The sequence below is a fragment of the Hydrogenophaga sp. genome (assembly GCF_026125785.1).
Taxonomy (GTDB): domain Bacteria; phylum Pseudomonadota; class Gammaproteobacteria; order Burkholderiales; family Burkholderiaceae_C; genus Hydrogenophaga.
Genome location: NZ_JAHCKL010000003.1, coordinates 1 through 111,957, shown reverse-complemented (window position 1 = coordinate 111,957; position 111,957 = coordinate 1). Strand labels below are relative to the sequence as shown.

The following is a 111,957-nucleotide window of genomic DNA, read 5'->3' as shown; positions in this document are numbered from 1 at the left end:
GTTTCATGTTTTCTCCAGATGGACAGGGGCGCGTGGGGCGCCGGGCTGCGCTTGCGACTCTCGAAAGGGCCTTGGGGTTCCCGCCTTCTCGGCGTTCCTGGCATCTCGTGCCGTCGCGGGACGGCGCATGATACCGAGAACCGAGTGTGGGGCCGCAGAGGTGGAATTCAAGCGCGGGGCGGACGGAACACGGTGGCGTCCTCGTAGAAGCCGGGGAGCTCGTTGGCGGCCCACCAGCCCGGCACGCCCAGCACCGGCAACGGCGCGAACGGCTTGCCGGCCAGCAGCGGCGCGTGCAGCCTGGCGGCCAGCCAGCCATCCCAGGCGGCCAGATCGTCTGCGAGGGACAGGGGCACCGGCTCCCGAAGCACATGGGCGGTGATCGACTTGTACGGAGTGGCCAGCTTCTCAAGCAGCGCATGGCCAAACAGCACCAGGCGCGCCTGCGGCCACAGCGGTCGCAATGACACGAAAAGCCGCACCCAGTCGCGCGCCAGCAAGGCGGTCCACAACGGAGCGGGCGCCTGCAGGAGCGCGGCGTTTTCATCGAACAGCGTCAGCGCATCCCGCACGGGCCCACGCACCGCGCCAATACCGTGGGCCGTGATCTCGGCGGCCTGCAGGCGGTTCAGCCGCTGTTTGGACGCCGGAAACCGCAGCCAGCACAGACCGTTGAAAAAGTCGTGCAGGTTCTCGCGCGTGGGAACCTGGCCCGTTTCAGCAATGAACTGCTCATAGGCCACGCCATCGGGCAAGGCGGCCTGGGGCACGAAGCGCACCGGACCCGGACCCGCGCCCTGGAGCGCATGCGTCAATGGCTGCCCGCTTGCCCACGCCGCCGCCACCGCCCGCCCCGGATCGGCCAACGGCACGTACCAGGGATCCGCCCAGTCCGGCTCCGGCCCGGATGGCAACGGCCCGCTCAGGCCTGCAGACGCCACGGCAGCGCCTCGCCACCGCGCAAGGGCTTGAGCTCGGCCTGGCCGAAGGGGAAGTGCTCGGGCGTGGTCCAGGCCTCGCGCCGCAGCGTGATGGTGCCGCGGTTGCGGGGCAGGCCGTAGAAGTCCGGGCCATGGAAACTGGCGAAACCTTCGAGGCGGTCGAGCGCGCCAGCGGCGTCGAAAGCTTCGGCGTACATCTCGACCGCGGCGTGCGCGGTGTAGCAGCCGGCGCAACCCGTGGCATGCTCCTTGAGATGGGCCGGGTGCGGCGCGCTGTCGGTGCCGAGGAAGAAGCGGTCGCTGCCGCTGGTGGCCGCCGCGACCAGCGCCTGGCGGTGGGTCTCACGCTTGAGCACCGGCAGGCAGTAATAGTGGGGGCGGATGCCCCCCGTGAAGATGGCGTTGCGGTTGAACAGCAGGTGGTGCGCGGTGATGGTGGCCGCCGTATGGGCACCAGCCTCGGCCACGTACTGCGCGGCCTCCTTCGTCGTGATGTGCTCCATCACGATCTTCAGTTCGGGAAAGTCGCGGCGCAGCGGGATGAGCTGCTGGTCGATGAAAACGGCCTCGCGGTCGAACAGATCGATGTCGGACGAGGTCACCTCGCCGTGCACCAGCAGCAGGAGACCGGCGCGTTGCATCGCCTCCAGGGTCTTGTAGGTCTTGCGGATGTCGGTCACCCCCGCATCGCTGTTGGTGGTGGCACCCGCCGGGTAGAGCTTGAGGGCCACCACGCCGACGTCCTTCGCGTGCGCGATCTCCTCGGGCGGCAGGTTGTCGGTGAGATAGAGGGTCATCAGCGGCTCGAAGTCCATGCCCGCAGGCACGGCGGCACGGATGCGGTCCCGGTAGGCCACGGCCTGCGCCGCGGTGGTCACCGGCGGCTTCAGGTTGGGCATGATGATGGCGCGACCGAACTGCGCGGCGGTGTGGGGCACCACGGTGGACAGCACCTCGCCGTCGCGCACGTGCAGGTGCCAGTCGTCGGGCCGGGTGAAGGTCAGGGTGTCGGGCTGGGCGTGGGGAGCGTTCATGCCCCCGATTCTCTCAAACCGTCGCCTGCCCCAGGCTGGCGGCCAGCCGATCCCAGAACACCTGCACCGCGCGCTTGCCTTTCTGCACGTCGTGTGGCCGGGCGCGGTAGAGGCGGATATCCAGCGAGGTCTCCAGTCCTTCGCCGGCAGGCACCAGCTTGCGGGCGGCCACCTCGTTGCGCACCGCGCTGGCCGGCAGAAAGGCGATGCCGTGGCCTTCGAGCGCCATGGCCTTGAGGCCTTCGGCCATGTCGGTCTCGTAGAGCCGCTCCAGGTGCACCGGCGTGGTGCTCACCTTGAGCATCTGGTCCACCGCGCGGCCCAGGTAGGCGCCAGGCGCATACGCCAGGTAAGGCAGCGGCTGGCTGACCGTGCCGGGCAAGGCGAACAGCGGCGCACCCTTGGCATTGGGCCGCACATAGGGTGCCAGCCGTTCGGTGCCCAGTGGGAGCATTTCGTAGCGCGTGGCGTCCAGTTGTATGGGCTGGGAAGCGTGGTGGTAAGCGATCAGCAGGTCGCAGCTGCCCTCCACCAGGCGCATGACCGCGTCGTGCACATTGAGCGCGATCAGCCGGCTCTTGATCGGACCACAGGTCTCGCGCAGGCCGGAGAGCCAGGAGGGAAAGAAGGTGAAGGCCAGCGTATGCGGAACGGCAAACTCGATCACGTCCTGCGCCGCCGCCGTGTGGGCGCGCAGCATGGTGCGCGTGCTCTGCAGCGCCTGCAGCATCTCCAGCGCCTGGTCATACAGCGTCTGGCCAGCGGGAGTGAGGCGCGTGGGATAGGAGGAGCGGTCCACCAGATCGGTGCCGGCCCAGGCTTCCAGCGACTGGATGCGCCGGGAGAACGCGGGCTGGGTGACATGCCGCAACTGGGCCGAGCGGCTGAAGCTTCGGGTCTCAGCGAGGCTGACAAAATCTTCGAGCCATTTGGTTTCCATGGGCGCGGATTATGCGCGCCGCCTTGCGTGAAATGCCGCCATCACACCGGTGACAGGCTGGCCGCCTTGAACCGCCCGCACTCCGATAACATCCCGCTCCTTACCTAGGGTTTACCCTAGTTTTTGCCACCCAAGGAGACCCGGATGTCCCACCACCCTCGAATCGCCCACGCTGGCCTGCGCGCCAAGATCATGTCCGCCGACGCCGCCGCCGCGCTGATACGGCATGGCGACAACGTCGGCATGAGCGGGTTCACCGGCGCGGGCTATCCCAAGGTCATTCCGCAGGCGCTGGCTCGGCACATTGCCCGGCAGCACGAGGCCGGTGAGCCTTTTCGCATCGGCGTGTGGACCGGCGCTTCCACCGCGCCCGAACTCGACGGTGCGCTGGCACAGGTGGGCGGCATCGAGATGCGCCTGCCTTACCAGTCGGACCCGACCTGCCGCCAGCGCATCAACGCGGGGCACATGGCGTACATCGACATCCACCTCTCGCACGTGGCGCAGTTCGTCTGGTTCGGCTTTCTGGGACAGCTCGACACCGCGGTGGTGGAGGTCGCAGGCATTCTGGAGGACGGGCGCCTGATTCCTTCGTCATCGGTCGGCAACAACAAGACCTGGCTGGACCAGGCGCAGCGCGTCATTCTGGAAGTCAACAGCTGGCAGCCGGAGGGACTCGAGGGCATGCACGACATCTACTACGGCACGCAGCGGCCACCGGCGCGCCAGCCCATCCCGCTCACGCACACCGGCGACCGCATCGGCGAACCCTATCTGCGCTGCGATCCGCAGAAAGTGGTCGCCATCGTGGAGACGCACATGCCGGACCGCAATTCCAGCTTCACGCCGCCCGACGAGGCCTCGCAGCGCATTGCCGGCCACATCCTGGAGTTCCTGGAGCACGAGGTGGGCAAGGGCCGGCTGCCGCCAGGCCTGCTGCCATTGCAATCGGGGGTGGGCAACATCGCCAACGCCGTGCTCTCCGGCCTGAACCAGGGCCGCTTCGAGGGCCTGACCGCCTACACCGAGGTGCTGCAGGACGGCATGCTGGACATGCTGAAGTCCGGCAAGCTGGCCTTTGCCTCGGCCACCGCGCTCTCGCTCAGCCCGGCAGCCTCCGAGGAATTCCTCGCCCACCTGGACTTCTACCGACAGCGCATCGTGCTGAGGCCGCAGGAAATCAGCAACCACCCGGAGGTGATCCGCCGCCTGGGCGTCATCGCCATGAACGGCATGATCGAGGCGGACATCTACGGCAACGTCAATTCCACACACGTGATGGGCACGCGCATCATGAACGGTATCGGCGGCTCGGGCGACTTCGCGCGCAACGCCTATCTCTCGATCTTCATGACGCCGTCCACGGCCAAGGGCGGCAGCGTGTCTTGCATCGTGCCCATGGTCAGCCACGTGGACCATACCGAGCACGACGTGCAGATCGTGGTCACCGAACAGGGTCTGGCGGATCTGCGCGGCCTCTCGCCCCGCCAGCGTGCCCGGGTGGTTATCGAGCGCTGCGCGCACCCGGACTACCGGCCGGCACTGCAGGACTACCTGGAGCGCGCCGAAGCCCTGGGGCGCAGCGGGCACGGCGGCGGCCTGCACACCCCGCACCTGCTGGACGAAGCACTGTCGTGGCACGCACGGTACGAGCGCACGGGAAAAATGTAGGAAGGCTCTTGCGCAAGCCCTATTCGGCACTGCTCTGCTGCAGCGCCCACATGCCCGCGTAGACACCGCCTCGGGCGAGCAGGTCGGCATGCGCGCCGCGTTCCACGATCTCACCGTTCACCAGCACCAGGATTTCGTGGGCGTCCACCACCGTGGACAGGCGGTGAGCGATCACCAGGGTGGTCTTGTTGCGCGCGGCGCTTTTCAGTTCGGCCTGAATGGCGCGCTCGTTGGCCGAGTCGAGCGCCGAGGTGGCTTCGTCGAAGATGACGAGGGGTGGGTTCTTGAGCAAGGTGCGGGCGATCGCCACACGCTGCTTTTCACCGCCCGACAGCTTCAGGCCCCGCTCCCCCACCATGGTCTTGTAACCCTGCGGCAGCCGTTCGATGAACTGGTGGATGTGCGCAGCCTGGGCGGCACGCACCGCGGCCTCGTGGCCGGCGTCCGGCTTGCCGTACAGGATGTTGTATTCGATGGTGTCGTTGAACAGCACCGTGTCCTGCGGCACGATGCCTATGGCCTGCCGAAGGCTGGCCTGGGTCACGGCCTTGATGTCCTGGCCGTCCAGCGTGATGCGGCCGCCTTCGTCTGCGTTGCTCACGTCGTAGAAGCGGTACAGCAGACGCGCCAGCGTGCTCTTGCCCGATCCCGAGGGGCCGACCACGGCCACGGTCCTGCCCGCCGGTATCTCGAAGCTGACGCCATGCAGGATTTCCCGCGCCGGCTCGTAGGAGAAACGCACGTTCTCGAAGCGCACCACGGGCGGCCCCGCCAGCACCAGCGGTTGCGCCTCGGGTGCGTCGGCCACCTCGCGCTCCTTCTCCAGCAGCACGAACATCTTGTCGAGATCGGTCAGGCTCTGCTTGATTTCCCGGTAGAGCACGCCCAGAAAACCCAGCGGAATGTAGAGCTGGATCATGAACGCATTGACCATCACCAGGTCACCCAGCGTGAGTTCGCCGTTGGCCACGCCCTGCGTGGCACGCCAGAGCATGAGTACCAGCGCCACGGCGATCACCAGTTGCTGCCCGGCATTGAGCATGGACAGCGTGGTCTGGCTCTTGATCCGCGCGCGGCGCAACCGCTCCAGCGCCTCGTCGTAGCGGCGCGCTTCGAAAGCTTCGTTGTTGAAGTACTTGACGGTCTCGTAGTTGAGCAAGGAGTCGATGGCGCGGCTCTGGCTGGTCGACTCCAGCTCGTTCATCTGGCGGCGGAACTTGGTGCGCCATTCGGTGACCGTCACGGTAAACACGATGTACAGCACCAGCGCCACCAGCGTGATCCAGACGTAGCCCATGTCGAAGCGGGTACCCAGCAGCACCAGCACGAAGCCCACCTCGACCAGGGTCGGGAAGATGCTGTAGAGCGAATAGGAGATCAGCGACTGCACACCGCGCGTACCGCGTTCGATGTCGCGCGTCATGCCACCGGTCTGGCGCTCCAAGTGAAAGCGCAGCGACAGCGCATGCAGGTGACCAAACACCTGCAGGGCGATGCTGCGGGTGGCGCCCTCGGTGGCCTTGGCGAAAATCAGTTCGCGCAGCTCGGTGAACACGCTGGTGGACAGGCGCAGCAGCCCATAGGCCAGCAGCAGGCCCAGCGGCACCACCAGCAGCGCGGTCGCGCTGCCCGGCGGGAGGGTCATGGCATCCACCAGTTCCTTGAGCAGCAGCGGCACCCCGACGTTGGCCATCTTGGCCACCACCATGAAGGCCAGCGCCAGCACCACCCGCACCTTGTACTGCCACAGATAGGGCAGCAGGCGCCTGAGCGTGGCCCAGTCGGACCGGGGGGTGGACGGTGCGCCCGACGCTCCCGTGGGGGCGGGCAGAGCGATGCCCGAAGGGGCGGAGGATTCTCGGCGCATGCAGGACAATGGGGGCAGTACAGGCCTCAAGATTGTGCCCATGTCCAACGATTCAAGTTCGAACGCGTTTTCCACCCTGCCCGACGACCACCGGGAACTGGTGCTCAAGGTCATTCCCATGCCCGCCGACTGCAACGCCAATGGCGACATCTTCGGCGGCTGGGTGATGGCGCAGGTCGACCTGGCCGGCGCGGTACTGCCCGCGCGCTACGTGCGCGGCCGCATGGCCACGGTGGCGGTGAACCAGTTCATCTTCAAGCAACCGGTGCGCGTGGGCGACATCCTCAGCTTCTTCGCCCACGTCACGCGCGTGGGCCGCACCTCCATCACGGTGATGGTGGAGGTGTTCGCCGAACGCTTCCTGACCCAGGGCCAGTACGTCAAGGTCACCGAAGCCAGTCTGACCTATGTGGCGATCGACCTGGAGGGCCGGCCGCGGCCGATTCCGCGCGATGGCCTGGAACACCTCTCGGCTGCGATGAAAGGCTGACCGTCCGGTGCATCAGGCCGGCGCCCAGCGTTCGCGCCAGGCCTGGTAGATGTGGTCCGCCAGCGCTTCGCTCCCCGCCTGGTGGTGCCGCGTGGCAGCCCTCATGCGCGCCGGATCCTGCACACTGTCCGGGTACCGCCCCACGGCGTCGGGGTAGACCGCACCGGGATGGGCCAGCCACTCGTTGATCTTGTCCGGCGTGATCTCGATGTGGAACTGCATGGCCAGGTGAGGACCGATGGCAAAGGCCTGGTGCGCACACGCCGCCGACGAAGCCAGCAGTTGCGCCCCCGGCGGCAGCGTGACAAAGCTGTCGTAGTGCCATTGGTAGACCGTGGCCTGCGCGTCCTCTCCCAGCCAATGCCGCGCCATGGCACTGTCGCGGCGACGCATGGGCAGCCAGCCCACCTCGGGCTGGGGCAGGCGTGCCACCCGGCCGCCCCAGGCGCGCGCCATCAGTTGCCCGCCCAGGCAATGCCCGATCACCGGCACCCCCAGCGCGTCCGCCTCCCGGATCAGCGACTCGGCCTGGCGCAGCGAGGGCCGGTCGTCGTTCGCGCTCCACTCGCCGCCCAGCACCGCCAGCGCGCGGTAGCCACGCACACTGGCCGGATAGGCCTCCCCGGCTTCGGCGCAGCGCACCTGCCAGGGGATGCCCCGGGCGTCCAGCCACCGGCCAAGGTAGCCGGGTGGATCTTCGAGGGTGTGCTGCAGGACCAGCACCTCGGCGGGAGGTGGGGAATGGGGGCCTTCCTGGGTCATGGGGTGATCATAGGAAGGTCGGTGGGGTGGTTTTCATGGGCCGTTGGCCCCCTGCCAGAGAAGAACCGGAAGACCTCAAAACCGCCCATGGCGTCCTTCCCCCGCCGAGAAACGCCGAGCCCCCTCCAGCGCATCGGGTATGCGCTCTCGCCCCCGCGCCCACTCCTGGCGCAGCGCCTCGCCCAGCGGCAGGTCCCATTGGCGCAGGGCGCTCTCTCGGTCGGCGCGCATCGTGGCCTGTGGAAAAGCGGCAAGCTGCCGCGCCAGCGCGATCGCGGCATCGCGCGCCTGTCCGCTCGGCACCACGCGGTTGGCCAGGCCCATCTGCAAGGCCTCGGCCGCCTCCACCTTGCGGCCGGTCAGGATGAGGTCCATCGCGTGGCCCATGCCGATCAGGCGCGGCAGGCGCACGGTTCCCCCGTCGATCAGCGGCACGCCGAAGCGGCGGCAGTAGACGCCGAAGTAGGCGTCCTCCTCGACCACCCGCATGTCGCACCACAGTGCCAGCTCCATGCCCCCGGCCACCGCCGCACCGCTCACCGCAGCCACCACGGGTTTGGTCAGTTGCAGGCGCGAGGGTCCCATGGGCCCCAAGGCGCGCGCGTCGTCTGCGGCGAAATCCAGGTCCAGCCCGCCGGTGTCGCCCCCGGCCGCCAGCCGCGCGCCGAACTGCAGGTCCCAGCCGGCGCAGAAGTGGCCGTGTGCGCCGTGGAACACCGCCACGCGGGCCTGGGCGTCGTCTTCGAACGCCAGGAAGGTGTCGTACAGCGCGCGGGCGGTCGGGCTGTCCACCGCATTGCGCACCTCGGGGCGGTCCAGCGTGACCACCCAGATCTCACCCAGCCTGTCCGTCGTCACCGCATCCGTCATCACCACACTCCCATGCGCGGGTTGTTCAGCACCTCGTCGAGTTCGGCCTGCGTCACCTCGACCTCCATGCGCAGCAGGGCCCCAGCCATGGCCTTGCCCAGGTTGTCCAGCCGCAGGTTGCGCGCGCCACCGCCCTGCAGCGCGCCGCGCAGCACCAGCTTGATGGCCAGGATGTTCGGCAGCGGCCACCTGTCCACCTGGCCGGGCAACCAGGGCGCGAAATGCGCTTGCACGCGGGCCACCGTGACCTCGCGCGCCAGCACGCGGTAACCGGCCTCGTTCCAGGCAAAGAGCCCGAAGTCGACCCAGTCGGCCTTGTCGCCGCTGCGCGCGTGCGCCAGACGCACCAGCGGTACGCGAAGAAGCGGGCTCATGCTGGCTCTCCCGCCCAAGTCACCGTCACAGCGGGCTCGACCAGCGCGCGGGGTATCAGCGTGGGCCAGATGCCCAGCAGTTCGCTGGTGTTGTGCAGTCCGGTGAAGCCGCAGGTGTAGGCCGGCCCGCTCAGCCCCATCCAGGGGAACAGGCGCCCAAAGCCGTCGGCGGCGGACTTCTCGGCGGTGCGCAGCACCAGCCGCGTCCAGATCTCATTGGCCTGGTTGAGCGCGTCGGCCGCCGGCATGGGGGCGAGGGCCCCGTGCGCGGAGTTCAACCCCGGGTACTCCACGTACAGCTCTTCGTGCGGAATGCGCCGCTCTTTCAACAGGGTGCGGATGGTGGCCTGCGCGGCCTGCGCCTTGTCCCAGGCATCGGGCCATGAGAAACCCCAGGTGACCTCGGCCTTGAAGCCATCGCTGAAGCCGGCCACCACCTTGAGCATGTCGCTCGGTGCCGCGCCACGCGCACCGGTGAGCCGCACGCGGTCGCCCCCCTCGTCGATCAAACTGATGGCGCCCATGTCCAGCACCACATCCGGCGAGTGGTAAGCATGCGGGTCGTGCACCTCGTAGAGCAGTTGCTGGCGCACGGTGTCGAAGTTCACGCGCCCCCCGGTGCCCGGCGCCTTGGTGAGGAGCGCACTGCCGTCCTCCCAGACCTCGGCGATGGGATAGCCGATGTGCGCGAGGTCGGGGATCTGCCGCCAGGCACCCTGGCTGCCGAAGTTGCCGCCACTGCCCTGGCCGGAGCACTCCAGCAGATGGCCCACGGTGAGCCCCTGGGCCAGGCGGTCCAGCGCCTGCGCGTCGCGAGCGCCCCGCAGCGTCCAGCCCAGACCATGCACCAGCGGCCCGAGGAACAGCGCGGCGTCCGCCACGCGGCCGGTGATCACGATGTCGGCGCCGGCATCGAGCGCGTCCACGATGGGCTGCGCCCCGAGGTAGGCGTTGCCGAACACGAGCCGCTCGCGCACGCGCGCGAGCGGCTCACCCGTGAACAGGTGTGCGAAGTCCGGCGTGTCGGCCTCAGCGGTGCCCAGCAGACGCGGCAGCACGTCGTCGCCGCTGACCACGGCGATGCGCGCTGTCCAGCCACGGGACGCGAAGGCAGCCAGCACGGCCTGCGCCGCCCCGCCGGGGTTCAGCCCCCCCGCGTTGCAGACAAAGCGCACGCCACGCTCGCGCATCAGCGGCCAAAGCCGCAGCAGCATGGGCACCACGTCGCGCGCATAACCCAGCGCGGGATCGCGCTGCCGGTCTTTCTGCAGGATGGCCAGGGTGAGTTCGGCCAGGTGGTCACTGGCGATGAACTGCACGCCGCCGCGCTCGATGCTCGCCACCACGGGTTCCCAGTTGTCGCCATAGAAGCCCAGGCCCGCGCCGATTCGTATGGATTTCATGTCAATGGTCTCTGCCGCACCGAAGGTCGGCCGGCTGCGTACGAAGAAGTGCCCTCCGCCGCGCGGCGCGCAGGGGATGTTTCATCTTCATATCACGTGAGCGACTCAGGATGGGGGACAACCCCTAGCGCCAGTCCCGGGGAGGACAGCTATAACTTGGCTCAGCGTCTGGCCACGCCGCTACGGCCACGACAAGAATATTAGGAGACACGTGTGCAACTGCTGCAGCTGCTGATCAGCGGCGTGGCCCAGGGCTGCATCTACGGCCTCATTGCCCTGGGTTTCGTGCTGATCTACAAGGCCACGGAGACGGTGAGCTTCGCCCAGGGCGACCTGATGATGGTGGGCGCGTTCTTCGGGCTGGCGGCCATGACCATGCTGGGCTTTCCGTTCTGGCTCTCGGTGCCGGCGGCCATCGTGGCCATGGGCCTGTTCGGCGTGGCCATCGAACGCGTGGTCATCCGCCCCATCCTGGGCCAGCCTGCGTTCTCCATCGTCATGCTCACCATCGGCGTGGGTTATCTGCTGCGCGGCCTGATCACCATGATCCCTGACATAGGCACCGACACGCACACCCTGCCTGTGCCCTACGCCAACGAGGTGCTGCGCCTGGGTGAACTGGTGGTGTCGGCCGAACAGGTGGTGGTGATCGGCTCCACCGCCCTGCTCTGCGGCCTGTTGTTCGCGATGTTCCGCTACAGCAAGCTCGGCATCGCCATGCAGGCCGCGTCGCAGAACCAGCTCGCGGCCTACTACATGGGCATCCCGGTCAAGCGACTCAACGGCCTGGTGTGGGGCCTGGCGGCGGGCGTGGCCGCCGTGGCCGGCCTGCTGCTCGCGCCCATCACCTTCGTGCACGCCAACATGGGCTTCATCGGCCTCAAGGCCTTCCCGGCCGCCGTGGTGGGAGGCTTCGGCAGCCTGCCCGGCGCCATCGTGGGCGGCCTGATTATCGGCATCGTCGAGGCGCTCTCCGGGTTCTACCTGCCCGAGGGCTTCAAGGATGTAGCGCCCTATGTGGTGGTGCTGCTCATGCTGGTGCTCAAGCCCAACGGCCTCTTCGGCGAGACGCTGAGGAAAAAAGTATGACGCGCCCACCACGCTGCCAGAACCGGCCGGCCGCGCCGGGCGCCGAAGGCACTGCGGGAAGAGGATTTCTGGCATGAGATTCCTGTTCAAGACCGACTACGACCAGGACATCCGGCTGGCCAAGCACGGCGGTCATGTCTTCTGGTACGGCCTGCTCTGCCTGTTTCTGCTGGTCGCGCCCTGGATCGTTGCGGAGTACTGGCTCGCGCAGCTCACCTTCGTGCTGATCTACGCCATCGTCGGCCTTGGGCTGATGCTGCTGGCCGGCTTCACCGGGCTGTTCTCGCTGGGCCATGCCGCCTTCCTGGGCGTGGGGGCCTATACACAGGCCATCATGGTCAATGCCGGCGTGCCTTTCCCCCTGGCGCTGGCCTGCGCGGGCCTGCTCTCGGCGGCGGTGGGCATGGTGGTCGGCCTGCCGGCGCTGCGCGTCAAGGGCATCTACCTCGGCATGGCCACACTGGCCTTCGGCTTCATCGTCGAAGAGGTCATCGCGCGCTGGGAGCACCTCACCGGCGGCAACGCGGGGCTGATGGTGAGCTACCCCGCCCTGTTCGGCTGGGAGCTGGACTCGACCAACGAGTTCTACTTCCTGTGCCTGACCGTCACTGTGCTGGCCACGCTGGCCATCGTCAACCTCATGCGCAGCCCCACCGGCCGCGCCTTCGTCGCCATCCGCGATTCGGAGATCTCGGCGCAGAGCATGGGCATCCATCTCGCACGCTACAAGACGCTGTCGTTCGCGCTGTCCGCGGCGCTGGCGGGCATCGGCGGCGCGCTGTACGCGCACAAGATCCAGTTCCTCTCGCCCGAGCAGTTCAGCATCATCCAGTCCATCGACCTGCTGCTGATGGTGGTCATTGGCGGGCTGGGGTCCATCCACGGCGCCTTCCTCGGCGCCATCTTCCTCATCGTGATGCCGCAGCTCATCGCGCTGGGCAAGGACTTCCTGCCCGCCGCCATCGGCCAGGCCGCCGGCCTGCAGGGCGCGGTGTATGGGGCGGTGCTCATTGCCTTCGTGCTGTTCGAGCCCATGGGCCTGTACGGACGCTGGCTCAAGGTCCGCACCTGGTTCCAACTTTTTCCGTTCTACCGCAAGGGCATGTTCAAGCGGCAGAAATCCTTCCAGAAATCGGATCGGCTGAAATGAACCAGGTTCTCCTGTCGGCCCGGAACCTCAGTGTGCGCTTCGGCGGCGTGCTGGCGGTCAACAACGTGAGCTTCGACGTGAAGAAGGGCGAGGTGTTCACCCTCATCGGCCCCAACGGCGCGGGCAAGACGACGGTCTTCAACCTGATCAGCCGCATCTACACACCGACCACCGGCACCATCGACTACGAAGGCCCGGACGGAACCCTGCGGCTGACCGAGCAGGCGCCGCACCGCATCGCCGGCCTGGGTATCGCGCGCACCTTCCAGAACATCGAACTCTTCGAGCACGCCACCGTGCTGCAAAACCTGCTGATCGGACGCCACACGCACCGGCGTACCGGTCTGTGGAGCGAGATCCTTTTCACGCGGCGCACCCGGGCCGCCGAGATCGAGGCGCGCGAGAAGGTGGAACACGTCATCGACCTGCTGGACCTGCAGCACCACCGCGAATCCATGGTGGCCGGCCTGCCGTACGGCGTGCGCAAAGTGGTCGAGCTGGCGCGCGCCCTGTGTACCGAGCCCCGGCTGTTGCTGCTCGACGAACCCTCCTCCGGCTTGAACGTGGAAGAGACCGAGGACATGGCATTCTGGATCAGCGACATCAAGGACGAACTGGGCATCACGGTGCTGATGGTGGAACACGACATGAGCCTGGTCTCCAAGGTGTCGGACCGTGTGCTCGCCATGAGCATGGGCAGCGAACTGGCCACCGGCACGCCGGCCGAGGTGCAGAGCGACCCGGGTGTGATCGAGGCCTACCTGGGCAGCGTGGACGATGTCTCCAGCCTGCGCCGCGAAACGCCCCTCAGGAAGGTGAACGCATGACGGTCGCGACCACAGACGCCCCCGTGCTCAAGCTGTCCAACGTGGAGAGCGCGTACGGTCCGATCAAGGCCATACGCGGCGTCAGCCTGCAGGTGCGCCGGGGCGAGATCGCCACCGTGCTGGGCTCCAACGGCGCGGGCAAGACCACCATCCTCAAGACCATCAGCGGCATCATCGACCCGCGCAAAGGCAGCATCGAGTTCAAGGGCGAGGACATCACCGCCCACGACCCCGCCTTCATCGTGCAGCAGGGCCTCTCGCATGTGCCGGAAGGCCGCGAGGTGTTCCCGCTGCTCTCGGTGCGCGACAACCTGCTCATGGGCGCCTACACCCGCAAGGACCGCGACGGCGTGGCGCGCGACATGGAGTCCGTCTACGCCTATTTCCCCATTCTTCGGGAACGTGCACTGCAGGACGCCGGCCTGCTCTCGGGTGGCCAGCAGCAGATGCTGGCCATCAGCCGCGCCCTCATGGCCGACCCGGACCTGATCCTGCTCGATGAGCCCAGCCTGGGCCTCTCACCCAAGCTCACCAAGGAGATCTTCGAGATCGTGGTGCGCATCAACCGCGATCGCGGCACCACCATTCTGCTGGTCGAGCAGAACGCCAACATGGCCCTCAACGCGTCCGACTACGGCTACGTGCTGGAGAACGGCCGCATCGTGATGGAAGACACCTGCGCCCACCTGCGCGAGAAGGACGACATCAAGGAGTTCTACCTGGGCATGAAGGAGGCCGGCGTGCGCGCCGACCGGCGCTGGAAAAAGAAGAAGAACTGGAGATGAGAGGTTGGACGTTCGGCGTTCGGCGTCGAGCGTCTTCCCCACCTACCGCCCAACGCTCAACCCCCACCCACCATGACCTACCTCTGGGACCTCTCTCACATTCAGCCGCAGACACGGATCGTGCTGGACGGCGACACCATTCCAGCCATGTTCTGGAATGGCGTGAAGGCGCGCGGCGACACGGTGTGGCTGAGGCAGAAGGATTTCGGCATCTGGCGGAGCTGGACTTGGAACCAGACCGGTGAAGCGGTTCGCGAGATTGCGCACGGGCTGATGGCGCTGGGCTTCCAGCCCCGGGAAACCGCCTCCATCCTCTCCAACACCACCATCGATTGGGTGCTGTGCGACCTCGCGGTGCTGTGTGCCGGCGGCGTGTCCAATGGCATCTACCCCACCGACGCCGCCGAGCAGGTGCAGTACCTCTGCGAGGACTCGCGCACCACGGTGCTGTTCGTGGAAGACGACGAACAGCTGGACAAGACGCTGGAGGTGCGCGAGCGCCTGCCCCTGTTGCGCAAGATCGTCGTCAGCGACATGGATGGCCTGCGCGAGCTGGACGATCCGCAGGTCATGAGCCTGCAGGCTCTGCGCGAACTGGGGCGTGAGCACCTGCGCGTGCACCCGGACGAAATGGCCGCGCGCGTGGCCGCGGTCAGGCCCGACGACCTGGCCATCCTGGTCTATACGTCGGGCACCACCGGCAAGCCCAAAGGGGCCATGCACAGCCACCACGGTCTGGTCTACACCGTGCGCGGGTACAACGCCATCCTGCCGCGCTACGACAGCGACGAGTGCATGTGCTTCCTGCCCCTGTGCCACATCGCCGAGCGCATGGGCGGTGAGTATTTCTCGCTCTACACCGGTGCCCGGCTCAACTTCGTGGAGAACCCCGAGACGGTGCCGGAAAACGTGCGCGAGATCGCTCCCACGGTGTTCACCGCCGTGCCCCGGGTGTGGGAGAAGTTCTACTCGGGCGTGATGATCGCGCTCAAGGAAGCCAGCCGGCTGCAGCAGGCCGCCTATGGCTGGGCGATCGGCGTGGGCCAGCAGGTGGCCGACCGTGTGATGGCCGGGCAGACCGTGCCGGGCAGCCTGAAGTTGCGTTTCCGGTTGGCACGCCTGCTCGTGCTGGACAACGTGCGCAAGCTCATTGGCATCCACCGCTCGCGCTTCCTGGTCACGGGCGCGGCGCCGATCTCACCCGACCTGGTGCGCTGGTACCTCGCGCTGGGCGTTCCCATGCTGGAGGTGTGGGGCATGACGGAGACCTGCGGGGCTTCCACCGGCATTCCGGCCCAACGCATCAAACCCGGCAGCATCGGCCCGGCCGCCGCCTACAACGAGGTGCGCCTGGACCCGCAGACCAGCGAGATCCTGGTGCGAGGCCCCAATGTGTTCATGGGCTACCTGAACCTGCCGGAGAAGACCGCCGAAACCATCGACCCCGATGGCTGGCTGCACACCGGCGATGTGGGAACGGTCGATGAGGAAGGGTTTTTCCGCATCACCGACCGCATGAAAGACATCATCATCACCGCAGGGGGCAAGAACATCACACCCAGTGAGCTGGAGAACGAGCTCAAGTTCTCCCCCTACGTCACCGACGCCGTGGTCATCGGCGACAAGCGGCCCTACCTCACCGTGATCATCATGATCGACCAGGAGAACGTGGAGAAGTATGCGCAGGACAACGACGTGCCTTTCTCCAACTACGCCAGCCTCACCCGCGCGCCCGAGGTGCAGGCCCTGATCCAGGCCGAGATCGATCGAGTGAATGCCAAGTTCGCCCGCGTGGAGCAGATCAAGAAGTTCTTCCTGCTCGACACCCAGCTCAGCGCCGAAGACGAGGAACTCACCCCCACCATGAAGCTCAAGCGCAAGCTGGTGCAGACCAAGTACGCACCCCAGATTGACGCCATGTACGGGGCATAGTCAGTCAGCCACCCGAAACCGATCCAACCAAGGAGACAAGCACCATGAAAACCGGATTGACACTGATGGCGGCGGCCGCCGCATTGGCGGCAGGCACCACGGCGCAGGCCCAGACCCAGGGCGTGAGCAAAGACGAGATCGTGATCGGCTCCATCCAGGATCTCTCGGGCCCCATCGCGGGCTTTGGCAAACAGGTTCGGCTGGGCATGCTGCTGCGCGTGGACGAAGCCAATGAGCAGGGTGGCATCAATGGCCGCAAGATCCGGTTGTTGGTGGAAGACTCCAAGTACGACCCGCGCAACGCCGTGCTGGCGGCCCAGAAGCTCGTCAACCAGGACAAGATCTTCGCCATGGTGGGCCACATCGGCACCGCTCAGAACATGGCGGCCATGCCGGTGCAGTTCCAGAAGAACGTGGTCAACTTCTACCCGATCACCGCCGCGCGCCAGATGTACGAGCCATTCCACAAGCTCAAGTACTCCTTCGCCGCCACCTACTACGACCAGATGAAGATCGTCACGCCCCTGCTGGCCAAGGAAAAGGGGGCGAAGAAGGTGTGCAGCATGTACCAGGACGACGAGTTCGGCCTGGAGGTCAAGCGCGGCGCGGAGGATGGCCTCAAGGCGGCGGGCATGAGCATGGCGGTGGAGACCACCTACAAGCGCGGCGCCACCGATTTCGCCTCGCAGATCCAGAAGCTGTCCTCCGAGCAGTGCGATCTGGTCGTGCTGGGCACCATCATCCGCGAGACCATCGGCGCCATCGCAACCGCCAAACGCCTGGGCTACAACCCCACCTTCGTGGGCTCCAGCGCCGCCTACACCGACCTGATCCACAAGCTGGGCGGCCCCGCGATGAACGGCTTCTACGCCGCCATGACGGTGCAGCACCCCTACCTCGACTCGGCCTCGCAACCTCTGCGCTTCTGGGCCAACAAGTACCAGACCAAGTTCAATGAGGACCCCACCGTGTTCTCGGTCTACGGCTACGGTTCCATCGACGCCTTCATCCGCGCCGCGACCAAGGCGGGGCCCAACCTGACCACCGACAGCTTCATCAAGGCCATGGACACGATGAAGATTCCGCCCGACATCTTCGGCAGCGCGGAAATGACCTTCAGCCCGACCAAGCGCCTGGGCAGCAACGCCTCGCGCCTGTCGCAGATCCAGGACGGCCGCTGGAAAGTGATCTCCGAGTACATGTCGCCCAAGGACTGACGCACGAAGGATTGAGAGGGGCAAGACGGCCTGCCGCCATAGGGTCCGACAGACCGCCTTGCTTTTGCGCGACCGTCAGCACCTCGTGTGCTGACGGTTTTTTTTGCCTGGCGACCGCCCGCGCTACCACGCGCACAGCAGATGCGCCCGGTGCACCGCCTGCGTGCCATTGGCCGCTCGCAGCTTGCGGCGCGCGTTGTCCGAATGCATGCGGAAGGTGCGCTCCGAGCAGTCGAGCCGCAGGCTGGCCTCGGCACCGGTCAGGCCCGAAGCCAGCGCCTGCAGGGCCTCGCGTTCGCGCGCGCTGAGCGGACATATCTCACGCTGCACGGTCTCGCGCCATGTCGGCCAGGCACGCAGCACCTCCAGCGCCGCGCCATCGCGTCGGCTATCGGTGACACAGGCACTGGTGCTGCAGAGCAGGAAGTCGTAGCTCGCCGTGGCCGCCACCGGCACACGCACGACGAGCGCATGCCGGTACCCCAGGTCCTGCAGAAAACCCTGCCAGGGCGGTGGCGCGGACAAGGCATCGACCGACGTCACCAGTTCACCGCCGGGCATCGCGCTTCTCAAGACCTCGTGCGCGTGGTGGAACAGCGGCGCGGAAGTGGCCACCGCCAGCACGCGCTGCACCGGCCCCTCGCAGGCGGACAGCACGTCCGGGCGGGCCATCGCCAGCGCCGAATAACCGTGGCAGCGCACACGCCCGAGCAGGGACCGGGCAACGCCATCCAGGCAGCCGGCAGGCGGCATGCGCCCGGGTGCGGCCTGGTCCAGCAGCCGGTGGATGCGGGCGGTCACGTTCGGCGGGCGAATCAGCGCCAGACAGGCCGGCGTCAGCCGCCATACCTCGTTTTGCTGGTTGCTCGGATAGGCCACGGTGCGGCCCGTGGGCTCGAACCAGCCGCTGCGCTGGCCGACCTCCTCCACGATGGTCTCCGGATCGTCGAAGGTGAGCGCGACGATCTCATGGAACAGGTCCACAGCCAGGCCATGCCCCTCGGGCAACGGCTCGCTCACAGGCATCCACACCTGGCCTCCGGGTCGCTCCAGCCAGACATGCAGGCCAGCATGGTCCTGGCGGGCCACGAGGGTGAATTCCCGTTCGTCCAGAACGAAAGGCCGCGCGGCCCTGCCCGCGGCGACACTCATTCCCCGGCCACCGCCAGCGTCAAGGGCGCAGGCACCGTCAAAGCCATCCCGTCGGCTGAGAGATCGAACACCGCGGCGAACACCTCCGGCTCCGTGGCCGCCAACGCCTGCAGGGGCGACAGCCTCGGCGGCAAGCCGTCGAACACCGCCGCCAACTCCACATTGGGCAGGGCCCTGCATTCGCGCACCCCTTGCACGGTACCGGGCGCGACACCCATTTCATGCAGGCAGTCCGCGAGATCCCGCAGACTCTGCACCGTCTCGATCTGCACCCAGATCCACTGGCCTTCGGCGGACACTCCCAGAACGCCCAGGGGATCCCCCACCACCACATGCGCCACCAGCCCCATCGTGGAGAGGCGTCCCGTCAATGCGGCGGCGATTTCCGGGCGGGACAGCAGTTGCTCCGAGCACGCGGACAAACCCTCCGCCAACCGCCGGCCCCGGATCTCCAGCGCCCGCAGGCTCTGCTCATGCAGCATGCCGACGAGGTGCTCCACAAGGCACGGGGTGTTCTTGCTCAGGAAGGCGTCGATCGCACCCTCGTTGACAGCACGAATGGCCAGGGCCGCATCGGCCACGCCTGTAAGCAGCACCCGGCGCAACACGAAAGCATGGCAGTGGCGCGCGCAAACGGACACACCCGACTCCGCAGGCATGGCGTGATCCGACACCAGCACACCCGGAATTCGGTCGCTCCCTGTCCAGGCCAGGTAGTCCAGAGCGCAGCGCAGGGCGCCACGGCTCCCTCCATCCACAACGGCCCCCAGCAGCCGCTGCTCCTCGGCCAAGTCCTCATCCAGACGGGACAGCCGGGCATCGAGCTCCGCCGGGTGCGTGAAAAGGGACACAGGAAATCGCTCGGGGATGAGCAACGACAGCGTGTCCAGGAAACGCTCGTCATCGTCCAGGAACACCACTGCGGTGGTGGTCTTCAGCAAGGGCAATCGCATGCTCCGTCCTCGGTTCCGGGTGGGTGACACGGCGCGGAAAGACATCCGCAGCCACCTGGCACGGGAACGCCCCGGAGGGTTCCGGATCACCCGGAACGGAGGCATCTCCCTGCATGTGGCGATGGATTCTCTTCACGTCCATTGGTCGCGACGTCGCCATTCCCCACTTGCCTCTCGATAGGAACAAAACATGAATAAACATCAACGAAAAGATGTTCAAGGGGCATAGATGCGGCACGAGGAGCCGATCAGCGTGGGTGCGCCGACCCTACCCACCCGGACAGGTAGACCCGATAAACCCCCGGGGGTTGAATGAACTTCCGTTCGCCAGGAGTCCGAGATGTCCCAGCCCAGCACCCTCCCCGCCCACGCCGAATCACGTACGGCCGTCGAGTTGCTTCACATGCTGCGTGTGCGTCAGGCCATGTTGGCCTTGCTCGGAGAACATGGTCTTCGTCAAGACATGGAGATACGGCAACGCATATGCCAGGCACAGGACCTGGATGGCCTGTGGCACCTGAGGCAGGATCTTGCGCAAATACTGTGCCTCCTGCAGGGAGAGGTGAGAGCCATGCAGGCCGTGCTCAATCTGACACCGCTCTTCACCGGCACGCCCCCGGTCGACCTCAAGCACAAGCGCGCTCATGAGAATCAAGGGCTTCGAGTTTCATGGTCCTCCCTATTGAAGCGCCTGGCCCGCAGCCTCGTGCCGACTGCACACAAAAAGCGTCGTCTCTCAGCGACGCCTCGCGCAGCATTCTGAGAACGCGAGAAAGTCAGCAGCCCATCGCCGCCCCAGGTTGGGCGAAGACTTCGAAGAACTCCGCCATCCCCTTTTGGGCATGACCCTGAAAAACAGTGGCGGTTGAGGTATTTCAACCCGCTGGCTGCAGCCGTCAGAAAATCTGGTCTGCAATCCCATTGGCACGATGCCTTGCCCATGTCGCTCCCCATTCACCCATCCCCGCCCACCGCCGCGCTGCTGGCCGACGTGCTGCTGACGCTGCATGTGGGCATCGTCGTGTTCGTGGTGGGGCTGCTGCCGCTGGTGCTGGCTGGCGGCGTGTTGGGCTGGCAGTGGGTGCGTCGTTTCGGCCTGCGTGCGACACATCTGGGGTTGATGGTCTTCATCGCCGTGCAGGCCTGGCTGGGCCAGTTGTGTCCGCTGACGGTGTGGGAACAGGACCTGCGCCGCATCGCCGGCCAGGCGGCCTATGGCGAGAGTTTCATCGCGCACTGGCTTTCGCGCCTGCTGTACTGGCAGGCGCCCTGGTGGGTGTTCGTCGTGGCCTACACGGTGTTCGCGCTTCTGGTCGCGCTGGCCTGGTGGTGGGTGCGCCCCACCTCGCGCGGTGTTGGGCGCAGGACGGCTCAGGACACGATGTAGGCCCCGGCCCCGGTGCACAGCAGCTTGCCGTCCGCCGCGCGGAACTCCATGCGCGTGTTCGCCACGCGCGAGCCCAGGCGCAGCACTTCGGCGGTCAGGTCGAAATGCGTGCCCACGCAGGGCCGCAGGTAGTCGATGCGCAGGTCGATGGTGCCGAGCTTGCTGAAGCGCTGCAGGCGCTGCTGCGGGGGTTCGTCCATATGGCGGCCACCGATGGCGGCCACGCAGGCCAGGCCGCCCATGGCATCGAGCGCGGCGCTGACCACGCCGCCATGCACACGGTTGTGCAGGAAGTGGCCGATCAGTTCGGGCTTCATGGTGATGCGGCCGGTGACGCGGTCGGGCTTGATGCCAAGCACCTGCAGGCCGAGCACGCGGTTGAAGACGATCTTGTCCTCGAAGATGTCGCGCAGGCCATCGGCGAACTCGGGTTCGAATTCGACGGGATGCGGGGGGTGGGCGTTGGTCTTGCTCATAGGTTCCATTGTCTCGCGGCGAGCTCTTTCATGATTTCCTCGGCGCCACCGCCAATGGTCATGACCTTGACCTCGCGGTACAGGCGTTCGCTGACGGTGCCGCGCATATAGCCCATGCCGCCCAGGGTCTGCACCGCCGCGTCGGCGCAGAACTGCATGGTCTGGGTGGCGTGGTTCTTGAGCAGGCAGACCTGGGCCACCCAGTCGGCTCCGCCGTCGCCGGCGTCCGCGCGGTCAGCCAGTGCGTCCAGCCAGGCCTGGGTCGAGGCGATGCGCATGCGCATGTCCATCAACCGGTGGCGGATCACCTGCCTCTCGATCAGCGGCGCACCGAAGGTCTGGCGCTGGCGGGCCCAGGCCAGGGCTTCGTCTTGGCAGGCCTCGGCGAAACCCAACGCCATCGCGGCCAGGGCCAGTCGTTCGCCGTTGAAGTTGGCCATGACCATGCGGAACCCCGCACCTTCGGCACCGAGCAGGTAACGCACCGGGACGCGCACCGCGTCGAAACGCAGGTGGGCGGTGTCGGAGCAGAGCCAGCCCATCTTGCGCAGCGGACTGCGCGAGATGCCGGGGAGATCGCAGGGCACGACGATCATGCCGATGCCACCGGCGCCCTGGTTGGCTGGATCGGTGCGCACCGCCAAGGTGATCCAGTCGCAGCGCATGCCGGAGGTGATGAACACCTTCTCGCCGTCGATCACGCAGTGCGACCCATCGTCCGCCAGCCGCGCGGTGGTGCGCAGCGCGGCCACGTCGGAGCCGCCGCCGGGTTCGGTGATGCCCAGTGCCGCGATGCGTTCGCCGCGCAGCACGGGGGGAATCACCTCGGCCTGCAGTTCGGGGCTGCCATGCGCGAGCACCGGCGGCAGGCCGATGTTGTGGGTGAAGAGGCTGGCCATCACGCCGCCGCTGCCGCCGTGCCGGGCCAGCGTCTGCGACATGGCGTTGCGCGCGCGCCAGGTCGCGGGCGTGCCTCCCAGGTGCTCGGGGTAGCCCAGGCCCAGCAGGCCGAGCGCGGCGGCCTGCAAGTGCAGCTCGCGCGGAAAGGCGCCGGCCTCGTCCCACGCATCGACGTGCGGGGCGATGGCCTGCGTGGCGAAGCGCCGCACCGTGTCGACGAGCGCGGCGCGGTCCTCGGCGGTGAAGTGCGTGGCGCACAGCGTGTTCATGGCGCGAACGTCACCAGCAACTGCCCTGGCACCACCTGCTGGCCGGAGGCGACCGAGACACCTTCCACGCGCAGATCGCGCGGCGCGGCCAGGGTGTGTTCGAGCTTCATGGACTCGATGACGAGCAACGGCTCGCCTTTGGCGAGGGCCGCACCGGCTTGTGCATGCACGGCGATCAGGCGGCCGTTGAACGGGGCGCGCAGTTCGCGCGCGGCCGCGCCGCCACCGGCCCCTTCGCGCGCGGCCAGGCTGAGGTCGCGCAGTTCCAGCGTATGGGCGCCCGCCTGCACCTGCCAGCGCCCGGCGCCCAGTGGCACCGCGGCCACGGGCCAGGCGACGCCGTCCACCCACACGCGGCCGGGCGACACCTCTGCCCGCCACTCGCGTCCCGCCAAGACCACTTGCAGGCTTGCGGCACCGGTTTCGCGCAACACGGGTTCGAGCAAGGCCTCGCCGTGTTGCCAGCGCAGCCCGCGCGCGAACGGGCACGGCAGCGCCAGCGCGGGCGGCCGTTCGTGGAAGGTCGCCGCCAGCACGGCGGCCAGTACGGCGTCGGCCGGTGGGCTCAGGGCCGCGCGCACGGCCTCGCCCTGTTCGGCCAGGAAGGGAATGCGCGCTTCGCCGGCACGGAATACCGGATGGCGCAGGCAGGCGGCGAGAAAGGCCCGGTTGGTGGGCAGGCCCAGCAGCCGTGTGCCATCGAGCGCACACGCCAGACGGTCCGCCGCTTCGGTGCGCGTGGGTGCATGCGCGATGAGCTTGCCCAGCATGGCGTCGTAGTGAGGCGTCACCACGGTCCCGGCCTCCAGCGCATGGTCGAAGCGCAGGCCCGGGACGGGCGGTGGTGCGTCGAACCGGAGCACGCGGCCGGTGTGCGGCGTGTGGTGCTCGTCTTCGGCGCACAGGCGCACCTCGATGGCATGGCCCTGCAGGCGCACCTGGTCCTGCGTCAGCGGCAGCGGCTCGCCGCGCGCCACGCGCAGTTGCCATTCCACGAGATCCAGGCCGGTGAGCGCTTCCGTGACGGGGTGTTCCACCTGCAGGCGGGTGTTCATCTCCATCAGGAAGAAGGCCGGGTGGGTGAGGGCTTCGACAGGCTCAGCCCGAACGGGGGGGGTGGTCTCACCCCCATCCCAACCGAGTCCACCATCCGGGCCGAGCCCACCACCGTTCGGGCTGAGTCCACCACCGTTCGGGCTGAGCCTGTCGAAGCCCTCGCCCTCCCGTTCGACCTCGTCCAACAGAAACTCCACCGTCCCCGCCCCCACATAGCCCGCCGCCTGGGCCAGTGCCACCGCGCACCGGCCCAAGGCCTCTCGCAGCGCGGGCGAGACCACCGGACTGGGCGCTTCTTCGATGATCTTCTGGTGCCGGCGCTGCACCGAGCAATCGCGTTCACCGAGGTGGATGCAGTGGCCATGCGCGTCGGCAAACACCTGCACCTCCACATGCCGGGGCCGCAGCAGGGCGCGTTCGATCAGCAGGTCGGCATTCGCAAAGCCCGCCCGCGCCTCAGAACGCGCACTCTGCAAGGCAGCGGGCAATTGCGACGCCTCGGTCACCAGGCGCATGCCGCGGCCGCCGCCACCGGCCACGGCCTTGACCATGAGGGGAAAGCCCATGCGCCGGGCTTCGGCGACAAAGGTCTCGTCGCGCTGGTCGGTGCCAAAGTAGCCCGGCAGGCAGGGCACGCCCTGCGCCTGCGCCAGTGCCTTGGCCGCCGATTTGCTGCCCAGCGCGCGGATGGCGGCGGGTGGAGGACCGACCCAGGTCAGGCCGGCGTCGATCACGGCCTGGGCAAAATCCGCGTCCTCGCTGAGAAAGCCGTAACCGGGGTGCAACGCGTCCGCCCCGGTGGCGCGCGCGGCAGCCAGCAGGCGGTCCACGCGCAGGTAACTGTCGGCCGAGGCCGCGCCGCCGAGCGCGAACGCGACAGTGGCCTCGCGCACGTGCAGCGCGCCGGCATCGGGCTCGGAAAAGACGGCCACGGTCTCGATGCCCATGGCATGGGCGGTGCGGATGACGCGACGGGCGATCTCGCCGCGGTTGGCGATCAGGAGGCGCTTCATGTCTTGCCGCCCCCATCCGATCCGGCACCGGCCCGCGCGGGCTCCTGTGCCCACGGCGCGGGGTGCTTCTTCGCGAACGCCGACAGGCCGGCCGCCGCTTCCGGGCCGCGCAGGGCCGTGGCGAAGGCAATGGCGGCCTCATCGCGCAGGTCGGGCACGCGAACGCGCAGCCGCTGCAGCAGGCGCTTGGTGCTGGCCACCGCCGCGGGCGCAGCGCGGCGCAGCGCCTGCACGCGGGCACGCACGCTGGCGTCCAGCGCCGCCTCGTCCACCAGTTCGTCCACCAGCCCCACGGCCAGCGCTTCTTCGGCCCGCAGCACGCGCCCCTGCAGCAGGCACTGGCGTGCGGCGGCATCGCCCAGCCGCTGCCACACGAAGGGGGCGATCTGCGCCGGCGGCAGGCCCAACGTGACTTCGGGCGTGCCCAGGGTGGCGCGCCGGGTGGCGATCACATGGTCGGCGCAGCACACCAGGCCGAATCCGCCGCCCATCGCGGCACCGTCCACCACGCACAGCAGCAGTTGCGGCAGCTCGCACAGGGCATGGAGCAAGTCGCCATAGCCCCGGTTCAGTGCCACCAGCGGGTCTTCCTCGCCCGGCGCCAGCGCCTGGCCAATGGCGCTGGCAAAACCGCCCAGGCTGCCACCGGCGCTGAAGGCGCCGCCCGCGCCATCGAGCACGATGAAGCGCAGCGACGGATCCCGCTGCGCGCGCAGCGCGGCTTCGTACAGGCCCAGCACCATGGTGTCGGACAGCGCGTTGCGCGAAGCCGGGTCGTTGAGCGTCCAGCGCTCGGTATCGCCCTGACGGTCGACGAGAAAGGGGTCCACGCTCATCGCCCCGGCCTCTTGGCGATGCCCATGATCTTGGTGAGGATGCCCAGCATGACTTCGTCCGCACCACCGCCGATGGAGGCCAGCCGCCCGTCGCGGTACATGCGCGAGACCTTGTTCTCCAGTGTGAAGCCCATGCCGCCCCAGAACTGCAGGCAGGTGTCGGGCACGGTCCGGTTCAGGCGGCCGGCCTTGAGCTTGGCCATGGTGGCCCACTCGGTCACGTCCTCGCCGGCCACATAGTGTTCACAAGCCTGGTAGGTCAACGCGCGCAGCGACTCGACCTCGGTCTTGAGCTCGGCCAGCTTGAACTGCACCCACTGCTGGTCGGCCAGGGCGGCGCCAAAGAGCTTGCGCTCCTGCGCCCACTCCACCGTCCACTCGATGCAGTTGGAGAGGCTTTGCAACGTGCTCGCCGCGCACCACAGGCGCTCCTCCTGGAACTGCTGCATCTGGTAGATGAAGCCCGCGCCTTCCTGGCCGATGCGGTAGCGTTGGGGCACGCGCACTTCGTCGAAGTAGATCAGCCCGGTATCGCTGCTGTGCATGCCAATCTTGCGGATCTTCTGCGCCACCTCGATGCCCTTGACCAACCGCCCGTTCTCCCGCATGGGCACCATCACCAGGCTCTTGTTCTTGTGTGCCGGGCCATCGCTGGTGTTGACGAGCATGCACATCCAGTCGGCCTGCAGGCTGTTGGTGATCCACATCTTCTGGCCGGAGATCACGTAGTCGTCACCGTCCTTGCGCGCCACGCTCTGGATGCCGGCCACGTCGCTGCCCGCGCCGGGCTCGGACACGCCGATGCAGCCGACCGCCTCGCCACGGATGGCCGGCGCGAGGAACTGCGCCTTGAGCTCTTCCGAGCCGAAGCGCGCCAGCGCGGGCGTGGCCATGTCGGTCTGCACGCCGATGGCCATGGGCACGCCACCACAGTGGATGTGCCCCAGCGTCTCGGCCATGGCCACGCTGTAGCTGTAGTCCAGGCCGGCACCCCCATGGGCCTCCGGCTTGGTCAGGCCCAGCAGGCCCAGGTCGCCCAGGCCTTTGAACACCTCGTGCGCGGGAAAGATCTCGGCAGCCTCCCAGGCATCTACATGCGGGTTGATCTGCTCGTCGATGAAGCGCTTGAGCGTCTTCTGGATTTCACGGTGTTCGTGGGTGAACTGCATCTGCTGTCTCCTTTGCCATCCATCTTCCGCTTGGTCCGAGCCGGGCCGGTCCGGACAGGGTTCTGTTCCACCTACATGCGCGCCACGCCGAACTGCATGCGCCGGGGTTCGCGCGCGGCCGCCTCGGCACAGGTGTCCAGGCAGAAGGCCAGCACGGCACGAGTGTCGCGCGGGTCGATCACGCCGTCGTCCAGCACCAGACCACTGGTGTGGAAGACGTCGGCCTGGCTCTCGAACACCTGCACGATGTGGTCGAACTGGGCCTGCATCTGCACCGGGTCGGGTGCAATGCCCTTGCGGGCCATGCCCGCCTCGGCCACGATCTGCATGGTGCGCGCGGCCTGCTCGCCCCCCATCACCGCCGTCCTCGCCTGCGGCCAGCTGAACAGGAAGCGCGGCGCGAAACCGCGTCCGCACATGCCGTAGTTGCCGGCGCCAAAAGAGGCGCCGCACTGGATAGTGATCTGGGGCACCGTGGCGTTGGTGACGGCCTGGATCATCTTGCTGCCGTGCTTGATCATGCCGCCCTGCTCACTGTCCTTGCCCACCATGTAGCCGGTGGTGTTCTGCAGGTAGACGATGGGGTGGCCCAACTGGCACATCCACTGGATGAAGTGCGTGGCCTTGTTCGCGCCGGCCACGTCGATGGGTCCGTTGTTGCTGATGAGCCCCACCGCGTGCCCGCCAATGCGGGCCTGCACGCACAGCGTGGCCGCGCCGTAGAGCGGCTTGAACGCCAGCAGCCGGGAGCCGTCCGCGATACGGGCCATGACCTCGTGCATGTCCACCGGCTCGCGGTGGTGCGTGGGCATGAGGGCAAGCAGGTCATCGGGATCGCAGGCGGGGCCGGACGCCCCCCCGGCCTGTGGGGCTGGAGAAGCTTCGACAGGCCCCGTGCGAGCGGTTTCCCGCACGGAGGCCACCACCTGGCGCGCGATGCCCAGCGCCTCGCGGTCGTCCTGCGCCAGGTACTCGCCCAGGCCAGACACGGTGGTGTGCATCTCCGCACCGCCCAGTTCTTCTTCGGTCGCCACCTCGCCTGTCGCCGCCATCAGCAGCGGCGGCCCGGCCAGGAAGGCGCGCGAGCGGCCGCGCACCATGACGACCACGTCCGACAAGCCCGGCATGTACGCACCGCCCGCCGTGCCCGATCCGTGCTGCACGGTGATGACCGGGATGCCGGCGGCCGAGAGCCGCGCCAGGTTGCGGAACAGGGAGCCCCCGTGCACAAAGCCTTCGACCTTGTACTTGGTGAGGTTGGCGCCCGCGCTTTCCACCAGGTGCACGAAGGGCAGGCGGTTCTCCAGCGCGATCTCCTGCACCCGAAGGATCTTCTCCAGGCCACGTGGCTGGATCGCACCGGCCTCGATGCCCGAGTCGCTGGCCACCACCATGCAGCGCACCCCGGCGACGAAGCCCATGCCGGCCACGATGCCGCCGCCAGGCACGGACGTGCCAGGGTCCCGGGTGTCCTGCAGAAAGCCCGCCAGGGTGCACAGCGGCACATAGGGCGCACCCGGATCCAGCAGCAGCGCCACGCGTTCGCGCGGCAGCAACTGGCCACGCTTGTCGAACACCGGCTTCGACTTCGCCGAGGCCTGGGCGGCGCGGTCTTCGAGCGCGCGCAGTTCCGCCACGCGCGCCAGCATGGCCTCGCGGCGTTGCAGCGCTTGCGTGCTTTGCGGATTGAAGCTGGAGTCAAACCCGTTCACTTGTCGGTCTCCGGGGTGAGGCGTTCGAACGGGCCTGGCGGAGGGGCCAAGGCATGAAGCGGTGGCGGGTTTGCCAACACCTGGGCCAGGGCTTCGACAAGCTCAGCCCGAACGGGAGAGAGCTCAGCCCGAACGGGAGAGAGCTCAGCCCGAACGGGAGAGAGCTCAGCCCAAACGGGAGGGGGCGCAACTCGAACGGAAGGGGGTTCAGCCCGTACGGGAAAGGGCCTGACTCGATCGGATGTCGCTTCATTCCTGGAACACCTTGGGCGTGACGTAGCGGTGAAAACCATCGAACGGCTTCACGGCGTCGCGCGTCTGCGCGGCCTGCGGCGCGGCCACCTGGCCCCAGCCCAGGCGCACCTGCGGGCGCGCGCCGTCGACGCGCAGCACGCTGCCGCTGATGAAGCTCGCCGCGGGGCTGAGCAGGAAGACGATGGCGGCCGAGGTTTCCGCTTCGTTGCCGAAGCGGCCCGCCGGGACCGTCTCGCGCATCTCGCGCAGCATGGGTCCGGCTTCGGGGGGATAGTGGTCCATGCCGCTGGAGGCGATGTAGCCCGGCGCGACGGCGTTGACCCGGACGCCGCTGCGCGCCCATTCCAGCGCAGCGGTTTCGGTGAAGCTCACCATGCCGGCGCGTGCGGCGCCGCTGTGGCCCATGCCCGGCATGGAGCCCCAGATGTCGGCCACGATGTTGACGATGGCGCCGCCGCTGGCCTGCATGCCCTGCACGTAGCACTCTCGTGCCATCAGGAAACCGCCGGTCAGGTTGGTGTCCACCACGGCCTGCCAGCCCTTGGCGCTGATGTTCTCCAGTGGCGTGATGTACTGGCCGCCGGCGTTGTTGACCAGGGCGTCGATGCGCCCGTGCGCGCCCATGATGGCGGTGACCACGGTGCGCACGGCGTCCTCCTGCCGGATGTCGCAGGCGTGGAAGCTGGCGCGGCCACCATCGGCCACGATCTCCCCGGCGACGTCCTGCAGCTTGGCCAGGTTGCGCCCGACCAGCACGACATGGGCGCCCAGGCTGGCAAGTTCATGGGCGGTGCAGCGGCCAATGCCAGAGCCCCCGCCGGTGACCACCACCACACGGCCGGCAAAGCTGCCGGGTGCAAACACAGAGCGGTAGGCAGAAGGTGCGCTCATGGGCCGATGTCCTTCAGAAACAGCTTCAGCGCGGCGCCGGCCAGTTCGTCCAGGGAAGCGCGCGCGCGCGCCTTGGCGCTGCGGCCCGAGGGCGGCATGTACCACTGCGCCGACCAGTTGAGGGCGCCGAAGATCATGAGCCGCGCCAGCACCGGGTCGGCGGCGAGACTGCCCTGCGCGTGCAGCGCCTCCAGCACCGGAACCCAGGCGGCCTCGTACTCGTCCTTGAGGCGGTTGACCTCGCCGCGCTGCAGGGCGCTGATGGCGCGCCACTCGTACAGCATCACGGGAATGAAGTCGCTGTCGGGCCCGAGCAGCACGTCGAAGTGGTTGCGCACCAGCACCTGCAGGCGCTCCCGCGCCGAGGCATCTGCCGGCAACGCCCCCAGCGCGCGGTTCTGGCGCTGCAGCGCGCCTTGCATGCCTTCGAGCATCACGGCCGCCAGCAGCGCCTCCTTGCTCTCGAAATGGTAGAAGGGCGAACCCGAATGCATGCCCACGGCGGCGGCGATGCCGCGTGTGGTGGTGGCGGCAAAGCCTTGCTGGCGGAACAGGCGCGCGGCCCCGGCGATGAGCGCGCGGCGGCGGTTGCCATCATCGCGTTCGTCCAGGGTCTTGCGTGGCCGCCCGCGCGCGCGGCGCGGGGTGTTGGCGGGCGTGGAATCGACGGCTTGCACGGACATGCGCCGCACGATAGCAGCGCGCCCGAATTTAAGCAATCAAACGCTTGGCGAAAATATCCGGCACTGTCCCCTGCGCGTCTGGCGCCTCGTGCAGCAGGCGCTCGAGGATCTCGGGGATTTCCAGCAGCGCGCGGTTGTCGATGCGCCGCACGCTGGCGCGAAAGCCGTCCAGGTCGGCCAGCAGTTCGGCCACCGCGCGCTCGATGGTGCGCAGGCTGCGGTGCACCACGCCGAGGTGGTTCTCGCGCACCCACTGGGCGTTGTAGCGCTCCTGGGGCATGGTCCAGGCGTTGTCGGTCACGATCACCGGCAGGCCCTGGCGCACGGCCTCGCTCAGGCTGCCCGGGCCGGGTTTGCCGATGAAGAAATCGGCCAGCCGCATGCAGTGCGCCACCTCGCTGCTGAACCCCAGCACCAGGCGCGGAGCCCGCACCGGCAGCGCCTGCAGGCGCGCCGCCAGGGGCTTGTTGTGGCCACAGATCAGGATGAGCTGGGTGCCGCCTCCCAGCCGGCGCGCAATGCCTTCCATGGCCCGCGAGCCATGACCGCCGAACATCACGATGCCGGTGGGCCGCGTCGGATCCAGACCCAGGCTGCGCAGCGCCTGATCGCGGTCCAGCGGAGGCTGGCGGTAGAACTCGGGCCGGATGATCATGCCGGAGGTGGCGTGCACACGGGCCGGCGCATGGCCCATGGCCAGCGCCTGGGCCACCGCGCGCGGCGTGCCGCAGATGAGGTGCTGCGGCTGCTCGCGCTCGATCCAGAACCGGGGCGGCACGTCGGCCAGATCGGTGAGCACGGTGGCATACGGCACGCCAGGCAGTGCCGAGGCCAGGCTCTGGTAAAGCGCCCGGTTGAAATTGGGCACCAGGGAGACCACCAGGTCCGGTTCGGTGCGCAGCCAGTGCTGGCGCAGCCGGCGCACCAGGGCCGGGTGCGCCACGCGGATCAGGGTCTGCAGCACGCGCAGTTCCTGCGCCATGCCCAGGGTCCAGCCGCGCGCCAGGCGCTGGTTGTACCAGTCCTCGGGCGCGCGCCCGGTCACGCGGCGAAAGCGGCCCTGCGGGTCCAGCACCTCAAACAGGTTCACCAGCCGCACCAGCCAGGGGCGGCCCTGCTCGCGCAGGACGGCCTGCAGGGCGAGGGCGGAGGCGCGGTGGCCGCCGCCAGCGTTGAAATAGATCAGATCGACGGTCTTCATCGGCTGGGGCTGATGCGCCGGCCGACCAACGACCGCCGCGTGCCCCGAGTGAAGCCGCCGTCCGTGTCAGGACCGTGTCAAGGCGCCACCGCCCGTCAGGCGACGCGGAACACCGCCACCGCGCTGGCCAGCAGGCGAGCCTGCTCCTGCAGGCTGAGCGCCGCGGCCGAGGTCTGCTCCACCAGCGCCGCGTTCTGCTGAGTCATCTGGTCCAGTTGCGCGACCGCCGAGTTGATCTGCCCGACACCGGTGGCCTGCTCTGCGCTGGACGCCATGATCTCGCTCACGATGCCACTCACCCGCTGCGCGTTGTCCACCACGCCGGTGATGGTGCCGCCGGCCTCCTGGACCAGCCGGGTGCCGTCGGCGACCTGGGCGTGCGCACCTTCGATGAGTTGCTTGATTTCCCGTGCGGCCTGCGCGCTGCGCTGAGCCAGGTTGCGCACCTCGCCCGCCACCACCGCGAAGCCCCGGCCCTGCTCGCCCGCGCGCGCCGCCTCCACCGCCGCGTTGAGCGCCAGGATGTTGGTCTGGAAGGCGATGCCGTCGATCACGCCAATGATCTCGCCGATGCGCTGGCTGCCACGCTGGATCTCTCCCATGGTCCGCACCACCTGGCCCACCACCTCTCCACCATGGCGGGCCACCTCGGCGGACTCGCCAGCCAGGTGGCTGGCCTGGCGGGCCGAGTCGCTGGACTGCTGCACGGTGGACGTCACCTGCTCCATGCTCGCGGCGGTCCGCTGCAGGTTGGACGCCGTCTGTTCGGTTCGGGCCGAGAGGTCCTGGGCACCGCGCGCCACCTCGCTGCTGGCGGTGGCGATCTGGTCAGAGGCCTGGCGCACCGAACCCAGCACCTCGCGCAACCGGGCCGCCATGCGGTCCAGGGAGCGCAGCACGCGCTGCGGTTCGCTGTCGCCCTGGGCCTGCAGGTGCAGGGTCATGTCGCCCTGGGCCATCTGCTCCACCGCGCGCAGCGCGTGCTGGCTGCTGTGGACCAGGCCGCGCGTGACCACCAGGCCCAGCCAGACCAGCAGCACCAGGGCGCCCAGGCCCAGGGCCGCCACCCAGACCATGGCGCCGCGCGTGCCCGCGAGCAGTTTCTCGTGGTCCTGCTGTGCGGCGGCGGCCTCGTATCTGAGCAGCGCATCGACAGCCCCCTCCAAGCGAACCAGCAGCGGCCGGCAGAGCTCGATGATCATGTCAGCCGCCTGCTGGCGGTTGCCGCCGGCCGCCACGTCGGTGATGCGCAACGCCACCGGACCGTATTCGGCCTCGGCGGCCACCACCGCGTCCACCAGGGCGCGTTCGCGCGCATCGGCGCTCTCGGTCAGCGACTGCAGCTCTTTCACTGCCGCCTGGGTCGCGGCATGGGCCTGCTGGATGTGGGCCAGCTCCTGCTCGCGCGCGGCCGGATCGCTGGCCAGCGTGAGGTTGCGTGCCGCGACGGCCCGTGCGCTCACGGCCTTGATCAGGTCATTGCCCACGCGCTGACGGGGCATGTTCACGTCGTTGCCCGCGCTCGCGATGCTCGCGCTGCGGACCAGGCCCCAGGCGCCGACGCTGGCGACCGAGACCAGGAAGAAGGCCGCCACGGCCAGCAGGACCGTGAGCTGGCGGCGAATGGGCGTCTGGGACAAACGGTACATGGGGAACCTCCCTGTGCTGTTCGCCCGGTTATCGGCCACCCGCATGGCGGCTTGAGCCCACCGCTTCGCCAACGTGGAAAAGTTGGCACTCATCTTGCATGTGTTCTTGTATCCAAGATGGAATGCATTGATATGGTGCAAGACACACAACCCTCCTCAGAGACCCGGTCCGGCGCAGCCACATGGGCGCCGCAGGCCTGGATCCACCATCCCGCCGAGCCCTTGCCCGGGGCGTCGGCCGGGTCGCTGGCCGGCCTGCGCTTCGCGGTGAAGGACAACATCGACGTGGCGGGCTGGCCCACCACGGCGGCCTGCCCCGCCTTTGCCTACACGCCCGGGGCGCACGCCAGCGTGGTGCGCCGCCTGCTCGATGCTGGTGCGACGCTCACCGGCAAGACCAACCTGGACCAGTTCGCCTGCGGCCTGAGCGGCACGCGCTCACCGTACGGCGCGGTGCCGAATGCGATCCATCCGCTGTACGTATCGGGCGGCTCCAGTTCAGGCTCGGCCTATGTGGTGGCCACGGGCCAGGTGGACTTTGCCCTCGGCACCGACACCGCCGGCTCGGGCCGGGTGCCGGCCGGCTTGAACAACATCGTGGGCCTCAAGCCCTCGCGCGGGCTGCTGAGCGCGCGCGGCGTGGTGCCTGCGGCGCAGGCCGTCGACTGCGTGTCCATCTTCGCGCCCACGGTCGCGCTGGCGGCCCGCGTCCTGGCCGCCGCCATCGCCCACGATCCGCAAGATCCGTACTCGCGCACGCTGCCCATGGCCCGCCAGCCCCTGCGCGCGCGCTTTCGCTTCGGCCTGCCGGCCGAGCCTGAATTCTTCGGTGACGAGGCCGCACGCGCCGCCTTCAGCGACGCCCTTCTGCGCCTGCAGGACCTGGGCGGCGAGGCGGTGCCCCTGGACTTTTCGCCCCTGGCCGCCTGCGCCGACATGCTGTATGGCAGCGCGCTGGTGGCGCAGCGCCACGAAGCCATCCGCACCTTCTTCGACGCGCACGAGGACGACGTGATCGAGCCGGTGCGCAGCATCATCGCCAGCGGGCGCGACTACAGCGCCAGTGATCTGGTGCACGCGCAGACCCGCCTGGCCGCGCTCGCGCAGGAGGCGCAGGCGCTGTGGCACGGCATCGACCTGCTGGTGGTGCCGACCGCGCCCACGCACCACACCATCGCGGCCATGCAGGCCGATCCCGTGGTGCTGAACCGCCAGCTCGGCGCGTACACCAACTTCGTCAACCTGCTGGACTATGCGGCGCTGTCGGTGCCCGCCAGCATGCGCGCCGACGGCCTGCCCTTCGGCATCACGCTCATCGGGCGCTGCGGATCGGACTGGCAACTGGCCGAACTGGGGCAGCGCTTCCACCATGCCACCGGGCTCACCCTCGGCGCCACCGGCCAGCCGCTGCCGGCACCGCAGAACATTCCCGGGCTCGAAGGCAGCGCCGCACCCACGGTGCGGGTCGCGGTGGTGGGTGCGCACCTCTCGGGCATGCCGCTCAACGGCCAGCTCACCGAACGCGGCGCCACGCTCGTGGCCCGCACCCACACGGCGCCGCAGTACCGGCTGTATGCGCTGCCACGGACCACGCCACCCAAGCCGGGCCTGCTGCGCGTGGCGCCCGGCGTCGGTGCGCGCATCGAGGTCGAGGTCTGGGACATGCCGTTGGCCCACTACGGCAGCTTCGTCGCCCTGGTGCCCGGCCCGCTGTCCATCGGCACGCTGCAACTGGCCGACGGCAGCAGCGTGCAGGGCTTCCTGTGCGAGCCCCTGGCGCTGGAGGGCGCCACCGACATCACCCACCACGGCGGCTGGCGCGCCTACGTGAACGACGCCATGGCTCTGCCCTGACCCCGCTTCCCCACCCTTCGTCTTCAACCTGCAGGAGTTCCCCATGACCCATCACCTCCAAGCCCTTTCGCTTCCCACCGTCGATGCGCGCCGCCGCCGCGTGCTGCAGGCCGGTGCTGCTGGCGCCGCGCTCGGCCTGCTGGGCGCCCCCGGCGTGCTGCGCGCGCAAGGCAGCCCCAAGATCCGCGTCGGCTACTGGCCCATCGCCGCCGGCCTGCCGTTCTATTCGGCGGTGGAACTGGGCTACTTCAAGGAGGCCGGCCTGGACGTGGAGCCCTTGAAGTTCGCCGGCGCGCAACAGGTGATGGAGGCCGTACTCTCCGGCCGCGCCGACGCCACCGCCAACGGCACCGGCTCGGCCAACATCGCCATCGGCGAACTGGCCCAGCCCGGCACCTTCAAGATCTTCTGCTCCAACCCCAGCAACGCGAAGAACGTGCTGGACGAAGTCATCGTGCCGGTGGCCAGCCCGGCCAAGGTGATGGCCGACCTCAAGGGCAAGCGCATCGCTTCCGGCCCCGGCATCCAGAACGTGACCTTGGCCAAGACCGTGCTGGAGCGCGGCGGCGCCACCGGCGCCACGGTGGTGGAGCTGCCGATCGGTCAGCACGTGGCCGCGCTCGCGGCCGGCCAGGTCGATGGCGCCTACACGCTGGAGCCCACGGGCACCATCGGCCGCATGAACGGCACCACCAAGGTGCTGGAAGCCGGTGTGATCGCGCGCTACGTGCTGGGCGACCCGATGGCGCCCTGGTTCGGCGGTTCGGCCGCACTGTCTTCGGACTTCATCAAGAAGAACCCGGAGGCGGCGAAGAAATTCATCGCCGCCTACGCCAAGGGCGTCACCTACGTGCGCACCAAGGCCACCGAGGCACGCCAGTACCTCAAGGGCTACACCGCCATCGAAGGCGCGCTGACCGGCGAGGTTCCCCTGGCCGCCTACACCCTCTACAACGAGTTCACGCCGGCCGACGTGGCGCACTTCCAGAAGTTCTTCGACCTGTTCTCGGAGAAGGGCATCTTCAGTTCGCGCCTGGTGGTCGACACCATGCTCTACAAGGGCTGAGCGGCATGAGCGCCAACCCGTCCGGCAGCGCCGGCAAACCCTGGGCACCACCCGCCTCGGTGGACGCCGGCACCGCGCCCCGCAAGAAGGACTGGGGCAAAGCCCTGCCCTTCGTGGGCCCCGCGGTGCTGTTCATCATCTGGGACCTCGCGGTGCGCACCGGCTTCATCAAGGCCATCCTGCTGCCACCGCCGCTGGACGCGCTGGGCGCGCTGCTCGGCGGCCTGGCCGGTGGCCCGCTGCTGGCCGACTTCGCTGTCACCGTCTGGCGCACCGTGCAGGCCTTCCTGATCGCCGCCATCGTCGGCATGCCGCTGGGCGTGCTGCTCGGCAGCAACGAGAAGGCCTACCGCAGCGTGGAGTTCCTGATCGACTTTTTCCGCTCCACACCCTCGTCGGCGCTGATCCCGCTGTTCCTCATGATCTTCGGCGTCTCCGACATCAACAAGGTCGCCATCGCTGCGTTCGGCGCGCTGCTGATCGTGGTGTTCAACAGCGCCTACGGCGTGATCAACGCGCGCAAGCAGCGCGTGATGGCCGCCAAGGTGATGGGCGCCACGCGCTGGCAGGTGTTCAAGGACGTGCTGGTGTGGGAGAGCCTGCAGCCCAGCTTCGTCGGCCTGCGATCGGCCGTGTCCATGGCGCTGGTGATCGTCATCGTGGCCGAGATGTTCATCGGTGCCGACAGCGGCCTGGGCAACCGGATCATCAACTCGCAGCAGGTCATGAACGTGAAGGACATGTACGCGTCCATCCTCGCCGCCGGTGCGCTGGGCTACGCGCTCAACGTGCTGTTCCTCGTCATCGAAAGAAAGATCGTCCACTGGAGCGGAAGATGAACGCTGTTCTGAATGCCACGTCCTTCGACGCCGACGTGCCCGCCCCGGCGTTCCAGCCCGGGCCGGCCGGCACGCACATCACCATCCGGGGCTTGACCAAGCACTTCGCGGGCTGGCCGCTGTACGAGAACTTCGACCTGGACATTCCCAAGCACAAGATCGTCTCCGTGTTCGGCCCCAATGGCTGCGGCAAGAGCACGCTGATCAACATGATCGCGGGCCTGATCCCGATCGACAGCGGCGAGATCCTGTTCGACGGCAAGAGCCTGAAGGACACCAAGATCGGCTACGTGTTCCAGAACTACCGCGAAGCGATGTTCCCGTGGATGCGCACCATCGACAACATCGCCTACCCGCTCAAGCTGGAAGGCCGCAGCAAAGCCGAGGTGGACCGCCGCATGGCCGAACTGGTGGCCTCGTTCGATGTCAAGTTCGACCTCAACCGCTACCCCTACGAACTCTCGGGCGGGCAGCAGCAGACGGCGTCCATCATGCGCGCGCTCGCGCCCAACCCGGAGGTGCTGTTCCTGGACGAACCCTTCTCCGCGCTGGACTTCGAGATGACGCTGTTCATCCGCGAGAAGCTGCAGGAGGTGTTCATGCAGACCGGCACCACCATGATGCTGGTCTCCCACGACCTCGAAGAAGCCGTCTACCTCGCCGACCAGGTGCTGCTGCTGACCAAGCGGCCCACCAAGGTGGCCGAGATCCTGCCCTACGAAGACGCGCGCCCGCGCACCGTGGCCACGCTGTCCGAACCCAGCTTCATCGCGGCCAAGAAGCGCAGCCTGGAGATCTTCCAGCGCGAGGTGCGGCGGTGACACACGGCCTGCCACACACCGTTCGGGGTGAATCACGCCCTTTTCCGGGTGAGTCACTTACCTCGCTGGGGGAGCTATGTCCCGTTCGCACTGAGCCTGTCGAAGTGCTCGCGGGGTCTTCGACAGGCTCAGACCGAACGGGAAGTAGGGACTCATGCCGATTGCCACGCTCATGAACGAAACCCAGACCCTGGCCTACGTGCAGGCCGCCGCCGTGGCCGCAGGCCTGCTGCTGGACGCGGCGCAGGCCGCGCGCGTGGCCACGCACCTGCAGCGCACCGCCGCCATGGCCGCGTTGCTCGAAGCCTTTCCTCTGCGCGATGAGGACGAGATCGCCGAGATCTACCGGCCTGCCCCTTTCCGTCAGGAGGAGCGCTGACATGGCCCTGCCGCCCAGCCTCAGCCAGACCGCGCAGGCGGTGCTCAGCGGCCAGCGCAGCGCCACCGAGGTGCTGGCCGCGTGCATCGACCGCATCGAGGCAACCGAGCCGCGCATCAATGCCTTCACCGGAACGCGCTTCGAGGCCGCACGCGAGCAGGCCGCGCGGCTGGATGCACAGCGCGCGCGCGGCGAGCCGCTGGGCCCGCTGGCCGGCGTTCCGTTCGCCGTCAAGAACCTGTTCGACATCGCCGGCGAGGTGACGCTGGCCGGCTCCAAGGTCAACCGCGCCCACCCGCCGGCCACCGCCGACGCGGTCCTGGTGCAGCGGTTGCAGGCCGCTGGCGCGGTGCTGGTGGGCTCGCTCAACATGGACGAGTACGCCTACGGTTTCACCACCGAGAACACGCACTACGGCCCCTGCCACAACCCGCACCGCCTGGGCCATGTGGCCGGCGGCTCGTCGGGCGGTTCGGGCGCGGCGGTGGCCGCCGGCCAGGTGCCGCTCACGCTGGGGTCCGACACCAATGGCTCCATCCGCGTGCCCTCCTCCTTCTGCGGCGTCTGGGGCCTCAAGCCCACCTTTGGCCGGCTCTCGCGCCGGGGCAGCTACCCCTTCGTCTACAGCATCGACCACCTTGGCCCTTTCGCCGACGACCCGACCGGCCTGGCCCTGGCCTACGACGCGCTGCAAGGCCCGGACCCATTGGACCCAGGCTGCCTGGCCACCACCGTGCAGCCCGTCACCCGCGCCCTGGGGCTGGGCATGCAGGGCCTGCGCGTGGGCGTGCTGGGAGGCTGGTTCGAGGACTTCGCCAGTGCCCCCGCGCGGCTGGCGGTGGCCCAGGCTGCGGCGGCCCTGGGCGCCAGAGGCACCGCGCTCTGGCCCGATGCGGCCGAGGCCCGCGCGGCGGCCTTCATCACCACCGCCAGTGAGGGCGGCGCCCTGCACCTGCAGCGCCTGCGCACGCAGGCGGCGGATTTTGAACCGCTCTCGGTGGACCGCTTCATCGCGGGCGCGCTGCAGCCGGCTGCGTGGTATGTGCGCGCCCAGCGTTTCCGCCGCGTCTACCGCGACAAGGTGAATGCCCTGTTCCGCGACTGGGACGTGCTGATCGCGCCGGCCACGCCGGTGGCGGCACCCGCCATCGGCACCGAGTGGATCGACATCAACGGCCAGCGTTTTCCCTGCCGCCCTTCCATCGGCCTGCTCACGCAACCGATTTCCTTTGCCGGTTGCCCCGTGGTCGCCGCGCCGCTGTGGCCGCAGGGAATGGACGGCCTGCCGATCGGCGTACAGCTGATCGCCGCGCCCTGGCGCGAGGACCTCGCGCTGCGCGCAGGCTGGGCGCTGGAGCGCGCGGGCGTCTCGCATGTGAAGGAGGTGAACCTGTGATGGAGATCAACCTGCCCACCGTGCTGGCCGAGGTGACGGCGGCGTTCGAGCGCTATGAGCGGGCACTTGTCGCCAACGACGTCGCCGTGCTCGACGAACTGTTCTGGGACAGCCCCCACACCCTGCGCTACGGCGCCACCGAGAACCTGTACGGCTACCGCGAGATCCAGGCCTTCCGCGCCGCGCGGCCTTCGGCCGGCCTGGCGCGCACGCTGGGCCGCACGGTCATCACCACCTATGGACGCGATTTCGCCACCGCCAACACCGAGTTCCACCGCGCCGGCAGCGAGCGCACCGGCCGGCAGAGCCAGACCTGGGCGCGCATGCCCGAAGGCTGGCGCGTCGTCTCGGCGCACGTGAGCTGGCTGTCCTGACCCGCCGATCACCACCTGTCCCGCACTCCCACCCCACCCTGTCCTGGAGCTTTCACCATGAACTTCCCACTGCCCAACCGCCGCGACTCCCTCAAGACCCTGGCCGCCCTTGGCGCGGCCGCCAGCAGCCCATTCGCCTTCGCCCAGGCCAAGCCCATCACGGTGGGTGTGATCTACGTTGGCCCGCGCGACGACTACGGCTACAACCAGGCCCACGCCGAGGCTGCAGCACAGCTCAAGAAGATGGCCGGCGTGAAGGTCGTGGAAGAAGAAAACGTGCCCGAGACCGCGGCCGTCCAGCGCAGCATGACCGGCATGATCGCGCAGGACGGCGCCTCGCTGGTGTTCCCGACTTCGTTCGGCTACTTCGACCCGCACATGCTGGCGGTCGCGGCCAAGTACCCGGACGCGCGCTTCGCCCACTGCGGCGGCATGTGGACCGAGGGCAAGCACCCCAAGAACACCGCCAGCTTCTTCGGCTACATCGACGAGTGCCAGTACCTCAACGGCGTGATCGCCGGCCACATGAGCAAGAGCGGCAAGCTCGGCTTCATCGCGGCCAAGCCGATCCCGCAGGTGCTGCGCAACATCAACGCTTTCACCATGGGCGCGCGCTCGGTCAAGCCCGGCATCACCACCAGCGTGATCTTCACGGGCGACTGGTCCATGCCGGTCAAGGAAGCCGAGGCCACCAACAGCCTGGCCGACCAGGGCGTGGACGTGTTCACCATGCACGTGGACGGCCCCAAGGTCATCGTCGAGACCGCCGCCAAGCGCGGCAAGATGGTCTGCGGCTACCACGCCAGCCAGGCCAAGCTCGCACCGCAGGCCTACCTGACCGGCGCCGAATGGAACTGGCTCACCGCCTACACCGCCTTCCTGGAAGCCGCGCGCAGCGGCAAGCCCCACCCCAACTTCGTGCGCGGCGGCCTCAAGGAGGGCTTCGTGAAGCCCTCGGCCTACGGCCCGGCGGTGACCGACGCGGCGAAGAAGCAGGCCGACGGCGTCAAGGCGCAGATGCTGGCCGGCAGCTTCGACATCTTCAAGGGCCCGCTCAAGGACAACAAGGGCGGCACGGTCATCGCGGCCGGCAAGGTGTTCAAGCAGACAGACCTGGAACTGGAGAAGATGAACTACCTGGTGGAAGGCGTGCAAGGCAGCGTGTGATGCCCACCGTTTCGCCAGCTCCCGTTCGGTGTGGGCAAAAAACTCCCGTTCGGCCTGAGCCTGTCGAAGGCCTCGCACGCTCCGCGTGGGGGTGGGCTTCGACAAGCTCAGCCCGAACGGAGGGGGTGGCTCATCCCGTGCGAACCAAGCACAGCACGCCCGAGCAACCCAAGTACAGCACCCCTGTGCGACCCAAGCCCAGCGCTCCCGCGCGTCCGAGACCCAGACTCCCCGTTCGGCCTGAGCCTGTCGAAGGCCTCGCACACTCCGGGTGGGGGTGGGCTTCGACAAGCTCAGCCCGAACGGAGGGGGTGGCTCATTCCGTGCGAACCAAGCACAGCACTCCCGTGCAACACAAGCACAGCGCTCCCGAGCAACCCAAGTACAGCACCCCTGTGCGACCCAAGCCCAGCGCTCCCGTGCGTCCGAGACCCAGACTCCCCGTTCGGCCTGAGCCTGTCGAAGGCCTCGCGCAATGCGGGCGCGGGTGGGTTTCGATGGGCCCCACCCGAACGGAGATGGGGCTGGCCAGCAGGTTCAACTCGACATAGCCATGCGCAACATCCTTCTCCCCATGGGCGCCATCCTCGCGGCCTTGCTGCTGTTCGGGCTCTTCGTCTCGTTCGCGGGCGTGAATCCGGTGGAGGTGTGGGTGCTGCTGTTCAAGGGTGCCTTCGGTGACGCCTTCTCCTGGCAGAACACCCTGCAGCGCGCCGCCCCACTGATGCTGACCGCGCTGTGCGTGGCGATTCCGGCGCGCGCCGGGCTGACCGTGATCGGCGGCGAAGGCGCGCTGGTGCTGGGCGGCCTGGCCTGCGCGGCACTGGCGCACGCGGTGCGGCTGCCGGAGAACGCGTTCGGCACGGTGTTGGTGGGTGTGGCGGGTGCGCTGGCGGGGGCGCTGTGGATCGCGCTGGCCGGCTGGCTGCGCCAGTACCGTGGCATCAACGAGACCATCAGCAGCCTGCTGCTGGCCTACGTGGCCATCGGCCTGTTCAAGCACATCGTGGAGGGCCCGCTGCGCGACCCCGCCAGCCTGAACAAACCGTCCACGCCGGCACTGCCCGATGCGCTGCTGATCGGTGGCATGGCCGGCACCGACGTGCACTGGGGCCTGGTGGTGGGCGTGGTGGCCTGCCTGGCGGCCGGGCTGTGGCTGCGCTTCACGCCCTCGGGCTTCGCGGTGCGCGTGGTCGGCGGCAACCCGCGCGCGGCTCAGCTCGTGGGCCTGCCGGCCACGCGGCTGGTGCTGCTGGCCTGCGCGCTGGGCGGCGCGGCCGCTGGCCTGGCGGGCGCGATCGAGGTGGCCGCCGTGCACACCAGCGCGAACGCGGCGCTCATCGCCGGCTACGGCTACGCGGGCATCCTGGTCTCCTTCATCGCACGGCACCACCCGCTGGCGGTGATTCCGGTGGCCATCCTGTTCGGCGGTTTCGGTGCCGCGGGCAGCCTGCTGCAGCGCCGGCTGGGTCTGCCGGACGCTTCGGTGCTGCTGCTGCAGGGCATCGCCTTCGTGCTGATCCTGGCCAGCGAGACCTTGCGCGAGCGCGACTGGCGGTCCTTCTTCGCTCGCTTTGCCCGCTTCGGCCCATCCGAGCCGGTCCCCCTGGTCATGCCCGCGCCCGAGCGCGCGGGCGAGGAGAAACAAGCATGACCACCGATGCCTGGATCGTCTTCTTCGCCGGCATCGTCGGTGGCGCGCTGCGCGTGGGTGTGCCTTTCCTGTTCGTGAGCCTGGGCGAATGCCTCACCGAAAAGGCCGGCCGCATCAACCTCGGACTGGAAGGCGTTCTGGTGCTCTCGGCCATGACGGCCTTCGGCGCCTCCTACCTCAGCGGCTCACCCTGGATCGGCGTGCTGGCGGGTGCGCTCAGCGGTGCGCTGCTGGCGCTGCTGCACGGCGTGTTGTGCTCCCTGCCACGCGTGAACGACATTGCCACCGGCATCGCGCTGATGCTGCTGGGCATGGGGCTGGCGTTCTACCTTGGCAAACCGCTGATCCAGCCGCAGGCGCCGCAACTGCCCGCGATCCCGCTGGGTTTCTGGAGCGACTCGCCCGCGGTGCGCTCGGCGCTGCAGATCAATGCCATGCTGCCGATCGGCCTGGCACTGGCCGGCCTGATGGCCTGGGCCTTCTCGAACACGCGCGCCGGGCTGCTGGTGCGCATGGCGGGCGATTCGGCCAACGCCACGCGCGCGCTGGGCTACTCGGTCTCGGGCATCCGCATCGCGGCCACGGCCGGCGGCGGCCTCATCGCGGGCCTGGGCGGCGCCTCGCTCACGCTGTTCTACCCGGGGAGCTGGAACGAAGGCATCTCCAGCGGCCAGGGCCTGATCGCCGTCGCCCTGGTGATCTTCGCGCGCTGGAGCCCGCTGCGCTGCACGGGCGCGGCGCTGCTGTTCGGCGGCGCGGGCGCGATCGGCCCGGCCCTGCAGTCGGTCGGCATCGGATGGGGTTACCACCTCTTCAACATCGTGCCCTACGTGCTCACGCTGCTGATCCTGGTGATCACCTGCCGGCCGGGCGTGATCGTGCCGGGCAGCCCCACGGAACTCTCTTCAAATAGATGAAGACACACCCCCCTGCGCCTACATGACCAAGGACTGACATGGAACGCTTCATCGACGCTCACCCTTACGCCTGGCCTTACAACGGCGACCTGCGCCCGGAGAACACGGCACTGATCGTGATCGACATGCAGACCGACTTCTGCGGCGTGGGTGGCTATGTGGACAAGATGGGTTACGACATCTCGCTCACGCGCGCGCCCATCGCGCCGCTCAAGACGCTGATGGCGGCCATGCGGGCCGCCGGCTATCCCATCATCCACACCCGGGAAGGCCATCGGCCCGACCTGTCGGACCTGCCGGCCAACAAGCGCTGGCGGTCGCGGCAGATCGGCACCGGCGGCGTGGGCATCGGCGACGACGGTCCGTGTGGCCGCATCCTGGTGCGCGGCGAGCCGGGCTGGGAAATCATTCCCGAACTGGCACCCTGGCCTGGCGAGGTCGTCATCGACAAGCCTGGCAAGGGCTCGTTCTACGCCACCGACCTGGAGCTGCTGCTGCGCACGCGCGGCATACAGAACCTCATGCTCACCGGCATCACCACCGACGTGTGCGTGCACACCACGATGCGCGACGCGAACGACCGGGGCTTCGAGTGCCTGCTGCTGTCGGACTGCACCGCCGCCACCGACCGCGGCAACCACGAGGCGGCGCTGAAGATGATCACCATGCAGGGCGGTGTGTTCGGTGCGCACGCCGCCTCACCGGCGGTTCTGGAGGCCCTGGCATGAGCGATGACAACCCCATCGGCGGCCTGCCGCCGGCCTCCGGCGCGCTGGCGCTGGACACGTACGACATGAGCATGCGCTTCGGCAGCTTCACGGCGCTGGACCGCGTGAGCCTGAAGGTCGCGCCAGGCACGGTGCATGCGCTGCTGGGCGAGAACGGTGCCGGCAAGAGCACGCTGGTCAAGTGCGTGGCGGGCTTCCAGCGGCCCAGCGCGGGCAGCATCCTGATCGACGGGCGCGAGCAGAGCATCCCCAACCCGGTGGTGGCGCGCGGCCTGGGCATTGGCATGGTCTACCAGCACTTCACGCTGGCGCCGGGCATGACGGTGGCCGAGAACCTGTTGCTGGCCGGCGGCAAGGCGCCCGCCCTGATCGACTGGAAACGCCAGCGCGCCGAGCTGGCGGCTTTCCTGGAGACCACGCCGTTCCGCCTGGACCTGGACGCGCGGCCCCAGGCGCTGGCCGCGGGCGAGAAACAGAAGCTCGAACTGCTCAAGCAGCTCTACCTGAAGCCGCGCCTGCTGATCCTGGACGAGCCGACCTCGGTGCTCACGCCGCAGGAAGCCGACGAGGTGTTGGGCCATGTGCGGCAGTTCGCGCGCAGCGGGCTGTGCACGGTGCTCATCATCACGCACAAGTTCCGCGAGGTCATGACCTACGCCGACGACGTGACCGTGCTGCGCCGGGGCCGGGCGGTGCACCACTGCCACGTGGCCGACACCAGCCCGGCGCTGCTGGCCCAGGCGATGGTGGGCGCGTCGGACACCACGGCTGAGCCACGTGCCACGCCGGCGGCGCCCATGGCCGCTGCCGGCGTGGCGCCAGGCGCGGTGGCGCTGGACGTGAAGGGTCTGGATGTGATGGGCGACCGGGGCACGCTGGCGGTGCGCGGGCTCAGCCTGAAGGTGGCCGCCGGTGAAATCCTGGGCGTGGCCGGCGTCTCCGGCAACGGCCAGCGTGAGCTGGTCGAGGCGCTGGTGGGCCAGCGCCCGCGCGCGGCCGGCCAGGTGCATGTCCAGGGTCAGCCCTATGCGGCGCGGCGCGAGGAGAACCACCGCCTCCAGGTGCGCAGCCTGCCCGAGGAACCGCTGCGCAACGCCTGCGTGGGCGAGCTGTCGGTGGCGCAGAACATGGCGCTGCGCGACTTCGACCGCGCCCCGCTGTGCGTGGGCGGTCTGCTGCGCTTTGGCCGCTGGCGCAACCGGGCGCGCGAGTGGATCGCCGCCTACGGCATCAAGACCCAGGGCGAGGATGCGCCCATTCGCAGCCTCTCCGGCGGCAACGTGCAGCGCGCGGTGCTGGCGCGCGAATTGCATGGCCAGATTCATGTGCTGATCGCGGCCAACCCGGTGTTCGGCCTGGACTTCGCGGCGGTGGCCGACATCCACGGCCGCCTGCGCGGCGTGCGGGAGGCCGGCGGCGCGGTGCTGCTGATCAGCGAGGACCTGGACGAACTGCTGGAACTGGCCGACCGCATCGTGGTGATGAGCGAAGGTCGCGCCGTCTTTGAAACCCCGGCCGCCCAGGCCGAACGCCACGTACTCGGCGCCCACATGGGCGGCGGACACCACTGAACATGCACATCGACGCCCAACCTTTCCCGTACAGCTTTGACGTGGCCCGCACCGCGCTGGTCATCATTGACATGCAGCGCGACTTCATCGAACCCGGCGGCTTCGGCGAGACGCTGGGCAACGACGTGGCACTGCTGGAGGCCATCGTGCCGGCCTGCAAGGCCGTGCTGTCGGCCTGGCGCCGCGCGGGCGGCCTGGTGGTGCACACACGCGAAGCGCACGCACCGGACCTCTCCGACTGTCCGCCAGCCAAGCGCCTGCGCGGCAACCCGACGCTGCGCATCGGCGATGCCGGGCCCATGGGCCGCATCCTGGTGACGGGGGAGCCGGGCAACCAGATCATCCCGGCACTGGCGCCCGTGGACGGTGAGATCGTGCTGGACAAGCCGGGCAAAGGGGCTTTTCATGCCACGCCCCTGCACGCACTGCTCCAGGGCGCTGGCATCACCCACCTGCTGTTCATGGGCGTGACCACCGAGGTCTGCGTGCAGACCAGCATGCGCGAGGCCAACGACCGGGGCTACGACTGCCTGCTGCTGGAAGACTGTACCGAGAGCTATTTCCCCCATTTCAAGGCCGCCGCGCTGGAGATGATCCGTGCGCAGGGTGCCATCGTCGGCTGGACCGCGCCGAGCGCGCCACTGCTGGCGGCGCTGCAGGCCTGATGCCACCGACGACGATGCGATAGAGTTTCCCCGTGCACAAGACGTCCCCCCGCCGACCTGCCAGCAGCGAAACGCTGGCCACCGCCCACCGCTCTCGCGCCAACGAGGTGTACGAGCAACTCAAGCGCGACATCGCCGACTTCCGGCTGGTGCCCGGCGACCGCTTCACCGAACACGAGCTCTGCGCGCGGCTGGAGGTCTCGCGCACGCCGGTGCGCCAGGCCCTGTTCCGCCTGCAGCAGGAGGGCCTGGTCGAGGTGATGTTCCGCAGCGGCTGGCGCGTGCTGCCGTTCGACTTCGACAAGTTCGACCAGCTCTACGACCTGCGCATGGTGCTGGAGACCACGGCTGTGCAGCGCCTGTGCCAGCAGGACGTGGGCACGGCGGAAACGCTGCTGCAGGAACTCAAGGACCGCTGGCTGGTTCCGGTGGCCGAGCGCAGCAACGACCCCACCCAGGTGGCGGCCTGGGACGAGGCCTTTCACGAGACGCTGGTGCGCGCGGCCGGCAACGCGGAGCTGGCGCGCGTGCACCACGAGGTCACCGAGCGCATCCGCATCATCCGCCGGCTGGACTTCCTCAAGCAGATGCGCATCGACGCCACCTACGAAGAACACGCCAAGATCCTGCGCGCCATCCTCGCGCGCAAGGCCGACCGCGCCGACCTGCTGCTGCGCTCGCACATCCAGGCCAGCCAGGTCGAGGTGCGCAAGATCACGCTGCACCAGGTCTACCTGGCGCAACAGGTGGCGCCGCCGGCCTGAGTGGAGCCCCCTCAGACCGGACCCGCCACGGTGAGCGTGCGAAAACCGAGGTGGTGCATGCATTCCCGCAGGATCAGCACGTAGGCGGTGAACGCGCCCCCCACCGGCAGGCTGGACGAGGCCGCCGGGCGCCCCAGCGAGATGGCCGCGAGCTCGTTGAAGGCACGCTCCACATCGTCGATCGGCAGCGTCTGCGCGCCCTCTCCGTTGCCCAGGCCGGCCCAGGCCAGCAGCGCGTGCGCCTCGCGGTCCGCGCTGTGCAGGTCGGCACCCGCGGGCAACCGGCGAAGCAGCGGCATCACCTGGTCCTCGACGTCGGCGATCGCGCTCTCCAGTGCCGGCGCCGAAGGCGGGTCCTGCCGCCACGGCATGGCCCCCGGCCGCAGCGTGCCGATGGCCAGCACGAACGGCGCCTCACCGGGCAACGACAGGCGCGTCTCGCGCTCGCCAATGTGCAGGAGGACGGTCACGCCATCCTCAGGCGGTCTCCAGCGCGGCCACCGGCTCCAGCGCGATGGCCTCGCCAAAGACGTAGGACTCCATGGACAGCACGCCATGCACGACGCCGCCCGGCAGCACCGTGGCCGGCAGCGCGGCGGGCGCGGCACCCAGGGCCACCAGCAACGGCAGGAAGTGCTCGGCGGTGGGGTGGGCGCGCTGCGCATGGGGCGCACGCTCCAGCGTGTGCACCAGACGCGCCACGTCGCCTGTCTGCACGGCTTCGCGCACCCATTCGGTAAAGGCCACGGCATAACCCGCTTCGCCGGCGTGGTGCTCGCGGAACTCGTAGAGGTTGTGCGTGAGGCTGCCCGAGCCAACGATGAGCACGCCTTCGGCCGCCAGCGGCGCGAGCGCGCGGCCGAAGTCGAACGCGGCCTGCGCCTGCAGACGCGCCGGCAGGGACACCTGGAAGGCTGGCACGTCGGCCTGCGGGAACAGGTGCATCAGCGGCACCCAGGCGCCATGGTCCAGGCCGCGCTGCGCATCGGCACGCGCGTTCCAGCCTTCGGCCTGCAACAGGGCCAGGGCACGCCCGGCCAGCGCCGGCTCGCCGGGCGCGGGGTAGGCCAGGTCGTAGAGCGCGGGCGCGAAGCCCCCAAAGTCGTGGATGGTGGCCGGCCGGGGCGAGGTGGCCACGGCCGCCTGGTGCGTCATCCAGTGCGGCGAGACCACCAGCACCGCGCGCGGGCGCGGCAGGGCCCGCCCCAGCGCCCCGAGTTGGGCGCCGGCCAGGCCGGGCTCCAGCGCGTAGCTGGGTGCGCCGTGGGAAACAAAGAGGCTGGGCAGCGTGTTCATGGTCGAGGTCCTTTCAGCACACCGCCGCAGAGGGAACAGCCCACCCCGCACGGTGCATGGAGGCACTGTATATGTCCCGATATCAAAGATAAACTCCGATATTCTTCATGAACTGTTCCAAAAATCAGAACAAATGGACCGTTTCCAGGAAATGAGCGTGTTCTCCGCGGTGGTCGATGCCGGCAGCTTCGTCGGCGCGGCCGATGCGCTGGCGCTCTCCCGCCCGGTGGTCTCGCGCCTGGTGGCCGATCTGGAGACGCGCCTGGGCGTGAGGCTGCTGCACCGGACGACGCGCCGCCTCTCGCTGACCGCCGAGGGCGAGGTGTTCCACGCGCGCTGCAAGGAACTGCTGGCCGGCGTGGCCGAGGCCGAAGCCGAGATCACCTCGCGCAGCGGCGAGGCCACCGGGTTGCTCAAGGTGAGTGCACCCGTGAGTTTCGGCCTGCTGCGCCTGGCGCCTCTGTGGCCGGGCTTCCTGGCCCGCCATCCGCGTGTGAAGCTCGACGTGGTGCTCTCCGACCGCATGGTCGACCTGGTGGAGGAAGGCTTCGACCTCGCGGTGCGCATCGCGCGCCTGCCGGCGTCCTCCCTGGTGAGCCGGCAGTTGGCCACCACGCGCATGGTGGTCTGTGCCTCGCCCGCCTACCTGCGCCGCCACGGCCGGCCGCGCGAGCCGGCCGACCTGGCGCGGCACAGTGTGGTGGCCTACAGCCTGCTCTCCATGGGCGACACCTGGTCTTTCGAAGGGCCAGGGGGACCGGCCTCGGTGAAGGTGGAGCCACGCCTGCGCACCAACAGCGGCGACACCTGCCGCGCGGCGGCGCTGCGCCACGCGGGTGTGATCATGCAGCCCGCCTTTCTGGTGGAGGACGATCTGCGCGCGGGCACGCTGGTGGCGCTGCTGCCGGACTACCGCTGTCCCGAACTGGGCATCCACGCGGTGTACCCGAGCCGCAAGCATGTGTCACCCAAGGTCCGCCTGCTGATCGACCATCTGGAGCGTTCCCTGCGCCAGCCGGTGAACTGACACGGCCCTGCCGGGTCCATCTGTCAGAATTTCCCGATGCCCCCTGTGATGCCCATTTCGCTCATTGCCCGCGTCCTGCTGTTCCTGGTGCTCGCCGCCGGGGTCTACTTCTTCCGCGGTTTCGTCGTCCCGGTACTGGCCGCGCTCATCGTGGGCTTTGCGAGCTGGCCGCTCTACCAGCGTCTGGTGGCGCGCTGCAATGGCAGCACCACGCTGGCCGCCAGCCTGGCCCTGGTGGTGGTGATGGGGGTCCTCGTGGTGCCGCTCATACTGGCCTTGCACTACGCGCTGCAGGAAGCCTCCATCCTGGTGAACTGGTTGCTCGACGCCAACCGCCACGGCGCCCCGGTGCCGCCCTGGATCGAGGCGCTGCCGCTGGTGGGCGCGCAACTGGCGGTCTACTGGCGCGACCACCTGGGCGAACCCGGCGCACTGGGCGAGTGGATACAGATCCTCAGCGGACAGCACATCGGCAACATCTACCGCTGGGTCCTGGCCGCCACCGGCAACGTCTTCAACCTCGCCCTGACCGGGCTGTTCATCCTCATCACGCTGTTCTTCGTCTACAAGGACGGCAGCCGCATCGCGGGGCAGATCGACGTCGTCGGCGAGCGCGTGCTGCACCAGCGCTGGCAGCGCTTCTCGCGCGTGGTGCCGGCCACCGTGAGCGCCACCGTGATCGGCATGGGCCTGATCGCGGTGGGCGAAGGCGTGGTGCTGGGCGTGGCCTACTGGGTCGCAGGGGTGCCCTCGCCCGTGCTGCTGGGCGTGGTCACCGGGTTCATGGCGCTGATCCCAGGCGGCGCACCGCTGTCCTTTACCCTGGTGTCGCTCTACCTGGTGGGCTCCGGCCACGCCGCCGCGGGCGTGGCCCTGTTCATCTGGGGTTCGGTAGAACTGTTCATCGTCGACAAGACCCTGCGCCCGCGCCTGGTGGGCGGACCGGTCAAGCTGCCCTTTCTGCCCACCTTCTTCGGCCTGGTCGGTGGCGTCAAGACCATGGGCTTCGTCGGCCTGTTCGTGGGGCCCGTGCTGATGGCCTTGCTGGTGGCCATCTGGCGGGAGTGGCTGCACAGCATCGAAGCCCGGCCGCCCTCCACGACCTGACCCTGTTTTTCCAGGTGCGAATGGGGTGAACAGGCCCTAGATGCCCAACTGCGCGGCCACCGCCCGCGCCTGCGGGCCGATGGAGCGCAGCAGCCCCCCGGGCTGGCGCACATCGAAGCCGACGAAGAACACGCCCGACAGCGCGCCCTCGCCGACCACGCCGGGCGGCATGCCGCGTTCGTCCAGCGGCAGCGGCGTGCGGGGAAACAGTTCGCGCAGCGCGGCCTCGTAGCCGGTGGCCAGCAGCAGGGTGTCGAAGGGGTGTTCGCTGCCATCGACGAAGCGCACGCCACCGGCCGTGAGCGCCTGGATGCCGGGGTAAACCTGTATCTCGCCACGCTGGATGCGCCGCACGGTGCCGACATCGATCACCGGCGTGCGCCCGGATTCGCGCAGTTGCTGCAGCGGTGACTGCGTGGGTGTCTGCAGGCCGTAGCGGCTGAGATCGCCCACCGTGATGTTGCGCAACAGGGTGGCCAGCGCGTCGCCCCAGGCCGTGGGCAACCGGCTCAGCGCGATGCTGGAAAGCTGCGTGGGCCGGCCCAGCACATCCCGGTGCACGATGTTGACCGGGGAGCGCACCGACAGTGCCGTGCGGACGCCTTGCTCCGCCAGGTCCAGCGCGATTTCCGCGCCGGTGTTGCCCATGCCCACCACCAGCACGCGCTGGCCGCGGAACGGCCCCGCGTTGCGGTAGACCCGGCTGTGCAGGATGCGTCCGCCAAAATCTTCCTGCCCTGGCAATGCAGGCATGCGCGGGCGCCGGTTGGCGCCGGTGGCCACCACCACATGGCGCGCCAGGATGCGTGTGCCGTCGGCCAGCCGGGCGGTCCAGCGCGCCGCGGAGCCTGGGGCCGAGGGTTCGATGGCCAGCACCTCACGGCCCAGTTCGGGGCGGATGCCGTGGTGCCGCGCATAGGCCACCAGATAGTCCACCACGCCCTGGCGCGGCACGTAGCGCGGCGCGCTGTCGGGAAACGGCATGCCGGGCAGCGCCGAGTGCGTCTTGACGGTGTGCAGGTGCAGGCGCTCGTAGTGGTGTCGCCAGGACGCGGCGATCTCCAGCGCGCGGTCGATCACGCGGACCTCCAGGCCCAGTGGAACGAGGCTGGCGGCGGTGGCCAGTCCGGCCGGCCCCGCGCCGATGACCAGGACATCCAGGGGAATGAGAGGCTCGGAGGCGGCGTTCATGCGGACCTTGTTTTCAACCAGTGTGGCGGGCGCCTCCCCACGCCACCATGGGGGTTTCACCGAAGGTACGCGACCGGCGATTCAGGTCATGCTGCGCAATGCATTGGCGCGCTCCAGCAGAAACGCCTTCTCGCGTTCATTGCCTGCCAGGCTCGCCGCACGCTCGAACTCGGCCCGGGCCTCCGCATGCCGGCCCAGCCTCTGCAACAGGTCCCCGCGCACGCTGGGCAGCCAGTGGTACTGGCGCAGGGCCTTGTGTTCGCGCAGCGCGTCCACCAGCACCAGGGCAGCGGCCGGTCCCGCATCCATGGACACCGCCACCGCGCGGTTGAGTTCCACCACCGGCGAGGGCATGACGCGGACCAGTTCTCCGTACAAGGCCGCGATGCGAGACCAGTCGGTGTCCTGCGCTCGCAGGGCGCGCGCATGGCAGGCGGCGATGGCGGCCTGCAGGTGGTAGGGGCCGGGCACATCGGTGAGCAGGTTGGCCCGTTCCAGCGCCTCCAGGCCGCGCCGGATGAGCAGCACGTCCCAGCGGCTGCGGTCCTGCTCGGCCAGCAGCACCGGGCGGCCCTGGGCGTTGGTGCGGGCGGCCGTGCGCGAGGCCTGGATTTCCATCAGCGCCAGCAGGCCTTGCACCTCGGGTTCGCGTGGCGCGATGCCCGCCAGCATGCGGCCCAGCCGCAGCGCTTCGTCGCACAGCGCGGGGCGCATCCAGTCGCCGCCGGTGGTTGCGGTATAGCCTTCGTTGAACACCAGGTAGACCACCTCCAGCACCGAGGCCAGGCGCTCGGCCAGGGCGTCACCGCGCGGGACCTCGAAAGGCACGCCGGCGTCGCCCAGCGTGCGCTTGGCGCGCACGATGCGCTGGGCCACCGTGGCTTCGGGCACCAGGTAGGCGCGCGCAATCTCATGGGTGGTGAGGCCGCCCAGCAGCTTGAGCGTGAGCGCCACGCGCGCGTCGGTGGAGAGCACCGGATGGCAGGCGGTGAAAATCAGGCGCAGCAGGTCGTCGCCGATGTCGTCCTGGCGGGCCTCGTCGAGCGCGTCGACGAAGTCGGGCACGTGGGTCGCACCCAGTGCCTCCATGTCGGCCGCGATGTCCTCGTGCCGCGCCTGGGCCATGTCCCGGTGGCGGATGTGGTCCAGCGCGCGGCGCTTCGCGGTGGTCATGAGCCAGGCACCGGGGTTGTCGGGCATGCCTTCGGTCGGCCAGTGTTCCAGCGCGGCCACCAGCGCGTCCTGAGCGAGTTCCTCGGCCACGCCGATGTCTCGCACCATGCGGGCCACGGCCGCGGTGACGCTCGCGGATTCAAGGCGCCACACCGTGGCGATGCTGTGGTGGACACTGGAGTGCATGCGCCGGAATCTACCGCGGCGCGCTCACATCTGGGCGGGGGCTGCCGCCATGTCCATCCAGAACACCTCCCACTGATGGCCGTCGAGGTCGGCAAAGCCGTGCTGGTACATGAAGCCGTGGTCCACGGGGGCATTGGGCGTGGTGCCGCCCGCCCCCACCGCCCTGGCCACGACCTCGTCCACCTCGGCCCGGCTGTCGCAGGACAGTGCGATCAGCACCTCGGTGGCCTTCTTCGCGTCCGAGATGGGCAGCTTGGTGAAGCCCTGGAAGAAGGGCTCGATCAACAGCATGGCGTAGAAGTTCGGACCGATCTCCAGGCAGGCCCCTTGCTCATTCGTGAACTGCGGGTTGAACTTCAGGCCCAGGGCCTTGAAGAAAGCCTGCGAGCGGGCCATGTCGTGGATGGGCAGGTTGACGAAGATTTCTCTGAACATGGTGGTTCTCCCGTAGGGGTTCAGGCTGCGCTTTCGCACAGGGACTTGAGCGCGTCGAGCGCACGCGGCCAGGTACTGGCCATCATTTCCTCGTAGCCGCCGAACACATCGGCGGCGACCTTCAGGCGGGTGCCACCGGCCTCGTCGGTGAAGGTGTAGTTCTCGTAGCAGGGAGCCCAGGCGCGCACGGCCTCGCTGGTGGTGTCCTCCCGGCCCTTCTCGATGAGGCCCAGGTGGCGGATGGACACGAACTCGGCGGGCCGGTGCTCGGCGATCTCCGACACCATGCCCTGGCCGTCCGGCCCCAGGAAACGGATCTTCTCGCCCTGCTGCCAGGACCCCTCGTAGCGCGAACCTTCGCAGAAGACGCGCGTCCACCGCTCATAGGTGGGGGACTGCAGCATGACGGCCCACACGCGCTCGCGTGGTGCCTGGATGTGGATCTCGAAATGTTGGGTCTGCATGCCAGGCTCCTGATTCAGTTCTGCCGGTTGCGGGCATCGAGCCGCTTGAAATCCTCCAGCGGCTCGCCAGGAGGGAAATCGTCCAGTTCATAGAGCTGGCGAAGTTCGATCACGGCCTCCTTGCCGCGACCAGCGGGGTTGGGAAAGCGCCGGCTCCACTCCATCGCTTCTTCGCGCGTGCGCACCTGGATCACGGTGTAGCCGGCCACCAGTTCCTTGGCCTCGGCGAACGGGCCGTCGACGATGCGCTTGCTGCCGTCGGCGGCGTAGTGCACGCGCCAGCCCTTGCGGCTGGGCTGCAGGCCCGAGCCGTCCAGCAGCACGCCGGCGCGCGCCAGTTCCTCGTGGTAGCGCACCATCTCGGTCATCAGTTCCTGGTCGTCCGAGGTCGGTCCGGTCTCGGCCTCGAACGCGTCGCAGGATTTGACAAGGATCATGAATCGCATGGGGGTCCTCCGGGTGGTTGTTCAGAAACACATCAAGGCATGGCCTTGGGATGGAGCATGGCGTGGCGGTTGCCTTCGGTGTCGACGAAGGCCACATAGTCACCCACACCGGGAATCGCCATCGGTTCACCCAGCACCCGCCCACCGGCATCGCGCACGCGGGTCATCGCCGCCTGGATGTCTTCCACGCCGATCACCACCGAGGGATGCTGCATGGGCCAGTCGGGCTTGAAGGGGAACATGCCACCGCCGATGGCCCCCGCTGGTGCGCCGGGTTTGGCATCGGTCAGCGCTGTGGTGAGCAGCACGTAGGCGCCCATTTCCTCGCCCAGCAGCTCGCAGCGCCAGCCAAAGGCCTGGGTGTAGAAGCGCGAGGCGCGGTGCGCATCGCGATAGGGCATCTCAAAGTGCACGACCGGATTCATCATGAAAGGCTCCTGGGGTTGCTGGGTGGGCGAAAAAGGGTCAGGCCGGTTCAAAGGCGCGCTCCAGGGCGGCGATGTCCAGCTTGCCCATGGTCCTGAGCGCCTCGGTCACACGCTGGCGGCGCGCCGCGTCCGGGTGCTGCAGCATCGCCATGACCTGCTCCGGCACGATCTGCCAGGACAGGCCATAGCGGTCCTGCAGCCAGCCGCAGCGCTCCTGGTCCGGCACGGCGGACAAGGCCTGCCAGTAGTGGTCCACCTCGGCCTGGGTTCGGCAACGCACCACCAGGGACGTGGCCGGAGAAAAGGCCATGGGCATGCCGCCGTTGAGGGCGGTGTGGGGCTGGCCATCGAGCTCGAAGTCGACCGTGAGCACCGTGCCCTCGGGCAGGTGGTTGCCGGGACCGTAGCGGGTGATGGCGCCGATGCGCGAGTTCGGAAACACCGACACGTAGAAGCGGGCGGCTTCCTCGGCGTGGCGGTCGAACCAGAGGCAGGTCTGAATGCGGCTGGTCATCGTGATCTCCTGTTGATGGGGTTTCAACCGGTACGACGAACCAGGTCGGCGCTTTTCGACAAGGCCCGAAAAAATACAGCGGCGCCAGGGCCTGTTCACCCACTCACACCTGGAAAAACAGTGTGAACAAGCCCTGCGAAACGCATCACTCGTAACAGGGCGCTACCGCCCGAACCTCCACCGTCGCCCATTCCGCGGCGGGGCATTCCCGGGCGATCGCCACCGCCTCTTCCATGCTGTCGCATTTCAGGAGGAAGAAGCCGCCCACCATTTCCTTGGCCTCCGCGAATGGGCCGTCCACCACCTGGGCCTTGGCCCCACCCCCCTGCACGCGCACGGCACGGTCCTGGGACGCCAGAGACTCCACAGCCAGCAGCTTGCCGCGCGCCTGCAGGGATTCCCCAAAGCGCTGCATGCGCGCGTACACCTCGCGCCCTTGCGCCTCCGTGCGCGTGGCGCGCTGGCCGGTGGGTTCGATGATCAGAAGCATGTGGGACATGGGCATTCTTTCGTCTTACGAAGGTTCGACATGCTAACGCTTGACCCGCCGGAGCAAACGCCCACAATGCCTTGCATGAGCACCAGCACCACCTCTTTCGAAGCCTTCCGCCTGCAGGCCCTGATGGAAGGCTACGACGAGGCGCTGGAGCGCGACTGGGCGCCGCTCACCCTGGTGGACATGCACAGCCATCCCTTCGACGCCAAGGCCATCGTCACCCGGGGCGAGATGTGGCTCACCGTGGGCGACCTGACGCGGCAGCTGCGTCCGGGCGACACCTTCGAGATCGAACGCAACGTGCTCCACGCCGAACGCTACGGGACGCAAGGGGCCACCTACTGGGTGGCGCGGCGCGCAGGCGGCTGAGCGGCTGTCCCGCGCTCAGGCCGCCAACGCGGGTTCCAGCCAGACATACAAGCCCATGACCGGCTGGCGCTGGTCTTCGCGCAGCGGTGCCTGCCATTGCTGGCGCACCTGAAAGCCATGGGCCTGGGCGAGATGCGCCACATAGGCGGGGGTGTGGGCGTAGCGCAGGCTGGGCCGCAACTGCAGGCCCGGCTCACCGCTGGCGAGTTCGACCGAGAAGGCCAATGCGCCACCGGGCCGCAGGCATGAGCGAACGGCGGCGAACACCTCGTCGAGCGCACCCACGTAGATGAACACGTCGGCGGCGATCACCAGGTCCACCGGCTCGGCCTGTTCGCGCAGAAAGCCCAGCAGGTCCCCATGCACCACGCGTCGGTAGGCGCCGCCCTGGCGGGCCCGTGCAACCATGGCCTCGGCCAGGTCCACGCCGTCCACGGCATCGGCGCGGTCGCGGATGATCTGTCCGCACAGGCCGGTGCCGCAGCCCAGGTCCAGCACGAGGGGGAAGTGGCGGCCCGATTCGCGCAGGGGCGCCAGCAGGGTGCGGTGGGCCTGGTAGTTGAGCTGTTCGACCAGGTGGGTCTGGAAATCGCCGGCGTATTCGTTGAACAGGCTCTCCACGTAAGCGCGTGGCGGCTGCGGCGGCACACCCTCGTCAATGCCTCCGGCGCCCGATGCACGAACCGAGGCGAGGTAGAAACGGTTGAGATCGGCATCGGCGCCATGCGTCAGTGCCTGCTCGAAACAGCGCGCCGCCTCGTCGAAGCGACCCGCGTCGCGCAGCAGGCCGCCGCGCTGGCTCCAGGCTTCGCCCAGTGTGGGATCGAGCGCCAGCGCCTGGTCCAGCGAAGCCAGCGCCGGCGCTGGCTGTTCCAGGTGCAGTTGGCACAGCGCCAGGGACAGCCAGAGCTGTGGCGTGCCGGCGCCCAGGTGCAGGCCCTCGCGAAGGGCGTCCACCGCCGCCTGCCAATGCCCCAGCGCCTCATGCGAAAGCCCCAGCGCCACCCAGGCGTCTCGGTGCGCCGGGTCCGCCACCGTGGCCGGCGCGAGGTGCGCGACGGCCTCGTCCCACAGACCCATGCGGCACTCGGTCACCCCCAGGTTGGCCAGCACCGAGGGCCGGCCGGGCACCAGCGCGAGGGCTTGCTGGTAGCTGTGGCGCGCCTCGGCCAGGCGCCCCGCTTCAAAGTGCGTGTTGCCGTCGAAGAAATGGCCGCGGGCGCGTTCGAGGGTGTCGGTGTCGGTCATGGCCCCGCACCTTACACCACCGCCCTCACCTGTTCGGCCACCGCGGCCGCGAAGGCCGGGTCGTTGATGTGGAGCGGCAACCGGATCAGCCGATGCGACTCGCTGGCGGCAAAGGCGCCTTCGAGCGTGTCGAACAGCACCGCATCGGCCTCGGGATCGTGAAACGGCTGGCCTGGCGCGTCGATCATCGACAGGCCGCCCTCGGGCAGCAGCAGCCGCACCGGACCGCTGGCCCTATTGAGCTGTTCGGCGATGCGCAGGGCCGAGGCCCGCAACTCCGGCGCGTTGCTGCGCATGAGCGTCACGTTGGCGTTGTGCACATGGAAAGTGCGTCCCTGGTGGCGCGCGGGAATCGTCGACGGTGCGCCCCAGTTGATCATGTCCAGCGCGCCCACCGAGCCGACCCAGGGCAGGCCATGGCGCGCGGCACAGTCCAGCCGGTCCGGCCCGGCATCGCATACGCCACCCGCGAGATGCTGGCCGATCTCGGTGGTGGTCACATCCACCACCGCGCTCAGCATGCCCGCCGCTGCCAGCGCCTCCAGCGTGCGCCCGCCTGCGCCGTTGGCGTGGAACACCTGCGCATCGAAGTCATCGGCCAGCAGTGCGCGAACCGCCTGCACGCACGGCGTCGTGACGCCAAACATGGTGAGGCCAATGGCGGGCTTGTCCTGCGCGCGGTCCGCCGGCACACGGTGCAGCAGCATGCCGGCCAGTGCGTGCGCGGCATTGGCCAGGATGGTGCGCGAGAGACGGTTGAGGCCGGCGATATCGGTCACCGGGTACATCAGCGTCATGTCCACCACGCCGACATAGGCCGACACGTCGCCCGCCGCCATGGTGGAGACCAGCAGCTTGGGCGTGCCAATGGGCAGCAGGCGCATGGCCGGGGCGATCATGGAACTGCCGCCCGAACCGCCCACGCCGAGCATGCCCTGGATCTCGCCGGCCGCCAGGCGCTGGCGAACCAGCGCGGCCAGAGCCTCGCCCATGGCAACCACGGCCTCGCCCCGGTCGGACGGTGTGAACACGGCCGACGCACCACGTGGATGGTGGCTGGCCACGGCCCCGGTTTCGATGTCGGCCGCGCCCGGCGCGCTGCGCGTGCCGATGTCCACCGTGACCACGCGCGCCCCCGCCGCACGCAGCAGCCCCGCGAGGTAGTTCAGCTCCGCGGCCTTGGTGTCGAAGGTGCCCACCACCCAGGCGGTGGGTGGCGTGGCGCTCATGAGCGCCGCTCGTGATGGGCGTTCACGCACTCGAAAAAGGTGCGGAAGGTGCCCGCGACCCGTTCGAGCGCGGCGGCCTCCTCCTCGGGCGGCACGTCGAACTCCGCCCACCACTCGCCGAAGCAGCGGTTGCCTTCGGTGATCGGCAGCAGGTGCATCTCGGCCACGTAGTTCGTCCACGGCGCGTCGATGTGCAGGATCTTGTAGCGGCAGCGGTGTTCGTCGTCGGACAGCGCCAGCAACTGCTCGCGCAGGTAGCCGCCGTCCTCGCGCACGGTGAAGTGGCGCACGCAGCCGATCTGGTCGGCCGGCTTGCCGTCTTCTATGTAGGACTTCTCGAAGAAAGGGTGGTAGTTGCCCAGCGCGCCGAAGTCGCGCAGGTAGGCCCACGCCTGCTCCAGCGTGGCGTTCATCACCGCACTCACGTATACCCTGGCCATGTGTGTCTCCTGTCGTTGGTTTTCAGTCTTCAGAAAGTCAGGTGCTTGTAGCGTTCCACATGCGACTTGATGGCGATCTCGGTGGGCAGGCGCTCCATGCTGCTCGCACCATAGAAGCCGTTGCAATGCGTGCTGTGCTTGAACACGTAGTCCACGTCCTCCGGAGAGGAGATGGGGCCGCCATGCGCGATCACGATCACGTCCTTGCGCACCTTACGCGCTGCCTCCCCCCATTCGTCGATCAGCGCCACCGATTCGGCGAGCGACTTCGCCGACGTCGCGCCGATGGTGCCGCCGGTGGTCACGCCCAGGTGCGGCACCACGAAATCGGCGCCGGCCTCCGTCATGGCCACGGCCTCCTCGGCCGAGAACACGTAGGGCGTGGTCAGCAGATCGATGGCATGGGCCTGCGCGATCATCTCGACCTCCGTCGCGTAGTTGATGCCGGTCTCCTCCAGGCTCTGGCGGAAGGTGCCGTCGATGATGCCCACGGTAGGAAAGTTCTGCACGCCGGAAAACCCCAACTCCTTGAGCTTCTTGAGAAACACGGGCATGACGATGAAGGGGTCGGTGCCGTTCACGCCAGCGATCACCGGCGTCTTCTTCGCCACCGGCAGCACCTCGCCCGCCATCTCCAGCACGATGTCGTTGGCGTTGCCGTAGGCCAGCAGGCCGGCCGACGAGGCACGCCCGGCCATGCGGTAGCGGCCGGAGTTGTAGATGACGATGAGGTCGATGCCGGCGGCCTCCTCGCACTTGGCCGAGATGCCGGTGCCGGCGCCACCGCCGATGATGGGCTGGCGGTTCTTCACCATGGCCTGGAACTTCGCCATGAGGGCTTGGCGTTCAAAACGCGGCATGTATGTCTCCTTGAAATGGAAGGCGGATGTGTATGTACGAGGAAGAGGTCAGGGTCCCGTGCGCGGACGCGTTCGCAGCGCCGCCACGGCACCGGCGATGCCGCTGCGGAAGGACAGCACGCAGACCATGAAGATCACGCCGGTGACCAGGGTGACCCAGCCGCCAAACGCATCGAGGTAGTACTGAAGCCCCACCACCAGCGCGGCACCGATGGCCGGGCCGAAGACGGTGTGCATGCCACCCAGCAGCGCCATGAGCACCACGTCGCCGGAGAGGTGCCAGTGCACGTCGGACAGCGCGGCGAGCTGGAACACCAGCGCCTTCATGGAACCCGCCAGACCCGAGAGCGCGGCCGAGAGAACGAACAGCATGAGCTTGTAGCGTTCCACCGGGTAGCCCAGCGAACGGGCGCGCGGCTCGTGTTCGCGGATGGCCACCACCACATGGCCGAAGGGCGAACGCACCACGCGGTGGATGAGCCACAAGCCGGCCAGCGTGAGAACGAGCACCAGGTGGTACATGGCGAAATCGCTGCGCAGGTCGATGAAACCCAGCAGCGTGCCGCGCGGGATCTGCTGCATGCCGTCTTCCGCGCCGGTGAACGGCAGCTGCAGGAAGATGAAGTACACCATCTGCGCCAGAGCCAGCGTGATCATGGCCAGGTAAATGCCCTGGCGGTGGATCGCCAGGGCACCGAACACCGCACCCAGCAGCGCCGCCGACGCGGTGCCGAACAGCAGGGCCAGCTCGGGCGGCAGGCCCCAGTGCTTGGCGGCCAGGCCGGTCATGTAGGCCGCGCTGCCGAAGAAGGCCGCATGGCCGAAGGACATCATGCCGCCAAAGCCCAGCAGCAGGCTGTAGGCGCAGGCGAACAGCGCCATGCACAGCAGCTTCATCACGAACACCGGGTAGACCACCTGCGGCGCCCAGGGCACCACGAGCAGCGCCAGGACCACCAGGGCCATGAATACCTTTGCCGCGGGCGCGGCGGAGCGTGGGGAGCGGGTCATGCGGCACCTTCCTTGCCGAACAGGCCGCGTGGGCGGAACAGCAGCACCAGCGCCATGACCACGAAGATCACCGTGGTGGACGCCTCCGAATAGAAGACCTTGGTCAGGCCTTCGATCACGCCGATGCCCAGCGCGGTGACGATGGAACCCAGCACGGAGCCCATGCCGCCGATGACCACGATGGCGAAGACGATGATGACCAGGTTGGAACCCATGCCCGAGTTCACGTGCAGGATGGGCGCGGCCAGCACGCCGGTGAAGGCCGCCAGCGCGATGCCGCCCGCATAGGTAAAGGTCAGCAGCAGCGGCACGTTCACCCCGAAAGACTGCGTGAGCTGCGGCTTCTCCGTGGCGGCGCGCAGGCGTGCGCCCAGCGAGGTGCGCTCGATCAGCCACCAGGTGAGCGCGCAGGCCGCCAGCGCGGCCACGATGACCCAGGCACGGTAGATGGGCAGCACCATGAAACCCAGATGGAACACCCCCTTGAGGCTGTCGGGCACCGGATAGGGCTGGCCTGACGTGCCGTAGGCCACGCGGAAGCCACCTTCGAGCACCAGCACCAGGCCGAAGGTGAGCAGCAGGCCGTAGATCGGGTCCAGGCCGTAGAGACGGCGCAGCAGGCTGCGCTCGAACAAGCCGCCCAGCGCGCCCACGGCCAGCGGCACCAGCACGATGGCCGCCCAGTAGCCCCAGCCCAGGTAGTGCTGCAGCATCCAGGCGCCGAAAGCCCCCACCATGAAGAACGCCCCGTGCGCAAAATTGACGATGCGCAGCAGGCCGAAAATGACCGCCAGGCCCAGGCTGAGCACGGCGTAGAAACAGCCGTTGACCAGCCCCAGCATGAGTTGCCCCGCCAGCACAGGCAGGGGAAGACCGAATACCTCAACCATGTGCGGTCCCTATGATGCGCAGGCCATGCCGTCGAAACATCCCGATCTCTCCCGTGAAACCCTGGTGATGGGTGATGACACCGCGCAGACGGTGGTGCGTGCGGAGCAGTGCGACGCGCTGGCCGCGCGCCACATCGCCCACGTATCGGTGGTGGACGCCGCCGCGCCCTACACGGTGGTGCGGACCAACCTGAGCGGCGCCTTCATGCAGGTGTGCCTGGGCGGCGAGGGCCAGACCCTGCTCGATGGACGCTGGTACACCCACAGGCCCGGCAGCGTGAGCTTCGCGCCGGCCCACGTGCTGCACGCCTTTCACTGCGTGCCGGGCAAGCGCTGGCAACTGGCCTGGGTGCGCTTCAAGCCCGATTCGGTGCGCTCGGTGGACGGCGCCATGGCGCCCACCATGAGCCCGTTCGACGGCCGTGTGCTGCAGAACGCCATTCTGGGCCTGGCCGCCGAGATGGAGGGCGCGGCCGACCCGGGCACCTGCGTCGTGTGGGTGGACGTGATCGAACGCTATGTGGCGCGCATCCTGGAGCCGCTGCAACGCGAGCCGCGCCTGGTGCCGGTGTGGAACGCGGTGAAGAACGACCTTGCGCGCGACTGGACGCTGGCCGACCTGGCGGCGCTGGCCAACACCAGCGAGGAACATCTGCGCCGCCTGTGCCAGAAGAACCTGGGCCGCAGCCCCGGCAGGCAACTGGCCACGCTGCGCATTGCGCACGCCGCGCACCTGCTGGCCACCACCCCCGAGAAAATCGAGGCGATCGCGCACGCCGTGGGCTACGTGAATCCGTTCGCGTTCTCGAACACCTTCAAGCGTTTGACGGGGTTCCGCCCTTCCGACTACAGGATGCGGCATCTCTAGACCCCTATCCGCGCGGTGATCGCGTCGAAATCGCGCAGCAGCGTGGCCGCGTCGAACGTGTCCGTGATCCGGCCCGACTCCATCAGGCAGTGCCGGTCCGCCAGCTCGGCGGCGAAATGCACGTTCTGCTCCACCAACACAATGGTGTAGCCCCGCTTCTTGAGTTGCCGGATGAGTTCGCCAATGCGGTCCACGATGACCGGAGCCAGGCCCTCTGTGGGTTCGTCCAGCAGCAGCACGCGAGCCCCTGTTCGCAGGATGCGCGCAATCGCCAGCATCTGCTGCTCGCCGCCCGAGAGGTGCGTGCCCGCCGACCCGGCACGCTGCGCGAGGTTGGGAAACAGCTCGTAGAGCTCCGCCTCGTTCATGCCGCCCTCGGCCACCACGGGGGGCAGGCGCAGGTTCTCGCGCACGGAAAGCGAGGCAAAAATCCCCCGGTCGTCCGGGCAGAAGGCCACGCCCAGCCGGCCGATGTGGTGCGGCGCGAGACCGATCAGTTCCTTGCCCCTGAAGCGAATCGATCCCTCGCGCTTGTCCATCATGCCCATGATGGACTTCAGCAGCGTGGATTTGCCAGCACCATTGCGCCCCAGCAACGTGATCAGTTCCCCCTCGCGCACCGACAGGTTGGCACCGTGCAGCGCCTGGCTCGGTCCGTACCAAGCCTTCAGGTCCTGCACTGTCAGCAAGGGCTCGGTGGCAACAGCTTGACGCGCATCAGCCATGTCCAGGCTCCACCGCCACGGGATTGTGGTGCTTGCGCTGACCGGCGTGACCATAGCCCAGGTAGGCCTCCACCACGCGTGGGTCCTTCGACACCGTGGCGTAGTCGCCCTCGGCCAGCACCTCGCCGCGCGCCAGCACGGTGATGCGGTCGCACAGGTCGGCCACCACGGAAAGGTTGTGCTCCACCATCAGCACGGTGCGCCCGCGCGCGGCCTGGCGGATGAGCGCGGCGGCCTGCGCAATGTCTTCCGCGCCCATGCCGGCCATGGGTTCGTCCAGCAGCAGCACGCGGGGCTCCAACGCCAAGGTGGTGGCCAGTTCCAGCGCGCGCTTGCGGCCGTAGGGCAGCTCACCCGCCAGGTGGTCGGCCCATTCGGACAAGCCCGCCTCGGCCAGCAAAGCGTGGGTACGCTCGTCGTACGCCGCCAGGACCTTGTCGCTGCGCCACCAGTCCAGGGAATGGCCCCGGCGGCGCTGCACCGCCAGACGCACGTTCTCGAACACGCTCAACTGCCCGAACACGGCCGATATCTGGAACGAGCGCACCAGCCCGCCGCGCGCCACCGCATCGGCAGGCGTGCGCGTGATGTCCTTGCCCTGGAAGTGGATGCGGCCGGCGGTCGCGTCGATGAAGCGGGTGAGCAGGTTGAAACAGGTCGTCTTGCCCGCCCCATTGGGCCCGATAAGAGCGTGGATGCTGCCCTCCTGCACCGACAGGCTCACGTCCGAGACGGCGTGAAACCCGTTGAAGGTGCGGGAGAGCCCCTGCGTTTCAAGAATGTGGGACATGGTGAAGACAAGGCAACAAACGAGGGGCCGCTGCGCACGGCCGCTCCGAAGCGGCCGGCCCGCCCCCCGCAGGGGGGCATGAGCCACGCGCCGTGAGCGAGCAGCGGGGAGTCTCTACTTCTTCACCAGGTAGCAGGTGCTTTGCGACAGCGGCATGAAGGCCTGGTCCGCAGGAATGGTCTTCACCGGCTTGAGGTAGTCCCAAGGCCCCTTGGACTCGGCCGGCGTCTTCACCTGCCAGAGGTACATGTCGTGCACCATGCGGCCGTCCTCGCGGATCTTGCCCGCCTTGGTGAACATGTCGCTGATGGGCATCTCGCGCATCTTGGCCGACACGGCATCCGGGTCGTCCGTGCCCGCGGCCTGCACCGCCTTGAGGTAGTGCATGGTGGACGAATAGTCACCCGCATGCGCCATGTTCGGCATCTGGCCTCCCACGCGCTGCTGGAAGCGGCGTGCGAACGCCCGCGACTCGTCGTTCATGTCCCAGTACCACGCGTTGGTGAGCTGCAGGCCCTGCGCGGTGGGCAGCCCCAGCGCATGCACGTCCTGGATCCACAGCAACAGCGCCGCCAGCTTCTGGTTCTTGGTCAGGCCGAACTCGTTGGCCGCCTTGATCGCGTTGATGGTGTCGTTGCCGGTGGACGCCAGGCCGACGATCTTGGCCTTGGAAGCTTGCGCCTGCAGCACATACGAAGAGAAGTCCGTCGTGCCCAACGGGTGGCGCGCGGCGCCCACCACACGGCCCTTGTTGGCCCGCACCACATCGCTGACCTGCTGCTCCAGGCCGATGCCGAAAGCGAAGTCGACCGTCAGGAAGAACCAGGTGTCGCCGCCGCCCTCCACCACCGCACGGCCCGTGCCGTGGGCCAGGGAATAGGCGTCGTAGGCGTAGTGCACCGTGTAGGGCGAGCACTGCGCATTCGTCACGCCCACGTTGGACGCGTTGTTCACGATGGCGTGGCGCTTCTTCTCTTTGGCCACCCCCGCCACCGCCAGGGCCACGCCCGAGTTGGCCAGGTCGTTGATCATGTCCACGCCGCCGTCGTACCACTCGCGCGCCTTGGCCGCCCCCACGTCCGCCTTGTTCTGGTGGTCTGCAAAAACCACCTCGATGTCCTTGCCGAACATCTTGCCGCCAAAGTCCTCCACGGCCATCTTCACGGCCTCCACCGCACCCTTGCCGGAGATATCGGCGTACACACCGGAGATGTCCGTCAACACACCGATGCGCAACACGTCATTGGAAAGCTTGCCTTGCGGCTGATTGCCTTGCGCCTGAGCCACGCCCACGCTCGCCGCGGCGACAACAGACGCGGCTGCCCACAGTTTCAGATCCATGCTCTTTGTCTCCTGATTGGTTGTAGCCCCGAACCGGGTGTTCGAGTCCGGCCAATGCTAGGAGCGGGGTCAGCGCGAAACCATGGGTGGGAGCCACAGGGAGATACTCGAAATCCACCTGGACCAAGCCCGCCCGGCCGCCGGCATGCGGGCGGCCTTCCAGGCGCCTTCCATGTGCATTTATGTGCATTTGATGCGGTACGCTTCACCCAGACCCCCAACACGCCAGGCACCGACGATGGACATCCGACCAGACGATCTCACCGGCCCCGAGATCCTCGACCTGCTCAACGAGCACCTGCGCAACATGTACGAGTGGTCTCCGCCGGAAAGCGTGCATGCGCTGGACATCGCCAAGCTGCAGCGCCCGGAGATCACCTTCTGGACCGCGTGGCAGGACGGCCTGCTGATGGGCTGCGGCGCGCTGAAGGAGTTGAGTCCGACGGAAGGCGAGGTGAAGTCCATGCGCACGCCGGATGCGCGGCGCGGCCAGGGCGCCGGTCGGCGGATGCTGGAGCACATCGTGGCGGTGGCGCGCGAACGCGGCTATGCATGGCTGCGCCTGGAGACGGGAAGCCAGCCCGGCTTTGCGCCGGCTCGCAGGCTGTATGCCAGCCATGGTTTCGAGACGCGCGGACCGTTCGCGGACTACATCGAGGATCCCAACAGCGTGTTCATGCAGCTGCGCCTGCGTTGATGCCGAGGTCACTCTGGAGACGTCTCATGGCCACCCCGGTTCTGCACTACCACCCGCTCTCGTCCTATTGCCACAAGGTCCTGATCGCGCTCGACGTGCTGGGCGTTTCCGTGGAGAAGCGCCTGCTCGATCTGATGGACCCGGCAGAGCGCGCCGCTTTTCTGGCCCTGTGGCCGGTGGGCAAGATGCCTCTGCTGGTGGACGAAGGCAGGGCCATTCCCGAGGCGAGCGTGATCATCGAGCATGCGCAGCGCCAACACGCGCGCAACGGACAGGCGCTGATTCCAACGGACCCGGACGCGGCGCTGGAGGTGCGCCTGTGGGACCGGGTGTTCGACCTGTACGTGATGACGCCGATGCAGGCTTTCACGGCGGACCTGCTGCGGCCCGAGGGTGAACGCGATGCGCGAGGGGTGGATCAGGCGCGGGAGCGCCTGCTGTCGACGTACGCGCTGATCGACGGACACCTGCGCGCGAGCAACAGGACCTGGGTGGCGGGAGACACCTTCAGCCTGGCGGACTGCGCCGCCGCACCGGCCCTGTTCTACGCGGTGACCTATGTCCCGCTGCCCTCGCCGCATGCGCACCTGGCAGCCTATTTCGACCGGCTGATGGAGCACCCCGCAGTGGTCCGCACCATCGACCAGGCCCGCCCCTGGTTCCGCTTCTATCCGGGGCGCGCGGGTCTGGCACCGCGTTTCTTCGACCCCGCTGCGGGCTGATCATGAGAGGTTGACAAGCCCTCGGTCCAGCGGACCGGGCGGCCGGCCGCTCAACGCGAGCGGGCCAGCTTGTGCAGCAGTTCCGCGAGCATGAGGTACTCGGCGGATGTCAGGGTCTTGAAGCGCGCGCGCTCGCTCTCAAGCAACTGCGTGGTGAGCTGCCGGGCGAGGGCTTCGCCCTTTTCGGTGACCGAGAGATGGAAGCCCCTTCGGTCATTTTCGTTTGTTTCACGAACTATCAACCCTCTGCCAGCGAGCTTGTCAAGGCCGTTGGTGATGTAGGGCGCACTGAGTCCAAGCGCCTTGGTGAGGTGGGCGGGTGACACGCGTGGATTGGCCTCGATCAGCGCCAGCAGGGTGTACTCCACCGTCCGCAGGCCGTGCGGGTCACCCACCTCCTCCTGGAACAGGCCGATGGTGACGATGGATGCCTGGGCAAGCTGGTAGCCCAGCAGTTGCTGCAAGGCCCCTTCTCGCAAACGCCCTGCTGGAGTCGAGATCTCAGCGAGCTTGGATTCCTCGGCACGGGAACGTGCTGCCCTGGTCGTTGCCTTTTTATCCGTCACGGGCGGTGGCTGGGCTCCGCTGCGCGGCCGCGGCGCGCTCCCGCGGCTTCCGGAGGTTGGCGTCTTGGGACTGCGTTTTTTTTCCATGAGGTTCTCCCCCCGCCGCGGGATGCACCGGGAGAGCGTGAATTCTGCCTGCTTCGGATCTGAGGGTATTCCCCAGTCTATTTATTTAGTTAACTGAACTAATCTTCCGGCGCGCAAGTGACGTAAGTTACCCGCAAGAAATCACAAACACACGTAGGAGACTGCCATGCTTCAGATCAAGATGGCCGCTTTCGCAGCGGCCAGTACTGCGGTTTTGCTCGCGGCGTGCGGAGGGGGAGGAGGAGACGTCGCCACACCGTCGACGCCAACCACACCCACCACGCCCACCACACCGGTCGAACCCTCCCTCGTCATCGCCGCGCCAGGCTCTCTGCTGCCAGCGGCAGCTCCCAAGCTCATTGAGCAAACCGATTGCACGAGCGCCAAGCTGGGCACGGCCGTGCCGGTTGGTGACATTGGCGAGCCGGTGGCAGCGGTGACGCTGAACGCCCCCACCTGGACGGCTGCCGCAGGTTCCAACCAGGCCTATTGCTCGATCACGGGTGCCATCTACGCGGTGGACCCCAGTGCCCCGCCCATCAATTTCCGTGTGTCATTGCCGTCGAGCTGGAGCCTGCGCGCGGTACACACGGGCGGTGGCGGCATGAACGGTTTCCCACCGGGGAACCCCTCGGCAGCCATCCTTGCGCTGGGTGCCGCCACCTGGGGCAGCGACTCGGGCCACAGCTTCCTGGACTCGACCTGGGCCCTGAACGAAGAAGCCATGATGAACCTGGGCTTCATGCAGATGAAGAAGACCCGCGATGTGGGCGTGAAACTGGTCGAGCGCATGTACGGCGAAAAGCCCCGCTTCACCTACTGGCAAGGTGGTTCGCAAGGTGGCCGGGAAGGCCTGACGGTGATGCAGCGTTACCCGGCCGACTACGATGGCGCGGCGCTCACGGTGCCGATCGTCAACTTTTCAACCCTGATGCTGGCGCCGGAACTGATCCGTATCCAGGAAAAGCCGCTGGCGAACTGGGTGCCGCCCGTCAAGGTGGCGGCGATACGCCAGGAGTTCATGCGTCAGTGCGACAAGCTCGATGGCCTGGCCGACGGCATCATCAACAACTACCAGGCTTGCCGCGACATCTTCAACGTCAAGGCCGGTACGCCGGGCCGCAACCCGTGGCTGAGCAAGCGCTGCCCGGACAACATCGACCCCAATCCGACGGACAACACGGCAAGCGCCTGCTTCACCGATGGCCAGATCGAAACGCTGAAGTTCATCTACTCGCCCTACAACTTCGCCACACCGCTGGCCAACGGCGTCACCTCGTTCGGCATGTGGGCTCCCACGACCGACCCTGGTGGCTCGGGCCTGTTGATCAACACCCGCCACGTGGGCCAGGAAGGTGCCGACCCGGGGGCCACCATCCACAGCCACCTGGGCATTCTGGGTGTGACGGGCTTCCTGTTCAAGAACCTGAGCGCCAACCCACTGGACTACGTGGAAGGCGGCACGCTCAACGCACGCCGGGAACAGATCTCGAAGCACCTCGATGCCACCAACCCGGACCTGACGACGTTCTACAAGCGCGGAGGCAAGGTGGTGATCACCATCGGCTCGAACGACAGCCTGGCGTCCACAGGAGCGCAGTTGGACTACTACCAGTCGGTGCTCGACAAGATGACACGCCCGGTGGTGGACGCCTTTGCTCGCCTGTGGGTGCTGCCGCAGACCGGGCATGGTCTGTCAGGCACCAACCTGGGGGTGAACGGCGACGGCGACACCATCCCATCGGTGGCGATTCCGAACGCGTTCAATGGCCTGCAGATGGTCGTCGACTGGGTGGAGCGCAACGAGGCACCGAGCAAGAACCCCACGGTGACGGCGGGCGCCAAGGCTTTGCCGATGTGCTCCTATCCGCAATACCCCAAGTACGTCTCGGGCGATGCGGCGTTGGCAGAGTCCTACACGTGCGCGGACTGACTTGATTGACCGCCCTGTCCTGACGGGCTGAACACCAGAAAGAAGGCCTCGCACATGCGAGGCCTTCTGCTTTGGAGGCGGTGATGGCCGTCAGCGGCCATAGGGTGGGGTCACAGTTTGGAAAAGTCGGGTTTGCGGCGTTCCATGAACGCACCAAAGGCCTCGCGCGCCGCGGGTTCCTGCAGCATGCGGCCAAAGCTGACCGCCTCTTCGTCCATCACCGCCAGCACCTGCGCGTTCTGGTTCTTCTTCATGAGGCGCTTGGTCTCCACCAGCGCGCTCAACGGTTTGGCCGCCAGCTTGCGGGCCACGGACTGGGCGTACCCGGTGGTCTCCGACGGTGGCAGAACGCGGTTGACCAACCCCACCTCCAGCGCGGCCTCCGCCATGAAAGGTTCCCCCAGCAACAAGGCTTCGGCGGCGCGGTGGTAGCCCAGCATCTGCGGCACCAGCAGGCTGGAAGCGGCTTCGGGGCACAGCCCGAGGTTGACGAAGGGCATGGAGAAGGCGGCGTTGTCGCCCGCGTAGACCAGGTCGCAGTGGAACAGCAGCGTGGTTCCCACACCCACGGCCGGACCACAGACAGCGGCAATGAGGGGTTTGGGAAACTGTGCGATGCCCCGCAGGAAGCGGAATACCGGGGCATCGGCGGCAGCGGGCGGGTTGTTGAGGAAGTCGGCGATGTCGTTGCCCGCACTGAAGATGGTCTCGCTGCCTTGCAGCACCACGCAGCGCACGCTGGGATCGGCCTGCGCGGTGGCGAGCGCGTCGGCCAGCGCACCGTACATGGCCGAGGTGATGGAGTTCTTCTTGTCGGGGCGGTTGAATGTGATGGTGCCGACGCCGGCTTCGGTGTGGACGAGGATGTCGCTCATGGATGGATGGTCTCGTGTTGGCGAATGGGGAGGTCCGCAAATTACCACGAACAAGCCCCTGCCCGAGGAGCGCCTCCTCCAGGGACTGACCGCTGCGTGACAGCATGTTTCCACCGCGGGGCAGGCCGTGGGTGGGCCCTACACTTGCGGCTCCCCTCCCCGTCTGCCGATGTCACGCCCATGCCATCCCGCCGCTTTGCCCGCCTCGCCTTCCTCCACTGCCTGGGCCTGCTGCTGGCCGTGTCGGCCACGTCGGTCATGGCCCAGCAGACGCCGTCCGCGCCCGGCGAGACCGGTGCGGCCGCGCCGCAACGCCCACGGGTCGGACTGGTGCTCTCGGGAGGCGGCGCCCGGGGCTTTGCCCACGTGGGCGTGCTCAAGGCCCTGGAGGCTGCCCGTGTCCCGGTCGACCTGATCGTGGGAACGTCCATGGGCGCCATCATCGGCGGCCTCTACGCCAGTGGCATGACGGCCGACGATCTGGAGCGGGAGATCCTGGGCGTGGAGTGGGGCAATCTGTTTGACCGGCGCGAGCCGCGGCAGATGCTCTCCCAGCGCAGGAAGGAAGAGGACTTCGAACTGTCGCCCGTGCTCACGCTGGGCTTTCGCGATGGGGAGTTCATCCTGCCCAGCGGCGCCATTTCCACCCGTTCGCTGGAAATGCTGTTGCGGCGCTACACCTTGTCCACCCGCCATCTGGCGAGTTTCGACGGCCTGCCCACACCCTTCCGTGCGGTGGCCACGGACATGGAGACCGGCAAGGCGGTGGTGCTGGACCACGGTGACCTGGCGGCCGCTCTGCGCGCGAGCATGTCGGTGCCGGGCGTCTTTGCGCCACTGGAGGTGGACGGGCAGTTGCTGGGAGATGGTGGCCTGGTGAACAACCTGCCGGTGGACGTGGCGCGCCGCATGGGCGCCGAGGTCATCATTGCGGTGAACATCGGCACGCCGCTGGCCGGCCGCGAAACGCTGGGCACGGTGTTTGGCGTGACCATGCAGATGGTCAACATCCTCACCGAACAGAATGTTCAGGCCAGCATTGCCACGCTGACGCCCCGGGACCTGCTGCTGCAGCCCCCGCTGGGCCAGCTCACTTCGGCGGATTTCGGCAGGTCACGGGAGCTGGTGCAGATCGGCAACGACTACGCCCGCACCGTCGGCGAGGCCCTGGCGCGCTTCGCGGTGGACGCGCCCGCCTACCAGCGCTGGGCGCAGGCGCGGGAGGCGCAGGAAAAGGCCAACACCGGCCGCATCGGCGCCGTGGCCTCGGTGAAGTTCGAGGGGGTGGACGCCGCCCGCGCCGAGCGCCTCTCCTCCACGCTGGACATCGCCCCGGGCCAGCGTCTGGACGTGCCCACGCTGGAACGCGACATGCAGAAGCTGGCCGCCCTGGGCGACTACGAGCGGGTGGACTACAGCCTGAGCCGCCGCGACGACGGCACCGAGGACCTGACGCTGCGCCTGCGCGAGAACACCTGGGGCCCCAACTACCTGCGCCTGGGCCTGGACCTGCGCACCGACTTCCAGGGCCAGGGCGCGTTCAACCTGCGCATCAGCCACAACCGGCACTGGCTCAACGAGAGTGGCGCCGAATGGCGCAACCGCGTGCAGCTCGGTGAGACGCTGGGCCTGTACTCCGAGATCTACCAGCCGCTGACGCTCAAGAGCGACCGTTTCGTCGCCGGCTACGTGGACGCCAGCCTGCGCCGCGTGGAGCTCTACACCGAGAGCGGCCAGACGGCTGCGCTGGTACAGCGCCAGGGGATTCAAGTGGGCCTGGACATGGGCTGGCCCATGGGCCTGCTGGGCAATGTGGGCGACATGCGCGTGGGCCTGGTGGCGGCCAGCCGCAAGGTCACGCCCGACATCATCGCCGGCGTGGAACCGGAAGACCTCGTCGGGTCTCTGTTGTGGACCGAGGTGGGTGTGCGAGCGGCCATCATCGCCGACCAGTTGGACTACGCCAACTTTCCCTCGCGCGGCTACCGCGCCAAGGGCGAACTGGTGCTCGGCCGCCGCTCCTTCGAGGGCGTGGCCACCGGCAGCAGCAGCTTCACCCGGCTGGAGGGAACCGCCACGGGAGTGAAGTCCTGGGGCCCGCACACCTTCAACGTCGGTGCGCGCTTTGCCTATGCCAGTCAGATTCCTATCGGGGCGATCGATGAATACGCGCTGGGCGGCTTCCAGCAACTGTCGGGCTACCGAGTAGGCCAGGTGGCGGGCAACTACCTGCTGTTCGGCCGCCTCACCTACTACCAGCGCCTGCCCTGGAACGTGGGCGTGGCCCGCGCGCTTTTCGTGGGTGGCTCGCTGGAGGCAGGCAATGCCTGGTCTCAGCGCAGCGACATCACGCTGCGCAAGCTGCGTGCCGGGAGCAGCCTGTTCATCGGCGCGGACACCGGCATCGGGCCGTTGTACCTGAGCATCGTGAGCGCGCCGCGCGGCTACACCGGGCTCTACCTGTTCCTGGGCAGGCCCTGAGGCCGCCGGCCGCTCATTCCTTGTAGTAGACGATCTGGTGTGTGGTGACCAGCAGTTCGCCGGACTCGCTCCAGAGCAGCGCGGTCTGGTCGAAGAAGCCGTTGCGCAGCGCCTGCGCGCGGGCCTGCCCGAGCAGCCAGCCGCTGCCCACGGCGGCCAGTTGCGCCGAGCCGGCATGGAAGTACACCGTCATGGACACCGTGCCCGCAGGCACGGGCTGGGCGCGGCGCAGCCAGACGCGCGGGAAGAACACATCGGACAGCGCGGTCAGGCTGAGGAAATCCAGCGCGCGTGGCGGGTTGTCGCGCACCCACAGCGTGCTGCGGCTGGCGTCTCCGCTGCCGTCCCACACCGCCGGTATGTTGCCCTCGACGGGCCGCATGTCGTAGCGCCGCACCCATTGCACGGTGGTGGGAATCTCGCGCGGCGGCACCGCTGCGGGCGCGGGCACCTGGGGCATGGGCTCGTCGTCCACGCTCCAGGTCTGGCGCCGTGCGGCCGTGACGGCGGTACCGGTCAGCACCGTGGTCGGCAGCCCTTGCGCATCGGCTTGCACGATCTCCAGCACCCAGTGCTGCGTGGAGCGGTTGGTGCGCACGGGACGCGCCTCCACGGTGAACGGACCGTCAGCGAGCGCGGCGGCGAAGTTCACCGTCAGCGCCACCGGTTCGCCGAGCAGGGCCGGGTGCCGCAACACGGCATGCAAAACCGTGGCCGCAGTGACCCCACCGAACGGCCCGACCATGTTGCCGTAGGCCGGCGAGGTCTGGCCCCGGTAACGGCCATCGGCCTCGCCGCTCTGCGCCGCCAGTGCGATCGCCTGGTCGAAGGTGTGCGGTGCGGACATGTTCACACGCGCTCGAAGATGCCGGCGGCGCCCTGACCCATGCCCACGCACATGGTGACCATGCCGTACTTCTTGTTGTGACGGCGCAGCGCATGCACCACGGTGGCCGAGCGTATGGCACCGGTGGCGCCCAGCGGGTGGCCCAGAGCGATCGCGCCGCCCATGGGGTTGACCTTGGCCGGGTCCAGGCCCAGGCTGTTGATCACGGCGAGGGACTGGGCGGCAAAGGCTTCGTTGAGCTCGAACCAGTCGATATCGTCCTGCCGGAGGCCGGCGTACTTCAGCGCGGCCGGCACCGCCTCGATGGGGCCTATGCCCATCAGATGAGGCGGCACGCCGCGCGAGGCGTAGCTCACGAAGCGTGCCAGCGGCTTGAGCCCGAAGCGCTGGATGGCCGATTCGCTCGCCAGGATCAGCGCACCCGCGCCGTCGCTGGTCTGCGAGCTGTTGCCCGCGGTCACCGAACCGCGCGCGGCGAACACGGTGCGCAGCTTGGCCAGGCCTTCCAGGGAGGTATCGGGCCGCGCACCCTCGTCCAGGTTCACGGTGCGCGTGCGGGTGGAGACTTCCGCGCTGTCCAGGTCCACGCTGCGCTCGGTGACCTCCACCGGCGTGATCTCGTCGGTGAACTCGCCATTCTTCATGGCCAACACGGCGCGCTGGTGCGACTGCAGGGCAAAGGCGTCCTGCGCCTCGCGCGAGACTTTCCACTTCTGCGCCACCTTCTCCGCGGTCAGCCCCATGCCGTAGGCGATGCTGTAGCTGTCCACATCGTCGGTATTGGTGAAGATGGTGGGAGAGAGGCTGGGTGAGTTGCCCATCATGGGCACCATGCTCATGCTCTCGGTCCCGGCCGCAACCATCACGTCGGCCTCGCCCACGCGGATGCGGTCAGCGGCCATCTGCACCGCCGAAAGTCCGGATGCGCAGAAGCGGTTGACGGTGATGCCACCCACGCTGTTGGGCAGGCCCGCGAGGATGGCGCCGATGCGCGCGACGTTGAGGCCCTGCTGGGCCTCGGGGATGGCGCAACCGCAGATCACATCCTCGATGGCCTTGGGGTCCAGGCCGGGCGCTTGCGCCAGCGCGGAGCGCAGCGCGAGGGCCAGCATGTCGTCCGGGCGCAGGTGCCTGAAGGAACCCTTGTGCGAGCGGCCAATGGGGGTGCGGGTGGCGGCGACGATGTAGGCGTCTTGAATCTGTTTGCTCATACCGTGTCCTCGTCTCAGTTCCTGACTGGCTTGCCCGTGTTGAGCATGCCGAGAATGCGCTCCTGCGTCTTGGGGTGCACGATGAGCGAGCAGAACGCACGGCGCTCCAGCGTCATCAGGTACTCCTCGTTCACCAGCGTGCCGGGTTCCACGTCGCCACCGGTGACCACATTGGCGATCAGGCTGGCGATGTGGAAGTCGTGCTGGCTGATGAAGCCCCCGTCGCGCATGTTGACCAGACTGCCCATGATGGTGGCCTTGCCATCGCGGCCGGCCACCGGGAACTGCCGCTTGTGCGGCGCGCGGTAGCCTCCGTTGTAAAGGCTGCGGGCCTCGTTGATGGCGACGAAGAGCAGTTCGTCCTTGTGCGGGACGATCACATCCGAATGCAGCACATAGCCCAGCTTGCGCGATTCCAGCGCGCTGGTACCGACCTTGGCCATGGCGGCTGCGGTGAAGCCTTCGGTGAGGAAGGGCAGCAGGTCCTTGCCCGTGGAAGTCTCGGCGTTCTCGGCCGCACGCCGGGCGATGTAGGTCAGGCCGCCTGCTCCGGGAACCAGGCCGACACCGACCTCGACCAGGCCGATGTAGCTTTCCATGTGCACCACGCGGCGCGCGCTGTGCACCGCCAGTTCGCAGCCGCCACCCAGCGCGAGGCCACGCACGGCCGACACCACGGGCACGGCGGCATAGCGCAGGCGCAGCATGGTCTGCTGCATGAAGCCCTCGGCGTCTTCGATCGCGGTGACACCCACCGCCATGAACGCGGGCAGCATGGCCTGCAGGTCGGCGCCAGCGCTGAAGGGCTCGTCACCCGACCAGATCACCAGGCCCTGGTACTCCTTCTCGGCGAGGTCGACGGCGGCCATCAGGCCTTCGCAGACCTCAGGGCTGATGGCGTGCATCTTGGTCTTGATGCTGAAGATGAGCACTTCGTCGTCCAGCGTCCACAGGCGCATGCCGTCGTTTTCATCCAGCGTCTTGCCGGCGGTCTCGAATTTCGGCCCGGCTTCGCCCAACAGCAACTCGGGAAAATGCTGGCGCTGGTACACCGGCAGCAGCCGCCGCGGCTCGAACACGCCCTTGGACGGATTCCACGAACCCTGCGCGGTGTGCACGCCCCCCGCCTCCGCGACCGGGCCCTTGAACACCCAGTCGGGCAGCGGTGCCTTGCAAAGTGCCTTGCCGGCGTCGATGTCCTCCTGGACCATCTTCGCCACCTCCAGCCAGCCCGCTTCCTGCCAGAGCTCGAAGGGCCCTTGCTTCATGCCGAACCCCCAGCGCATGGCCTGGTCCACGTCGCGCGCGGTCTCGGCAATGTGGCTCAGGTGCACGGCAGCGTAATGGAAGCTGTTGCGCAGGATCGCCCACAGGAACTGGCCCTGTGGTCCTTCGGCATGGCGCAGCAGGCGAAGTCGCTCGGCGGCGGGGCGCTTGAGCATGCGGCCATAGACTTCATCGGCCTTCTCTCCGGAAGGCACGTAGTCGTCGCTCGCGAGGTCGAAACGCAGGATGTCGCGCCCGACCTTCTTGTAGAAACCGGCACCGGTCTTCTGGCCCAGGTTTTTGAGCTCCAGCAGGCGCGCCAGCACCGGCGGCGTGCCGAAGCTGCCGTAGAAGGGATCGCTCTCCAGGCTCAGGTTGTCCTGCAGCGTCTTGACCACGTGGGCCATGGTGTCCAGGCCCACCACATCGGCGGTGCGGAAGGTGCCGCTGCTGGCCCGCCCCAGGCGCTTGCCGGTCAGATCGTCCACCACGTCGAAAGACAGGCCGAAGTTCTCAACCTCTTTCATCGTGGCCAGCATGCCGGCGATGCCAATGCGGTTGGCCACGAAGTTGGGCGTGTCCTTGGCGCGCACCACACCCTTGCCCAGGCTGCTGGTGACGAAGGTCTCCAGGTCGTTGAGGATCTGCGGCTCGGTGGTCGGCGTGGCAATCAGCTCCACCAGCGTCATGTAGCGCGGCGGATTGAAGAAATGGATGCCACAGAAGCGCGGCTTGATCGCTTCGGGCAGCGCCTGTGACAGCTTCGTGATCGACAGGCCCGAGGTGTTGGAGGCAACGATGGCGTGCTCGGCCACGAAGGGCGCGATCTTCTGGTACAGGTCCAGCTTCCAGTCCATGCGCTCGGCAATGGCCTCGATGATCAGGTCGCAGTCGCGCAACTGCGCCATGTGCTCTTCGTAGTTGGCCTGTCCGATGAGGTCCGCGTCCTCCGCCACGCCCAGCGGCGACGGCTTGAGCTTCTTCAGGCCTTCCACCGCGCGGGTGACGATGCCATTCCTGGGACCTTCCTTCGCCGGCAGGTCAAACAGCACCACCGGCACCTTGACATTGACCAGGTGCGCGGCGATCTGCGCGCCCATCACACCGGCGCCGAGCACGGCGACTTTCTTCACTTGAAATCGGTTCATTGATCAGATTCCTTTGCGCGTCATGCAACACGCGAGGGGTGGTTGTCGGGAGAAGCCGCGGAACCGGCTTGTCGGGCTGCAGGCACCGCTCTCAGGAAGGGTCGCGCGCAGCACGGTTGGGATGTCTTCATTACTCCACGCGATGCCAGACTTGCGTGCGGTAGAACGGTCCGATGTAGCCACGCATCTCCAGCTTCTTGCCATCCTCCACAGGCTTGAGGCGCGTGCGGTAGACCTTGCCGTTGTTCGGATCGACGATGTCGCCACCGTCGTAGATGCCCTTGTCCTCGGCGTTCTGTTTCAGGTTGCGCAGGATGTTCATGCCCAGGATGGGCTTGTCCTTGCGCTCATCGGTGCATTTGTCGCACACCGCGTCCTGCTTGGTGGCGGGATCGAGCAGTTTCTCGATCGTGCCGCTGTACACACCGTTGCTCTCGGTGATCCGCACCAGCGACTTTTCCTTCTTGGTGTCGTCGTCAATGGTTTTCCACAGCCCCACGGGGGACATCTGCGCGAACGCGGACAGGGAGGCCAGTGAAAGGGCAACGGCGGTCAGAGCGATCTTGGTCATGTTTGTCTCCTGGGTGTGAAAAACTCAATCCAGTAACACCGCGGAACTGGCTTTGCCAGACCGCTGGTGTGCCCCTTGAGGGGTTGGCGCGCAGCGCCGCTGGGGTGTTCCATTTCACGCCAGTGCCGCGTCGGTGTCCATCAGCGCCTTGGAGCCCGCCCGGGCCGTGCGCATGAGGGACGCCGTCTCCGGGAACAGCTTGGCGAAGTAGAAGCGGGCCGTCTGCAGCTTGGCGGTGTAGAACGGGTCGGTGCTGCCGGCCGCGATCTCGCGCAGCGCCACCTGGGCCATGCGGGCCCAGAAGTAGCCAAACACCAGGTGGCCTGCCACACGCAGGTAGTCGACCGCCGCGGCCCCCACCTCGTCCGCATTCTGCAAACCCTTGAAGCCGATCTCGGTGGTGAACTTGGTGATCTGCTCGCCCAGGCCCGCCAACGGGTTGATGAACTCGGCCATCTTCTCGTTCACGCCCTCTTCCTGCACCAGCGCACCCACCAGCTTGCCGAACTTCTTGAGCGTGGCGCCGTTGTTGCCCAGCACCTTGCGGCCCAACAGGTCCAGCGCCTGGATGGTGTTGGTGCCTTCGTAGATCATGTTGATGCGGGCATCGCGCACGAACTGCTCCATGCCCCATTCCTTGATGTAGCCGTGGCCGCCAAACACCTGCTGGCACTGGGTGGTGGCGTTGTAGCCGTTGTCGGTCAGGAAGGCCTTGGTAATGGGTGTCAGCAGCGAGAGCATCTCGTCGCTGTCCTTGCGCACTTTCTCGTCCGGATGGTGGTGCACCTTCTCCAGCAGCACCGAGCAGAAGATGGCCAGCGCACGGCCGCCTTCGGCATAGGCCTTGGCGGTGAGCAGCATGCGGCGCACGTCCGGGTGCACGATGATGGGATCGGCCGGCTTGTCCTTGGCCTTGGGGCCGGTCAGCGAGCGCATCTGGAGACGGTCCTTGGCGTAGGCCAGCGCGTTCTGGAACGCCACTTCGGTCAGCCCCAGGGACTGGTTGCCCACGCCCAGGCGCGCGGCATTCATCATCACGAACATGGCCTGCATGCCCTTGTTGGGCTGGCCCACCAGCGTGCCGATGGCGCCGTCGATCACGATCTGCGCGGTGGCATTGCCATGGATGCCCATCTTGTGCTCCAGGCCACCACAGTGGATGGCATTGCGTTCGCCGAGCGAGCCATCCGCCTTGGGCAGGTACTTGGGAACGACGAACAGGCTCACGCCCTTGATCCCGGGAGGCGCGTCGGGCAACCGGGCCAGCACCAGGTGGACGATGTTGTCGGCCATGTCGTGTTCACCGGCACTGATGAAGATCTTGTTGCCGGTGAGCTTGTAGGTGCCGTCGGGCTGCGGTTCTGCCTTGGTGCGCATCAGGCCCAGGTCGGTACCGCAGTGCGGCTCGGTCAGGCACATGGTGCCGGTCCATTCGCCGCTGGTCATCTTGGGCAGATAGGTCTTCTTCTGCTCTTCCGTCCCGTAGGTGTGCAGCGCGGCATAGGCACCGTGCGTCAGGCCAGGGTACATGGTCCAGGCCTGGTTGGCCGAGTTCATCATTTCATACAGGCACTGATTCACCACCAGCGGCAAACCCTGGCCGCCGTACTCAGGGTCGCAGGACAGCGCGGCCCAACCGCCTTCCACGTAGGTCTTGTACGCCTCCTTGAAACCTTTGGGCGTGGTCACCTCGTGCGTCTGGCGGTCGAGCTTGCAGCCTTCGGTGTCGCCGCTGATGTTGAGCGGGAAGATGACCTGGGTGGCGAACTTGCCGGCCTCCTCAAGCACCGCGTTGATGGTGTCGACGTCGGTCTCGGCGTGTTGCGGAATGGACTTGAAGTCTTCCGTGACCTTGAGCACTTCGTGCATCACAAACTGCATGTCTCGCAGAGGGGGGTTGTAAACAGGCATGGGGACTCCTTTGCTGGGTTTGTGAAAGCGAAAACGGGGGTCAGCTCCGCGCAGGCGCGGAGCCGGACGATCGGGGTGGCAGCACGGCAGGCTTACCACCATGCCGCTGAACGATGCTGTCGAAGGCCACCAGCGCGCGCTGCACCGAACCAGGCGTGCGCAGGAAGCGCGCTTCGTAGTGCAGGGCCAGTATCAGGGCATGCACTTCGAAAGCCATCTGCGCGGCGTCCGTGCCAGCGTTCAGGTGTCCTTCCTGGATCGCCATCTCGATGGCGCGGCGCATGGCGGTCAGCCAGGTGTTGACCGAGCTGGCCAGCTCATCACGCACCGGGCCGGGTCGGTCGTCGAACTCGACCGCACCGCTGATATAGATGCAGCCAGAGTCCAGTTCCACCGAGGTGCGCTTCATCCAATTGTCGAAAAGCGCGCGCAAACGAGGCAGCCCACGCGGCACCTGCAGGGCGGGATAGAACACCTCGTCCTCGAAGCGCGTGTGGTATTCGCGCACCACCGAAATCTGGAGCTCCTCGCGCGAACCGAAGTGCGCGAACACGCCGGACTTGCTCATCTGCATCACCTCGGCCAGGGCGCCTATGGACAAACCCTCCAGGCCGATCTGCGTGGCCAGGCCAAGGGCGGCATCCACGATGGCGGCCTTGGTCTGCTGGCCCTTCTGCAGCGGCTTGTGGGCCGATGCATCGGATCGCGCGCGGCGCGCGGGCGTGGTCACACTCATGCGGGTCGGTCCTCGTGGCAATTGGGGGGAGTGGCACTGCCGCCGAATGAATCGAACGACCGTGCTATTTTTACCGCAAAAAAAGCCCTTCGTGCGAGGGAAGGGCTTTTTCTTCGGGCTTTGTCTAGGGACGGTGCCCTAAATGTCACACCCGGACGGCTGCCTCCAGCCGCTGTCGCTCAGAGACGTCCGCCAGGCAGCAGCAGGGACAGGCTGTGGTCCAGGTTTTCGCAAGGCTGGCGCTTGAAGCCACTGCGCGCGAAGCGCTGCAGGCGACCCACGCAGAAGGCCGTGACCACGGAGGCATCGGCCTGGGCATCCACCGTGGGCGTGGCCGCTCCGGCCACGACGGAGGACTCCCGCAGGTTCTGCCGCAAGGCGGACTCGATCTTGTCGAAAAAGAGATTCATGCGCTGCTGCAGGCGTTCGTTCTCGAACACCAGCGCGTCTCCCACCATGACGCGCGTCATGCCTGGGTTCTTCTCGCCGAACTGCAGCAGCAGGGTGACCAGTTTGCGCGAGCGCAGCGTGGCATCGGGCTCGCGTTCGCCAAGCTGGTTGATCAGGCCAAAGACCGACTGCTCGATGAATTCGATCAGCCCTTCAAACATCTGGGCCTTGCTCGCAAAGTGGCGGTAGAGCGCTGCCTCGCTCACCTCCAGGCGCGCGGCCAGCGCGGCGGTGGTGATGCGTTCGGCACCGGGCTGCTCCAGCATGGTGGCCAGGGCCTGAAGAATCTGCACTCGCCGTTCACCGGGCTTGGGGCGTTTGCGCGCCGTGGGCCCGTCGGTCTGCGCAGCCGCCGCGATGGCGTCGGCGGCTTCCTGCGCCGCATCGTCGGCGGGGGACGGGGACTCAGGGACGTTGGAGGTCATGGGTGATCGGTCCGTTCGTGATGAGCTGCCGGACCGCATGCCCGGCCCCGGTCGGTTGTCTTTCGCAACGATTCTCGCACAGCGTTGCATCCGGCCACCGCAAGCACGACCGGCCTGTGGGGAGTCAGTAAGTGACCGCCTCGAAAGCCACACGCACCCGCAGTCCCTGGCCATCGGGGCCGCTGTCGAGATGCAGGTAGGTGCGGTGCGCACGCGCGATCTCGTCGGCGATCGCCAGGCCCAGGCCGTTGCCCTCGCCAGCCGTGCCCTGCACCCGGTAGAAGCGCTGCAGCACCCGCGAGCGTTCCCGAGGCGAAATACCGACGCCATCGTCCTCAACCTCCAGCCACGCCCGAGGACCACGCGGCCCCTGGTCCACGCCGCAGCGCAGGGTGATGCGGCCGCCTGCGGGCGTGTATTTGACGGCGTTGTCCACCAGGTTGCTCAGGAGCTCTCGCAGCAACCACGCATGGCCCAGTGTTTGCGCGGGCTGGGTCTCCAGGCCGAGATCCAGCCGCTTGCCCGTTGCCGCGTCCAGGAAGAGCGCCAATATGTTCTCGCACAGGGCTTGCAGGTCCACGCGCTGCGTGGGCTGGGTGTCCGCGCTGAGCGCATCGGCGCGGGACAGCGCCAGCAGTTGGTTGGCCAACTGCGACGTTCTTCGCGTGGCGTCACGCAGCCGCAGCACCTGGTCCGCGCGCAGGCTCAGCAGATCGCCCCCTTCCTTGCTGCGAGCGGCCTGTGCCCAGGCCTCCACCTGCGCCTGCAGACCCGCCAGCGGCGTGCGCAACTGGTGTGCGGCATCGGCCACGAAGCGCTGCTGCGTCTCCGTCTGCGCGTTGACCAGTGCGAAGAGCCGGTTGAGCGACACCACCAGAGGCCGTACCTCGGCAGGCACATCGCCGACGTCGATGGGACTGAGGTCGCGCGGCGACCGGTTCTCCACCGCTTCCTTGAGTTCGATCAGTGGCTGCAGCGCCCGCGCCACTCCCCAGGTGGCCACCACCGCCGCCACGGCAAAGAGCACCAGATTGGGCAGCAGGACGCGCAACAGCACATTGCCCAGCCACTGCTGGTTGGCATCAGATCCATCGGCCAGCATGACGATGAGGTCTCCCGCCTCGGTGGTGACCCGCTGGGCGACCACGCGGTAGGTGACACCTCCTTCGACAACGCTGAGGAACTCGGGATCCCGGGTCGCTGGCAACACGGTGGGCAGCCAGCGCTCGCCCAGCAGTTGGCTGCCCTGCGCGTTGAGCACGCCGAACGCGGCGTAGCCCCGCCGTTCGGACAGGAACTCGACGACCGGTGGCGCCAGCAGCATGGCCAAATCGGGTTCGTTGAGCACATCGTCAGATTGCAGAACGGGGTCTTCCAGGCGCGCGTCCTGCCGTGTATCCAGCCGGGTGACCACGACCGAGTCGGCCAGCATCGGCACCAGTCTGAGCAGGCGCTGGTCCAGTTGCAGCGCGGCGGTGCCCGCGCTCTGGTAGTGGAAGAAGATGCTGACACCCGCGATGACGCCGATCGTGAACAGCAGCAGGACCAGCAGGCGGCGCTGCAGCCCCCAGATCACGCCGCGCGGCGCCAGCGCGTCACTGGGGGAGGACATGGCCGGCCTGCTCGGCCAGTTCAAGCCGGTAGCCAAAACCGCGAATCGCGCGCAGGCTCACGCCAGCGGGTTCCAGCTTGGCACGCAGGCGTGACACGTAGACCTCGATCGCGTTGGGTGTGATTTCCTTGTCCCAGCCGGTCAGCACCTGCAGCAGCTTGTCCTTGGCGGCGGGCTTGGGCACCTGCATCAGCAGGTACTCCAGCACGGTCCACTCGCGCGGTCCCAACTCCATGGTCTGCCCACCCAGGGTGGCGCGCCTTTGAGCGGTGTTCATCTCCAGCGGGCCAAAACTCAGCACGGCGGAAGTCGCGGCCTGCGAGCGGCGCAACAGCGCACGCAGGCGCGCCAGCAGCTCAGGCAGCTCAAAGGGTTTGATCATGTAGTCGTCCGCCCCCAGGTCCAGGCCCTGCACCCGATCGTGCAGGGCATCGCGTGCCGTCAGGATCAGCACAGGCATCTCCATGCCGGCCACACGCAGGCGCCTCGTCAACTCCAGGCCATCGATGCCGGGCAGTCCGAGGTCGACAATGGCCAGATCGAAACTGTCGCTGGCCAGTGCCTGTGCGGCTCTCTCGGCGCTGCCGACCCAGTCCACGGTGTAACCGGCATCGCTCAGGCCGAGCTTGATGCCGCTGGCAACCATCACGTCGTCTTCAACCAGAAGCAGGCGCATCTAAGCTTGCCCCCTGCCGCAGCTGGCGCACGTTCCTGGAAACAGGCGCACCCAGTGCCCGGCGCGGCCGCGTCCTCGGAGGCCCTGGGTCGGTGGGCAGGCTGGCGCGCAGATGTCCATTTCAGTGCGACCTGATCATCGTCCCGAAAGGCTCGTTGCCCAGCACTTCCAGAAGCAGGGCGTGCGGAACGCGTCCGTCGATGATGTGCACGGCGTTGACGCCGCTCTTGGCCGCATCCAGCGCCCCCGCGATCTTGGGAATCATGCCGCCGGAGATGGTGCCGTCCTCCACGAGCTCGTCGATGCCGCGCGGCGTGAGTTCGGTGAGCAACTGGCCGGCCTTGTCCAGCACGCCGCGGATGTTGGTGAGCATGAGCAGCTTCTCCGCCTGCAGCACGGTGGCCAGCTTGGCGGCGACAACATCGGCATTGATGTTGTAGCTTTCGTTCTGTTCACCAAAGCCGATCGGGCTGACCACCGGGATGAACTGGTCGTCCTGCAGCGCCTGGACCACGGCCGGATCGATGCTGACGATGTCGCCGACCTGCCCTACGTCGTGCTCCAGGTTCGGGTCCCTCTGGTCGGTCATGCGCAGCTTGCGCGCTCGGATCATGGCGCCGTCGCGGCCGGTCAGGCCGACCGCCTTGCCGCCAGCCTGGTTGATCAACCCCACGATGTCCTGCTGCACCTCGCCGGCCAGCACCCACTCCACCACTTCCATGGTTTCGGGGTCGGTCACGCGCATGCCCTGGATGAACTGCCCCTGCTTGCCCAGGCGTTTGAGCAAGGTTTCGATCTGCGGACCCCCGCCGTGCACCACCACCGGGTTGATGCCAACCAGCTTGAGCAACACCACGTCTTCCGCGAAATCCTGCTGAAGGGCCGGATCGGTCATGGCGTTGCCGCCGTACTTGATGACCATGGTCTTGCCATGGTACTTGCGGATGTAGGGCAGAGCCTGCGCCAGGATCTCGGCCTTGTCGCGCGGGGCAATGGAGGTGATGTCGGTGGGCTCGGTCATGAAAGGTCCTGCAAAGGCGGGCAAAACCAAATTCTAGGGCCGACACAAGACACGCCCGCCAACCCACCCCGATCCAGAAACACCGCGGGACCGGCTTGGCCGGGCCGCTGGTGTTGCCCCTGAGGGGGTCGCGAGAAGCGCGACGGGGGCGCTTCAGAAATGGATTCCGCGCATCATCTGCTGCATGGCCACCGCCTCGGGTGAGAGCTGGGGCTTCGCGCCCTTCTCGCCCTTGGCGGCCGCCGAGTCAGGGAACATGCGGAAACTGGTGTTCATCACGATCTGCGCCACGCGCGGCACCAGCGCATGCATCACCTGCCCGGTCACCCCCAGGCGCGTGGCAATGCGCACCGGACGGAAGATGCAGGCCTGCGCGATCATGTCGGCCGCCTCCTCCGGCGAGAGCGTGGGTACGTTCTGGTAGATCTTGGTGGGAGCGATCATCGGCGTGCGAACCAGCGGCATGTTGATCGTCGTGAAGGTGATGCCCTGGTCCGCAAACTCGCTGGAGGCACAGCGCGTCCAGGCGTCGAGGGCGGCCTTGCTCGCCACATAGGCCGAAAAGCGCGGCGCGTTGGTGAGAACACCGATGGAACTGATGTTGACGACATGCCCGCGCTTGCGCGCCACCATGCCGGGCAGCAGGCCCATGGTCACCCGCAGGCAGCCGAAGTAGTTGAGCTGCATGGTGCGCTCGAAATCGTGGAAACGGTCGTAGCTGCCTTCGATGGCGCGGCGAATGGAGCGCCCCGCGTTGTTGACGAGGAAGTCCACGCCACCATGGTTCTGGATCAGGAGTTGCACGAAGCGGTCGCAGTTGGCCATGTCGGCGATATCGGCCGGGTAGGCAATGAAAGCGTGGCCCCGGTCTTTGGCCTCCTTGCAGGCCTCGTCGAGCTTGTCCTGGTCGCGACCACAGATGATGGTGATGGCCCCGGCCTCGGCGAACTTGTGGGCCGCCGCCAGACCGATGCCCGAACTTCCGCCGGTGACCAGAACGACCTTGCCGGCCACCGTCCCGCGCAGGCTGCGATCGATGTGCAGATCGGGGTCCAGGTGGCGCTCCCAGTAGTCCCACAGGCGCCAGGCGTAGTCGTTCAGGTTGGGGCAGGCGATGCCACTGCCCTTGAGCGCGGCCAGGGTTTCCCGGCAATCGAAGCGCGTGGGGTAGTTCACGAAGGTCATCATGTCCTCGGGCAGGCCGAGGTCCTGCATGACCGCACGGTAGACCCGCCGCACCGGGGCCAGCGCCATCAGCCCCTTTTTCACGCTCCTGGGAATGAAGCCCAGCAGCGCAGCGTTGACGAACAGATTCATCTTGGGGGCGTGCGCGGCCTTGCTGAGAATGTCGAGCACGTCGCCCACCCGATAGCCCATGGGATCCACCAGGTGGAAGCACTTGCCGCCTTCTCGCTTTTGGTGGCTGATGTGGTCCAGCGCATCGACCACGAAATCCACCGGAACGATGTTGATGCGCCCGCCCTCCAGCCCCACGCTGGGCATCCAGGGAGGCAGGATCTGGCGCAACCGCTGGATCAGCTTGAAGAAGTAGTAGGGGCCATCGATCTTGTCCATCTCTCCGGTGCGCGAGTCTCCCACCACGGCGGCGGGCCGGTACACGGTCCAGGGCACCTTGCACTCCTGGCGAACGATCTTCTCGCTTTCATGCTTGGTCATGAAGTAGGGATGGTCGATGTTCTCGGCCTCCTCGAACATGTCCTCGCGAAAAACGCCCTCGTACAGTCCGGCCGCAGCGATCGAGGACACATGGTGGAAGTGCCCGGCGGCAATGGCCTTGGCGAACTCCACCGTGTTGCGCGTCCCGTCCACGTTCACCGCGATCTGGCTTTCTTCATCCGCCTCCAGGTCGTACACTGCGGCCAGGTGGTAGAAGTGGTCGATCTGTCCTTTGAGTGCCTTGATCGCGTCGGACGACACCCCCAGCTTCTTGCCCGTGAGGTCGCCGAACACCGGCACTGCGCGCGACTCGCCCACGCCCCAGTACTCGCGCAGGGCCGCCACCTTGCCTTCGCTTTCCTGACGGATCAGGAAATGCACCACGGCTCCCTTGCGCTGCAACAGCCTGCCAACGAGGCGCTTGCCAATGAAGCCGGTGGCACCGGTGACGAAGTACTGCATGGGTGATCTCCAGGGTCGTTGGGAACTTGCCATTCTTCCCCATGCGCGCAGGCACCGCATTCCGCACAAACCCGCGCCGGCCAGGCCGGCGCTGCGTTTAGTCTTGCTCCCCTACACAGGCGCGCGCGACGCGCCGTACAGTGCCCGCACGCCGTGGCAAAGCCACGTACCGCCAACGCCTCTCCCCCCAACGACAGGAGCCCTCCATGGTCAAGAAGATCCAGAAGTCCGGCAGCAAACCCTCATCGTCCGCATCCGCCTCGGGGTCTCCGCTGGCTGGCGCCATCAAGGACTCGGCGCAGCAGATCTGGCTGGCCGGCCTGGGCGCATTTGCCAAGGCGCAGGAAGAAGGCGGCAAGGCTTTCGAGACACTGGTCAAGGAGGGCATGACGATCCAGCGCAAGACCCAGGCCGCGGCCGAGGAACGCCTGACCGAAGCGACCAGCCGCGTGACCAGCATGGCCACCGACATTTCCTCCAAGGCCGCCGGCCAGTGGGACAAGCTGGAAAACATCTTCGAGGAGCGCGTTTCCAAAGCGCTGAACAAGCTGGGCGTGCCTTCCGCCCGTGACGTGGATGCCCTGATCGAACGCATCGACGCACTGCATGCACAGGTGCAGCGGCTGAGCGACAAGCCGGCTCCCCGCAAAGCCGCTGCGCCAGCGAAGAAGGCCGCCGCCAAGGCCCCTCGCAAAACCAGCCGCGGCAGCAAGACCGCCTGAATCCAGGTGGATTCCCGGTTCGGCAGACAGGGGCGCTTGACGCCCCTTTTTTGCGTGGCGTCCCGATGCTGCATCGCAGCACACACGACCGCCATCGCGCGTCTACACTCGATCGCATGAACCCGTCCCGCCAACCCCTTCGCCGCAAGCAACGCCGCAGCCAACAGCCCTCGGGCCGACCGCGCATCGCGCTCGCCCTGGCAGGTGGAGGGCCCTTGGGTGCGATCTATGAAATCGGTGCGTTGTGCGCTCTGGACGAGAGCCTGGATGGCCTGGACCTGAATGCCTGCGACGACTACGTTGGTGTTTCGGCGGGGGGCTTCATCGTGGCCGGTCTGGCCAATGGCATCCGGCCTCGCCAGCTCTGCGAGTCCTTCATCGAAGACCGGCCGGACCCGGACAATTTCAACCCCGACTGGTTGCTCAAGCCCGCCTGGGGCGAGTTCGGCGCACGGCTGCAACGCCTGCCTGGCCTGTTGCGTGGCGCGGCATGGGAATGGGTGGTGCAGGGCAAGTCGTTCAACAGTGCGTTCGAGCGCCTGGGCTCGGCCCTACCCACCGGGGTGCTGGACAACGAGGCCATCCACCGGCAGATCGAGCGCCTGTTCAGCCAACCCGGCCGCACCAACGACTTCCGCCAGCTGCGCAGCCGGCTGACGCTGGTCGCCACGCAACTCGACACCGGTGAAGCCACACCGTTCGGCCGGCCTGGCTGGGACCATGTGCCGATCTCGCGCGCCATTCAGGCCAGCGCCGCGTTGCCCGGCCTTTTCCCGCCAGTGGACATCCAGGGTCAGCACTATGTTGATGGTGCGCTCAAGAAGACCCTGCACGCCACCGTGGCGCTGGACGCCGGCGCCGACCTGCTGCTGTGCCTGAATCCGCTGGTTCCTTTCCACACCAGTCCGAGCCTGCAGGACGGCCGGCGGATCCCGTCGCTGGTGGAAGGCGGCCTTCCCGCGGTCATGAGCCAGACCTTCCGTTCCATGATCCACTCGCGCCTGGCCCTCGGGCTCAAGCACTACGAACGCGCCTATCCTGGCAGCGACATCGTGCTTCTGGAGCCGGACCAGCGCGATGCCACCCTCTTCTTCGCCAATACGTTCAGCTACCGCCAGCGCCGCGAGCTCGCGGAACACGCCTACCAGGAAACGCGGCGCATGCTGCTGGAACGCCAGGCCACGCTGGCCCCTTTGCTGGCGCGCCATGGCATCAGGCTGGATCTGGCCGTCCTGCAGGATGGGTCGCGCCGCCTGCTGCCTGCGCGCGTGCCCAGCCGCCATCCGCTGACCGAGCGCCTGCATGCGACGCTCGACGATCTGCAGAAAAAGGTGGACGACCTTGCACAGGCCAGGTCCTGGCGGCCTGACGCGGCCCGCGGCCATTGAGGGCGGGCATGGTCAAGAAGGCCCCGCGACGCACCGCCGAGCGCATCCTCGAGGTGACGCTGGAGCTCTTCAACCGCTTTGGCGAACCCAACGTCTCGACCACGCTGATCTCGGCCGAGCTGGGCATCAGTCCAGGCAATCTCTACTACCACTACCCGGCCAAGGACGAGCTGATCAACTCGCTGTTCCAGCGCTACGAGCGCTCGCTGGGTGAATTGCTCGGCGCGGGCGATGGCGTGCGCAATGTCGAAGACGCCTGGTTTTTCCTGCACTCGCTGTTCGAGATCATCTGGCAGTACCGCTTCCTCTACCGGGATCTCAACGACCTGCTCTCCAAGAATCGCCTGCTGGAAACCCACTTCCAGGCGGTGCTCCGCAACAAGGAGCGCGCCATCCGCCACCTGCTCGCAGGCATGCGCCAGCACGGTGCCGTGGACATGGACTCCAGAGAGATGGAGCCAACCGCGACCAGCATGGTGGTGGTGCTCACGTACTGGCTGAGCTTCGAGTACGTGCGTGATCCGCGCCATGCGCTGGAGCCCGACCAGGCCCAGCAGGCGCTGTTGCGCGGGGCGCGCCATGTCCTCAACCTGCTCGCCCCGTACCTGGAGCCCGCGCAGCGTCAGCATCTGCAACAACTCACCGGGGCCTATGGAGCCTCGCCATGAACGACATGAGGAGACAACGACATGAGCGAATGGACCCGGATCGCACGCCCAGACAGTGCGCTGTTTGACACCGAGCGCCTGCGCTCGCAATGGAATCGCCTGCACCTGGGAGATGCCGAACCCTGGCCGAAGGACCCGGCGCTGCAACAGGCCTGGCTGCTGTTCCACAACGGCGAATTCCAGCAGGCCGCGGAGGCCGGCCTGGCACTCGGTGACGCGGGCCTGAATGTGGCGAACAAGGCCACCTGCATACACGCCAGCTACGTGGAGCGCCGCGAATCCAGCCGGGAAGCGCTGCTCCTGGAGGCGGCAGCGCGCGCCGAAGGCCTTCAGCAGCGCCAGCCCGACAACCCTGGCGCCTGGTACTGGCAGGCCTACGCGCTCGGCCGCTATGGCCAGGGCATCAGCGTGGCCAAGGCTCTTACCCAGGGCCTGGGCGTGCGGGTGAAGACAGCGCTGGAGAACACGCTGAGACTGTGCCCGCAGCACGCGGACGCGCACCTGGCGCTGGCCAGTTTCCACGCAGAAGTCATCGACAAGGTTGGCCACCTCATCGGCAGCATGACCTATGGCGCGGACAAAGCCGCCGGCCTTGCGCTGTACGACAAGGCCATGTCGCTCAACCCGGACTCGGCGGTCACGCTGACCGAATGCGCCAACGGGCTGGTCATGCTCGAAGGCGAGCAACGGCTGGCCCAGGCCACCGCTCTGCTGGACCGCGCCGCCGCCATGGAGCCGCTGGACGCGATGGAGCGTCTCTACGTCGCGTCTGCCAAGGTGGCGCTGACGAACTGAAACTCTCTCAGGCGCTGGCCGCCAGGCCATCCACGGCCTGGAACATGGCCTGGCGCGCCTGCGCCACGATGCGCGCTTTCCATTCGTCCGTATCGACGTAGAAGGCGGCGAGGATGCGCTGCTTGATCTCAGCCCGCTGCGCTGGCGGCGCTTCGGGATGCAGGTGCAGCCAATGATCGGCGCGCAGGGCGTCGATCACCTCGGTCACGGGCACGGTGCCGTACTCCATGGCGATGCCGGTGTACTCGGCCTGCGGGCACTCCTCATAGGCGGCGCACCACATCAAGCCAGTCAGCAGCGCGGACGTGGAACTGCCGTCGTAGATGGAGGTGACCGGCGTCTGGCCGCCACCACCCCACCAGGCGCGCGCGCGGGCCAGGGCCTTGTCGTCGTCGCGGCAGGCGAAGATCCGTTCGCCCACCCCGCACTCGCCCAGGCCGGTGTGCAGGTCGATCCAGGCCAGATGGCGCGCGCTGCGGCCGTGCCGGCGCAACACCTGGCGCAGGGTCTGGTTGCTCCAGGTGGGTGCGGTGCCGCCGAAGAAAAGGCCATCGGGGTAGGCGTGCTGCCCTTGCGTGACGGCAGCCTGGAAACGTTGCAGACCGTGGGTCTGGACGTAGCTCTGGATCGCCGCCTGGTTGTCCGCGCCAGGCGGCCACTGGGCCGGCAACAACAGCCCGTGCAACTCGGCATAGGCGGCGTTGACGGGCAGCGGCTGGCTGAAATCCTGGAAGTTGCGGTTCAGGTCCACGTTTTCGTTGGTGACGCGGCGCATCCACGAAAACCCATGCGGGTTGAGTGCGTGGATGTAGAGCACCGCCACACCGGCCGCACGCGCATGCTCTCGCCACTCCGCGTCATGGGCGGCGAACACCTGAACACCGGTGCCGCAATAGCCCTCCACGCCATGGCAGGCGCTGCTCACGATCAGCAGACGCTGGGCATCGGGCGCGCCATCGAGCGCCACATCCATGGCCAGCGTCTCGCCATCGCGGCCGGGCAACGGGTGGTTGTGGCTGGAAATGGCCATGCCGGCGGCGGCAGCGCCTTCCAGGAAACGCACACGGGCCTGGGCATAGCTGGCGGAAAAACCATCCTGCGGCGCGATCATCGGACCACCTCCGCTGCAACGCGGGGTTGCCCCAGCCATTTCTCGGCCAGCCGCACCCAATAGGTCGCCCCAAGCGGGATCAGATCGTCGTTGAAGTCGTAGCTCGGGTTGTGCAGCATGCAGGGGCCGCCTCCATGCCCCATCTCGCGGTGCGCACCGTCGCCGTTGGCAATGAACACGTAGCTGCCCGGACGGGCCTGCAGCATGTAGGCAAAGTCTTCCGCGCCCATGGTGGGCTCCTGATCCACCACGCGCTCGGCACCCACGATCTCCGCCATGACCTCGCGTGCGAAAGCGGTCTCGGCGGCGTGGTTCACGGTGGGTGGGTAGTTGCGCTTGAAGCGGAATTCGCAGGTCGCGCCATAGGCCGCGCAGGTGTGCTCGGCGATCTCCTGCATGCGGCGTTCGATCAGGTCGAGCACCTCGTAGGTGAAGGTGCGCACGGTCCCCTGGATCTCGCAACTGTCGGGCACCACGTTGGTAGCCTCGCCGGTGTGGATCATGGTGACAGACACCACGCCCGCGTCCACCGGCTTCTTGTTGCGCGAGATGATGGTCTGGAAACCCATCACCATCTGGCAGGCCACCGGCACCGGATCGATGCCGTTGTGCGGCAGTGCCGCATGAGCACCCTTGCCCCGGATGACGATGTGGAATTCGTTGCTCGACGCCATCACCGGACCGGCACTGGCGGCAAAGGTGCCGGCCGGCAGTCCGGGCCAGTTGTGCATGCCAAACACCGCCTCGACCGGAAAGGTGTCGAACAGCCCGTCCTTGATCATCTCGCGTGCACCGCCGCCCCCCTCCTCCGCGGGCTGGAAGATGAGGTAGACCGTACCATCGAAGTTGCGGTGCCGCGCGAAATGCTGGGCCGCCGCCAGCAGCATCGCGGTGTGGCCGTCATGGCCGCAGGCGTGCATCTTGCCGGCGTGCTGGCTGGCGTGCGCAAAGTGGTTGTGCTCCTGCATCGGCAAGGCGTCCATGTCCGCGCGCAGCCCGATCGCGCGACCGCAGGCTCCGCCGTCACGGCCGTGCACGATGCCCACAACCCCCGTGGTGCCCATGCCCCGGTGCACCGGGATGCCCCATTCGGCCAGTTTGCCCGCCACCATGTCGGCGGTGCGAACCTCCTCGAAGCAGAGTTCCGGATGGGCGTGAATGTCTCGCCGCAGGGAGGCAATGCCAGCGGCCTGTGTGACGATGGAATCGATGAGTTTCATGGGCAACCCGAAGACAAAACGCCCATGGTAGCGAAGAGCGCCCGCGCGGGCGGCCACGGCGGCGACAGCCACCATGGCCTGGGGGATTTGGCCCAGCGGTCAGCGCCGGATGCGGCCGTCCTCGGTGAGCAGCGTGAGCTCGACGAAGCGGGAGCCGGTGTGCTTGTCGGGTCCGAAATCAAGGGGGAAGCCGCCCAGGTCCAGGTTGCGCATGCTCTGGATGGCGTTGATGAAGCCCTCTCGCGTCAGCGCTCGGCCGGCGCGCCCAAGAGCCTCCGTGAACACTTTGGCGGCGACGAAGCCCTCGATGCCCGAGTAGTTGGGTGCACGGCCTTGCTTGGCGCGCACCGCCGCCAGGTATTCACCGGAGATGCCCGTCACGGGCGTATAGGGAAATGGCATGACCTGGCTGACCACGACACCCTTGGCATCCGCGCCCAGCTCGTCGAGCAAGGCCTGGGTACCGACAAAGGACACGTTGTAGAAATTGCCCACGAAGCCGCGCTTGCGGGCTTCACGGATGAAGGCCGCACACGATTTGTAGGCACTGATCTGCACAATGGCTTCGGGTCGCTGGGCCATGATGTCGTCCACCGCCTTGGCCACATCCACCGTGTTGCGCTCCACGGTGCCCAGCGCCACCGGCGCCAGGTTCAGCGTCTTCAGTGCCCGGCTCACGCCCTCCAGACCGGCCTTGCCATAGGCGTCGTTCTGGTAGAACACCGCGATCTTGCGGATACCTGTGGCCGTGGTCTGGCGCACGATGGCGGCAGTTTCGTCGTAGTACGAGGCCCGTACATGGATGGCATAGCGGTTGAACGGATCGCGCAGCACCTCGGCGCCCGTGAAGGGCGCGAAGAAGGGGACCTTGGCCTCGCTGGCCAGAGGCAAGGCCACCACGCTGGTGGGTGTGCCGATATAACCGAACAGGGCAAACACACCTTCACCGATGAGTTGCCGGGTATTGGCGGCGCAGCGCTCAGGCTCGTAGCCATCGTCCAGGCGCCGCAACTCGATGCGACGGCCGTGGACCCCGCCTTTCTGGTTCACGCCTTCGAAGAACAGCTGTGCCCCCAGGTGAAACTGAAGCCCCAGTTGTTCGGCCGCACCGCTGAAGGGAGCGGACTGTCCGAGCACGATGCGGGTGTCGTTTAGTCCACTGGCCTGGGCGCTGGCCCGCGAGGGCAGCGCGCCCAGCGCCTGCAGACCGGCAACACGGCTGGCGTATGTCAGCAGGGTTCGACGTTGCATGGCGGGATGTCTCCTGTACTTGGCGGCATGGCGATCACCGGGTCGCAAGGGTACACCCGATAAACAATACCCATTGTTCCCAGAGCGCGGGTCGCCGCAAGCCCTCCTGTCGCGCCACTCCCTCCTTCGGGCGCCTCATGCCGGCCACCGGAGCCACCGGTCCGTCCGTATCATTGGCACAACCACCGAGCATCCCATGAACGCCAGCCCCGACTCCCCGGCACCTTCCTCCCTCGTCCAGGTGCGTGGTGCCTGCCCGCACGACTGCCCGGACACCTGCGCCCTGCTGACCACCGTGGAGGGCGGCGTGGCGGTGCGCGTGGCCGGCAACCCGGCACACCGCCACACCGACGGCGCCCTGTGCACCAAGGTGTCTCGCTACGCGGAGCGCACATACCACCCGCAACGCCTGCGGCAGCCGCTGCGCCGCACGGGTCCCAAGGGCAGCGGGCAGTTCGAACCGGTGGACTGGGACACGGCTTTGGACGACATCGCCTCGCACCTGCGCGCCATTGCCTCGCACGACCCGCAGGCCATCCTGCCCTACAGCTACGCAGGCACCATGGGGCAGGTACAGGGTGAAGCCATGGCGGCGCGTTTCTTCCATCGGCTCGGGGCGTCGCTGCTGGACCGAACCATCTGCGCCTCTGCCGGTGGCGAAGCCCTGGTGCAGACCCTGGGTGGCAAGGTCGGCATGAAGGTGGAGCATTTCGCCGATGCGCGGCTGATCCTGATCTGGGGCAGCAACTCCATCGGCAGCAACCTGCACTTCTGGCGCCTGGCGCAGCAGGCCAAGCGCAACGGTGCCAGGCTGGTCTGCATCGACCCGCGCCGCACCGAGACCGCCGACAAATGCCATGAACACATCGCCCTGCGACCGGGAACCGACGCCGCGCTGGCGCTGGCGCTCATGCACGAGCTGATCGTGCACGACTGGCTCGACCACGACTACATCGAGCGCCACACGCTGGGGTGGAACGCCCTCAGGGAGCGCGCGCTGCAATGGCCTCCTGAACGCGCGGCAACCGTCTGCGGCGTACCCGCCGAGCAGATCGTGGCGCTGGCGCGCGACTATGGCACCACGCGCCCGGCGGCCATCCGCTTGAACTACGGCATGCAACGCGTGCGGGGCGGCGGCAACGCGGTGCGGGCCATCGCCTGCCTGCCTGCCTTGGTGGGCGCCTGGCGCCATCCCTCTGGTGGCCTGCTCCTGTCGGCCTCCGGCCAGTTTCCTGTCCGACGGGCGGCCTTGCAGCGCCCCGACCTGCTGGCCGGCCGCAGTCCGCGCACGATCAACATGAGCACGATCGGCGACGACCTGCTGCGCCCCGCTTCGGCGGACTTTGGCCCGCGCATAGAAGCCCTGGTCGTCTACAACAGCAACCCTGTGGCAGTGGCGCCCGAGTCGGGCAAGGTGGTGCAAGGGTTCCAGCGCGAGGATCTTTTCACCGTGGTCCTGGAACACTTCCAGACCGATACCGCTGACTACGCGGACTACATCCTTCCCGCCACCACCCAGCTCGAACACTGGGACATCCACACCAGCTACGGCCACACCGATGTGCTGCTCAATCGCCCCGCCATCGAACCGGTGGGGCAATGCCGCAGCAACACCGACATCTTCCGCGCGCTGGCTGCACGCCTCGGTTTCGACGACCCCTGCTTCACGGAAGACGACCTGCAGCTGTGCCGCACGGCGTTTGGCGATACCGTGGACTTTCAGCAACTGCTCAACCAGGGCTTCGCTACGCTGCCCCTGCCGGCGGCCCCTTTTGCGCAAGGCGGCTTTCCCACCGCCTCCGGTCGCTGCGAGTTCTACAGCGACCGGCTGGCCGCGCAAGGCCTGGACGGCCTGCCCGACCACCTGCCCAACTTCGAAACGCCTGGTACCGACCCCCGCTATCCACTGGCCATGATCTCGCCGCCAGCACGCAACTTTCTCAACTCCAGCTTCGTCAACGTCAGCAGCCTGCGCGACATCGAAGGCGAGCCCCTGCTGGAAATCCACGCCGACGACGCCGGACCACGTGGCATCCAGGATGGGCAGATGGTGCGCGTGTTCAACGACCGGGGCGAATACCGCTGCAAGGCCAGCGTCTCCCGGCGTGCGCGCCAGGGCGTGGTCAACGGACTGGGCATCTGGTGGCGCAAACTCGGGCCCGACGGTACCAACGTGAACCAACTCACCAGCCAGCGCCTCACCGACATGGGACGCGGACCGGTGTTCTACGACTGCCTGGTCGACGTGGCGGGATTGCCCGCCCCTACGTGATGCGGCCACTGCGTCTGGCGCTGCTGATGCTGGCCTTGCTCGGCGCGGGCTGCTCCAGCACCACGGGCGCGGGCTACTACTGGCAGTCGGTCACGGGCCATCTGCGCCTGATGCAGGCCGCGCGTCCGGTCGAACAGTGGCTGGCCGACCCGCAGACCCCGGTGACGCTGAAAGAACGCCTTGAGCTGGCCCGGCGCATCCGCGCTTTCGCCGTGACGGCACTGGCCTTGCCGGACAACGCCAGCTACCACCGGTACGCCGATCTGCAGCGCCGCGCCGCGGTCTACAACGTGGTGGCCGCCCCAGCCTTGTCGCTCACCTTGCAGACGTGGTGCTTCCCGGTGGTGGGCTGCGTGGGCTACCGCGGCTACTTCGACGAGGGCGATGCACAGGCTTTCGCACGAAGCCTGGACCCTACGCTGGAGGTCGCGGTGTACCCCGTACCAGCCTACTCCACCCTGGGCTGGATGAACTGGGCCGGCGGCGATCCCTTGCTCAACACCTTCATCGGCTACCCGGAAGGCGAACTCGCGCGCATCGTCTTCCATGAACTGGCTCACCAGGTGGTCTATGCACGCAACGACACCGTGTTCAACGAATCCTTTGCCACCGCCGTCGAACGCCTGGGCGGGGAACGCTGGCTGCGCACCCAGGCCAGCCAGAAGGCCCGTGACGATTACGCCGTCTTCGATGAACGCCGCCGCGCGTTCCGGGCCCTCACGTTGTCCGTGCGCCAGCGCCTGCAGACGGTCTACGGCAACGCCACGCTCGACGACGAAGCCAAGCGGCAGCGCAAGCAAGCGGTGATGGGTGATTTCCGCCAGGCCTACGCCGGGCTGCGCGAACAGTGGGGCGGCTTCGCGGGATACGACGCCTTCGTCGCCCGGGCCAACAACGCCAGTTTCGCGGCACAGGCGGCTTACGACGAGTTGGTGCCGGGCTTTCTGGCGCTGTTCGAGCGTGAAGGCCAGGATTTCAACCGCTTCTATGATGCCGTTCAGGCCCTGGCCGACCGCCCCAAGGAAGAGCGGCAGGCGGCACTGAAGGCATTGGCCAACGCATTCACCCAGACGGCCCATCACGGGCCGCAACGCCCCTGAACCCAACCACCGAGGGATCCATGGCAGACATCCACATCAAGCGCGAACACCACCTGGGTCTCAGCGGCGCGCGCAAGCTGGCCTGGCGCTGGGCCGAACAGGCCGAGCAGGAGTTCGACATGAGCTGCACCTACGAGGAAGGCCAGACCGCGGACGAGGTGCAGTTCACCCGCTCCGGTGTGAACGGCACGCTGAAGGTCACGGCCGAGCGCTTCGAACTCGATGCCCGGCTGGGCTTTCTGCTGGGAGCGTTCAAGGAACGGATCGAAAGCGAGATCGTCAAGAACCTGGACACGCTGCTGGCGGCCAGGAAACCCGCCGCCAAAAAGAAGAAAGCCGGCTGAGCCGGCTGTGGTCAAGGCTCCAAAGCGCCGCCCGAGGCGGCGCCGGGCGTCTCACTGCAGGGACTCGATCAGATCGATGTACTGCTGCATCGCATCGTCGCCCGCGGTGCCCTTGAGACTGTTCCAGGCATCCCACTTGGCACGCCCCACCAGATCACCGAAGCCGGGCTTCTTTTCGGTGTTGTCACCGGTGGTCGCCTGCTTGTACAGGCCGTAGATTTTCAGCAGGGTGGTGTTATCGGGACGCTCGCTGAGCTTTTTCGACTGCGCCACGGCGGTTTCGAAACGGGACTTGAGATCGGCCATCGGGGAACTCCTCGGGGGTTGTGTGTCAGGCGGTCAAGGGCAAGACCTGCCTAGGGGTGTCCCGCTATCTTACGGTGCGGCCTCTCTGCACAATAGGCGCACCACCCCAAGAAAAGCCCACGCACCCCGTGCAGGCACTGAGGAGCACTCATGGTTCAACGCGCTGCCGCCGACCGCGGCTCCCCCGCCAGGCGGCCCGCACGGGTGCGGCCCTCCGGTCCTCAGGTGCTGGCGCGTACGCTGGGCTTCGAGGGCGAGCGCATGAGCAAGGTCGACACCGCCTGGCTGCGCATGGACTCGCCATCCAACCTCATGATGATCCTGGGCGTGTGGCTGCTTCGGCCCGGCATCACGCGAGCAGCGCTGAGCGAGCGCGTGCGCGAGCGCCTGCTGCCCTACCCGCGCTTTGTCCAGTTGGCCCGCGAAGACGCCACGGGTGCCCATTGGGTCGAGGACACGGATTTCCAACTGGAACGCCATGTGGTCAGCCATCGGCTGGCCAGGCGCCGCGGCCAGACAGCCCAGGCCGCTCTGCAGGCCCGGGTGGCCGAACTGGCCATGCAGCCGCTGGACCGCCGCCATCCGCTCTGGCAGCTTGAGCTCATCGAGGACCATGAGGGCGGTTCCGCGCTGATTGCCCGCATCCATCACTGCATCGCCGATGGCATCGCCCTCATCAGCGTGATGATGAGCCTGGTGGACGGTGGTGGCGCACCGCCCCAGAAACGGCACCGCCGATCCACCGCTGGTGGAGCGGAGGACTGGCTGGCGGACACCTTGATACGCCCCTTCGGCGACATCGCGGCGCGGGCCCTGGAGGCCGCAGGCGGCGGGGCGGCCCGCTCGCTGTCGATGCTTGCCACGCCGCAGAAGAGTCTGGGCAGCAGTCTGGGCCAGGCCATGGACGTGGCGCGCATGGGTGGGCAGCTCGCCAGTGACTTGGCCGCCCTGGCCCTCATGCCCGACGACTCCGCCACCCGCCTCAAGGGCCAGCCGGGGGCCACCAAGCGCGTGGCCTGGTGCCAGCCGATCGCGCTGGACGAGGTCAAGGCGATCGGCCGGGCGCTGAACTGCTCCGTCAATGACGTGCTGCTGGCCTGCGTGGCAGGTGCCATCGGCAACTACCTGCGCGCCCAGGGCGACGCCACGGAAGGTCAGGCCATCCGCGCCATGGTGCCGGTCAACCTGCGCCCGATGGAAGAAGCCTGGAAACTGGGCAACCGTTTCGGACTCGTGCCGCTGCTGCTGCCCATCGGCATCCTCAACCCGGTGGAAAGGGTGTTCACGGTCCGCGCCCGCATGAACGAACTCAAGGGCAGCCTGCAGCCGCTGCTGACCTTTGGACTGCTCTCGGTCGCCGGCCTGCTCATCAAGCCCGCGCAGGACGCCATGCTGCACCTCTTTGGCCGCAAGACGACCGCCGTGATGACCAATGTGCCGGGCCCCTCGACCAAGCTCAAGGTGTGCGGCGCCACGCTGGAGCAAACCATGTTCTGGGTGCCGCAGACCGGTACCGTCGGCCTCGGTGTCTCGGTTCTGAGCTATGGCGGCGGGGTACAGTTCGGCGTGATTGCCGACACCGCCCTGTGTCCGGATCCGCAGCGCATCATCGACGAGTTCGAGCCCGAGTTCGCCCGCCTGCTGACCGTGACCTTGATGCTGCCCTGGGGCGAGTCCGCAGCCAGCCCGTCTCGCCCGCCCCGGAAGTCCGGCTAGGGTTACCCCCAGGGTCCCTGGTCTTTCAGACTACCCTGGTCAGACGGCGATCGGCGATCTCCAGCAGTCCGTCAAAGATCAGGCTCTCCACCAGCTCCACGGAAGTGGTCATGCTCGGTGCCATCTTCCAGCCTGCACCACCGGTCATGATGCAAACCGGCTCCTCGCCGCAGTGGCGGCGCAGGTTGTTCACCATGCGGTCGACCGCGCCCGCGATCGCGAAGGTCCCGCCGCTGGTGAGCGCGTCGCTGGTGTTGGTGGGAAAGTCGCGCACATCGCCGGTAGGAACGTGCAGACCTGCCGTGCCCGATTCCAGGGCACGCAACATGATGCCGTGGCCCGGCAGAATGATGCCGCCGAGAAAACGGCCCTGGGAGTCGATGGCCTCGACGGTGACCGCCGTACCCACCATGACCACGATGCAGGGACGGACCTGCCCCCGCGCCAGCAGGCGCTGGCGAGCACCGATCATGGCAACCCAACGGTCCGAACCCAGACGGGCCGGGTGGTCGTAGCCGTTGACCAATCCGGCTTCGGCACTGCTGGACACGACCCACTGCGGGTTCACGTCCCACATCTCGAGCTGTTCTTCGACACGGCGCTTGACGGCATCCCCAGCAACCACGCAGCCGAGCACCCGGTCGGGCGCCGGCAGCGCCTGCCAATCGCCCTCTTCCAGGGATTCGATGTTCTCTAGGAACTGGGCACCGCTGGCGAGCAGCGATGCCCCGACATGGGGTGCGTCGTACAGGGCCCACTTGAGTCGGGTGTTCCCTACGTCCAGGGCCAGAAAAGTCATGCGTGGATTATCACCACGCGGGTCAAGCGGGAATGCTGCATCGCAACATGTCAGCCAGGCCCTGGCTCAGATCAGTCCAATCCAGCAGGCCCGCTGGACAGCCGCCAACTTGTTGTCGGTCTGCAGCTTGGCCATGGCGTTGGCCAAGTGGTAGTTCACCGTGCGCTCGGAACAATCCATGCGCTGCGCCGTCTCGCGGGCGGTCAGTCCCTCGAAAGCCAGGTTCAGGCTTTCGAGTTCGCGCGGGCTCAGGACCACGCGCTGCTCGGCAATGGACCTCCGCAGCATCGGCCAGACATTGAAAGCGGACCAAGCCAGCACAGCCGCCTCGGAGCGGTCGGCAAACGCCCTAGGGCTGAACATGAAGCACTCGAACGCCCGGCCGGCAGGCAGGCTGAATGCCACGCGCACCAGGGTCTGGTAGCCGTGGGCCAGCCACAGCCGACGCCAGCGACTCGATTGCTCGAAAGCCGATTTGGAAATATCCTGCCAGGCAACCAGCGGTGCGTCGCTGTCACGCCAGCCCGCCCCGAAGTCGGGACTTTCAGCCAGCGCTTGCCCCGGTCCCAGCAGCCGGGGCGGATGCACCGCCAACACCTCGCGCTGGTCACGGCCTCCCACAGGATCGGGGCCCAATACCAGCACTGCTTCCACGCCTTGCTCCCGCAAAGCACACAGCCAGTCGGCCAGAATGCCATCCAGGCCAATACTGTCAAAGTTGACAGGCAACGTCATGGCTTGCAACACCCTGTTGCATAGACAATGCCAACTGGGTCAGGATTGTTGGAGTCAAGCGCGGCAGGTGTCCGGCGAACGAAGGAGTGCATATTGTCTTTGGACCGGTTGTGGATGGTCAGCGCCAGAGCCCGACTCTGGCGTTGGCTGCTGGACGAAGTCGTCCACGCCCCCATAGAGCCTATTCTGCACCCTTCCCGGGGCCGCCTGTTGTGGATTGGTGTTTTCACCTTCTGCGGGCATGCCCTCATCTATGCCACCTGGGCCTTCCTGCTGCCCCAGCCTTACGAGAACCCCTGGGCTCGCCTGTTCATGGCGCTGCTGGCCCTGATCTATGTGTTGCCCAAGACCACCCGCGACCCCACGTCCACCGAGGCGGGCCGGCTGTTCACCGCCGCCACCTGGATACAGCTGCCCTGGTTCTTCACCTGGATGTACTGGATGAATGGTGGCAACACCGTGTGGCTGGCCAGCGTGTCCATCATGATCCTGATCTACTACCACGCCACCGACTGGCGGCTGGCCACCATCGGCCTGATCACTGGCGGCACCGCGGGTTGGCTCACCGCCGAGATCAATGGCGGTACCACCCACCCCTTCGAGGAACCCATGGCCAATGTGGTGGTGATCGGCTTTGCCTGGATCATGGGCTTGATGCTGGGCTTCTCCAGCGCCAACCTGCGCCGTGCGCGGCTGCTCAACACCTTGAGCACCATGGGCGTGATGGCGCATGAGCTGCGCACGCCGCTGGCCACCGTCAACCTCATGGGCGACGTGCTGCGCAACCTGGTTCAGCACGAGGTCCCGGAGGCCAAGCGCAAGAAGCTGGAGGAACTGGCCACCCGCCTGCAGAACCTGGTGCGCAGCATGAACCGGCAGATCGACACCCAGATCTCGAACGCCCAACTCATGCGACTGCCTCGGGAGCAGTCGACGATCATGGCCGCTGAACTCGTGCAGGAGGTGGTGAGTCAGTACCCCTACCGCTCCTCGCGGGAGCGCGACTGCGTGCAGGTCCACATTCAGCACGACTTCTGTTTCCTGGCGTCACGCCCCCTGTTTGCCCAGGTTCTGACCAATCTGCTGAAAAATGCCTTGCATGCCCTGGCTGCCGCGAGCAACGCGCCCAGCCCGGGCGACCTCAGGGTGGATGTGGGCATCCACCATGGCAAAGGCCGCATCGCGGTGTCCGACGATGGCATAGGCATCACCCACGAGCAACAGCAACGCATCTTCGAACCCTTCTTCTCCACCCAGGCCGGCGCGGGCAACGGCCTGGGACTGACCTTCTGCAAAAACGTGGTGGAGGCCGCCCATGGCCGGCTCAGCGTGCATTCCGAACCCGGACTCGGAGCGGTCTTCATGATCGATCTGCCGCTGAACAACCCCGCCGACCCGACCGCCGTTGCGCAAGGCTGAAGACGACATGGCACTGACGATATCCCTCTTCCACCGCCCAGGCAGCATCCTGTTCCTGGACGACGACACCGACTACCTGGAGATGCTGGGCATGGTGATACCGGCCCACTGGCAGGTGGAGCTTTACTCGCGCCCGTCGGGCTTCTTCACCCGCATGCAGAACGAGCCTGCCCGCTGGGAAGCCGATGCGATGACCCAGTTGCAGATGATCGAACGCTGGCGGCAAGGGCAGCCCCTGCTGCCCCAGGTGCTGCGCTACTGGGCCATCAATGCATCCCGCTACGAGCTGGCCCAGACCTGCGTGGTGGACTACGCCATGCCCGGCACAGACGGGCTCAAGGTGCTCAACACCCTGCTGGACTGGCCCGGCTCGCGGGTCCTGCTCACCGGCCAGGCCGATGAGCAGATCGCGATCCAGGCTTTCAACAATGGGCTGATCGACCAGTTCGTACCCAAGCAGACCACCGACATCACCCGCCACCTGCTCGGCGTCTTGCGCAAGCTGTCGCAAACGCCGCACCCACGGCTGAACACCCTGTGGCGCGCCGCCCTGCACCCGGCCCAACAGTCCATGCTGCAGATACCGTCGGTGGCCCAGGCCCTGCGCGCCTACACCGAGCAGCACTGGGTGGAATACGTGGTGCTGGGGGAACCCTTCGGCCTGATCGGCCTGGATTCAGGTGGCCAATGCCACTGGCTGCAACTCGAACCCACGTCCAGCCTCCCGGACCTGGCTGAACTTGCCGGCTCCGCCGGCCTGGGATTTGACACGGTAAGGGCCATCCGTGCCGGACAGCGGCTGGCGGCCGTGGAGCTGCATCAGCAGATGGGTTTGCGCGGCCCGGTACGCACCGCAGTCTCTTTCCCCATCGGGGATGATGGCGTGCTCACCGCGGCCGTGTTCACCCTGGGCGCGGACGATCTGCCACAACCCATCTACCCCTACCGGCACTTCCTGGAAGCCCAGGGTGGCCGTCAGGTGCACGACGCCTGACGGTTGCCGATCCCAGGCCGCTCAGGCGGCCTCAAGCTCCAGAGCGCTGCCCGCCTGGACGCGCGCACGGCGGGCGCATGGCCAATCCCAGGGCTTGACGATGGGTGCGATCTCGCGCGCCACCGCCTCCAGGTGAAGCAACTCCGCCTCGGTCAGGGCCGCATTGAGCGTCAGGCGCACCAGCGCACGCTTGCTGCTCGTGGCCGGCGCGCAGAAGATGGCACCAAACACGCCCCTGGCTTCCAGTTCGTCGCGCAGGCGCATGGTATCGGGCTCGGTGCCCGCTTCCAGGGCAATGATCTGCTCGGTCCCGTGGTGAATGGGATAACCCAGGCCGCTGAGGGTCTTGCGCACGCGACGGGTGATCGCCTTGAGGCGCTCCCGTTCCGCATCGGCCTTGCGCAGCACCTCGACGGTGGCGCGCAGACCCGCGATCTCATTGGGCAGCAGGCAGGAGCTGAAGATGTTGGGGAAGCTGGTGCTCAGGATGTAGTACCGCATGCTGGCAGGCGCGGTGAAGAAGCCCGCACGACCGGCAACAGACTTGGCCAGGCTCGCCGAAATGAAATGCACGCGGTGTGTGAGTCCCAGCTCAGCGCAGAGGCCTCCGCCTGACGGCCCATGGGTGCCCAGGGAGTGCGACTCGTCCACCAGGATCATCGCCCCGTGCTTTTCCACGACCTCGATCATTTCTTCCAACGGGCAGACCGAGCCCGTGGTGCTGTAGACGGAATCCACCACCACCACGCCCGGGCCGTTCTTGGTCATCATCTTGTCGAGATGAACCGGGTCGTTGTGCCGGAAGGCAAAGGCCGGCGCCCGCGCCGCATGGGCGCCTTCCCAGAGGGAGGCGTGGGCCTGGGTGTCCAGGTACACCGGCGTGTTGGCGTCGGCAATCGACTGCAGCAGACCCACATTGGCGGTGTAACCGGACTGGCACAGGAAGGCATCTTCCTTGCCCACCCAGTCGGCGAGCGCCATTTCCAGGGCCCGGGTGGGGTGCTGCTGGAGCAGAAACACACCCGACTGGACAACGAACTCGTTGCTGCGGGTCAGGGCGTCGACCTGGGCAGCGACGATGTCGGGGTGCCCGGTGACGGCCAGGTAGTCGTTGCCATCCAGGCGGACGGCGTTCGGCCCCGGCGCGGAACCGTGCAGCACGAACTTGCCTCCCCAAGGGCCATCCCAACGCGGCTTGAAGTCGCGTTCGATGCGTTGGCGCAACGCGGCGGACAGCGTCGGCTCCTTCGAGGCGGCTTCCCTGACCAGTTCCAACGTTCCCATGGAGTTCTCCTTGCCGGATAGAAAACCCCATTGAAAAAAGAAATCCGTGAAAAATTGCACGGACCCTGTCAGGGTTGACAGGGGCTGTGAACCTTTCGACTCAAGTTTCGGTCGTTTTGTCCGATAAGCGGCGACGCAAAAATGCGACAGCCGCTCCGTGACATATGTCTCAGTTCTGCCGCCAGGGCATGCCGCGGTAGCGCCAGCCGCCCTTACGACCCCGCTGGGCGTTCGCGTCCGGGTCGCCTTCGAAGCCCTCCAGGATGTTGTAGGCCTCGAGTCCGAGTTCGGTGGCCCGTTTGGCGGCGGCGATCGAGCGCACACCGCTGCGGCACAGCAGAACCAGCTTGCGGCCTTGCGCCGCCGCCTGGATCTGGCGGTCGAAATCCGGGTTCATGGCCATGCCGGGCCACTGCTTCCAGGCAACACCCACCGCCCCGGGGACGAAACCGACCCATTCGCGCTCCGCGTCGGTGCGCACATCCACCATCACCGCCTCGCCGGACTGCACCCACTGCCAGGCCAGCGCGGCCGAGACGTCACCCGCGTAGCTGCCCTGGTGGGCGCCGGTCGGGGGCGATGGCTGCAGCAGAAGAACCCCATCGGCATCGTGGCGCAGGCCCGAACTGAGGTTGGCGGGTACCGCTTCGTCGATGCGCCTGGGCTTGGGCAATTGAAGGGTGTCCATGATGGCCACGAACTCGGCCTCGGTCTTGCCCGCCACCCGGGCATTGGTGGCCTTTTCCTGACCGATGCTGGAGTGCGTGCGCCCCTGGTAGTCGTGGCCCGGCCAGACCGTGGTGCCGTCGGGCAGGCTGAACAGCACCTGCGTCAGGCTGCGGTAGAGGTCGCGCGCGCTGCCAGACTGGAAGTCTGTGCGGCCGCAGCCGTTGATGAGCAGGGTATCGCCGGTGAAGACGTGGTCGCGCCAGACAAAGCTCATGCTGCCCGCCGTGTGGCCGGGCGTGTGCAACGCGAGCAGGCTTTCTGCCCCGAAGTTCAGCGTATCGCCGTGCTTCAGTTGCACACCAGCGGTCCCGATCCCGCAACCCTGCGGTGCCGCGGTCCGGGCGCCTGCGAGTTCGGCCAGCCGCCCCGCACTGGTGATGTGGTCGGCATGGGCGTGGGTCTCCACGGTCCACACCAGCTTGAGCCCGTACTCCTGCAGCTTGGCCAGATCGCGCTCGATCTGCTCGTCCACCGGATCGATGATGACCGCCTCCCGGCTCTGCTGGTCGAACAGCACATAGGTATAGGTGCTGGAAGCGGGGTCGAACAACTGGATGGGTTGCATCGGAGGGCTCCTGTCAGGCAAAGCGGGCCAGCATGTCGGCCACATCGTCGGGCGGCACCTCTCCCTGGGCCATGACGCAGCCCACCAGGGCGTAGAACGTCTTGTCCAGCGCCTTGCGGGCGGCAGCGAGCTGTTGGGCAACCTTTTCGCAGTCCGCGTCGGACTCGATGAGTTTCTGGATGCCGCGCAATTGGCCCTCGGCCCGCTTGAGACGCAGCAGGAGCGCGCGTTTGCGCTCGGGGTCGGTGACGGTGGTCATGTCATTGGTCCTGTGATGGGCGTATACCCCATGAAGTATTTTAGGTTCCTGGCGCCGCCCATGATGAAAACCTGCGTATTCGCCAGGGCTGGAGATTGTCCGACCGGCAGTGGTTCCAGCGTCCGAGCCGCTCCGGCCGGCCCCGCGACGACACCAGGCACGCCTTCCGTCACCAAGATGACCTCCGGTCGGTGAAAACCCTGCGCAGCGAGGCAGAAGCAGGGGCGCATCATCGAAAGCCCTACAACCTGAACTGGAGACAACCGATGACCGAGAAATCCGCTGCCACTTCTCGCCGGGGCATGCTCAAGGGCGCCGCCGTCGCGGCCGGTACCCTGTCCGTGCCGATGATCGCCACGGCCCAGACCACTTCCCTGCGCTTCCAGAGCACCTGGCCGGCGAAGGATATCTTCCACGAGTACGCTAACGACTTCGCCAAGAAGGTCAACGACATGGCGGGCGGACGGTTGAAGATCGAGGTGCTGCCGGCGGGCTCGGTCGTCCCGGCCTTCCAGTTGCTCGAGGCCGTTGCCAAGGGCACGCTGGACGGGGGTCACGGCGTGGTGGCCTACCACTATGGCAAGAACTCGGCTCTGGCGCTCTGGGGCTCCGGCCCGGCCTACGGCATGGACCCCAACATGGTGCTGGCATGGCACTACTACGGCGGCGGCAAGGCCCTGCTCGAAGAGATTTACGGCAGCCTCAACCTGGACGTGGTGTCCTACCTGTACGGCCCCATGCCGACGCAGCCTCTGGGCTGGTTCAAGAAGCCGGTGGCCAAGGTGGCCGACATGAAGGGCCTGAAGTTCCGTACCGTTGGCCTGGCCGTGGACGTCTTCACCAAGATGGGGACCGCCGTCAACCCGCTGCCGGGTGGCGAGATCGTGCCGGCGCTCGACCGGGGTCTGATCGACGCAGCGGAGTTCAACAACGCCTCCAGCGACCGGGTACTGGGCTTCCCCGACGTCACCAAAAACTGCATGCTGCAGAGCTTCCACCAGAGCGGCGAACAGTTCGAGATCCTGTTCAACAAGGGCAAGCTCAATGCGCTGCCGGCCGAGCTCAAGGCTGTTGTGGACTACGCCGTTCAAGCCGCCAGCGCGGACATGAGCTGGAAGGCCATTCAGCGCAACTCGCAGGACTACATCGAGCTCAAGAAGGCCGGCGTGAAGTTCTACAAGACGCCTGACGCGATCCTGCGGGCACAGCTCGCCGCATGGGACGAGACCATCGCCGAGAAGGCCAAGACCAACCCGCTCTTCCAGAAGGTGCTGGATTCGCAGAAGGCATTCGCCGGCCGTGCCGGCCAGTGGCAGAACGACTACATGGTCGATTTCAAGATGGCCTACAACCACTACTTCGGCCGCGGCGCCAAGAAGAGCTGACGCCGACCTGAACCCAAGGGGCGCCTGGAGGCGCCCCTTTCTGTTGGGAGTTCCGATGCAGAAATTTCTCCTGGCGGTCGACGGCCTGTCGACCTGGGTGGGCAAGGTTTGCGCCTGGTCCGTGGTCGTGCTCACGCTGCTGATCAGTTGGGAAGTGTTTTCCCGCTATGCCCTGAACAAGCCACACGGTTGGGTGCTCGACGCCCAGATCATGTTGTATGGCGTACTGTTCATGATGGCAGGCGCCTACACCCTGGCCAAGAACGGCCATGTGCGTGGCGACGTGCTGTACGGCTTTTTTCGGCCACGCACCCAGGCCGCGATCGATCTGGTGCTCTACGTGGTTTTCTTCCTGCCCGGCATCATCGCCATGACCTGGGCGGGCTGGACCTTCGCCAACGAGTCGCTGGCGATCCGGGAGCAGACCTTCAACGCCGACCCCCTGCCGATCTACCCGTTCAAGTTTGTCGTGCCTGTTGCCGGTGCGGCGCTGCTGCTGCAGGGCCTGGTGGAGATCGTGCGTTGCGTGCTCTGTCTGCGGGAAGGCCAATGGCCCAGGCGCGAGGAGGACGTGGAAGAGGTCGATGTCGAAAAACTCAAGGAAATGGTGCACGTCAAGGACAAGGACATTGAAGACCTTGACCAGTTGATCACCAGGAAAGGAGGCCAGCCATGACCGTCCGCAAGGAACTCTGGTTCGGCTTCGGTCTCATGGCGCTGATCCTGGCCGGCGCAGTCTGGATGGTGGCCAGCGCCCCCACCATGACCAATGGGCACTATGGCCTGCTCATGCTCTCGCTGGTGGTGGTCGCGATCATGCTGGGTTTCCCCACCGCCTTCACCCTCATGGGCATGGGCATGCTGTTCGCCTTCTTCGCCTACCACTCCGGTGGACAGACTTCGGCCGGTGCCGTGAGGCAGACACTGGACCTGATGGTGCAACGCACCTTCTCGGTCATGGGCAACGACGTGCTGATTTCGATTCCACTGTTCGTGTTCATGGGCTACCTGGTCGAGCGCGCCAACCTGATCGACAAGCTGTTCCGCAGCCTGCACCTGGCCCTGGCGCGCGTCCCTGGATCGTTGGCCGTGGCCACGCTGGTCACCTGCGCGGTGTTCGCCACCGCCACCGGCATCGTCGGCGCCGTGGTCACTCTCATGGGTCTGCTGGCCATGCCGCAGATGCTGCGCGCCGGCTACGACGTGCGTCTGACCGCGGGTGCCATCACGGCCGGCGGCTGCCTGGGCATCCTGATACCGCCCTCGGTGCTGCTCATCGTCTACGGCGCCACCGCTGGCGTGTCCGTGGTGCAGTTGTACGCAGGCGCTTTTTTCCCCGGGATCATGCTGGCGGGCCTGTACATCGTCTACGTGATCCTCATGGCCAAGCTCAAGCCGGCCTGGGCGCCACCGCTGAGCGCGCAGCAGCGCCTGGTCCCGCTGCCGCCGCGGTTGCAGCAGCTTGGTGCACGGGGCGAAGCCTGGGCGCCAGCCAGCCTCCTGCGTGCCCTCAAGGGGCGCAAGAACCACCACGTGCCCACGGGCTACATGTTGCGCCAGTTGGCCGTCGTGGCCCTGCCTGCGGTACTGTTCGCCGTGGTGGCCCTGAGCACCTACCAGGGGCTGACGCAGGTCAAGGTGGAAGAGACCTACGCAGAGCTGACCTCGCTCAACGACGCCCGCGAGGAGGTATCCAACGAAGGCGGACTGGCCGAACCGGAAGACGTGGATGAGGCCTCCGAGGGCCTGGCGGAACCGCCTGGCGACGAAGAGACCGCAGGTGAAGTGGCCGAACCGCCTGGAGCGGACGAACCGACGGACGCGGCGAAGACCGAAGAGGCGGCCTCGGACAGCGTGGCCCTTCCACCCGGGGCCGGCGAGGGCGCGGCAACCACCGCCGAGGCCACGACCCAGCCCGCCCCCATCGGCTACTGGGTCGGACTGGGCGCTGGCGCCTTGTGCCTGGTGCTGTTCTACGCCCTGCTCAGCCATGCGCGCCTGGAAGTGTTCAAGATGCTGCTCTCCAGCTTCTTTCCGCTGCTGGTGCTGATCCTGGCGGTGCTGGGCTCCATCGTGTTCGGCCTGGCCACCCCCACCGAAGCGGCGGCCGTGGGTGCGCTCGGCGGGTTCCTGCTGGCCGCGGCCTACCGGCAGTTGACCGTCGACGTGGTCAAGGAAAGCGTCTTCCTCACCGCCAAGACCAGCGCCATGGTGTGCTGGCTGTTCGTCGGGTCGGCCATCTTCTCAGCCGCTTTCGCGCTGCTGGGCGGTCAGGCCCTGGTGGAGGAGTGGGTGCTGGGCATGAACCTGAGCAAGACGGAGTTCCTGATCCTGAGCCAGGTCATCATCTTCATCCTGGGCTGGCCTCTGGAATGGACCGAGATCATCGTGATCTTCATGCCCATCTTCATCCCGCTGCTGGACAACTTCGGTGTCGATCCACTGTTCTTCGGACTGCTGGTGGCCCTGAACCTGCAGACCGCGTTCCTCAGCCCACCGGTGGCCATGAGCGCGTTCTACCTCAAGGGCGTGGCCCCCAAGCACGTCACGCTGAACCAGATCTTCGCCGGCATGCTGCCTTTCATGGGCATCCAGATCCTGGCCATCGTGCTGCTGTACATGTTCCCGCAGATTGGTCTGTGGCTGCCGGAGGTGCTTTACCGCTGATCCGTCTTCCCTGGGCAAAACCCTGAAGGGGCGCCGGGTCGCCCCTTTTTTTCGTCCATTGGGGTTAACATTACGTTTACGTAAACGTCAATCATCATGCGACGGACGATGGCCGCCCGCGTTGTGGCCCGCAAAGCGCCTGGAGACACCATGCCCCGCTCCCCCGACACCGCATTGCCTTTTCCCGCCTCCGCCCTGCGCGCCGGCAAGGCAGGTCCCTGGCGTGACTGGCAGGTAGCACCCGGCACCCAGGTGACGCTGAGCTCCCTCGACCCCGCGGCGAAACCGTTTTCCGGCGGCAACAAGGCCGCCGACCAGGCCGCCGTGCAGTCCATCGCGGAAGAACTCGACCGCCTTCAGGACCTGTTCTATGCGGATGCCCGCTACAAGCTGCTGGTGGTTCTGCAAGGCACCGACACCTCCGGCAAGGACGGTACTGTGCGTGGTGTGTTCTCCCGCACCAGCCCGCTGGGTGTGCACACGGTGGGATGGAAGGCCCCCACCGAAGTGGAACGCGACCACGACTACCTCTGGCGCATCCACCAGCAGATGCCAGGCGCGGGCGAGATCATGGTGTTCAACCGCAGCCACTATGAAGACGTGCTGGTGCCCGTGGTCAATCGCTGGATCACCCCTGCACAGACCCGGCAGCGCTACGCCCACATCCGGGACTTCGAGCGCCTGCTGGCCGAAACCGGTACCGTGGTCCTCAAATTCATGCTGCACATCGACGCCGAGGAACAGCGCCAGCGCCTGCAGGAACGCATTGACGACCCGACCAAGCACTGGAAATTCAGCCTGGGCGATCTGGAAGTGCGCAAGCAGTGGAACGACTACCAGCGCGCCTACGAGACCCTGCTGCAGGAAACGAGCACCCCCTGGGCACCCTGGAACGTCGTGCCCGCGAACTCCAAAACCCACCGCAACCTGATGATCGCCACCGTCGTGCGCGACACGCTGCGCGCCCTCAAGCTGCGCTACCCGCCCGACGATCCGGCACTCGCGGGCCTGCGCGTCAAATGATCCTTTTCAAGTGAGCACCCCATGACCGACCTATCCGCAGAGTACCAAGCGCTGGCGAGCTACAAGCCACGGCAGAAGGTGAGGTTCGTGACGGCGGCGAGCCTGTTCGACGGGCACGACGCGGCGATCAACATCATGCGACGCATCT

The 111,957-nt window shown here is 67.4% G+C and carries 108 protein-coding genes and 1 pseudogene (1 of these 109 only partly in view); 45 read left to right on the top strand and 64 right to left on the bottom strand.

All coding sequences use genetic code 11. The annotated features are described in order from the left end of the window. The 4 genes from htpX to KIT53_RS04510 form a co-directional block, all read right to left on the bottom strand. Positions 1-7, bottom strand: partial view of a protease HtpX gene (gene htpX, locus KIT53_RS04525; protein ID WP_297748314.1) — the start only. Its footprint begins 863 nt before the window's first position; 7 of the gene's 870 nt are visible here — the first part of the coding sequence; its start codon is at positions 5-7; the stop codon falls past the left edge of the window. 160 nt (positions 8-167) lie between these two features. After that, positions 168-941 (bottom strand): DUF3025 domain-containing protein, encoded by a 774-nt coding sequence (locus tag KIT53_RS04520; protein WP_297748312.1) that lies wholly within the window; start codon positions 939-941, stop codon positions 168-170. Beyond that, on the bottom strand, positions 923-1,975 hold the full coding sequence (gene pyrC / locus KIT53_RS04515; protein ID WP_297748310.1) for a dihydroorotase: 1,053 nt from the start codon (positions 1,973-1,975) through the stop codon (positions 923-925). The genes KIT53_RS04520 and pyrC overlap by 19 nt, the downstream gene beginning before the upstream one ends. Positions 1,976-1,988: 13 nt before the next feature. Further along, positions 1,989-2,915, bottom strand: coding sequence for a LysR substrate-binding domain-containing protein (locus KIT53_RS04510; protein ID WP_297748307.1), 927 nt, complete (start codon positions 2,913-2,915; stop codon positions 1,989-1,991). 144 nt (positions 2,916-3,059) lie between these two features. On the opposite strand from KIT53_RS04510, the gene KIT53_RS04505 reads away from it, so the two are divergent. Then, a complete protein-coding gene (locus KIT53_RS04505) occupies positions 3,060-4,586 on the top strand; it encodes an acetyl-CoA hydrolase/transferase family protein (RefSeq protein WP_297748304.1) in 1,527 nt (508 codons plus the stop codon). Positions 4,587-4,605: 19 nt separating this feature from the next. On the opposite strand, the gene KIT53_RS04500 is transcribed toward KIT53_RS04505, so the two are convergent. Beyond that, positions 4,606-6,453, bottom strand: coding sequence for an ABC transporter ATP-binding protein/permease (locus KIT53_RS04500; protein WP_297748301.1), 1,848 nt, complete (start codon positions 6,451-6,453; stop codon positions 4,606-4,608). 40 nt (positions 6,454-6,493) lie between these two features. Here KIT53_RS04500 and KIT53_RS04495 point away from each other — a divergent pair, with 40 nt between their 5' ends. Further along, complete coding sequence (locus KIT53_RS04495) at positions 6,494-6,943, top strand: acyl-CoA thioesterase (RefSeq protein ID WP_297748299.1); 450 nt, start codon at positions 6,494-6,496, stop codon at positions 6,941-6,943. 12 nt (positions 6,944-6,955) lie between these two features. Here KIT53_RS04495 and KIT53_RS04490 read toward each other — a convergent pair whose 3' ends face one another. The 4 genes from KIT53_RS04490 to KIT53_RS04475 all read right to left on the bottom strand — a co-directional run bounded on the left by KIT53_RS04490 (position 6,956) and on the right by KIT53_RS04475 (position 10,352). Further along, on the bottom strand, positions 6,956-7,705 hold the full coding sequence (locus tag KIT53_RS04490; RefSeq protein ID WP_297748295.1) for a type 1 glutamine amidotransferase: 750 nt from the start codon (positions 7,703-7,705) through the stop codon (positions 6,956-6,958). 75 nt (positions 7,706-7,780) lie between these two features. Then, positions 7,781-8,575, bottom strand: coding sequence for a crotonase/enoyl-CoA hydratase family protein (locus tag KIT53_RS04485; protein WP_297748292.1), 795 nt, complete (start codon positions 8,573-8,575; stop codon positions 7,781-7,783). Further along, the gene (locus tag KIT53_RS04480) at positions 8,575-8,949 is read right to left on the bottom strand and encodes a hypothetical protein (protein WP_297748289.1); all 375 of its coding nucleotides are present in this window, start codon (positions 8,947-8,949) and stop codon (positions 8,575-8,577) included. Before KIT53_RS04480 ends, KIT53_RS04485 begins: the two co-directional genes overlap by 1 nt. Beyond that, the gene (locus KIT53_RS04475) at positions 8,946-10,352 is read right to left on the bottom strand and encodes an acyclic terpene utilization AtuA family protein (RefSeq protein ID WP_297748286.1); all 1,407 of its coding nucleotides are present in this window, start codon (positions 10,350-10,352) and stop codon (positions 8,946-8,948) included. The genes KIT53_RS04480 and KIT53_RS04475 overlap by 4 nt, the downstream gene beginning before the upstream one ends. A gap of 213 nt (positions 10,353-10,565) precedes the next feature. Here KIT53_RS04475 and KIT53_RS04470 point away from each other — a divergent pair, with 213 nt between their 5' ends. From KIT53_RS04470 to KIT53_RS04445, 6 genes are all read left to right on the top strand, one after another. Continuing rightward, positions 10,566-11,441 (top strand): branched-chain amino acid ABC transporter permease, encoded by an 876-nt coding sequence (locus KIT53_RS04470; protein WP_297748283.1) that lies wholly within the window; start codon positions 10,566-10,568, stop codon positions 11,439-11,441. Positions 11,442-11,514: 73 nt separating this feature from the next. Continuing rightward, entirely contained in the window at positions 11,515-12,591 is a 1,077-nt protein-coding gene (locus tag KIT53_RS04465; protein ID WP_297748280.1) for a branched-chain amino acid ABC transporter permease, read from the top strand. Then, the gene (locus tag KIT53_RS04460; RefSeq protein ID WP_297748277.1) at positions 12,588-13,418 is read left to right on the top strand and encodes an ABC transporter ATP-binding protein; all 831 of its coding nucleotides are present in this window, start codon (positions 12,588-12,590) and stop codon (positions 13,416-13,418) included. The genes KIT53_RS04465 and KIT53_RS04460 overlap by 4 nt, the downstream gene beginning before the upstream one ends. Further along, positions 13,415-14,203 carry an ABC transporter ATP-binding protein gene (locus KIT53_RS04455; RefSeq protein ID WP_297748274.1) on the top strand — a complete coding sequence of 263 codons (789 nt, stop codon included), beginning with the start codon at positions 13,415-13,417 and terminating at the stop codon, positions 14,201-14,203. Before KIT53_RS04460 ends, KIT53_RS04455 begins: the two co-directional genes overlap by 4 nt. A 72-nt stretch (positions 14,204-14,275) precedes the next feature. Further along, positions 14,276-16,135 carry a long-chain fatty acid--CoA ligase gene (locus KIT53_RS04450; RefSeq protein WP_297748271.1) on the top strand — a complete coding sequence of 620 codons (1,860 nt, stop codon included), beginning with the start codon at positions 14,276-14,278 and terminating at the stop codon, positions 16,133-16,135. Positions 16,136-16,179: 44 nt separating this feature from the next. After that, positions 16,180-17,352 (top strand): ABC transporter substrate-binding protein, encoded by a 1,173-nt coding sequence (locus KIT53_RS04445; protein WP_297748269.1) that lies wholly within the window; start codon positions 16,180-16,182, stop codon positions 17,350-17,352. A gap of 123 nt (positions 17,353-17,475) precedes the next feature. Here KIT53_RS04445 and KIT53_RS04440 read toward each other — a convergent pair whose 3' ends face one another. The 3 genes from KIT53_RS04440 to KIT53_RS04430 form a co-directional block, all read right to left on the bottom strand. Further along, the gene (locus KIT53_RS04440; RefSeq protein ID WP_297748267.1) at positions 17,476-18,504 is read right to left on the bottom strand and encodes a helix-turn-helix transcriptional regulator; all 1,029 of its coding nucleotides are present in this window, start codon (positions 18,502-18,504) and stop codon (positions 17,476-17,478) included. Further along, a complete protein-coding gene (locus KIT53_RS04435; protein ID WP_297748264.1) occupies positions 18,501-19,457 on the bottom strand; it encodes a hypothetical protein in 957 nt (318 codons plus the stop codon). The genes KIT53_RS04440 and KIT53_RS04435 overlap by 4 nt, the downstream gene beginning before the upstream one ends. Before the next feature lie 376 nt (positions 19,458-19,833). Continuing rightward, entirely contained in the window at positions 19,834-20,103 is a 270-nt protein-coding gene (locus KIT53_RS04430; RefSeq protein ID WP_297748261.1) for a hypothetical protein, read from the bottom strand. A 294-nt stretch (positions 20,104-20,397) separates the two neighbouring features. Between KIT53_RS04430 and KIT53_RS04425 the strand changes: the two genes are divergently transcribed. Continuing rightward, positions 20,398-20,844 (top strand): DUF2784 domain-containing protein, encoded by a 447-nt coding sequence (locus KIT53_RS04425; RefSeq protein WP_297748258.1) that lies wholly within the window; start codon positions 20,398-20,400, stop codon positions 20,842-20,844. Here the strand turns inward: KIT53_RS04425 and KIT53_RS04420 are convergent. The 10 genes from KIT53_RS04420 to KIT53_RS04375 form a co-directional block, all read right to left on the bottom strand. Next, on the bottom strand, positions 20,829-21,320 hold the full coding sequence (locus KIT53_RS04420) for a thioesterase family protein (RefSeq protein WP_297748256.1): 492 nt from the start codon (positions 21,318-21,320) through the stop codon (positions 20,829-20,831). The genes KIT53_RS04425 and KIT53_RS04420 overlap by 16 nt on opposite strands. Next, positions 21,317-22,489 carry an acyl-CoA dehydrogenase family protein gene (locus KIT53_RS04415; RefSeq protein ID WP_297748253.1) on the bottom strand — a complete coding sequence of 391 codons (1,173 nt, stop codon included), beginning with the start codon at positions 22,487-22,489 and terminating at the stop codon, positions 21,317-21,319. The genes KIT53_RS04420 and KIT53_RS04415 overlap by 4 nt, the downstream gene beginning before the upstream one ends. Then, positions 22,486-24,558, bottom strand: coding sequence for a biotin carboxylase N-terminal domain-containing protein (locus KIT53_RS04410; protein WP_297748250.1), 2,073 nt, complete (start codon positions 24,556-24,558; stop codon positions 22,486-22,488). The genes KIT53_RS04415 and KIT53_RS04410 overlap by 4 nt, the downstream gene beginning before the upstream one ends. Further along, positions 24,555-25,394 (bottom strand): enoyl-CoA hydratase-related protein, encoded by an 840-nt coding sequence (locus KIT53_RS04405; RefSeq protein ID WP_297748247.1) that lies wholly within the window; start codon positions 25,392-25,394, stop codon positions 24,555-24,557. The genes KIT53_RS04410 and KIT53_RS04405 overlap by 4 nt, the downstream gene beginning before the upstream one ends. Beyond that, the gene (locus tag KIT53_RS04400) at positions 25,391-26,563 is read right to left on the bottom strand and encodes an acyl-CoA dehydrogenase family protein (protein WP_297748245.1); all 1,173 of its coding nucleotides are present in this window, start codon (positions 26,561-26,563) and stop codon (positions 25,391-25,393) included. The genes KIT53_RS04405 and KIT53_RS04400 overlap by 4 nt, the downstream gene beginning before the upstream one ends. 71 nt (positions 26,564-26,634) lie before the next feature. Next, the gene (locus KIT53_RS04395) at positions 26,635-28,212 is read right to left on the bottom strand and encodes a carboxyl transferase domain-containing protein (RefSeq protein WP_297748949.1); all 1,578 of its coding nucleotides are present in this window, start codon (positions 28,210-28,212) and stop codon (positions 26,635-26,637) included. Positions 28,213-28,524: 312 nt separating this feature from the next. Beyond that, positions 28,525-29,421: an SDR family oxidoreductase gene (locus KIT53_RS04390; protein WP_297748242.1), complete on the bottom strand. Its 897-nt coding sequence runs from the start codon at positions 29,419-29,421 to the stop codon at positions 28,525-28,527. Next, the gene (locus tag KIT53_RS04385) at positions 29,418-30,104 is read right to left on the bottom strand and encodes a TetR/AcrR family transcriptional regulator (RefSeq protein WP_297748240.1); all 687 of its coding nucleotides are present in this window, start codon (positions 30,102-30,104) and stop codon (positions 29,418-29,420) included. The genes KIT53_RS04390 and KIT53_RS04385 overlap by 4 nt, the downstream gene beginning before the upstream one ends. Positions 30,105-30,132: 28 nt before the next feature. Then, positions 30,133-31,305 (bottom strand): glycosyltransferase, encoded by a 1,173-nt coding sequence (locus tag KIT53_RS04380; RefSeq protein ID WP_297748237.1) that lies wholly within the window; start codon positions 31,303-31,305, stop codon positions 30,133-30,135. Positions 31,306-31,400: 95 nt separating this feature from the next. Then, positions 31,401-32,954, bottom strand: coding sequence for a methyl-accepting chemotaxis protein (locus tag KIT53_RS04375; RefSeq protein WP_297748234.1), 1,554 nt, complete (start codon positions 32,952-32,954; stop codon positions 31,401-31,403). A 132-nt stretch (positions 32,955-33,086) separates the two neighbouring features. On the opposite strand from KIT53_RS04375, the gene atzF reads away from it, so the two are divergent. The 14 genes from atzF (at position 33,087) to KIT53_RS04305 (ending at position 47,149) form a co-directional block, all read left to right on the top strand. Beyond that, positions 33,087-34,808 (top strand): allophanate hydrolase, encoded by a 1,722-nt coding sequence (atzF, locus tag KIT53_RS04370; RefSeq protein WP_297748232.1) that lies wholly within the window; start codon positions 33,087-33,089, stop codon positions 34,806-34,808. A gap of 43 nt (positions 34,809-34,851) precedes the next feature. Further along, positions 34,852-35,874, top strand: a complete 1,023-nt coding sequence (locus KIT53_RS04365) for an ABC transporter substrate-binding protein (protein ID WP_297748230.1) — start codon at positions 34,852-34,854, stop codon at positions 35,872-35,874. A gap of 5 nt (positions 35,875-35,879) precedes the next feature. After that, a complete protein-coding gene (locus KIT53_RS04360; protein ID WP_297748227.1) occupies positions 35,880-36,713 on the top strand; it encodes an ABC transporter permease in 834 nt (277 codons plus the stop codon). Further along, a complete protein-coding gene (locus KIT53_RS04355; RefSeq protein WP_297748223.1) occupies positions 36,710-37,534 on the top strand; it encodes an ABC transporter ATP-binding protein in 825 nt (274 codons plus the stop codon). The genes KIT53_RS04360 and KIT53_RS04355 overlap by 4 nt, the downstream gene beginning before the upstream one ends. A 172-nt stretch (positions 37,535-37,706) precedes the next feature. Beyond that, a complete protein-coding gene (locus tag KIT53_RS04350; protein ID WP_297748220.1) occupies positions 37,707-37,913 on the top strand; it encodes an AtzG-like protein in 207 nt (68 codons plus the stop codon). A gap of 1 nt (position 37,914) precedes the next feature. Continuing rightward, complete coding sequence (locus tag KIT53_RS04345; protein ID WP_297748217.1) at positions 37,915-39,309, top strand: AtzE family amidohydrolase; 1,395 nt, start codon at positions 37,915-37,917, stop codon at positions 39,307-39,309. Further along, a complete protein-coding gene (gene hpxZ, locus KIT53_RS04340) occupies positions 39,309-39,683 on the top strand; it encodes an oxalurate catabolism protein HpxZ (RefSeq protein ID WP_297748214.1) in 375 nt (124 codons plus the stop codon). Before KIT53_RS04345 ends, hpxZ begins: the two co-directional genes overlap by 1 nt. 57 nt (positions 39,684-39,740) lie before the next feature. After that, positions 39,741-40,850 carry a BMP family ABC transporter substrate-binding protein gene (locus KIT53_RS04335; protein ID WP_297748211.1) on the top strand — a complete coding sequence of 370 codons (1,110 nt, stop codon included), beginning with the start codon at positions 39,741-39,743 and terminating at the stop codon, positions 40,848-40,850. A 553-nt stretch (positions 40,851-41,403) separates the two neighbouring features. Next, entirely contained in the window at positions 41,404-42,504 is a 1,101-nt protein-coding gene (locus KIT53_RS04330; protein WP_297748208.1) for an ABC transporter permease, read from the top strand. Further along, a complete protein-coding gene (locus KIT53_RS04325; RefSeq protein WP_297748205.1) occupies positions 42,501-43,421 on the top strand; it encodes an ABC transporter permease in 921 nt (306 codons plus the stop codon). The genes KIT53_RS04330 and KIT53_RS04325 overlap by 4 nt, the downstream gene beginning before the upstream one ends. Positions 43,422-43,459: 38 nt before the next feature. Next, on the top strand, positions 43,460-44,149 hold the full coding sequence (locus KIT53_RS04320) for an isochorismatase family cysteine hydrolase (protein WP_297748202.1): 690 nt from the start codon (positions 43,460-43,462) through the stop codon (positions 44,147-44,149). Next, complete coding sequence (locus KIT53_RS04315) at positions 44,146-45,720, top strand: ABC transporter ATP-binding protein (RefSeq protein WP_297748199.1); 1,575 nt, start codon at positions 44,146-44,148, stop codon at positions 45,718-45,720. Before KIT53_RS04320 ends, KIT53_RS04315 begins: the two co-directional genes overlap by 4 nt. Before the next feature lie 2 nt (positions 45,721-45,722). Continuing rightward, positions 45,723-46,385 carry an isochorismatase family cysteine hydrolase gene (locus KIT53_RS04310; RefSeq protein ID WP_297748196.1) on the top strand — a complete coding sequence of 221 codons (663 nt, stop codon included), beginning with the start codon at positions 45,723-45,725 and terminating at the stop codon, positions 46,383-46,385. 32 nt (positions 46,386-46,417) lie between these two features. Beyond that, complete coding sequence (locus tag KIT53_RS04305; RefSeq protein ID WP_297748193.1) at positions 46,418-47,149, top strand: GntR family transcriptional regulator; 732 nt, start codon at positions 46,418-46,420, stop codon at positions 47,147-47,149. Between the two features lie 11 nt (positions 47,150-47,160). Here KIT53_RS04305 and KIT53_RS04300 read toward each other — a convergent pair whose 3' ends face one another. Both KIT53_RS04300 and KIT53_RS04295 read right to left on the bottom strand, forming a co-directional pair. After that, a complete protein-coding gene (locus KIT53_RS04300) occupies positions 47,161-47,619 on the bottom strand; it encodes a hypothetical protein (RefSeq protein WP_297748190.1) in 459 nt (152 codons plus the stop codon). 7 nt (positions 47,620-47,626) lie between these two features. Beyond that, complete coding sequence (locus KIT53_RS04295; protein ID WP_297748188.1) at positions 47,627-48,445, bottom strand: class III extradiol ring-cleavage dioxygenase; 819 nt, start codon at positions 48,443-48,445, stop codon at positions 47,627-47,629. A gap of 133 nt (positions 48,446-48,578) precedes the next feature. On the opposite strand from KIT53_RS04295, the gene KIT53_RS04290 reads away from it, so the two are divergent. Continuing rightward, positions 48,579-49,472 (top strand): LysR family transcriptional regulator, encoded by an 894-nt coding sequence (locus tag KIT53_RS04290; RefSeq protein WP_297748185.1) that lies wholly within the window; start codon positions 48,579-48,581, stop codon positions 49,470-49,472. Between the two features lie 36 nt (positions 49,473-49,508). After that, entirely contained in the window at positions 49,509-50,579 is a 1,071-nt protein-coding gene (locus KIT53_RS04285) for an AI-2E family transporter (RefSeq protein WP_297748181.1), read from the top strand. Positions 50,580-50,615: 36 nt separating this feature from the next. Here KIT53_RS04285 and KIT53_RS04280 read toward each other — a convergent pair whose 3' ends face one another. From KIT53_RS04280 to KIT53_RS04245, 8 genes are all read right to left on the bottom strand, one after another. Then, entirely contained in the window at positions 50,616-51,770 is a 1,155-nt protein-coding gene (locus tag KIT53_RS04280) for an NAD(P)/FAD-dependent oxidoreductase (protein WP_297748178.1), read from the bottom strand. Positions 51,771-51,851: 81 nt separating this feature from the next. Next, the gene (locus KIT53_RS04275) at positions 51,852-53,129 is read right to left on the bottom strand and encodes an RNA polymerase sigma factor (RefSeq protein WP_297748175.1); all 1,278 of its coding nucleotides are present in this window, start codon (positions 53,127-53,129) and stop codon (positions 51,852-51,854) included. Positions 53,130-53,153: 24 nt separating this feature from the next. Continuing rightward, positions 53,154-53,564, bottom strand: coding sequence for a VOC family protein (locus tag KIT53_RS04270; protein WP_297748172.1), 411 nt, complete (start codon positions 53,562-53,564; stop codon positions 53,154-53,156). A gap of 20 nt (positions 53,565-53,584) precedes the next feature. Beyond that, complete coding sequence (locus KIT53_RS04265; protein ID WP_297748169.1) at positions 53,585-54,028, bottom strand: SRPBCC domain-containing protein; 444 nt, start codon at positions 54,026-54,028, stop codon at positions 53,585-53,587. 14 nt (positions 54,029-54,042) lie between these two features. Continuing rightward, positions 54,043-54,474, bottom strand: a complete 432-nt coding sequence (locus tag KIT53_RS04260; protein WP_297748166.1) for a YciI family protein — start codon at positions 54,472-54,474, stop codon at positions 54,043-54,045. Between the two features lie 32 nt (positions 54,475-54,506). Then, positions 54,507-54,902, bottom strand: a complete 396-nt coding sequence (locus tag KIT53_RS04255) for a VOC family protein (RefSeq protein ID WP_297748163.1) — start codon at positions 54,900-54,902, stop codon at positions 54,507-54,509. Positions 54,903-54,939: 37 nt separating this feature from the next. After that, the gene (locus tag KIT53_RS04250) at positions 54,940-55,422 is read right to left on the bottom strand and encodes a VOC family protein (RefSeq protein WP_297748946.1); all 483 of its coding nucleotides are present in this window, start codon (positions 55,420-55,422) and stop codon (positions 54,940-54,942) included. A gap of 139 nt (positions 55,423-55,561) precedes the next feature. After that, positions 55,562-55,915, bottom strand: a complete 354-nt coding sequence (locus KIT53_RS04245; protein WP_297748160.1) for a YciI family protein — start codon at positions 55,913-55,915, stop codon at positions 55,562-55,564. Positions 55,916-55,990: 75 nt separating this feature from the next. On the opposite strand from KIT53_RS04245, the gene KIT53_RS04240 reads away from it, so the two are divergent. After that, positions 55,991-56,281, top strand: a complete 291-nt coding sequence (locus KIT53_RS04240; RefSeq protein WP_297748157.1) for an AraC family transcriptional regulator — start codon at positions 55,991-55,993, stop codon at positions 56,279-56,281. 15 nt (positions 56,282-56,296) lie between these two features. Here KIT53_RS04240 and KIT53_RS04235 read toward each other — a convergent pair whose 3' ends face one another. Genes KIT53_RS04235 through KIT53_RS04210 form a run of 6 tightly spaced genes read right to left on the bottom strand, consistent with a single transcriptional unit; the run spans position 56,297 to position 61,959 of the window. Next, on the bottom strand, positions 56,297-57,529 hold the full coding sequence (locus KIT53_RS04235; protein WP_297748154.1) for a tetratricopeptide repeat protein: 1,233 nt from the start codon (positions 57,527-57,529) through the stop codon (positions 56,297-56,299). 11 nt (positions 57,530-57,540) lie between these two features. Beyond that, complete coding sequence (locus KIT53_RS04230; RefSeq protein WP_297748151.1) at positions 57,541-58,758, bottom strand: Tm-1-like ATP-binding domain-containing protein; 1,218 nt, start codon at positions 58,756-58,758, stop codon at positions 57,541-57,543. Then, positions 58,755-59,198 (bottom strand): SRPBCC family protein, encoded by a 444-nt coding sequence (locus tag KIT53_RS04225; protein WP_297748148.1) that lies wholly within the window; start codon positions 59,196-59,198, stop codon positions 58,755-58,757. The genes KIT53_RS04230 and KIT53_RS04225 overlap by 4 nt, the downstream gene beginning before the upstream one ends. A gap of 29 nt (positions 59,199-59,227) precedes the next feature. After that, positions 59,228-60,058 carry a phosphoenolpyruvate hydrolase family protein gene (locus KIT53_RS04220; protein WP_297748145.1) on the bottom strand — a complete coding sequence of 277 codons (831 nt, stop codon included), beginning with the start codon at positions 60,056-60,058 and terminating at the stop codon, positions 59,228-59,230. 48 nt (positions 60,059-60,106) lie between these two features. Further along, the gene (locus tag KIT53_RS04215) at positions 60,107-61,069 is read right to left on the bottom strand and encodes a branched-chain amino acid ABC transporter permease (protein WP_297748141.1); all 963 of its coding nucleotides are present in this window, start codon (positions 61,067-61,069) and stop codon (positions 60,107-60,109) included. Further along, the gene (locus KIT53_RS04210) at positions 61,066-61,959 is read right to left on the bottom strand and encodes a branched-chain amino acid ABC transporter permease (protein ID WP_297748139.1); all 894 of its coding nucleotides are present in this window, start codon (positions 61,957-61,959) and stop codon (positions 61,066-61,068) included. The genes KIT53_RS04215 and KIT53_RS04210 overlap by 4 nt, the downstream gene beginning before the upstream one ends. Before the next feature lie 25 nt (positions 61,960-61,984). On the opposite strand from KIT53_RS04210, the gene KIT53_RS04205 reads away from it, so the two are divergent. Continuing rightward, positions 61,985-62,827: an AraC family transcriptional regulator gene (locus tag KIT53_RS04205; RefSeq protein ID WP_297748136.1), complete on the top strand. Its 843-nt coding sequence runs from the start codon at positions 61,985-61,987 to the stop codon at positions 62,825-62,827. On the opposite strand, the gene KIT53_RS04200 is transcribed toward KIT53_RS04205, so the two are convergent. The 3 genes from KIT53_RS04200 to KIT53_RS04190 all read right to left on the bottom strand — a co-directional run bounded on the left by KIT53_RS04200 (position 62,824) and on the right by KIT53_RS04190 (position 65,683). Further along, on the bottom strand, positions 62,824-63,552 hold the full coding sequence (locus KIT53_RS04200) for an ABC transporter ATP-binding protein (RefSeq protein WP_297748133.1): 729 nt from the start codon (positions 63,550-63,552) through the stop codon (positions 62,824-62,826). The genes KIT53_RS04205 and KIT53_RS04200 overlap by 4 nt on opposite strands. Beyond that, on the bottom strand, positions 63,545-64,342 hold the full coding sequence (locus KIT53_RS04195) for an ABC transporter ATP-binding protein (RefSeq protein ID WP_297748130.1): 798 nt from the start codon (positions 64,340-64,342) through the stop codon (positions 63,545-63,547). The genes KIT53_RS04200 and KIT53_RS04195 overlap by 8 nt, the downstream gene beginning before the upstream one ends. Before the next feature lie 114 nt (positions 64,343-64,456). After that, positions 64,457-65,683 (bottom strand): ABC transporter substrate-binding protein, encoded by a 1,227-nt coding sequence (locus KIT53_RS04190; RefSeq protein ID WP_297748128.1) that lies wholly within the window; start codon positions 65,681-65,683, stop codon positions 64,457-64,459. A 238-nt stretch (positions 65,684-65,921) separates the two neighbouring features. On the opposite strand from KIT53_RS04190, the gene KIT53_RS04185 reads away from it, so the two are divergent. Both KIT53_RS04185 and KIT53_RS04180 read left to right on the top strand, forming a co-directional pair. Continuing rightward, positions 65,922-66,380 (top strand): GNAT family N-acetyltransferase, encoded by a 459-nt coding sequence (locus KIT53_RS04185; RefSeq protein WP_297748125.1) that lies wholly within the window; start codon positions 65,922-65,924, stop codon positions 66,378-66,380. 26 nt (positions 66,381-66,406) lie between these two features. Then, positions 66,407-67,102: a glutathione S-transferase family protein gene (locus tag KIT53_RS04180; RefSeq protein ID WP_297748122.1), complete on the top strand. Its 696-nt coding sequence runs from the start codon at positions 66,407-66,409 to the stop codon at positions 67,100-67,102. A gap of 50 nt (positions 67,103-67,152) precedes the next feature. On the opposite strand, the gene KIT53_RS04175 is transcribed toward KIT53_RS04180, so the two are convergent. Beyond that, positions 67,153-67,755, bottom strand: a complete 603-nt coding sequence (locus KIT53_RS04175; RefSeq protein ID WP_297748120.1) for a MarR family transcriptional regulator — start codon at positions 67,753-67,755, stop codon at positions 67,153-67,155. A 166-nt stretch (positions 67,756-67,921) separates the two neighbouring features. On the opposite strand from KIT53_RS04175, the gene KIT53_RS04170 reads away from it, so the two are divergent. Further along, positions 67,922-69,688: a tannase/feruloyl esterase family alpha/beta hydrolase gene (locus KIT53_RS04170; protein ID WP_297748117.1), complete on the top strand. Its 1,767-nt coding sequence runs from the start codon at positions 67,922-67,924 to the stop codon at positions 69,686-69,688. A gap of 110 nt (positions 69,689-69,798) precedes the next feature. Here the strand turns inward: KIT53_RS04170 and KIT53_RS04165 are convergent, their stop codons facing one another. Beyond that, on the bottom strand, positions 69,799-70,563 hold the full coding sequence (locus KIT53_RS04165) for an enoyl-CoA hydratase (protein WP_297748114.1): 765 nt from the start codon (positions 70,561-70,563) through the stop codon (positions 69,799-69,801). 180 nt (positions 70,564-70,743) lie between these two features. Between KIT53_RS04165 and KIT53_RS04160 the strand changes: the two genes are divergently transcribed. After that, on the top strand, positions 70,744-73,044 hold the full coding sequence (locus KIT53_RS04160) for a patatin-like phospholipase family protein (RefSeq protein ID WP_297748112.1): 2,301 nt from the start codon (positions 70,744-70,746) through the stop codon (positions 73,042-73,044). Between the two features lie 13 nt (positions 73,045-73,057). On the opposite strand, the gene KIT53_RS04155 is transcribed toward KIT53_RS04160, so the two are convergent. The 11 genes from KIT53_RS04155 to KIT53_RS04105 all read right to left on the bottom strand — a co-directional run bounded on the left by KIT53_RS04155 (position 73,058) and on the right by KIT53_RS04105 (position 87,057). After that, on the bottom strand, positions 73,058-73,891 hold the full coding sequence (locus tag KIT53_RS04155; RefSeq protein WP_297748109.1) for a thioesterase family protein: 834 nt from the start codon (positions 73,889-73,891) through the stop codon (positions 73,058-73,060). 2 nt (positions 73,892-73,893) lie between these two features. Continuing rightward, entirely contained in the window at positions 73,894-75,102 is a 1,209-nt protein-coding gene (locus tag KIT53_RS04150) for an acetyl-CoA C-acyltransferase (protein ID WP_297748106.1), read from the bottom strand. Between the two features lie 14 nt (positions 75,103-75,116). After that, complete coding sequence (locus tag KIT53_RS04145; protein WP_297748103.1) at positions 75,117-77,516, bottom strand: 3-hydroxyacyl-CoA dehydrogenase/enoyl-CoA hydratase family protein; 2,400 nt, start codon at positions 77,514-77,516, stop codon at positions 75,117-75,119. Positions 77,517-77,646: 130 nt separating this feature from the next. Then, positions 77,647-78,087: a DUF2147 domain-containing protein gene (locus KIT53_RS04140; protein ID WP_297748100.1), complete on the bottom strand. Its 441-nt coding sequence runs from the start codon at positions 78,085-78,087 to the stop codon at positions 77,647-77,649. Positions 78,088-78,201: 114 nt separating this feature from the next. After that, positions 78,202-79,998 carry an acyl-CoA dehydrogenase C-terminal domain-containing protein gene (locus tag KIT53_RS04135; protein ID WP_297748097.1) on the bottom strand — a complete coding sequence of 599 codons (1,797 nt, stop codon included), beginning with the start codon at positions 79,996-79,998 and terminating at the stop codon, positions 78,202-78,204. Between the two features lie 40 nt (positions 79,999-80,038). Continuing rightward, on the bottom strand, positions 80,039-80,734 hold the full coding sequence (locus KIT53_RS04130) for a TetR/AcrR family transcriptional regulator (protein WP_297748095.1): 696 nt from the start codon (positions 80,732-80,734) through the stop codon (positions 80,039-80,041). A 179-nt stretch (positions 80,735-80,913) separates the two neighbouring features. Then, positions 80,914-81,609, bottom strand: a complete 696-nt coding sequence (slmA, locus tag KIT53_RS04125) for a nucleoid occlusion factor SlmA (protein WP_297748092.1) — start codon at positions 81,607-81,609, stop codon at positions 80,914-80,916. Between the two features lie 124 nt (positions 81,610-81,733). Further along, a complete protein-coding gene (locus KIT53_RS04120) occupies positions 81,734-83,221 on the bottom strand; it encodes an ATP-binding protein (protein WP_297748088.1) in 1,488 nt (495 codons plus the stop codon). Beyond that, positions 83,205-83,897 carry a response regulator transcription factor gene (locus KIT53_RS04115; RefSeq protein ID WP_297748085.1) on the bottom strand — a complete coding sequence of 231 codons (693 nt, stop codon included), beginning with the start codon at positions 83,895-83,897 and terminating at the stop codon, positions 83,205-83,207. The genes KIT53_RS04120 and KIT53_RS04115 overlap by 17 nt, the downstream gene beginning before the upstream one ends. A 121-nt stretch (positions 83,898-84,018) precedes the next feature. After that, complete coding sequence (argB, locus tag KIT53_RS04110) at positions 84,019-84,918, bottom strand: acetylglutamate kinase (RefSeq protein ID WP_297748083.1); 900 nt, start codon at positions 84,916-84,918, stop codon at positions 84,019-84,021. A 153-nt stretch (positions 84,919-85,071) separates the two neighbouring features. Then, a complete protein-coding gene (locus KIT53_RS04105; RefSeq protein WP_297748079.1) occupies positions 85,072-87,057 on the bottom strand; it encodes an SDR family oxidoreductase in 1,986 nt (661 codons plus the stop codon). A 206-nt stretch (positions 87,058-87,263) separates the two neighbouring features. On the opposite strand from KIT53_RS04105, the gene KIT53_RS04100 reads away from it, so the two are divergent. From KIT53_RS04100 to KIT53_RS04085, 4 genes are all read left to right on the top strand, one after another. Next, the gene (locus KIT53_RS04100) at positions 87,264-87,779 is read left to right on the top strand and encodes a phasin family protein (RefSeq protein ID WP_297748076.1); all 516 of its coding nucleotides are present in this window, start codon (positions 87,264-87,266) and stop codon (positions 87,777-87,779) included. A 116-nt stretch (positions 87,780-87,895) separates the two neighbouring features. After that, on the top strand, positions 87,896-89,167 hold the full coding sequence (locus KIT53_RS04095) for a patatin-like phospholipase family protein (protein ID WP_297748073.1): 1,272 nt from the start codon (positions 87,896-87,898) through the stop codon (positions 89,165-89,167). Positions 89,168-89,175: 8 nt separating this feature from the next. Further along, positions 89,176-89,835: a TetR/AcrR family transcriptional regulator gene (locus KIT53_RS04090; protein WP_297748070.1), complete on the top strand. Its 660-nt coding sequence runs from the start codon at positions 89,176-89,178 to the stop codon at positions 89,833-89,835. A 21-nt stretch (positions 89,836-89,856) separates the two neighbouring features. Beyond that, a complete protein-coding gene (locus tag KIT53_RS04085; protein WP_297748067.1) occupies positions 89,857-90,630 on the top strand; it encodes a hypothetical protein in 774 nt (257 codons plus the stop codon). A gap of 7 nt (positions 90,631-90,637) precedes the next feature. Here the strand turns inward: KIT53_RS04085 and KIT53_RS04080 are convergent, their stop codons facing one another. The 3 genes from KIT53_RS04080 to KIT53_RS04070 form a co-directional block, all read right to left on the bottom strand. Next, positions 90,638-91,741: a M14 family metallopeptidase gene (locus KIT53_RS04080; RefSeq protein WP_297748064.1), complete on the bottom strand. Its 1,104-nt coding sequence runs from the start codon at positions 91,739-91,741 to the stop codon at positions 90,638-90,640. Beyond that, complete coding sequence (locus KIT53_RS04075) at positions 91,738-92,961, bottom strand: M20 aminoacylase family protein (RefSeq protein WP_297748061.1); 1,224 nt, start codon at positions 92,959-92,961, stop codon at positions 91,738-91,740. Before KIT53_RS04075 ends, KIT53_RS04080 begins: the two co-directional genes overlap by 4 nt. 99 nt (positions 92,962-93,060) lie before the next feature. Further along, positions 93,061-94,212: an ABC transporter substrate-binding protein gene (locus KIT53_RS04070; RefSeq protein ID WP_297748058.1), complete on the bottom strand. Its 1,152-nt coding sequence runs from the start codon at positions 94,210-94,212 to the stop codon at positions 93,061-93,063. 196 nt (positions 94,213-94,408) lie between these two features. Between KIT53_RS04070 and KIT53_RS04065 the strand changes: the two genes are divergently transcribed. Genes KIT53_RS04065 through KIT53_RS04055 form a run of 3 tightly spaced genes read left to right on the top strand, consistent with a single transcriptional unit; the run spans position 94,409 to position 97,928 of the window. Further along, positions 94,409-96,484 carry a molybdopterin oxidoreductase family protein gene (locus KIT53_RS04065; protein ID WP_297748055.1) on the top strand — a complete coding sequence of 692 codons (2,076 nt, stop codon included), beginning with the start codon at positions 94,409-94,411 and terminating at the stop codon, positions 96,482-96,484. Continuing rightward, positions 96,484-97,584 carry an aminopeptidase gene (locus KIT53_RS04060; RefSeq protein ID WP_297748052.1) on the top strand — a complete coding sequence of 367 codons (1,101 nt, stop codon included), beginning with the start codon at positions 96,484-96,486 and terminating at the stop codon, positions 97,582-97,584. Before KIT53_RS04065 ends, KIT53_RS04060 begins: the two co-directional genes overlap by 1 nt. Before the next feature lie 20 nt (positions 97,585-97,604). Further along, complete coding sequence (locus KIT53_RS04055; RefSeq protein ID WP_297748050.1) at positions 97,605-97,928, top strand: polyhydroxyalkanoic acid system family protein; 324 nt, start codon at positions 97,605-97,607, stop codon at positions 97,926-97,928. 51 nt (positions 97,929-97,979) lie between these two features. On the opposite strand, the gene KIT53_RS04050 is transcribed toward KIT53_RS04055, so the two are convergent. Beyond that, complete coding sequence (locus KIT53_RS04050; protein ID WP_297748047.1) at positions 97,980-98,234, bottom strand: acyl-CoA-binding protein; 255 nt, start codon at positions 98,232-98,234, stop codon at positions 97,980-97,982. A 261-nt stretch (positions 98,235-98,495) separates the two neighbouring features. On the opposite strand from KIT53_RS04050, the gene KIT53_RS04045 reads away from it, so the two are divergent. Continuing rightward, the gene (locus KIT53_RS04045; RefSeq protein WP_297748943.1) at positions 98,496-99,950 is read left to right on the top strand and encodes a wax ester/triacylglycerol synthase family O-acyltransferase; all 1,455 of its coding nucleotides are present in this window, start codon (positions 98,496-98,498) and stop codon (positions 99,948-99,950) included. A 25-nt stretch (positions 99,951-99,975) separates the two neighbouring features. Here the strand turns inward: KIT53_RS04045 and KIT53_RS04040 are convergent, their stop codons facing one another. Together KIT53_RS04040 and KIT53_RS04035 are read right to left on the bottom strand one after the other, a co-directional pair. Further along, positions 99,976-100,749 (bottom strand): type III pantothenate kinase, encoded by a 774-nt coding sequence (locus KIT53_RS04040; protein ID WP_297748044.1) that lies wholly within the window; start codon positions 100,747-100,749, stop codon positions 99,976-99,978. Between the two features lie 66 nt (positions 100,750-100,815). Beyond that, positions 100,816-101,484, bottom strand: a complete 669-nt coding sequence (locus KIT53_RS04035; protein ID WP_297748041.1) for a helix-turn-helix transcriptional regulator — start codon at positions 101,482-101,484, stop codon at positions 100,816-100,818. Positions 101,485-101,598: 114 nt separating this feature from the next. Between KIT53_RS04035 and KIT53_RS04030 the strand changes: the two genes are divergently transcribed. Together KIT53_RS04030 and KIT53_RS04025 are read left to right on the top strand one after the other, a co-directional pair. After that, on the top strand, positions 101,599-102,903 hold the full coding sequence (locus tag KIT53_RS04030; RefSeq protein ID WP_297748038.1) for a HAMP domain-containing sensor histidine kinase: 1,305 nt from the start codon (positions 101,599-101,601) through the stop codon (positions 102,901-102,903). A gap of 7 nt (positions 102,904-102,910) precedes the next feature. Next, positions 102,911-103,897 (top strand): response regulator, encoded by a 987-nt coding sequence (locus KIT53_RS04025; RefSeq protein WP_297748035.1) that lies wholly within the window; start codon positions 102,911-102,913, stop codon positions 103,895-103,897. A 21-nt stretch (positions 103,898-103,918) separates the two neighbouring features. Here the strand turns inward: KIT53_RS04025 and cqsA are convergent, their stop codons facing one another. The 4 genes and pseudogenes from cqsA to KIT53_RS04005 all read right to left on the bottom strand — a co-directional run bounded on the left by cqsA (position 103,919) and on the right by KIT53_RS04005 (position 106,734). Further along, on the bottom strand, positions 103,919-105,181 hold the full coding sequence (gene cqsA / locus KIT53_RS04020; protein WP_297748032.1) for an alpha-hydroxyketone-type quorum-sensing autoinducer synthase: 1,263 nt from the start codon (positions 105,179-105,181) through the stop codon (positions 103,919-103,921). 169 nt (positions 105,182-105,350) lie between these two features. Next, entirely contained in the window at positions 105,351-105,773 is a 423-nt protein-coding gene (locus KIT53_RS04015; RefSeq protein WP_297748940.1) for a rhodanese-like domain-containing protein, read from the bottom strand. 201 nt (positions 105,774-105,974) lie between these two features. Further along, positions 105,975-106,475, bottom strand: a pseudogene (locus KIT53_RS20260) (MBL fold metallo-hydrolase); the annotation flags it as partial. 13 nt (positions 106,476-106,488) lie between these two features. Further along, positions 106,489-106,734: a metal-sensitive transcriptional regulator gene (locus KIT53_RS04005; protein ID WP_297748029.1), complete on the bottom strand. Its 246-nt coding sequence runs from the start codon at positions 106,732-106,734 to the stop codon at positions 106,489-106,491. A gap of 266 nt (positions 106,735-107,000) precedes the next feature. On the opposite strand from KIT53_RS04005, the gene KIT53_RS04000 reads away from it, so the two are divergent. From KIT53_RS04000 to KIT53_RS03985, 4 genes are all read left to right on the top strand, one after another. Then, positions 107,001-108,119 carry a TRAP transporter substrate-binding protein gene (locus tag KIT53_RS04000; protein ID WP_297748026.1) on the top strand — a complete coding sequence of 373 codons (1,119 nt, stop codon included), beginning with the start codon at positions 107,001-107,003 and terminating at the stop codon, positions 108,117-108,119. 55 nt (positions 108,120-108,174) lie between these two features. Further along, complete coding sequence (locus KIT53_RS03995) at positions 108,175-108,795, top strand: TRAP transporter small permease subunit (RefSeq protein ID WP_297748021.1); 621 nt, start codon at positions 108,175-108,177, stop codon at positions 108,793-108,795. Beyond that, positions 108,792-110,786, top strand: a complete 1,995-nt coding sequence (locus tag KIT53_RS03990) for a TRAP transporter large permease subunit (protein ID WP_297748018.1) — start codon at positions 108,792-108,794, stop codon at positions 110,784-110,786. The genes KIT53_RS03995 and KIT53_RS03990 overlap by 4 nt, the downstream gene beginning before the upstream one ends. A gap of 150 nt (positions 110,787-110,936) precedes the next feature. Then, on the top strand, positions 110,937-111,809 hold the full coding sequence (locus KIT53_RS03985; protein ID WP_297748013.1) for a PPK2 family polyphosphate kinase: 873 nt from the start codon (positions 110,937-110,939) through the stop codon (positions 111,807-111,809). Positions 111,810-111,957: the final 148 nt, after the last annotated feature.

Coding starts and splice junctions, on each gene's coding strand:
- KIT53_RS04375 (WP_297748234.1), bottom strand. CDS start 32,954: ATGTACCGTTTGTCCCAGACGCCCATTCGCCGCCAGCTCACGGTCCTG.
- slmA (WP_297748092.1), bottom strand. CDS start 81,609: ATGACCTCCAACGTCCCTGAGTCCCCGTCCCCCGCCGACGATGCGGCG.
- KIT53_RS04400 (WP_297748245.1), bottom strand. CDS start 26,563: ATGCAGTTCACCCACGAACACCGTGAAATCCAGAAGACGCTCAAGCGC.
- KIT53_RS04450 (WP_297748271.1), top strand. CDS start 14,276: ATGACCTACCTCTGGGACCTCTCTCACATTCAGCCGCAGACACGGATC.
- KIT53_RS04475 (WP_297748286.1), bottom strand. CDS start 10,352: ATGAAATCCATACGAATCGGCGCGGGCCTGGGCTTCTATGGCGACAAC.
- pyrC (WP_297748310.1), bottom strand. CDS start 1,975: ATGAACGCTCCCCACGCCCAGCCCGACACCCTGACCTTCACCCGGCCC.
- KIT53_RS04490 (WP_297748295.1), bottom strand. CDS start 7,705: ATGACCCAGGAAGGCCCCCATTCCCCACCTCCCGCCGAGGTGCTGGTC.
- KIT53_RS04180 (WP_297748122.1), top strand. CDS start 66,407: ATGGCCACCCCGGTTCTGCACTACCACCCGCTCTCGTCCTATTGCCAC.
- KIT53_RS03990 (WP_297748018.1), top strand. CDS start 108,792: ATGACCGTCCGCAAGGAACTCTGGTTCGGCTTCGGTCTCATGGCGCTG.
- KIT53_RS04030 (WP_297748038.1), top strand. CDS start 101,599: ATGGTCAGCGCCAGAGCCCGACTCTGGCGTTGGCTGCTGGACGAAGTC.
- KIT53_RS04255 (WP_297748163.1), bottom strand. CDS start 54,902: ATGATGAATCCGGTCGTGCACTTTGAGATGCCCTATCGCGATGCGCAC.
- KIT53_RS03985 (WP_297748013.1), top strand. CDS start 110,937: ATGCCCCGCTCCCCCGACACCGCATTGCCTTTTCCCGCCTCCGCCCTG.
- KIT53_RS04190 (WP_297748128.1), bottom strand. CDS start 65,683: ATGGATCTGAAACTGTGGGCAGCCGCGTCTGTTGTCGCCGCGGCGAGC.
- KIT53_RS04025 (WP_297748035.1), top strand. CDS start 102,911: ATGGCACTGACGATATCCCTCTTCCACCGCCCAGGCAGCATCCTGTTC.
- KIT53_RS04155 (WP_297748109.1), bottom strand. CDS start 73,891: ATGTCCGCACCGCACACCTTCGACCAGGCGATCGCACTGGCGGCGCAG.
- KIT53_RS04480 (WP_297748289.1), bottom strand. CDS start 8,949: ATGAGCCCGCTTCTTCGCGTACCGCTGGTGCGTCTGGCGCACGCGCGC.
- KIT53_RS04435 (WP_297748264.1), bottom strand. CDS start 19,457: ATGCGATTGCCCTTGCTGAAGACCACCACCGCAGTGGTGTTCCTGGAC.
- KIT53_RS04145 (WP_297748103.1), bottom strand. CDS start 77,516: ATGAACCGATTTCAAGTGAAGAAAGTCGCCGTGCTCGGCGCCGGTGTG.
- KIT53_RS04055 (WP_297748050.1), top strand. CDS start 97,605: ATGGCAGACATCCACATCAAGCGCGAACACCACCTGGGTCTCAGCGGC.
- KIT53_RS04170 (WP_297748117.1), top strand. CDS start 67,922: ATGCTTCAGATCAAGATGGCCGCTTTCGCAGCGGCCAGTACTGCGGTT.
- KIT53_RS04485 (WP_297748292.1), bottom strand. CDS start 8,575: ATGACGGATGCGGTGACGACGGACAGGCTGGGTGAGATCTGGGTGGTC.
- KIT53_RS04270 (WP_297748172.1), bottom strand. CDS start 53,564: ATGTTCAGAGAAATCTTCGTCAACCTGCCCATCCACGACATGGCCCGC.
- KIT53_RS04275 (WP_297748175.1), bottom strand. CDS start 53,129: ATGCACTCCAGTGTCCACCACAGCATCGCCACGGTGTGGCGCCTTGAA.
- KIT53_RS04260 (WP_297748166.1), bottom strand. CDS start 54,474: ATGCGATTCATGATCCTTGTCAAATCCTGCGACGCGTTCGAGGCCGAG.
- KIT53_RS04460 (WP_297748277.1), top strand. CDS start 12,588: ATGAACCAGGTTCTCCTGTCGGCCCGGAACCTCAGTGTGCGCTTCGGC.
- KIT53_RS04385 (WP_297748240.1), bottom strand. CDS start 30,104: ATGTCCGTGCAAGCCGTCGATTCCACGCCCGCCAACACCCCGCGCCGC.
- KIT53_RS04140 (WP_297748100.1), bottom strand. CDS start 78,087: ATGACCAAGATCGCTCTGACCGCCGTTGCCCTTTCACTGGCCTCCCTG.
- KIT53_RS04105 (WP_297748079.1), bottom strand. CDS start 87,057: ATGCAGTACTTCGTCACCGGTGCCACCGGCTTCATTGGCAAGCGCCTC.
- KIT53_RS04345 (WP_297748217.1), top strand. CDS start 37,915: ATGGCCCTGCCGCCCAGCCTCAGCCAGACCGCGCAGGCGGTGCTCAGC.
- KIT53_RS04095 (WP_297748073.1), top strand. CDS start 87,896: ATGAACCCGTCCCGCCAACCCCTTCGCCGCAAGCAACGCCGCAGCCAA.
- KIT53_RS04115 (WP_297748085.1), bottom strand. CDS start 83,897: ATGCGCCTGCTTCTGGTTGAAGACGACGTGATGGTTGCCAGCGGCATC.
- KIT53_RS04035 (WP_297748041.1), bottom strand. CDS start 101,484: ATGACGTTGCCTGTCAACTTTGACAGTATTGGCCTGGATGGCATTCTG.
- KIT53_RS04440 (WP_297748267.1), bottom strand. CDS start 18,504: ATGAGTGTCGCCGCGGGCAGGGCCGCGCGGCCTTTCGTTCTGGACGAA.
- KIT53_RS04205 (WP_297748136.1), top strand. CDS start 61,985: ATGCCGTCGAAACATCCCGATCTCTCCCGTGAAACCCTGGTGATGGGT.
- KIT53_RS04090 (WP_297748070.1), top strand. CDS start 89,176: ATGGTCAAGAAGGCCCCGCGACGCACCGCCGAGCGCATCCTCGAGGTG.
- KIT53_RS04430 (WP_297748261.1), bottom strand. CDS start 20,103: ATGAGCGCGCTTGTGCTTGAGGTCGACCGGGGGCGTGCCGGTGAAGAG.
- KIT53_RS04165 (WP_297748114.1), bottom strand. CDS start 70,563: ATGAGCGACATCCTCGTCCACACCGAAGCCGGCGTCGGCACCATCACA.
- argB (WP_297748083.1), bottom strand. CDS start 84,918: ATGACCGAGCCCACCGACATCACCTCCATTGCCCCGCGCGACAAGGCC.
- KIT53_RS04510 (WP_297748307.1), bottom strand. CDS start 2,915: ATGGAAACCAAATGGCTCGAAGATTTTGTCAGCCTCGCTGAGACCCGA.
- KIT53_RS04320 (WP_297748202.1), top strand. CDS start 43,460: ATGGAACGCTTCATCGACGCTCACCCTTACGCCTGGCCTTACAACGGC.
- KIT53_RS04455 (WP_297748274.1), top strand. CDS start 13,415: ATGACGGTCGCGACCACAGACGCCCCCGTGCTCAAGCTGTCCAACGTG.
- KIT53_RS04365 (WP_297748230.1), top strand. CDS start 34,852: ATGACCCATCACCTCCAAGCCCTTTCGCTTCCCACCGTCGATGCGCGC.
- KIT53_RS04060 (WP_297748052.1), top strand. CDS start 96,484: ATGCGGCCACTGCGTCTGGCGCTGCTGATGCTGGCCTTGCTCGGCGCG.
- KIT53_RS04185 (WP_297748125.1), top strand. CDS start 65,922: ATGGACATCCGACCAGACGATCTCACCGGCCCCGAGATCCTCGACCTG.
- KIT53_RS04225 (WP_297748148.1), bottom strand. CDS start 59,198: ATGGCCAGGGTATACGTGAGTGCGGTGATGAACGCCACGCTGGAGCAG.
- KIT53_RS04405 (WP_297748247.1), bottom strand. CDS start 25,394: ATGAGCGTGGACCCCTTTCTCGTCGACCGTCAGGGCGATACCGAGCGC.
- KIT53_RS04445 (WP_297748269.1), top strand. CDS start 16,180: ATGAAAACCGGATTGACACTGATGGCGGCGGCCGCCGCATTGGCGGCA.
- KIT53_RS04280 (WP_297748178.1), bottom strand. CDS start 51,770: ATGAACGCCGCCTCCGAGCCTCTCATTCCCCTGGATGTCCTGGTCATC.
- KIT53_RS04245 (WP_297748160.1), bottom strand. CDS start 55,915: ATGTCCCACATGCTTCTGATCATCGAACCCACCGGCCAGCGCGCCACG.
- KIT53_RS04120 (WP_297748088.1), bottom strand. CDS start 83,221: ATGTCCTCCCCCAGTGACGCGCTGGCGCCGCGCGGCGTGATCTGGGGG.
- KIT53_RS04240 (WP_297748157.1), top strand. CDS start 55,991: ATGAGCACCAGCACCACCTCTTTCGAAGCCTTCCGCCTGCAGGCCCTG.
- KIT53_RS04415 (WP_297748253.1), bottom strand. CDS start 22,489: ATGAACACGCTGTGCGCCACGCACTTCACCGCCGAGGACCGCGCCGCG.
- KIT53_RS04265 (WP_297748169.1), bottom strand. CDS start 54,028: ATGCAGACCCAACATTTCGAGATCCACATCCAGGCACCACGCGAGCGC.
- KIT53_RS04360 (WP_297748227.1), top strand. CDS start 35,880: ATGAGCGCCAACCCGTCCGGCAGCGCCGGCAAACCCTGGGCACCACCC.
- KIT53_RS04425 (WP_297748258.1), top strand. CDS start 20,398: ATGTCGCTCCCCATTCACCCATCCCCGCCCACCGCCGCGCTGCTGGCC.
- KIT53_RS04380 (WP_297748237.1), bottom strand. CDS start 31,305: ATGAAGACCGTCGATCTGATCTATTTCAACGCTGGCGGCGGCCACCGC.
- KIT53_RS04420 (WP_297748256.1), bottom strand. CDS start 21,320: ATGAGCAAGACCAACGCCCACCCCCCGCATCCCGTCGAATTCGAACCC.
- KIT53_RS04000 (WP_297748026.1), top strand. CDS start 107,001: ATGACCGAGAAATCCGCTGCCACTTCTCGCCGGGGCATGCTCAAGGGC.
- KIT53_RS04355 (WP_297748223.1), top strand. CDS start 36,710: ATGAACGCTGTTCTGAATGCCACGTCCTTCGACGCCGACGTGCCCGCC.
- KIT53_RS04500 (WP_297748301.1), bottom strand. CDS start 6,453: ATGCGCCGAGAATCCTCCGCCCCTTCGGGCATCGCTCTGCCCGCCCCC.
- KIT53_RS04065 (WP_297748055.1), top strand. CDS start 94,409: ATGAACGCCAGCCCCGACTCCCCGGCACCTTCCTCCCTCGTCCAGGTG.
- KIT53_RS04215 (WP_297748141.1), bottom strand. CDS start 61,069: ATGACCCGCTCCCCACGCTCCGCCGCGCCCGCGGCAAAGGTATTCATG.
- KIT53_RS04315 (WP_297748199.1), top strand. CDS start 44,146: ATGAGCGATGACAACCCCATCGGCGGCCTGCCGCCGGCCTCCGGCGCG.
- KIT53_RS04235 (WP_297748154.1), bottom strand. CDS start 57,529: ATGACCGACACCGACACCCTCGAACGCGCCCGCGGCCATTTCTTCGAC.
- KIT53_RS04160 (WP_297748112.1), top strand. CDS start 70,744: ATGCCATCCCGCCGCTTTGCCCGCCTCGCCTTCCTCCACTGCCTGGGC.
- KIT53_RS04310 (WP_297748196.1), top strand. CDS start 45,723: ATGCACATCGACGCCCAACCTTTCCCGTACAGCTTTGACGTGGCCCGC.
- atzF (WP_297748232.1), top strand. CDS start 33,087: ATGGTGCAAGACACACAACCCTCCTCAGAGACCCGGTCCGGCGCAGCC.
- KIT53_RS04395 (WP_297748949.1), bottom strand. CDS start 28,212: ATGCTGGCGCGCGTGGCGGAACTGCGCGCGCTCGAAGACCGCGCCGCC.
- cqsA (WP_297748032.1), bottom strand. CDS start 105,181: ATGGGAACGTTGGAACTGGTCAGGGAAGCCGCCTCGAAGGAGCCGACG.
- KIT53_RS04050 (WP_297748047.1), bottom strand. CDS start 98,234: ATGGCCGATCTCAAGTCCCGTTTCGAAACCGCCGTGGCGCAGTCGAAA.
- KIT53_RS04080 (WP_297748064.1), bottom strand. CDS start 91,741: ATGATCGCGCCGCAGGATGGTTTTTCCGCCAGCTATGCCCAGGCCCGT.
- KIT53_RS04195 (WP_297748130.1), bottom strand. CDS start 64,342: ATGTCCCACATTCTTGAAACGCAGGGGCTCTCCCGCACCTTCAACGGG.
- KIT53_RS04075 (WP_297748061.1), bottom strand. CDS start 92,961: ATGAAACTCATCGATTCCATCGTCACACAGGCCGCTGGCATTGCCTCC.
- KIT53_RS04100 (WP_297748076.1), top strand. CDS start 87,264: ATGGTCAAGAAGATCCAGAAGTCCGGCAGCAAACCCTCATCGTCCGCA.
- KIT53_RS04290 (WP_297748185.1), top strand. CDS start 48,579: ATGGACCGTTTCCAGGAAATGAGCGTGTTCTCCGCGGTGGTCGATGCC.
- KIT53_RS04045 (WP_297748943.1), top strand. CDS start 98,496: ATGAGCAAGGTCGACACCGCCTGGCTGCGCATGGACTCGCCATCCAAC.
- KIT53_RS04495 (WP_297748299.1), top strand. CDS start 6,494: ATGTCCAACGATTCAAGTTCGAACGCGTTTTCCACCCTGCCCGACGAC.
- KIT53_RS04220 (WP_297748145.1), bottom strand. CDS start 60,058: ATGCCGCGTTTTGAACGCCAAGCCCTCATGGCGAAGTTCCAGGCCATG.
- KIT53_RS04465 (WP_297748280.1), top strand. CDS start 11,515: ATGAGATTCCTGTTCAAGACCGACTACGACCAGGACATCCGGCTGGCC.
- KIT53_RS04390 (WP_297748242.1), bottom strand. CDS start 29,421: ATGAGCGCACCTTCTGCCTACCGCTCTGTGTTTGCACCCGGCAGCTTT.
- KIT53_RS04150 (WP_297748106.1), bottom strand. CDS start 75,102: ATGAGCAAACAGATTCAAGACGCCTACATCGTCGCCGCCACCCGCACC.
- KIT53_RS04325 (WP_297748205.1), top strand. CDS start 42,501: ATGACCACCGATGCCTGGATCGTCTTCTTCGCCGGCATCGTCGGTGGC.
- KIT53_RS04130 (WP_297748095.1), bottom strand. CDS start 80,734: ATGAGTGTGACCACGCCCGCGCGCCGCGCGCGATCCGATGCATCGGCC.
- KIT53_RS04175 (WP_297748120.1), bottom strand. CDS start 67,755: ATGGAAAAAAAACGCAGTCCCAAGACGCCAACCTCCGGAAGCCGCGGG.
- KIT53_RS04295 (WP_297748188.1), bottom strand. CDS start 48,445: ATGAACACGCTGCCCAGCCTCTTTGTTTCCCACGGCGCACCCAGCTAC.
- KIT53_RS04210 (WP_297748139.1), bottom strand. CDS start 61,959: ATGGTTGAGGTATTCGGTCTTCCCCTGCCTGTGCTGGCGGGGCAACTC.
- KIT53_RS04200 (WP_297748133.1), bottom strand. CDS start 63,552: ATGGCTGATGCGCGTCAAGCTGTTGCCACCGAGCCCTTGCTGACAGTG.
- KIT53_RS04005 (WP_297748029.1), bottom strand. CDS start 106,734: ATGACCACCGTCACCGACCCCGAGCGCAAACGCGCGCTCCTGCTGCGT.
- KIT53_RS04135 (WP_297748097.1), bottom strand. CDS start 79,998: ATGCCTGTTTACAACCCCCCTCTGCGAGACATGCAGTTTGTGATGCAC.
- KIT53_RS04085 (WP_297748067.1), top strand. CDS start 89,857: ATGAGCGAATGGACCCGGATCGCACGCCCAGACAGTGCGCTGTTTGAC.
- hpxZ (WP_297748214.1), top strand. CDS start 39,309: ATGGAGATCAACCTGCCCACCGTGCTGGCCGAGGTGACGGCGGCGTTC.
- KIT53_RS04230 (WP_297748151.1), bottom strand. CDS start 58,758: ATGAGCGCCACGCCACCCACCGCCTGGGTGGTGGGCACCTTCGACACC.
- KIT53_RS04330 (WP_297748208.1), top strand. CDS start 41,404: ATGCGCAACATCCTTCTCCCCATGGGCGCCATCCTCGCGGCCTTGCTG.
- KIT53_RS04335 (WP_297748211.1), top strand. CDS start 39,741: ATGAACTTCCCACTGCCCAACCGCCGCGACTCCCTCAAGACCCTGGCC.
- KIT53_RS04070 (WP_297748058.1), bottom strand. CDS start 94,212: ATGCAACGTCGAACCCTGCTGACATACGCCAGCCGTGTTGCCGGTCTG.
- KIT53_RS04505 (WP_297748304.1), top strand. CDS start 3,060: ATGTCCCACCACCCTCGAATCGCCCACGCTGGCCTGCGCGCCAAGATC.
- KIT53_RS04410 (WP_297748250.1), bottom strand. CDS start 24,558: ATGAAGCGCCTCCTGATCGCCAACCGCGGCGAGATCGCCCGTCGCGTC.
- KIT53_RS04040 (WP_297748044.1), bottom strand. CDS start 100,749: ATGACTTTTCTGGCCCTGGACGTAGGGAACACCCGACTCAAGTGGGCC.
- KIT53_RS04285 (WP_297748181.1), top strand. CDS start 49,509: ATGCCCCCTGTGATGCCCATTTCGCTCATTGCCCGCGTCCTGCTGTTC.
- KIT53_RS03995 (WP_297748021.1), top strand. CDS start 108,175: ATGCAGAAATTTCTCCTGGCGGTCGACGGCCTGTCGACCTGGGTGGGC.
- KIT53_RS04350 (WP_297748220.1), top strand. CDS start 37,707: ATGAACGAAACCCAGACCCTGGCCTACGTGCAGGCCGCCGCCGTGGCC.